We start from the raw sequence: 113,413 nt of genomic DNA, 5'->3' as shown, positions 1-113,413 counted from the left end.
CGAATTTCAGGTTCATCGTAGCCTCCCGCTATCGCTTGCCAGATCCAAGTTAATGTTATAAAAAGACAACATGTCAAGCGATGATAAAACTGACCTGATTTTCAGGGCGCTGGCCGCGCCGGTCCGGCGAAGCATGATGGATGCGCTGAAAGATGCACCTCAGACGACGGGTGACCTCTGCGCGCAGTTCAGCCAGCTCAACCGGTGCACGGTGATGCAGCATCTGGGAGTGCTGGAAGAAGCTGACCTTGTGCTCGTGCGTCGGGTTGGTCGCCAGCGCTGGAATTATCTCAATGCCTTGCCGATCAAACATATTCATGAGCGCTGGATCGGGCGCTATGCTTCTGGTGCGGTCGCCCTGCTGGACCGCCTGAAAACTGATCTGGAAACTGAAACGGTCGCGTGAGCGTCGCAGCGTCCCTTGCACTCTGCGCCGGGCCCGGATACCCCTTTTAAATCTGGTTCTTATGGAGGGACGCCCGATGAGCCCCATTCTAGTAGTTCTGGCCGCAATCGTCGCGATCGCTGGCTTTGTCATTCTGATCTACAACGGCCTTGTGATGAAGCGTCAGAGGGTCAATCAGGCCTTCGCGGACGTGGATGTCCAGCTGAAACAGCGTCAAAACCTGATCCCGAATCTCGTGGAGACCGTGAAGGGCTATGCGAGCCATGAGAAGGAAACTCTGGATGCCGTCATTTCGGCGCGGAATGCCGCACAAAGCGCGAGCACACCGGGGGAAATGTCCGCGGCCGAAGGCATGCTGACCGCATCGCTCGGCAAGCTGTTCGCGCTCGCCGAAGCCTATCCGGACCTCAAGGCGAACACGAACTTCCTTGAACTTCAGTCGGAACTGTCTTCCATCGAAGACAAGCTCGCCGCCGCGCGCCGCTTCTACAATTCGGCTGTTCAGGACTACAACACGTCCCGCGAACAATTCCCCGGATCCATTGTGGCGGGCATGTTCAATTTCGAAGGTCGCGAATTCTTCGATGTCGGTGTCGAAGGACGAGAAGCCTTGTCCACGGTGCCAGAAGTCAAGTTCTAGGCTATACTGCTGCCTCCGGATCAGGAGGTGGGACCATGAAATATCTTACGATCAGTGCGGCGCTTGTCCTTGGGGCTTGCGCCTCAAATTCTGCCGGGTGGAGTGCATCCACCTGGAGCGGCCTGCCGGATCGCACCGTGGCGGGGGGCGGCTACAGCTTCTTTGCCTCACCGGCCGAGGGTCAGGGCTTCAAACTCAAATTCTCGGTCAAGACTGATGGCACATTCGGCGTGGCCGAAGCGCCGACCGAAGATGCGCTGGTCGAGGCCGCCAGGGCTGCAGCGCCGGAGGGCTGCAATTTCGTGTCTCTGGAGCGCAGCGCAGATGGCGGCGCCGTGGCCGACTATGATTGCGGCTGAGCCGCGAACCATGGCTCCAGCAGGCTGAGCGCTTCTTCGATCTGTGCTGTCGACAGCGCAAATGAAAACCGCATGAAGCGATGGCCTTCAACCGGATCGAAATCGACACCGGGGGCTGTGGCAATGCCGGTATCTTCGAGCAGTTTCAGGCAGAAGGCCAGGCTGTCATCGGTATACTTCGATATGTCGGCATAGATGTAGAACGCTCCATCCGGCGGCGCGATCTTTTCAAGCCCGAGGCGCGGCAGGGCTTCAAGCATCAATTCGCGATTGCGGCGGTAGACCTCGACATGGCCGTCCAGTTCCTCCGCGCTGTCCATCGCCACGAGGCCAGCATGCTGGGACAGGGATGGCGGCGTCAGAAACAGGTTTCCGACATAGGCGCTGGTCCGCGCGGCACCATCCCTGGGCGAGACCAGCCAGCCCAGTCGCCAAGCTGGCATGGAGAAGTATTTGGAAAACGAGTTTACGATGTACGCATCCGGATCAAATTCCAGCATGGAGCGGATGTCCGGCCCGTAGCTGAGGCCATGATAGATTTCGTCTGAGATGATGCGGATGTTTTTCGCGTTGGCGACGGCGGCGATAGCCGCAACGTCATCCTCGGGAATGATTGTGCCGGTTGGATTGGCGGGGCTTGCGATGATGACGCCTGCTGGGACCGGGTTGAGGGCGTCCAGCGCGTCGGCCGTCAGCTGGTAGCGCACGTCCGCGCCGCAAGCGATCTCCACGGGGTCGAGATTGAGCGCGCGCAATGTGTTGCGATAGGCCACATAGCCGGGGCGTGCGAGGGCGATCCGGTCACCTGGATTGAATGCCGTTGACAGCGCCAGTACGAGCGCGGGCGAGGCGCCGCAGGTCAGCGTCACCCGCCCCGGCGTCAGGTCGACACCATACTCATTCTTGTAGTGTTGGCAAATGCGTTCCTTGAGCGGACGGCTTTCCCAATACCCCATAGGGTCTGTGTCGAGCACTTCATGGGCTCGCGCAATCGCGCCTCTGGGCGCAGGTGTTGAGGGTTGGCCGAACTCCATATGCAGGATGCGGCGGCCCTCGGTCTTCAAATCATGTGCGCGCTTGCTGACCGAAATCGCGCGGAACGGATCAATGTCTTGTCCCATACTATCGGGCGATAGCCGCCGGCAACCAGGTTGCCAAGGCGGGAATTGCGGCAACCAGCCCTATCAACAAAAGCTGTAGCATGATGAAGGGCACCGCGCCCTGCCATATCTGCAGGGTCTTGATGCTCGCCGGGGCCGCGCCGCGCAGATAGAACAGGGCAAAGCCAAAAGGCGGCGTCAGGAAGCTGGTTTGCAGGTTCAGCGCCATCAGGATGGCCAACCAGACAGGATCAAAGCCGAGGATAATCAGCGGTGGCGCGACCAGCGGCACGACCACGAAGACGATCTCGATGAAGTCGAGGAAGAACCCCAGGACGAACATGACGATCATGGTCATGACCAGCGCGCCCCATTTACCGCCCGGCATTGAGTGTAGGATGTCGGCCACGATGTCATCGCCGCCATAGCCGCGGAAGACGAGGCTGAACAGCGACGCGCCGATCAGGATCAGGAACACCATGCTGGTGATCTGCGTCGCGCTTTTCAGGGCCGGTATCAGCTGGCGCATCCGGCGCAACACGACGAGCCCGGTTGCGACCCCGGCAAAGAACACCACCGAGGCGAGGATCGTCAGAAGGATGCCGATCTCGTTTGCGCGACCAATCGTGGCCACGCCGGTGCGCAGATCAAACAGGTTCCGGAGCAGGATGATCGCGATGACACTGCCGAGGCCCGCCATGAGCAGCCATGTGATGCGGCGCTCATGATCGTCATCGGCAAGGCGCAGGCCTGCGAGCAGGACGGCACCAGCCACGCCAATGGCGGCGGCTTCGGTGGGTGGAGCCACCCCGCCAAGGATGGCGCCGAGCACGGCCACAATCAACAGGAGCGGCGCGCCGAGCCCAAAAGCAACTTCCTTCGTGGTTAGCGGCGGACTGTCATCATCCTGTACCGGCGGGCAGCGCTCCGGGTGGCGAATGGCGGTCAGTGCGATCCAGCCGAGATAGAGGCCCACCAGCAGGAAGCCCGGAATCAGCGCGCCGGCGAACAGGTCTCCGACCGACACGACAAAAGAACCGGCAGAGCCAGTGGCCTGACTCGCTTGGCTGGCGGCGTTCGAAATCGCATCGGCCAGCAGGATGAGCACAATGGAAGGCGGGATGATCTGGCCCAGCGTGCCTGAGGCGGCAATCGTGCCGGTGGCGAGACGCGGGTCGTAGCCCTGCCGGATCATGGTGGGCAGGGCAATCAGCGTCATGGTGATGACCGTCGCGCCGACAATGCCTGTGGATGCCGCCAGCAAGGCGCCCACCAGCACCACGGCATAGCCGAGCCCGCCGCGCACTTTCCCCAACAGGCGGCTGGCAATATGGAGCAGGTCTTCCGCGACACGCGAGCGCTCAAGGATAACGCCCATCAACACAAAAAGTGGAACCGCAATCAGGGTCTGGTTCTGCATGATCGAGCCGCCCATTATGCGGCTTGGCAGATTGCGCAAGAATGCCTCGTCGAACACGCCAAGACCAATTCCGACCAGCGCGAACAGCAACGCTATGCCGCCAAGCGTCAGCGCGACCTGATACCCTGCCAATAGTGCGAGAATGGCGCAGACGAACATGGAGAGGGCCAGGATGACTTCAAGTTCCATGGACGCCTCCATGGGGCTCTTCCTCGGCTACATCATCCAGCTTTCCGGTCAGGCGCAGAGCGGCTTTCAGCGCTTCTGACAAGCCCTGAACCAGCATCAGCACGGCAAAGGCTGGCAACAGCGTCTTGAACAGGAAGAGCAGGGGCAAGCCATCGGATTCCCGCGAGCCTTCGAACAGTGCCCAACTGCGGGCAAGGCCTTGTTCGGTCATCGCCAGCAGGCGGATGCAGATGGGGAAGAGGAACAGATATATGCCCGCCAATTCGATCCAGTTGCGCCTGCGCGCGCCAAAGCGGGGCCTGAGAATATCGACCCGCACATGCGCATCGTCTCGAAGAGCTGAGGCCGAGCCGAGCATGAACATGGCGGCGAAGGCATAGATCACGATCTCGTTCAACCAGGTGAATGAGAGGCCAAAGGCATAGCGCAGCAGCACAACCAGCAATTGCGCGCCCACAAGAATGATCGCGCCGGCGATCGCGCCGCCAAGCGCCCAGCCAGAGACCGCATCAATGCGCGCGCTCAACCATTTGGCGATCCGCTCGACTGGGTCTGGCCAGATCGTGACGATCAGTGGCAGCAAGAGCAACGGTGACAGGGCAAGCCCCAGCCATTTCAATGCCCCGCCAAGCGTGAGGAAGATCTCCGGAGACATACCCAGCCCGCCCCCCGGCCTATTTGTTCGAATTGCGGGCGGCGTAATACGGCCCTTCGGACACGTCGGCCCAGCCACGCATCAACTTCAAGCCTGCCTCGAAACTCTCATAGATACGCTTCTCGATCCCATCCCTTCCGGAGGCCGCGCGGACATCCCAGGCGGCTTCGGCCATACGGCTGACGACTTCGTCTGGAAAGCTGCGCATCTGGACGCCATGTTCGCGTTTAAGCAGGTCCAGATGGACCGCATTCTGGTAGGTGAACTCGCCAAGCGATGTGTGATTCACGCTCTCGCAGGCGGCCTTGATGATCTGTTGTTCGCCAGGCGTGAGACCGTCCCAGACGCGGAGGTTCATGCCAACTGCGAGACTTGCGCCCGGTTCGTGGAAACCGGGTCCGTAGTAATATGGCGCCTCGCGGTGAAAGCCGAGATAATAGTCGTTCCAGGGGCCAACCCATTCCGTCGCGTCGATCGCTCCGGTTTGCAGGGATTGATAGATTTCCCCGCCCGGCAGTGCGACCGAGGAGCCGCCCAGTGCACGCAGTACGTCGCCGCCCTGACCCGGAATGCGCATCTTGAGTCCGACAAGATCATCCAGCGTGTTGATTTCCTTGCGGAACCAGCCGCCCATCTGATGGCCGGTATTTGCGGCCTGGATGGATTTGATTCCGAACTGGGCTGACAATTCATCCCATAATTTCTGGCCGCCGCCGAAATCAATCCAGCCCATAAGTTCCTGTGCGGTCATACCGAAGGGAACAGCGGTGAAAAACGGATAGGCGCTGGACTTGGCCGTCCAGTAGTATTCGGCGCCATGATACATATCGGCCGAGCCATTCGAGACGGCATCGAAGCACTCAAAAGGCGGGACGAGTTCGCCGGCCGCATAGACCTTCACTTCCATTAGGCCTTCGGACATTTGCTGGATGCGCTGGGCAACGCGCTCGGCCGCTTCGCCAAGCCCCGGCAGGCCCTTGGGCCAGGTGGTGACCATGTTGAATCGGCGTCGATTGCGCGCAATTGCAGGCGCAGCGAGATCGGCCGCCTTTTCGGGATTGGCAAAAGCAGCAGCAGCGCCGGCAAGGCCGAGTGCGCCTGCACCCAGCAGGTTGCGTCTATGGATCATCTATCTCCCCATGCCTCCCCGGTCTTGGCCGGGCTAAAGGCTAAACCGTGTCATTCATCGTCGCCCAGCGGACGCCACACGTCGCCATCAAGCACTTCGAGCGGCTTGTAGCGCCGCTTGTAGTCCATCTTCTGGCTGCCCTTCACCCAGTAGCCAAGATACACGTGCGGCAGGCCCAGATCCTGCGCGTGCAAAATGTGATCGAGGATGAGGTAATGGCCGAGTCCCCTCGAGGTCAGCTCCGGATCAAAGAACGTGTAGACCATCGAAAAGCCATCCCGGAGCACATCTGTGATCGAGGCGGCGACCAGAGGCGCGTCCTCTTCCACGCCATCGCGATATTCGAAGATCAGGCTTTGCACCGGGCTGCCGCCAACCATGGCGCTGTAATCCCGATAAGACATGTCGGACATGCCGGCACCGTCATGACGGGTTTTCACATAGGATTTCAGCAGCCGGTATTGCTCGCGGCTCGGCTGGGCCTCGACCGGGCGGCGGATCAGAGAGGCATTGCGGTTCAGGGTGCGCCGGTCATTGCGCGACAGTTCGAAATCCCGCGTCGGTACGCGCACGCTGCGACAGGCATTGCAGCGCGGGCAAGCCGGGCGATATGCGATCGTCTGACTGCGCCGAAACCCGGCCTGGCTCAAGGAGTTGTGGACGAGATCTGCTTCCCCGATGGCCAGATTGGTGAACGCTTTCCGCTCTTTCTTGCCCGGCAGATAGGGGCAAGGGCTCGGATTGGTCACGTAGAACCGAAGCGAGCGCTCGAGCCCCGGGGGCAGGATCTGGGAGTCAGTGAACTTCATAAGTGCGACGATACACTTACAAATCGAACCGCCAAGGGGCGAATATGGTAAAGACGACCCAAAGTATGATCACCAACGGCCCGCCAAACTTCATGAAGTCCCCGAACTTGTAGTGCCCGGGACCCATGACCAGCATGTTGGTCTGGTACGCAATCGGCGTCGCGAAGCAGCAATTGGCGCCATAAATAACCGCCAGCAGGAAGGGTAACGGGTCTTCGACCTTCAGCTCCGCGGCGGCTGACAAGGCGATTGGCGAAAACAGGATGGCTGTCGCCGCATTGGACAGGAGATTGGTCAGCAAGGCGACCGCGAGAAAGATCGCCGACAGGACGGCCAGCGTGCCATAGGGCGAAGCCAGATTGACGACCGAATGGGCGATCAGGTCAGCCGCGCCGGTCTTTTCCAGGGCCATGCCCATGGCCAGCGCCGCACCAATCACGAGAAAAATGCGCAGATCGAGTGCCCGGCTGGCTTGGCGTGTGTTCAGGCAGCCCGCGATCAGCATGGCGACGGCGGCCAGAACGGATGCGTGCAGGATCGACACAAAGCCCGTCGCCGCGAGGATCACCATGGAGATGGCAATCACGCGCGCTGCCAGCGCTTTGGTCGTGAGCGGGATTTCGGTTTGGGACCATTCCAGAAGGATCAGATCGCGGCTTGAGCGCAGCTCACGAAACGCTTCGACCGGGCCACACAAAAGCAGCGTATCACCGGATTCCAGCCGGATTTCGCCAAGCTTCGTCCGAATCATTCGGCTGCGGCGCTGGATACCAAGCGTCACGGCGCGGGTCAGGCGGCGAAAGCCGAGCATTTCGACCGTCCGGCCCACCATGCGCGAGCCGGGGGCGATGACGGCCTCGGTGAGGGCCAGCGAGCCGGGGCGCGAGAAATCCTCAAGGTCAGCGCCTGACGCCTGCCAGACCTGCTGCAGGAAATCCGGTTGGCGCGCCAGCACGTTCTGGAGCGCGGCGCGTGTCGCGGCAATGATGACCAGATCTCCAACTTGCAGGCTGATATCCTCATAGGGCGGCAGGATCGCCCGTTCGCCACGCTGGATCATGCGGACGGTCATGTCGGGCAGGTCAGCGAACATGCCTGCGACTGGCTTCTTGCCAAGCAGGAAATGGCCATGTGTCACTTCGATCTGAGCGACGAATTGTTTGCCGGAGGGCTGGACGATGTCATCGGAAAGACCGCGCCGGTTCGGCAAAAGGAATTTGGAAAAGATCAGGATGTAGAGCAGGCCGGCGGCCGCAAGGATCAGGCCCATAGGGGTCTGGTCGAAGAAACCGAGTTGCTGGCCGGTGATCCGGTCATAGGATTCGGCCGCCAGCAGGTTTGTCGATGTACCGATCAGCGTGGTCATGCCGGCGAAGATCGACGCAAAGCTAAGCGGCATCATCAGGCGCGACTGCGGCGCGTTCATACGCATGGCGATGGCGGTCATCACGGGCAGGAACATGATGACGATGGGCGTGTTGTTGACGAATGCGCTGGTCACGAAGACCGCAAGGAAGGCCAGAATCAGAGTTGAGACGGGCCGCTTGTCATATCCCGCGAGCAAGGCCTTGGTCGGCCCTTCCAGCGCTCCGGTCTGGAACAGTCCCTGGCCGACCACGAGCAATGCCATGATGGTGATGAGGGCCGGGTTGCCAAAGCCTGACAACAGGTCTGCCGCGCTGATGGCTTCGCCGTCGACCCCGCGTGCACCGGGAATGATGAAAACCAGCAGCAGGGCTGCCATCACGCAAACCGACACGAACTCCATCGACCACCGGTCGAGCATGTAGAACGTGATCGCGGCGCAGACGATGGCGAGGCTCGCCCACATCGGCCAAGTTTGGACGAATTCAGATAGCATTACGGCTCCGGTTCATCAGCACGCCCCGACACGTCGCCAGAACGACTAGCCGTCAGAATGTAGCAATATGCTTATCCGGCGATTGGCTGACAAGTGCGGTTCACCCGGATTGAGAGGTCTGGTGTCGGCCAACCCTGTTACGGCGCGTACACGATCAGTGGAAACGCCTGCCGAGACGAGGATGCGCCGCGCAGCATTCGCGCGCTCCGAAGAGATGTCCCAATTGGTGCGATTCGCGTCCAGCGAGGGAAATGCGTCCGTGTGGCCCTCAATGGTGATTGGCCCTGCAAGGCCAGAAATGGCCTGGCCAAGCTGAAGGGTCAGCGCTTCGCCCGCTTCGGTCAGGGCGCCGCTTTCGCTGGCAAACAAGGGGCGGGCATCGGTATCAACCAGGTTGAGACGAATGCCGTCTGGTGCCTGAATCAGTTGCAGATTGTTTCCGGCGGCAGCGAGCGACTCGTCTGTTCGCAGCGTCTCGTAAAGGCGAAACGTCTCGGACTGGCGAATTTCCACCAGCGGACCGTTTGCGGCGGCCGTGTCTTTGCCTGTGAAGTAGTCGGCGATCATGCTCCGCGAATCCGGGGAGACGCCACTGACCAGCCAGAGCATAAGGAAAAAGGCCATCAGCGCGGTCAGGAAGTCGGCATAAGCCATCTTCCATGTCCCCATCTTGCGACGGGGCGCAGCGGGCCTTCTGCCCGGAAAGCGTTGCGTATGAGTGGTGGCAATCGCCATGCGCTTCGTGTTCCTTCATTCTGACAGGAACCCGGTTTGTAGCAGGGCTTGGTTTATGGGCGTTGAGAACAAAGGGTGTGATTTCCCTGAAATTCAATCTAATTGGGTCCGCAGGACACACGGAGATCTGGCATGGCGAAAACGGCGTTTCTTGGCTTGGGGGTGATGGGCTTCCATATGGCGGGGCATCTGGCGGCCAAGGGCCATCAAGTGACTGTCTGGAACCGGACAGAGGCCAAGAGCCTGGATTGGACCGCCCAGCACAAGGGCGAGGTCGCAAAGGACCCGGCGGCCGCAGCTTTCGGCGCTGAATATGTTTTCCTGTGCCTGGGCGATGATCCGGATGTTCTTGCCGTCTTCGACCAGTTGGAGCCCAGCCTCGGCGCGGGCATGATCGTGGTAGACCATACAACGGCGTCAGCGGATCTTGCGCGCGAACTGGATGAGCGCTGCCGTGTGAAAGGCGCGCGCTTTGTGGATGCGCCAATCAGTGGCGGCGAGGCCGGTGCGGTCAATGGCAAGCTGACCATCATGTGTGGCGGCGAAGAGAAGGCATTCAATTCTGCCGAACCGGTGATGGCGGCCTACGGCAAGAATATGACGCTGATCGGTGAGAGTGGCGCGGGCCAGCTGGCCAAGTCGGTCAACCAGATATGTATTGCCGGCATCGTCCAGGGCTTGTCGGAGGGCCTGCACTTTGCCGAGAAGGCCGGGCTCGACGCGGAGAAAGTGATCGCAGCGATCAGCGGCGGGGCCGCCCAGAGCTGGCAAATGGAGAACCGCTGGAAAACAATGGTCGAAGGCCACTTCGAACACGGCTTCGCGGTCGATTGGATGCGCAAGGATTTGCGTATCACTTTGGAAGCCGCGCGGGAGAATGGGGCGAGCCTGCCGCTGACGGCGACGGTCGACCAGTATTACGCAGATGTTCAGGCCATGGGTGGCCAGCGCTGGGACACGTCCAGCCTGATCGCACGCTTGAATCGCGGGTAGATAATCATGCGCCTGTTGGAAGTTCACCTGCCGAATGACGAACGCTACGATACCGTAATCCGGGCGGTGAAAGCGGCCGACCCGATCGATTATTATGTTCAGGATACTGAGCGCAAGGATCGCAAGCTGATCTCTGTCTTCATGCGGGAAGGCAGTGGCCAGTCACTGATCGACAATATCCAGACCGCGCTGGATACGTGCGATGATTTCCGGATCACCGTGCTTCCGGTGGAGGCGACTGCGCCAAACATTGAAGAGGCGACGGACCAGAAGGCCGACAAACGGGTTCAGGCGACGCGGGAAGAGATCTATTCCGATGTCTCCACGGGCGCGCGGCTGGACCGGGATTTCATCATCATGGTCGTGCTGTCGACCATTGTGGCGGCGATTGGCCTGAACTCTGACGGCATCGCCGCTGTGATCGGCGCCATGGTGATCGCGCCTCTGTTGGGGCCTGTACTTGGCTTTTCGATGGGCGCTGCGCTGGGCGATTTCAAACTGCTGAAGCGGGCCTCGATCACGCTGGGGTCCGGAATCGCGATCGCGCTTGTCTGTGCATGGCTATTGTCGTTTGTCCTCCAGATTGACCTGCAAAGCCGGGAGCTGATGTCACGCGCTGAAGTGCGTCTGGACGGGCTGGCTCTTGCCATGGCGGCTGGTGGTGCGGCGGCCCTGTCCTTGACGCGCGGGCAGGCCTCGGCTTTGGTCGGCGTGATGGTTGCCGCTGCCTTGCTGCCGCCGGGTGCGGCGCTGGGTCTTTTTGTGGGAGCAGGTCACTGGACTTTGGCATTGCGGGCAGGCTTGCTCCTGTCTCTGAATGTGGTGGCCCTGGTTCTGGCGGCCTTGATCGTGTTCCGGCTGCGGAAGATCCGGCCGCGTGCCTGGATAGACCAGAAGAATGCCGACCGGGCCGTGTGGATCAATGCGGGACTTTCGATCCTGCTGCTGGCCGCTGCCACCGCATTGATCCTTTGGCTGGACCTTGGCGCTGAGGTGTCGGTCGGCTAGGCTCGTCCGGTCAGGGAGGGGCACATGGCCAAATCGGACAACAAGACCAAGCCGACCCCAGTTTCGCCAGCGGAATTCGTCGCGGCGGTCGAGCATCCCACGCGCCGCGCTGATGGCGAAAAATTGCTGGGCTGGTTCGAGGAAGTCACGGGCTATACACCCCGGATGTGGGGACCGAGCCTGGTGGGGTATGGCCGATATCATTACAAGTATGACAGCGGTCGCGAAGGCGACATGCTGATCACGGGATTCTCGCCGCGCAAAGCCAATCTCGTCCTGTATATCATGCCGGGATATCGCGATATGAGCGACAAGCTCGCCCGGCTGGGCAAGCACAAGGTCGGCAAGAGCTGTCTTTACATCAACAAGCTCGCCGACATCGACATGGACGTCCTACGCGAGATCGTCGAGGATGGATTCTCTTACATGAAAGAGAATTACGATACGTGGCCGGAATAATCTGGCTGTATCTAACGGGAATGTGATCGGAACTGCCAGCGGGGCGGGTCGTTTAACTTGTGAAAGCAAGATTGGAGATCCCCCTGCATGACCGACCTTCTCAAGACGATCAACCCGGCCACCGGCGAGACGCTGAAGACCTATCCCCGCATGAGTGATGACGAGATGGCGCTCGCTATCGAGCAGTGCCAAGCTGCCTACCAAGACTGGCGCCAGCGCAGTCTCGAAGACCGCGCGAAAGTCATCAAGGCCATCGGCGATGAGTTGCGCAAGCATGTCGATGACTATGCCGAGCTTATGACCAAGGAGATGGGAAAGCTCTATCGCGATGGGCAGGAAGAAGTGAAACTGTGCGCCGGGATTTGCGACTATACTGCTGAGCAGGGCCCGAAAGAGCTGGCCAGTGAAGAACGCGATATCATGTCGGGTCGCAAAGGCATTGTGACCTATTCCCCGATTGGCATCGTCTATGGCATCCAGCCTTGGAACTTCCCACTCTATCAGGCGATCCGCTATTCCATCTCCAACCTAATGGCGGGCAACGGTGTTCTGCTGAAGCACGCTGAGACCTGTACGGGCAGTGGATTGATGCTGCGCGATATTTATGAAGCCGCAGGCCTGCCGAAACATCTCTTCACCGTTCTGTTGATCTCGCATGACCAGTCCGATGCCGTGATCGAGAATGACCTTGTACGCGGTGTGACCCTGACCGGCAGTGACGGCGCCGGCCGCGTGGTGGGTGAGAAAGCCGGCAAGGCACTGAAGAAGACTGTGCTGGAGCTTGGCTCGAACGACGCTTATCTGGTGCTGGAAGATGCCGATGTGGACCTCGCCGTCGAGACATGCGTGAAAGGGCGCCTGTTCAACAATGGCGAAACTTGCGTGAACGCCAAGCGCTTCATTGTGACTGAGGAAGTCTATGATGAGTTCACCGAGAAATTCGTGAAGGCAATGGCGGACATCAAGCTCGGCGACCCGTTTGCCGAAGACAGTGATCTGGGGCCAATGGCCCGCGCTGACCTGCGTGAAACTCTGCATGACCAGGTCAAGGACAGTGTTGAAAAAGGCGCGACCATTCGCTGTGGCGGTGAAATCCCTGACATGCAGGGCGCCTATTATCCCTCGACCGTGTTGACCGATGTGGCGCCGGGCCAGCCCGCCTATGACGACGAATTGTTCGGTCCCGTGGCTTCGGTGATCCGCGCCAAGGATGATGACGATGCGATGCGGATTGCCAATGACAGCCGGTATGGCCTTGGCGGCGGCATTTTCTCGCGCAATGAAGACCGCGCGATTGAGCTGGCCTGTAATCATTTCGACACCGGCATGGTGAGGATCAACGGGTTTGGCATTGCCGCTCCAAACATGCCGTTTGGGGGCGTGAAGGATTCCGGATTTGGCCGGGAACATGGCGGCTTTGGCATGAAGGAATTCGTCAACGTCAAAGCAGTTTTCGTATACTGATCAATGTACTGGCCCGGCACGCCGCCGGGCCATTTGCTGCTCGGCGGGTTTACATATGCCTCAGAAGCCCTAGGTATGGCCTCAGTTCAACGGAGCACCCGTGCGCGCGACGCGGCCTCTGAAATTCCACCCACCACGATTGGAGCGAGACCATGACGCAAGTGAAAACGGGCGATACCGTACACATCCATTACACCGGCACCCTCAATGACGGTACCACATTCGACAGTTCAGAAGGGCGCGAGCCGCTGACATTCGAAGTCGGATCCGGCCAAATCATACCTGGCCTCGACTCTGCCATTCCGGGCATGACCGTTGGCGACAAGAAGACCGTTAATGTAGCGTGTGATGACGCCTATGGTCAGATGAACCCGGCCATGCGCCAGGATGTGCCTCGCGCAGATATTCCGGCGGAGATTCCGCTGGAAGTTGGCTCACGCCTTCAGATGCAGACCCAGGACGGGCAAGTGATCCCTGTGACAGTGGCTGCCGTTGAAGAGGAATCTGTAACGCTGGACGCCAACCATCCATTGGCCGGCGAAGACCTGACCTTCAACATCGAACTGGTAAAGATCGGCGAAGCTGCCTAATTTCTTCCGAGTTCTCGAATTCAAAGCGGCGGGTACCCAGAGTGGGTGTCCGCCGTTTTTCGTTTCAGGCAACAGGAATGGCCGGCGAGGAGGTGGCCTTCCGGTTGGGTCGATTTGAATTCGGTAAGGTCATCCGTATCAGGATGTGTCGGGAGCAACAGGTGAGGTTCCTGAGATGGTGACGGCTTTCGCCTGTGTCACCGCTGCCGCACAGCATTTTGCGAGCGGGACCAGGCCCGTGACGAGATTTTCGGGCAGATCGCTCCAGCGTAACGGGCGCTCCCATGCCGGGATCACCGGCGCGGTGTATTGATAGCGCTGTGGGTTGGGCGCATCCGCCATCGCCGTTATGTAGATGTTGCCGAAGCGGTCAATGCGCAGCAGCACAGTGCGCCCGGTCTCCTCCTGCCAGGCTTCGAGCCGGCGCAGATTCAGCCAGAGCCAGGGCCAGAAGAGTGGCCAGACAAAGGCATAATAGCGGGCGTGACGCGGGTCTGTCATGACGTGCATTATAGGCCGAGCACGGAGGGGTGGGATAAAGTTTTTTGATCGCCAGCAATTTCAAGGGTTTGTGCGGCTGGTTTGGGGGATAGCAGGAGCCTTGGACGGGCACAGGGAATGTCAGAAAACCCCCATCTCGATCCCTGCGCCGAGGGCAGCCCCAAGCTCGCGGCATTTGGCGAGGTCTTCTTCGGGCATCGTCTTTTCCGCGAGGATTTCCGCTTCCGTCTGGGCGTGCGTGCAGATGATCAGGGGTGGTTGGACCTGTTTCAGCCGCCAACCGGTGGCAATGCGGGCCGCCTGACGCGCTGCATTCTCGCCATCCGAACCGGCGCAGATCATCAGGCCATAGGGCCGGCCTTCGATCTTGCCGAGGACGGGATAGTAGCAGCGGTCGAAGAATTCCTTCATTTCGCCCGACAAGGCCGCGAGGTTTTCCGGCGCTGCGAAGAGATAACCCTCAGCGGTCAGCAGGTCTTCTGGGCCGGTGTCTTCCGCCCGCTTCAGCAATGTGTCGGTTTCGTCGCGTGCAGCGCCTGCGGCGGCCTCGGCCATCTGGCGCGTGCCGCCGGTGCGGGAATGATAGATGATGAGAAGCTTGGTCATGCCCCTACATTCCAAGCGTTGCGCTGTGGGGCAAGGGGCATGAGGCCAGGAACAAAGGGGCCGGTGCGGGAGGGGGACCGCACCGGCCAGGTCAAGGCGGCGGGTTAACCGGCCTTGTGCCATTCAAATTTTGCGAATGGCGCATCCACCGGCGTCTGCGCCAGATGATTGGTGTAGTTCGAGATGGTCTTCTGGGAGACGCCCAGCACGACTTCGAGGATCTGGCGCTGGGTGTAGCCCGCATCAAAGAAAGCCTGCACGGCGGCGTCATCGACATTGCCGCGATTGCGCACGACGCTGAGCGTGAAGGTGCGGAGCGCTTCGAGCTTGTCGCTTGGCAGGGGCGTTTCGTTGCGCAGGGCATCAGTAATGTCTTGGCTGACACCCATGCTGCCCGCGATGGCGGTGTGGGCCGGGACACAATAGTGGCAGTTATGCTCGACATTGATGGCCTGCCAGACAACGGTCAGCTCATCCTTGTCGAAGCTGGATGCCTGGAACAGATCACCCAGTTCCTTGTAGGCTTTCAGCAGGCCCGGTGCCTCGGCCATGACGGCGTAGAGGTTCGGGACGATGCCCATGCTTTTCTTGGCGCCGGCGAGTATCTCGCGGCTTTCTGCGGGGGCGGTGTCTTCGGTGTGGCGGGTAAATTCGGTCATCCGGGGGGGCTCCTTGCATTGGATGATTGTGTGCCCGTTCGTCGGGGCCCACCTCATCTGGGAGGCCGCGCTGTGAAACCAAGATCTTTTTTGAGCGATCACTCAAATGTGAGCGGAAAGGCGAGACAAGACCGGTTTGCGGCCCTATCTTGAGAACATGACACGTATGCCTGCCTATGATCGTGATGCCGCGCTGGAAGCCGCCATTCGCCTGTTCTGGGCGAAGGGCTATCATGCGACCTCGCTCAAGGATCTCGAAAACGCCCTGAATATGCGGCCGGGTAGCATCTATGCCGCGTTCAAGAGCAAGCAGGCCCTGTTCCTTGCGGCGATGGAGCGATACTTCGAGAAGATGCAAGCCGGGTTTCGCGCGCACATGGCAGAGGCAGCTTCGCCTCTGCATGGCCTGACCAGCTTTCTGCGCGCCTATGCAGAGGATGGATCCAGCGTGCGGGTGCATGCCTGCCTGCTACTCAAGACATTGCTGGAGGCGACAACGACGGATTCCGAGATTGCCGATCCTGCGCGAGACTATCTGGACTGGATGAAGGGCGAGTTCGAAGCGGGGTTCTCCGCTGCGCGGGCCGTAGGCGAATTTCCGGACGCGGCAGACACCGCGCGTCTGGCACGACGATACCAAGCGGCACTGACATCATTGCAGGTCGAGTTACAACGAGGTCTGTCCGGCGAAGAGTTGGCCGGGTTTGTCGAGGATTTGGTAGAGCCGTTCGATCGGCTGGCGGAAGAGACCGCCAGCTAACGGATCATTCTGCCGGGACGGGCGTGAGCGCCTCTTTCCAGTCATCCATGGCGTGACGATTGTCATGGTCCCATGGGTGGAAGCCGGGCTTGAACCAGGACAGCCAGACCTTCCAGCCGCGTCCGAACAGGGCCGGTTTCTTCCAGAGGAATTGCTTCACGGCGCGGTCGGCCTCTTCGCGTGTATAGCCGTCGGCTTCCAGCAGCTTGGCGGAGAAATTGGCGATATTGGCAGTGAAGTGTTTCGTGATCAGCAACATGGACAGGCTGCGCCGGAAATAGCGTTTCAGCGGTGACCAGCCCTTGGTGACCTCCAGAAAGACATCGTAGGCAACGGCCTTGTGCTCAGTCTCTTCCATCGCATGCCAGCGCCAGAGGCGCTCCAGCGCCGGGTCTGTCTTGCTGAACATCGCCACACCATCGATCTCGGCATCGAACATCAGATCGGCCATCATGGAGGTGAAGTGCTCGAGGCAGATCGTGGCCATCAGCATACGCATCGGTCCGCCGGCGCGGCCGAAATTGACCCGCTCCAGGATCTCCGCCTCAATCTCTGCAACGGGATATTTTTCGCGGTCGATCTTGTTGTTCAGCAGGTGATGCTCGCGCGAATGGATGGCTTCCTGCGTGATGAAATCCTTCACATCCTCGGCCAGCTTGCCCGAAACCTCGCCGCGATAGGCTTTCACCGCATCCATGAACATGCGTTCGCCGTCCGGGAAGGTCAGCGACATGGCATTGTAAACGGCGGTGGCGACGGGGTTGCCGTCCAGCCAGGGGCGGCCATCATCGGCGGCGGACATGTCAAAGCGCAGGTCGCGCGGTTCAATGGTGATGTCTTCGGGGGTGCGTTTGCGCGTCATTGTGTTTACTGCTTTCTGGTACAGAACTGGCAATCGTCTTGTCGCAACAGGTAACACTACTGACAAAAATGTCAATAAAGAAAAAAGAACCCTCGCCCAGAATCCGTCGAACGCCGGAGGAATCGCGCGCCAATATCCTTGCTGCGGCGGAGACGCTGCTGGTCGAACAGGGGCCGCAAACGCTGCGCCTGGCCGATGTGGCCAAGGCAGCGGGCGTGGCGAATGCCACCGTGCTGCATCATTTCGGATCCATCGACGCCGTTCAGCAGGCCCTCATGGAGCGGATGATTGCCGATCTCGTGGACGCGATCATGGCAATCGAAATCCCCGCCGATGCCCCGGCAGAGGCGCGCGCCATAGGCCTGAAGACCTTGTTTGATGCGCTGGAGTCGCGCGGCGCGGCGCGGCTGGCTGCCTGGCTGGAACTGACGGATGAGACCAGCCGCCTGACCGTGGTGCGCGAGGCGGTTCAGGAAGTGGCGCAGAAAAAGATCTCGCAGGGCGGCATCCCCTCAGAGCTTGCCGAGGACATGATCCTGATGAGCGTGACCCTCGCTCTCGGCACCGGCCTGTTCGGCCCGTCCCTCGGCACACTGATCGACAAGCCCCCCGAACGCGCACGGGAGCTGACCCTGCAGATGCTGATGGGGTATTTTGAGGGGTTGGCGGGGTAAAAAGGTGAGCACTCATGCTGAGCGAAGTCGAAGCACGAGCGCGGGCGGGCAGACAACAAGGTGGACTACGATTGCAGGTCGTTCGGTTCTCGCATTTTCAGGAAGCTCTCCGAATCCAGCGCTTCGGGTAGGGCCAGTATGTAAACGACCTTATCTTTCACCGCGCCTTCTGCGTGCAGGGTTCGGGCCGGTACGATGACTTTGTCGCCTGCCACGACGGTTGTGCGGACACCTGTCCCCGCGTCCAGGAAGTCTGTTTCCCCCTCCATGATGTAGGCGTGCACTTCTTCGGAATGCCAATGTGGGTCCAACCCAGCCGATGGTGGAGACACGAAGGTTGTGGGCCAGGTTCCATTTCGTTGCACGTCTTCCATGACCTCGGAAAGCGACGAAAAGAACTGATGGTGAAATTTCACTGACATACGAAGCGCTCCTAGCATTGAGGCGCAAAGTATGGATCGTGCAGTTATCGAGATAAACCTAGCCAGTTGCATCATATTCATGCAGGAATTGCATCATGCAGATCACGGCGCTTCAAACCTTTGTCGATGTGATGAAGCTTGGCAGTTTCGCCAATGCGGCCCGCTACCGAGATGTCGACCCATCATCAGTGTCCCGCGCGATTGCCGGACTGGAAGAAGAGTTGGGATTTCGACTATTTCAGCGAAGTCGGCGAAAGCTGGCACCGACGGAAGCTGGTCAGAGCTATTTTGAGCAAATAAGAAACCTTATTGAAGATCTCGATCACGCGCGGCAGAAAGCGCAGGATCTGGCGACAGAGCCACAGGGCCTGCTGCGGATCACGGCCTGTACGTCGCTGGGGCAGCGCGTAATCGCGCCACTTCTCAAGAAGTTCATGGACCGTTATCCGGCGCTGTCACTCGAACTGGTACTGACTGATTCACAAGTCGATCTCGTCGCCGATCAGATCGATCTCGGGATTCGGTTCGGTCCCGAACCGGACGGCGAGATGTGCGCCACCAAACTGGTTCCGCGAAAATTTCAAATCTGTGCGAGCCCGTCTTATATCCAGCGCAATGGCGGGCTGCTTCACCCAAGAGATTTGTCAGAGCGTGAGTGTGTCCTGTTTCCGCTCCCCGGATATCGCACGCACTGGCTGTTTCGTGACGCCGCAGGCGAAGCTTTTGAAGTTCCGGTCAATGGACGGCTACTCGTCTCGCATGGTCTGACGATGACCCAGTGCGCTCTGGCCGGGTTGGGGCCAACATTGCTACCAGATTGGCTCTGCAAGCCGGAGCTGGAAGCTGGTGATCTGGTAGACCTGTTTCCCGATTTCGAGTGCGCCGCAAATCAATTCGGAACGGCAGCCTGGATGGTTCATCCGTCAAGGCGCTATGTGCCTCACAAAGTGGAGGCCTTCATGCAGTTCCTGCGTGAAGAAATCTGACGCGGCAACTTGCATTGAAAATTCGTTGCGTACCGTGACTGCTCTGAGCAGGTGCTGCCGGACAGCGGTAGGTACGGGCTTGATCATCCGAGATTTACCGCCGCCTCTTCAGCAAAATAGGTGATCACGCCGCTCGCGCCCGCGCGTTTGAAGCACATGAGCGACTCCATCATGACGCGATCTCCGTCGATCCAGCCATTCTGGGCGGCGGCCTTTATCTGGGCGTATTCGCCGGAGACCTGGTAGGCGATGGTCGGCACACCGAAGGTGGAGCTGACGCGTTGCACAATGTCCAGATACGGAAGGCCAGGCTTGACCATGACCATGTCGGCGCCTTCGGCAAGATCGAGCGCGACCTCGCGCAGGGCTTCATCGGAATTGGCCGGATCTTGCTGATAGGTTTTCTTGTCGCCCTTCAGCGCGGCGGCCGAGCCGATGGCGTCGCGATAGGGGCCGTAGAATCCGCTGGCATATTTGGCGGCATAGGCGAGGATCATCTGGTTGGTGAAGCCTTCTTCCTCGAATGCCGAACGAATCGCGCCGATGCGGCCATCCATCATGTCCGACGGGGCGACGATATCGGCGCCCGCGCCGATATGGACCAGCGCCTGCTGGACCAGTTTATCCGTAGTCGCATCATTCGGGATGGTGCCGTCTTCGTCCAGCAGGCCGTCATGCCCGTGGTTGGTATAGGCGTCGAGCGCCACATCCGTGATCAGGCCGACTTCGGGCGCAGCATCCTTCATCGCCTTCAGGGCGCGCGGCACGAGCCCGTCCGGGTCCAGCGCGCCGGAGCCGGTCTCGTCCTTGCCGTCTGCGCCAATATAGGGAAACAGCGCGATGGCCGGAATGCCAAGCTCTCGCGCGCGAATGGCGGCCTTGGCGGCGTCCTTGACGCTCAGCCGATCAATGCCGGGCAAGGAGCCGACGGGCATGCGATCTTCGCCATCATGGACGAAGACGGCCCAGATCAAATCAGCGGGCGTCAGCACGTTTTCGCCAGCGAGCGAACGGATCCATGGGGCCTGGCGCAAGCGGCGCATGCGGGTGGCGGGGAAGGCTTGGGGGAATTGGGTCATGTGAGCCTCATTGGTCCAAAATCCGGATGGCTACAACCAGCCAATTTTACGCACCATGAAACAGCGTTTGGAAACGTCGAGTTCTTCGGCCTGGATACGTTCCAGTTCCAGCATCCACTCGGCCATATCACTGCGTCTGATCTCGCGAAAGCCATGCTTGGCGTAGAACGGCGCGTTCCAGGGCAGGTCGCGGAAAGTGGACAGCGCAACGCGGCGCAGCTTGCGACGCTTCGCTTCGTCGATCACACGGGTCAGCAGAGCCGCGCCAATGCCGCGCTGGCCCTGATCCGGATGGACGCTGATCTGGTCAAGATAGAGCATGCCGCCGCGCAGGGAGACCAGCGCGAATCCTACCGGCGCGCCGGTGTCCAGCCGCGCGGTGAACAGGTCGCCATTCTCTGCAGCGCTGGCAAGGATGTCGATGGGTACATGGTCTTTCAGGGCTTCTGCGGACAATAGGCCGGTTGGAGCAAACAGGGCGCTGGCGGCGCGGTCCACTTCGGCCAACACGCCGACTTCTGACGCGTCCGCATCATCGATTCCATAGCGTGTGCTGGCGTGTTGCATTGACATTGCGCGCTGCCCATTCAATTCCCGTGGAAACCTCTTACGCCAAAAAACGGGGAATTAACAATGAGTGCTTTGTTTTCCGACGAACAATTGATGATCCGGGACATGGCCCGCAAATTTGCCGAGGCGCAATTGCTGCCGCATTCGGAAGCATGGGACCGAGACAGCCACTTCCCGGTCGATGTTATCAAGCAGGCGGCCGAGCTTGGCTTTGCGGGCATTTATGTCTCTGAAGAAGTCGGCGGCAGCGCCCTGACGCGCACCGATGCGGCCATGATCTTCGAGCAGCTGTCCTATGGGGATGTCTCCACGGCGGCATTCATTTCCATTCACAATATGGCCAGTTGGATGATCGACACGTTCGGATCGGACGCGCAGCGCCAGGCGTGGGTGCCGCGGCTGACGCGTATGGAGTTGATCGCATCATATTGCCTGACCGAACCCGGTGCGGGATCGGATGCTGCCAGCCTGAAGACGCGCGCAGTGAAGGATGGCGATGATTATGTCATCTCCGGCACGAAACAATTCATCTCCGGCGCGGGCACGTCTGACGTTTACGTCTTGATGGCGCGCACTTCCGACGACGGCGCCAAGGGCGTGTCGGCCTTCATTATCGAGAAGGACACGCCGGGGCTGAGCTTTGGGGCGAATGAGCGCAAGATGGGCTGGAAGAGCCAGCCCACGCGGCAGGTGATGCTGGACGGCGTTCGCGTGCCGGCGGCAAACCGAATTGGCGAGGAAGGTCACGGCTTCCGATTTGCGATGGCAGGGCTGGATGGCGGGCGGCTGAATATTGCGGCGTGTGCCCTCGGCGGTGCGCAACTCGCGCTCGACAAGGCGGTGGCCTACGCGAAAGAGCGCGAACAGTTCGGCAAGGCGATTGCGACCTTCCAGAACACGGCGTTCAAGCTGGCGGATATGGAAACCGAGCTTCAGGCCGCAAGGGTCATGCTGTACGAGGCGGCCGGACGACTGGACGGCAAGTCGCCGGACGCGACACGTTGGTGCGCGATGGCCAAGCGCTTTGTCACGGATACTGCGTTCAAGGTTGCGAACGACGCCCTGCAGATACACGGCGGATACGGCTACCTCGCCGATTATGGTGTTGAACGGATCGTGCGCGATTTGCGCGTGCACCAGATTCTGGAGGGTACGAACGAGATCATGCGCGTCATCATCTCGCGGGACATGCTCAAGGATTAGGCCTTTCGGGCAATTTCTCAAACATTACCGATATTTATAGCGTTTTCGCGGGTGCGGGGAAGGTTTTCATGCCGTCCGTATCTGGACAAGCGGCGGTGGCTGCGCTGTTCTTTCATTCTGGTAGAGTGCAAGAGAAGGAGGACTGGCGATGCGTATGGTCCGTAAGCTGTCGATTGTGGCCGGATTCGCTGTGCTGGGCGCGTGCGCCAGTGCGCCGCCCAATCTGAATGACAATCAAATCGTCCGGGGTGAGCGCGTCGGCGAGGTCGAGTTGGGTATGAGCCTGATCGAACTGTTCGCCGTGATGGGTACGCCGCGCCATACAACGCCGATCGAAGGCACGCGGGCAACGACTTACACCTATGATGGACTCATCATCGCAGCGGATGAAAATGTCTATTGGATCATCGCGCGTGACCCGCGGTATCGCACGGATATAGGTGTGGGGACCGGCGCGGAGCAAATCCTGGCGCGTGGGGCCTATGGCAAGCCGAAATGCGTGGTCACCAAGGGCGATGAGACGCTGTACGACTATAGCGACATCTATTTCGGCGTCGACAACAAGAGCGGCAAGGTCACCAAGGTCGGCATCATGCGCGATACCCAGACTTGTGACGGGTAAGGTGGCACACTGAGCCCTGACGGGCTGTCAGCCCGGAAAGCGATTGAACCTCAATCCGATATGCGGCACCGTGCGGCTGTGGTTCAGCTGATCGGAAGAGGTGCGCTTGTGCGGGGATTGAAGAGTCTGGTTTTGGCGATGGTGGCGACGCTCGTCCTTCCACTGGCGTGGGCGCAGTCTGGGAATTGGGCCGAGGAAACCGGATCGCTTGTTCACAAGGAGGGATTTGTTGACCTCTACCTGGATGCGGATGGCGGGCGCGTTCTGGTCGCGCTGCCTGCGCCGGACGCGGAGGGCGTTGCCCTGCGCGCGATCCAGGCGACAGGGCTGACGGCGGGACTCGGGTCCAATCCGATCGGGCTGGACCGGGGCCGCGCCAATGCCGGTGAGATCGTTGCCTTCCGCAAGGTGGGCGACAAGGTCATCGCGGAGATCGAGAACTGGACCTATCGCGCCAGCGCCGACAATCCGCAGGAGCGCAAAGCCGTGCGGGATTCCTTTGCGCGCAGCTTTGTCTGGTCGGGTGAAATTCTCGGCACCGGACCGGAGGGCGAATTGTTGGTGGACCTGTCGTCCTATCTGACGCGCGACACGATGGATGTACGCGCGCGGCTGAAACAGCATCCCAAGGGCGGCGCGTTCCAGATCTCGAAGGAGTTGTCCATGCCGGACGTTTCGGCGGCGCTGGCCTTTCCGGACAATGTCGAGTTTGATGCCTTTCTGACGCTGAGCAGTGACGAACCGAAAGCGGAAGTCTGGGCCACGGCGGCTGATGCGCGCTCTGTGACGCTGGTGCAGCACACATCGCTCGTGCGCTTGCCGGATGACGGCTACACGCCCCGCATGTTCGATCCACGCAGCGGTGCGATTGACGTCGGCTACTATGATTTTTCCGCGCCCCTGAGCGGACAGGTTGGGCAGTCCTTCGCACGCCGCTTTCGGCTGGAAAAGCAGGACCCCACTGCCGCGAGCAGCCCCGCAAAAGAGCCGATTGTCTTCTATGTCGATTCCGGTGCGCCAGAGGAAATCCGTGCCGCCCTGATTGAAGGGGCATCCTGGTGGGCCGAAGCGTTCGAGGCAGCTGGTTTTCCGGACTCCTATCGCGTGCAAGTCCTGCCCGAAGGCGCCCATCCACTTGATGTCCGCTATAATGTGATCCAGTGGGTGCACCGCCAGACCCGCGGCTGGTCCTATGGTGGTGGACTGACCGATCCGCGTACGGGTGAAATGCTGAAAGCCAACGTTATTCTGGGTAGTCAGCGTGTGCGCCAGGACAGGATGATTTTTGAAGGACTGGCGGGCGCATCAAAGACCGGCACTGGCGCGGCGGATGATCCTGTCCAGATCGCTCTGTCCCGTATTCGCCAATTGGCTGCGCATGAAGTTGGCCACACGCTTGGCTTCGCCCACAATTTTGCGGCGTCCTCGAATGAGCGCGCGTCGGTGATGGATTATCCGGCACCGCTTGTTTGGGTTGGCCAGAACGGGGAGCTGGATTTCTCAGCTGCCTATGATGTCGGAATCGGTGAGTGGGACATAGTGTCTGCAATGTGGCTCTACCGGCAATATCCTGATGGCACGGACGAGAATGCTGCAGGAGACGAACTGTTGGAATCGGCCTGGGGAAGCGGACTGCGATACATCGATGATCCGCAGGGGCGTGGCGTGGGTACCGCGCATCCCTATGCGAGCGTCTGGGACAATGGCACAGACCCTGTCGCCTCCCTGACGGAGGTGATGCGGGTACGGAAAGTAGCGCTTGAACGGTTCGGCCTCGGCGCGCTGCAGCCAGGCGAGCCCACCTCGCGCCTGCGGGCGGTGATCGTGCCGGTCTATCTTTATCATCGTTATCAGGTGAACGCAGCGGCGAAGATGATCGGCGGTTATGATTTCCACTATGCCGAAACGGGGCAGGCCAATATTGGCGGAGCGCCTGTGCCAGCAGATCAGCAACGCGGCGCGCTCAGTGCGCTGGTGGCAACGCTGGATCCGGCCGTGCTTGATCTGCCAGACCGGACGCTCGACCTGTTGACGCCGCCGCTGGTGTCGTTCCGTGGGGCGGGCGCGGGGGCGGAATATTTCCCAGGCGAAACCGGGGCGATGTTTGATCTTCTGACAGCCGCTGACACATCGGCCTCACAAACCTTGGGCGCCTTGCTGCATCCCCAGCGCGTTGCACGCCTGATCGAAACTGAACGCCGCAACGCGAACGCGCTGAGCTATGGTGATGTCTTGCGCGAAGTGGAGGAGGCGCTGTTCAAAGACGCTGACACGCCACGTCAGGCGAGTATCCTGCGGCGCGAGCAAGTGCGGTACGTTTCCGTACTGATAGACCTTGCCGCAAACACAAATGCGACGTCTGAAACGGTGATCCAGACCAATGCATATCTCAGCGCTCTGGCGCGCCGGATTGTGTCCCGTTCGCGGCGAGCTGATCCAGCGGATGTGGCAGTGCGGGACGAGCTCTCCCGTCGTATTACAGCCCATCTCGACAGGCCATCTCTACCCGTCATGCCGTCCACACCTGAAGTCGATATCCCGCCCGGCAGCCCCATTGGCGCAGGCAGCGCCGAAGCTTGCTGGCATTGCGATACGGCGCTGTTACCACGCTAGGCGGAGGGGTCATTTGAGAAGTTCCTGCCTCCTCACCCTGCCGCTACAAAGGGAATGGATCAGATAAACTCGACACCGGTCTCGCGACCGAGTTGCCAACGCCGCTGACACAGGCGCGGTTGTTTACTGTTGGGCAGACGGATCGAGAAGGTTTCTGGCAGATTGATTTCCTTGCGGGTCGCAAAGCGGACTCCGCCGGATGAAATGTTGCGAATATCGCACGGCACCGAGCGCAAGAAACCCAGTTTCAGAATACCTTTGGCGATCACCGGAGTGCGGCGTCCACGCAGCTCTGCGCCGGGAAGGTCGGTCTGTCTCATAGGCGAAGAATAGTCTCAACGAGTAAACATTCGCGGTTTGCTATTGCCAGGAATTTCCAATCGGGATTTGCGGACTGTTAACGTCCTGACACACGAGTCGGGCTTGATCCGCGAGGCGTCGAATGTAGGGGTAGGCGAAACAGATAATGATCGGCGTAAAGCGCCTGAGACAAAGGGATAAAGTATGTCGAATGACGTATCGGTGGAGACCCATCGCGGTGTGGGACGAGTTACGCTGACGCGGCCAAAGGTGTTGCATGCGCTGAACGCACCTATGTGCGACACCATCTTGGCCGCCTTGGAACGCTGGGCGGCAGACCCGACCGTTCACTTGGTCATGATCGACCATGAAGAAGAAACGCGCGGGTTCTGCGCTGGCGGTGACATTCGCATGCTGGCCGATAGCGGCGCGGGGGATGCGAGCGAGGCGCGCGCTTTCTTCAATGTCGAATATCGGATGAATGCCGCGCTGAAGACCTTTCCCAAGCCGGTGCTGGCGATCATGGATGGTGTGACCATGGGCGGAGGGGTCGGCCTGTCTGTGCATGGCTCTCACCGGGTTGCGACCGAGCGCACGCTGTTCGCCATGCCGGAGACCGGGATCGGCCTGTTCCCGGACGTGGGGGGTGGCTGGTTCCTGCCGCGCCTGTCGGGCTATCTTGGTACATGGTTGGCGCTGACGGGGGCGCGTTTGAAGGGCGCAGATGTCGCTGCGGCCCGGGTGGCGACGCATTTCCTGCCATCGGAATTGGTGCCGAACCTGAAAAAACAGATCGAAGGCGCGGATTTCTCCGTCGGTGCCGCCGAAATGCTGAACGAGATCCTGCGCGGCATGACCCATCCTGTGCCAGCGGGCAGCTTTGCGGCGCGTAGCGATTTGATTGATGATTGCTTTGCAAAGGACACCGCCGAGGAGATTGTTGCTGCGTTGGACGCGGCTGACAATGAGTGGGCATCCGAGCAGGCGGCGACCATTCGAACGAAGTCCCCAGAGACTGTGAAGGTTGCCCTTCGTCAGGTTCGAGATGGCGCCAAACTTGATAACTTTGAAGAGAACATGCGGATGGAGTACCGCATTGGCTGGCGTAAAGTGCAAAGTCATGACTTCCTTGAAGGCGTTCGCGCGGTCATTATCGACAAGGACAATGCTCCGAAATGGAAGCCGGCCACGCTGGAAGAGGTCAGCGATGCGGACGTGGCGAGATATTTCGAGCCATTGGGCGACGATGAGTTGACCTTTGGGGATTGAGCGCGAGCCAAGGCCTTGAAATAGTGGCCACACTCAAAGTTGGGGCGATTCAGGAGCATGTATGCGCGGACAAGTATTGAAGGCTGACTCTGTGGAGGGGCTAGGCCTCATCCTCGGAGACGATGGTGTGCGCTACAATTTCTCTCAGGCACAGGTGCGGGACAACAATCGGCTCGTCCAGGGGCATGTTGTCGATTTCGTCGGTATGGGTGACGAGGCGCGCGATATCTATTTGCTCCAGGCTACCGGACAACCCTCTACACAGCCAGTTCCGCCGCAGCCCGTTAGTCAGGGGTATGCGGGGGCTGCACCCTATGCGCAGCCCATGGCAGTCAAGAGTGACGGTATCTGGACGTACTTTCTCAGATGTCTGTCATCCAGCTATTTCAAGTTCAATGGCCGCGCACGCCGCCAAGAGTATTGGGGATACATATTGTTTTCGATACTTGCGCTCGTCTTGGCGTTTGTTGTCGACACGATCCTTACCCTATCAATATTTGGCGTCGACGACTCCGAGGGATACTTTCTCCCTCTCTTCACCGCGCTTTGGATACTTTATACCATCATTCCGGGTATAGCTGTCACCGTACGGCGCTTCCATGATCAGGATCTGTCCGGCTGGATGTACCTGCTGAACTTGATTCCCTATGTCGGCGGCCTGATCGTTTTCGTATTCATGCTGATCGACAGTCGTGCAGAGCCGAACGTGCATGGGCCTAGTCCGAAATACGGCATTCGCGGCACGGTCGACACGTTCGCTTGAGCGAATACTTTCATGATATCCAAACCTGACAGGCCCAAATCGTTACGTAATAGTAACGGTTAATGTATTCGCGTGGATATTAACCTTCTACTCTTGAGAAAAGGGCATGCTTATCAATTCATTAGGATTGCTCGTGTATTTCTACTCAAACTACAACAAAAGTTGAGTGAATAGTTGAGTGGTGATGAAAATGATGATTGCAGAAGCGCAGGATACTGCGAACAATTCGTTGGGCGAGTCTTTCCTGAAGTCTTTGTCTTTGCTTGAGCAGGCGCACCGTCGTCTTCATGATGTTGTGAAGGACGATCTGGAGCGCGGCGGCGAGCGGTCGCTGACCGGCGTTCAGGCATTGTTGCTTTATGAAATTGGCGAAGGCGAAGCCCCCGCATCTGTTCTTCGGGCTCGTGGCGCCTTTGCTGGCACCAGCCTCTCCTACAACGTCAAGAAACTCCAGGAAGGCGGCTATCTGATCCAGACCCGCTCCGAAGATGACAAGCGCACCGTCACGCTCAGCCTGACCGAGCGTGGTCTGAAGGTTCGCAAACGGGTCGAGGCCCTCTTCGAGAAGCAGGCCGGCGCTCTTGAGCCAACGGCCAGCGTGCGTCCGGATGACCTGTCGCAACTGAACAAGACCATTTCTCGACTTGAGCGCTTCTGGTCCGACCAGATCCGGTTCCGCCTCTAAGCGCGCGGATTACATGGATGACTAAAAAAGCCCTCGCCAATTTGGCGGGGGCTTTTTCATTTTTCATGGATTCCACGCGAGACAGAAAATGGTTTTCAACCCCAGATTTCTTCACTAGGTTTCTCTGCGATGAGGGGATTTGGGGTTCTTTTTCTCGGGCTGGCATGGGCCGTACCCGCTTCGGCAGGGCCTTGGTCCCAACCGCATGAAGGTTGGTATGCCGAGGCCGTCGGCACTGAAGAGGAGCTGGAAGGCGTCCGTGGAAACCGCGTTTCGCTCTACGGCGAGTATGGCTTCGCACCGAATTGGACGGTTACCGCAAAATCAGAGGCGGTGGCCTATGAGGTCGGCAGCCAGTTCAACAAGGAGTTCTGGCGCGCCACGCTGCGTCGGCAACTGGTCACCCACAAGGGGTGGGCCGTCGGCGTTGAAGGCGGCCTGGTTCATGGCAGCTCCCTGGCCGGCGTATTCGGATGCGACGAGTGGGGCGCCGAAGCCCGCCTCAGCGGCGGCCTGTCTGGCCTGCGGGGCGGTCGTAACTTCTATGTCTTCGCGGATGCCGCTGTGATCCGTCATGAAGATGGCTGTGTCCGCCAGCGCGCCGAGTTCGGCTATGGCGTCGATATCTGGCAGGACTTCTTTATAAGCCAGCAGCTTTGGGTCGAGCGCGGGAACGAAACGGCGGATTCAAACAAGTATGAGACCAAGCTTGGCTATCATTTCGGATGGGCCGATGTGGCGATCGGGTATCGAGAGGAATTTGCCGGAGAGTTTGACGAGCATGCTGTGCTGCTCGCCCTTATCCTCCGGCATTAATCACACCAGTCTATTCCGCAGGGACGTCTTCCGGGTTGGCATCGGCGGCGAAGCCGGTCTCACTCATCAGATAGGCGACAACCGCCAGGCGGTCGTCCGGTTTGCGCACACCCGCAAACGTCATGCGGTTGCCAGGCAGGAAAGTGCGCGGGTTCTCCAGCCAGTGATCGACCTTGTCGGGCGTCCAGATGAAGTCGGCTTCTTGCAGGGCAGGGGAATAGGCAAAGCCCTCCAGTGTGCCGGCCTCGCGACCGAACAGCCCATGCAGGTTCGGGCCAACGAGATTACCGCCGCCTTCCGCCGTAATGTGGCAGGATTGGCAGAGCTTCCAGGTGCGGCGACCGCGCGCATAATCGGCGGTATTGTACGGGGCGGGCAGGGCCGCGAACGGTGATACCGCATCAACCGCCGCTTCAGCGGGGGCAGCGGCGGGCGCCGCTTCTGCCGGGGCCTTCGCCGGAGGTGCTTCCTCGGCCGGGGTGTCATTTGCAGGCGCATCTGAGCCGCCACAAGCGGTGAGCAACACTATTGCGGCGACGGCGAGGGAAGAAGTCAACTTCATGGAATTTCAGGCTCCGGAATGTTCCGGCGCACTTTGTGGGGTAACCGCAAGGAAGGCAACCGGCCTGCGTCAACTGGACGCCGGGCGCGGGCCGGACATACCCGCCTTGGCTGGTCCCTGTTGAAACCGTGCGGGCAGGCGGGGACAAAGCGCGTCAGCCGGGGTATTGTAACCAGATGCCTGATTCCGTCCGCCCTCGCCCCGAGATTCGCAAGCTGCCACCTGATGTCGTGAACCGGATCGCGGCGGGCGAAGTGGTCGAGCGCCCGGCGGCTGCCGTCAAGGAATTGGTCGAGAATGCTCTGGACGCTGGCGCTCGCCGAATTTCTGTCTCCATCGAAGCTGGGGGCCTGAAACGGATCATCATCGAAGATGATGGCTGTGGCATGTCGGCCGACGATCTGCTCGTCGCGCTGGAACGCCATGCAACCTCCAAACTCGTGCCGGATGCCGGCGGGCGGGTGGATTTGCTGAACATCCACACGATGGGCTTCCGGGGTGAAGCGTTGCCGTCGATTGCCTCGGTCAGCCGCTGCAGCATTTCATCCCGCGCGACCGGCGAAGACGCAGCCGAAGTCTTTGTTGAGGCGGGACGGATGGAAGGTCCTCGCCCGGCGGCGTTTACCGGGCGCGGCGAGACTGGCACCCGCATCGAAGTGCGCGACCTGTTCTATGCGACTCCCGCCCGGTTGAAGTTCATGAAAGGCGAGCGCGCCGAAAGCATGGCTGTGACTGACACGATCAAGCGTCTCGCCATGGCCAATCCGCATGTTGCTTTCTCGCTGGAAAATAATGGCCGGAACTCGCTGCGCTATGCCGCTGAAGCCGAAGGCGCCTCCGGCCAACTGGCCCGGCTCGGCGCAATCATGGGACGTGATTTCCGTGAGAACGCGCTGGAGATTGATGCCGAGCGCGAAGGTGTTCGCCTTGCTGGCTTTGCCGGCCTGCCGACGCTCAATCGCGGCAACGCCCAGATGCAATTCCTGTTCGTCAATGGCCGGCCCGTGAAGGACCGTATGCTGAATGGCGTAATCCGCGCCGCCTATCAGGACTTCCTGGCGCGCGACCGGCATCCGTTGGCGGCGCTGTTTGTTGATCTTGACCCAGAATATGTCGATGTGAACGTGCACCCCGCCAAGACCGAGGTGCGCTTCCGCGATGCGGGGAATGTAAGAGGTTTGATGATTGGCGCACTGCGTCATGCGCTGGCCGCGGCGGGACACAGAGCGTCGACCACGGTCGCGAATTCTGCGCTCGGCAAGGTTCGGATCGAAGAGGCCACGTCAGCCAATCTCTGGTCGTTGCCATCTGCGCCAGAGCGACAGGCTTCCCCCTCTTCCTATTATCGCCAGCCATCGGGCATTGATTTCGATCAGCCTCTTCCGCCCTCTGGCGATGTGATGGCGGGGCTGCAAGAAGCACCACCGCCTGCCTATCGACATGATGCCGCTCCGTCCGCACGGGTGGAGCCGGAAGCCGCGCCCGCGCAAGGTATGCCTTCTGACTTTCCACTCGGCGTCGCCCGCGCTCAGTTGCACGAAACCTATGTCGTTGCGCAGACAGCGGATGGCATCGTTATCGTGGATCAGCATGCCGCTCATGAGCGGCTGGTCTACGAGGACATGAAACGCCAAATGGCTGCGGGCGGGGTAAGGCGTCAGGCGCTGCTGATCCCGGATGTGGTGGAGCTTACTGAGGACGAGGCGACCCGCGTGCTCGAGCGCGCCGACGAGTTGGCTGAGCTGGGTCTGGAAATCGAACCTTTTGGGGCCGGCGCGATCTGTGTACGGGCCACCCCCGCCCTGTTCGGGGAAATGGACACAATGGGCTTGATCCGTGATCTCGCCGATGACTTCGCCGAATATGATGCGGGCCTCGCGCTCAAGGAGCGGTTCGAGGAAGTCATGGGGAACATGGCGTGCCGCGGTTCAGTGCGAGCCGGACGACGACTGAATGGCGAGGAGATGAATGCGCTGCTCCGCCAGATGGAAGCGACGCCACATTCCGGCCAGTGCAATCATGGGCGGCCGACCTATGTGGAGCTGAAGCTCGCCGACATCGAACGCCTGTTCGGGCGGCGGGGATAGGCTCTGTGGACGCCTTGATCTTTGATTGCGATGGGGTGTTGGTCGACTCCGAAACAATCTCCATCGCCACTGAACGGGAAATGCTCTCTGGCTGGGGGCTCGACTATCCGTTCGAGATTTTCGTTTCGCGTTTTGTCGGCCTGCACAATCGGGACTTCCATGCGGCTCTCGCGGCGGATGCCATTGAGCGTGGACGCCCCTTGCCTCCGGATTTTGCCGACCAGTTGCAGGCGCGCATCTGGCAACACTTCGAAACGGATCTGCGCGCGATTGAAGGTGTGTTGGGCGTTTCCGCCGCGTTCTCTGGGGCGCAGGCAGTGGCGTCGTCTTCCGAGGCACCAAAGCTCGTCCGTAAACTTCGTCTCACTGGCCTGTACGATACTTTTGCGCCGCACATATATTCCTCAGACCTCGTTACCGATGGAAAGCCTGCGCCTGACCTGTTTCTGCACGCAGCCGAACAGATCAGTGCCCGGCCCGACAAATGTGTCGTACTCGAAGACAGCGTGAATGGTGTGACAGCCGCGCGCGCCGCCGGGATGACAGCGTGGGGCTTTACGGGCGGTGGTCATGCCGATGCGGGGCTTGGCGACCGGCTCAGGGCGGCGGGCGCGCAGGATGTGTTTGCGTCGCATGCGGAGATATCTGCAGCGCTTGCCAGCTGACCCTTTCAGGCTTTCGGGAAAACGTCACGCAGGGATGCCCAATCCGCTTCGTGTGAGCCGTGAAAATTCGGCTTACTCTCATCTGTCAGCCGACCACGCGGCGGGGTATAGCTGTCGATCTGGCGAACCGGATTTTCGCGCCACTGAATGTTCACGGCCCAGAGTTTCGGGAAGAAGTATAGCGTTGAATAAGGCAAATGGTCGTGGATCCACCAGGCCAGTTTCTGCCAGTCCCCTTCTGCGTGGAAAGCATCGTAGAAGGCTGGAATAACGACGCAGGCGGTTGCACCCATGTTTCCTTCGGCATCCCGCCGGTCCCAGATATGATGGCCGTAATTGCTTTCGTTCGAGGCGCAATTGTAGCCCTTCTTCTTGTCCCGCTGCATCTGGTTGCCAAATCCATTCACTTCAGCAGAGCGATAGGCGGACCGGATGGCGATGCGCCCGAAAACGTCCTGCAAGGGTTCCAGCAATTCCGTGCAGAGCTTCGTGCCGGCGGTAATGGCAAGGTCCGGATCATCGGGAACGTTCGAGAAGCCGTGAAGCGCGGCGATATCCGAATACAGGAAGTCGCGCATGAAGAAAGAGCGTGACAAGCGCGCACGTCCAAACTCCGCAAGTGCATCGACGCTGGACGGCCTTCTCATGGTCGTTTCCAGTCGCCGCTCGGGACGTTAGTCCTTGTCGCTGACATCAGCTGCGACCACTTCGTACATTTCCGGCGTGCATGTGCCCTCGGTGATCTGATCGCGTTTCAGCGTGAGTGTCTCTCCGACTTCCGGCAGCGTGCCCAAGTAGGAGGCCGGGACCCACAATTCTCCCTCGGGCCCATCGAACAAAGCGCCGTCTTCATCGACTTCGGTCACCGTTGCCGAGATGATTGTGGTTTCATAGCTGCACGGTCCGCCTACGATTGGAGGCGTAGGCTCACAGGCGATCAGCGGCGCGATGAGCGCGATGGCGGCAAGGTGTGTACGCATTTATGTCTCCCGCATTGGTCTGTGGACGCTACAGCGATCCGGCGGGAAGGCAACTGGGAACCCGATCAGGAATTGATGACGCGACCGGGGTTCATGATCTTGTTTGGGTCTAGCGCATGTTTGATGGCACGCATCATTTCGGTGGCTGCCTTCGGACGAATGCGTTCCAGTTCATCACGTTTCAGCCGCCCAACACCGTGTTCGGCGCTAATGGATCCGTCGAAGCTCATGACCTGATCATAGATGATACGAAAGATTGCTTCATCCTGACCACGTAGAACTGGGCGCTCTGCGCTGGCTGGCTCGCAAACAGAATAATGGAGATTGCCATCGCCGACATGACCGAAGATCACAAACTCCGCTGAAGGCACCTTTTCCAGAACAGCCGCGTTGCAAGCATCGATAAATTCGGGAATGCGGCTGACCGGTACGGAGATGTCCTGGTTCAGCGCGGTGCCATATGCTCGTTTCGACAGGGGGATTGTCTCGCGGATGTGCCAGAAGCTTTCGGCTTGCGCGACGCTTTCGGCAATGACGGCATCCTGCACAAGTTCGCTCTCATATGCTGAGGCGAGTGCGCCTTCGAGAACGTCGCGGGCATGTTCGGCGCGCGACATGGAAACTTCGATCAGCACGCGCCAAGGCAAATCAGATGGAAGTGGGTCGCGCGTGTCCGGCACGTCTGCCTGTACCATGGCGACGGCATTGGCGGGGATGATCTCGAAGCTCGTAACCGTATCGCCGGCATGGTCGCGAACCATTGCGAGCAGTTTCACGACGTCGCTTGCTGTTGTGCAGGTGACCCAGGCGCTCGCGCGCTGAACCTTGGGAAACAGTTTCAGGGTCGCAGCCGTGATGATACCGAGCGTACCTTCTGCGCCAGCAAACAAGTGTTTCAGATCGTAGCCCGTATTGTTCTTGCGCAGGCCCGACAGGCCGTTCCAGATATCTCCATTCGGCAGCACGACTTCGAGGCCAAGGATCAGGTCGCGCATCATGCCATAGCGCAGCACCGCGACCCCGCCAGCATTGGTCGAAATCAGGCCGCCAATCGTGGCGGTGCCTTCCGAGCCGAGTGAAAGCGGGAACAAGCGCTGGGCGTCGTCGGCCGCTTGCTGCGCCACGACAAGGGGGGCGCCAGCCTCGATCACGAGCGAATTGTTGAACGCATCGAGTGCACGTACCGCATTCATCCGTTGCATCGACACACAGATTTCGCCATGCGGCGTGCCCGCATCAACCAGGCCGGTATTGCCGCCCTGAGGTGTGATCGCGACGCCATATTCATTGCAAAGTCGCACCAGTGCAGCGGTCTCTTCCGTTGTGGCGGGCTTTGCGAGGAAAGGCGTCTCGCCCTTGTAGGTGCCGCGCCAGGGCGACGACACTTTGGCGAGTTCTTCCGCCGCCATGCTCCACCCCCTCGGGCCGAGCAGGTTTTGGGCGGCGGTCAGGAAGTCCGGGCTAAGCTCTGTCATTGGGTAAACCTACTCATTTCCTGCGCGATTTCGAGTTTGTTGCTTCCATCAGTCATCTCGGTGCGCGGCCCGAGCGAGACGATCATTGATGGCTTCGCCAAGCCCCTCATTCGGAATGTGCGCGACGGCGATGCGGTCGGCCTCTGCATCCAGTTGCCTCAGCATGGCGAACAGGTTTGCAGCAGCCTCGGTCAGGTTGCCAGATGGCGAGAGGTTGAGCCCATTTGCCTCATCCGGGCCGAAACCCAGCCAGGCTTCCCCTGCTTCGGGGGCGCTCGCATTGAGACGCAACCGGGCATTGGGTGCATAGTGGCTTTTCAGTTGCCCAGGGGCAGAGATGCCATCGCCCTCATCTGCACGAGCGAGTGACGTGCCAAGGACTGCTTCGAGGGCGGAGGTTTCGACCGTGCCGGCTCGCAGGAGTGTTGGCTGGTCACCGATAAATGAGACAATGGTGGATTCGATGCCCTGCGTGCACGGCCCACCGTCGAGGATCAGGTCGACCTTGCCGTCGAGATCGGCTTTGACGTGTTCGGCCAGTGTCGGGCTGATATGTCCGGACCGGTTGGCCGACGGGGCGACAACCGGACGACCGAAACCCGCGATCAGGCTACGCGCGCCGGGATGGGCCGGCATGCGGATGGCAATTGTATCGAGGCCAGACCGGGCCAGGTCGCAAACCGTCCCGGTCGAAGCAACGGGCAGTACCAAAGTAAGCGGACCAGGCCAGAACGCATGTGCGAGTTTGAACGCTGCGTCACAAAATACGGCTTCGGCTTGCGCCATTTCCAGTGAAGCAACATGCGCGATCAGGGGGTTGAAGCTGGGACGCCCCTTGGCTGTGTATAGTCGTGCCACCGCGTCAGGGTTTGATGCATCGCAGGCGAGCCCGTAGACGGTCTCGGTCGGCATGGCGACGAGCCCGCCCTTGCGCAGGAAGCTGGCAGCCAGTTGGAGTGTGCTGGATTCGATAGGAGCGATGGCAGTCATGCGCGCGGGCTTAGCATTCGCGTCGCGGCCCCGGAAGCCACCAGCGCATTATTTGCGCGTGGCGGTTCCCGTTACGGAGATTGTGATTTCATCGCCAACCCAGCTTCCGGAGGGATCAGAGTCCTGGCCGAGATTGAAGGCTCTGCGACTCATGACCGCTTTTCCAGCCAGCATCGCGGTGTCGCCATCGATTTCAAGCGTGAAGTCGAGCGGCACCGTGATCAGCTCGGACTTCAGCGATATTGCAGCATCTGCGCTATAGCCTGTGTCTGTTTCGCTGAAGTTGCTCAGGCTGATCTGGGCGTCAGGATAGGTGGTCGTGTCGAACCATTCCGGGCCCTTCAGGCTGTCATTGTAGAGCTTCTTGCCAGCATCGGCAGTAGCTGTCTGGACCGTTACGAGCACACGAGACTCATCGAGCGCTTCTGGATGGAATTCCACATCTGCTGACCAATCGTCAAAGGTGCCGGTGAATTCGGCTCCATCATACATACCCGTGAACCGAATTTCAGAAGTGTCGTAAACGACATCCCAATTTGCTTCGATGGTTTCGTCTGCGGGGGCGACGGCCTCGTCAGTTTGCGGTGTGGCGCTGCTGGATTGACCTGAGCCCGCAATCGGTATGATCGCGATGAGGGCAAAGGCAATGATCGCCGTTCCGAAGGCGCGGACATATCCTCGTGCGGTGGGGGGTGTCGCAGGCTTTCCGAACAAGCCAGGCAACATCTTCTTCAATACTCCGTCTTCAGCAGCGAATTCATGCTTCACCGCGCCGGCCACATGCAGGCCTAGCAGGATGATCAGAATCCAAGCGCCTTTGGAATGGATGTTCTCGATGATGACGTGCGCAATATCTCCGCGCAGGAAATCCGGCGCTGGCAAGTGTGGCCAGCTGACCGTCTCAAACAAGACGGTCGGCACCTTGAATTTGGAGGTGGAGACAAGCAGCCATCCTGCCAGGGGCAGAATGATCATCAGTCCATAGAATGCCATGTGGACAAGATGAGACGCCAGCTTTTCATAGGCTGGCATCTCTTCCGGAAGTGGCGGTGGCGGGTTCATGACTCGCCAGATCACCCGGACCAAGGTGAGGAACAGAAGCAGGATCCCGATCGATTTGTGAAGCTGAAAGCGTACTTCGTTGTCGTCCATGTTCCAGCCGAGCCAGATCATGAACAGAAGAAGGGCTGCCATCACCCAGTGAAGGGTGATGGCGACGATCGTGTAACGAGACGTTTCAGTCTTCATGTCGAGGATGTTCCTGTCTTATTCGGCAGCTTTGGCGAATTCCGCCTCGATGGTCAGGTGGATCGTGTCACCCAGGTTTGGCACCATTTTCGACAGGCCGAATTCGGAACGATTGAGTGAGCCGGTGGCGGAGAAGCCGATTTTTGGCTGTTCCGGGGCCCAAGGGAAGGTCGCGGTGCCGTTGTAAGTAACATCCAGCGTCACTGGCTTGGTCACGCCAAGGAAGGTCAGATCGCCTGTGACAGTGCCGGTGGTCGGGCCGGTTGTTGTGATTTCTGTCGAGGTGAAGGTGATCTCGGGATATTCGCCTGCGTTGAAATAGGTTGGATCCTGCGCGATTTCTTCATCGAACGTGTCGTACGGCGAATCGGCGTGCGTCGCTTTGAAGTCGCCCGGATAGTCTGTTTCGACCGATGTCGGGTCGACCGTGACGGTCAGCGATGTGGCGGACGCGTCATCAGGATTGAACTCCAGTGTGGCATCCATCTTGGTGAAGCGGGCGGTATAGTTGGACAGGCCGAAATGATTCACCGTCCAGACAAGCGACGCATGCGTCGGATCGAGCACATACGTGCCGGCCGGAGCCATTTCCGGGGCCGGTGCGGTCTCTTCTGCAGCCGGAGCAGCTGTTTCACTTGTCTCATTGGCCGGCGTCTGGGCCTCTGCTGCAGGGGCGGTGGTCTCGGCGGCGCCGCAAGCGGCGAGCGCGAGGACGGAAGCGGAAAGTAGGATTTTGCGCATATTCGTGTCTCCTGGACATCTATGGGTTCGGTTCAGGTGATTATAGGGCGCAGTTGGCGTGGCACCATCCCCGCGCTAAATGCTCTTCGGGATATAACCTATTCGGATTCTGGGAGAAATACATGGCCTATGACGCTCCGCTCAACGATATGGCGTTCGCGCTCCAGTCCGTTGCGGGCCTGTCCCGATTGGAAGGGCTGGAGGCATTCGGCAATTATGACCCCGAGCTGATCACGCCGATCCTGGAAGAAGCCAACAAGCTGGCACGTGATGTATTGGCGCCGCTCAATGCATCTGGCGACGCGCACGGTGCCGTACTGACCGAGGATGGGGTGAAGGCCGCGCCGGGATTTGCTGATGCCTACGCCCAATTCCGGGAGGGTGGATGGATGGGCCTGTCGGCGCCAGAGGAATGGGGCGGGCAGGGCCTGCCGAAGGCGCTCGCCTTGGCGGTCATGGAAATGTTCCACGCGGCCAACATGTCGTTCGGGCTCTGCCCTATGCTCAGCTTCGGCGCAGTTGAGGCCCTGCTGGCGCACGGCACAGATGACCAGAAGCAGGCATATCTTCCCAACCTCGTGGCCGGCAATTGGACCGGCACCATGAATTTGACGGAGCCGCAGGCCGGTTCGGATGTTGGCGCGCTCAAGACAAGAGCCGTGCCGAAGGAAGATGGCAGCTACGCCATCAGTGGGCAGAAGATATTCATCACATGGGGCGATCATGATGTCGCCGAGAACATCATACACCTGGTCCTGGCGCGCTTGCCGGATGCGCCCGCAGGTTCGCGCGGCATCTCTCTTTTCATCGTGCCGAAGTTTATGGTTGAAGCGGATGGTAGCCTTGGCGCACGCAATGCCGTCAAATGTATCGGTCTTGAAAAGAAGATGGGCATCCACGCCTCGCCGACCTGTGTGATGGAATATGATGGCGCGACCGGATGGCTGATCGGTCAGGAGAACAAGGGCTTGGCCTGCATGTTCACCATGATGAATTCCGCACGCCTGAATGTCGGCCTTGAGGGAGTTGCTGTGGGCGAGGCGGCCTACCAGACGGCACTCGAATATGCGCAGGAGCGCAAGCAAGGCAAGGCACCGGGCATTGAGGGCCCCGCTCCAATCCTGCACCATGCGGACGTGCGCCGTACCCTGACGACCATGCGCGCTCGCGTCGCTGCAGCGCGTTCGATCTGTTATGCCTGTGGGGTCGCCGCAGACCTCGCCGAGGCGTCCCCGGATCAAACCACACGCGCTGCTGCAAAGATGCGGGAAGACCTGCTGACGCCAATTGCCAAGGCATGGTGCACGGATATGGGCGTCGATGTGGCGAGCCTTGGTGTGCAAATACATGGCGGCATGGGCTTTATGGGTGAGACACTCGCAGGCCAACTTTATCGCGACTCCCGGATTGCCCCGATCTATGAAGGCACGAATGGCATTCAGGCCATCGACCTTGTCGGGCGTAAACTGACCGGCACGAATGGTGAGTCCATGCGAGTGATGCTGGGTGAGGTCGAGGCGACGGCGGCAGATGCCCGCGCGACCAATGACCCACAGCTTGTGCAGATTGCAGACCGGTTGCGCGCTGGCGCCGAAGCCCTGCGCGAAGCCAGCGACTGGATGCTGGAAGCGATGAAGGATCGCGATCAGGACAAAGCGCTTGCGGGCGCGACGGCCTATCTCGCGCTGGCGGGAGACGTGATTGGCGGGCACTTCCTGACGCGGGCAGCTGTTGCTGCACGCGGTGAGGAAGGCAGCTTCCGGGCACGCCAACTGGCACTTGCGGGCTTCTTTTCCGAGACTGTTCTGGCCACCGCGCCGGGCCGTGTCTCCGGCATCACCGAAGGCGGTTCCCCTTTCCTCGACAATAGCGAAGCTCTGTTCGGTATCGCGTGAGTTCGGCTCAGGCGCTGAGCTTCGGCAAGGCGATCAGGCACAGGACCGAGGCGCAGGAGACTGCTGTCCCAATCGCCGCAAGTGGTACCATGCCAAATGTGACGAACGGCGCGGCGATGGCGGTGCCGGCAGCCGTCGTGGAAAGGATGGCCACGAGGACGAGTGCCGACCCGCGCGCATCATCTCCGCGCGCAGCGACAACCGCGCGATAGAAACCGGGAGGTCCCCGAAAGCCGAGGCCGAGATTGACCGGCACAAACAGGGCGGCGAGCATCAGTGGTGCTGTCCCACCCAACAGTGCGTAAATCAGAATACCAGCCAGGCCTGCGGCGGACATAGTCGATCCGAACAGGATCATCGGTTCAGGTTCGAACCGTGCGGACAGCTTGCCGGCAAAGTTCGATCCTGCAATGAAGAACGCAATCCCTGTAACCTGCATGATGATGAAGTCGCCCAGGTCGCCGCCAAGGCCCTTGGTGATCATGGCCGGTGCGCCGAACACAAAGATAAGCAGTCCGGCGAGTGTGAAGGCCTGACTCAGGGCATAGCGCAGGAAGACCGGATTGATCACGTGGCGCAGATAGCTGCCCGGCGCCCGCGTCGACGGCGGCGCGGGCAGGCGATGACGCAGCATGGCGACGAGCGCTGCAACGCCTAGACTCAAGATACCCAGGGCGAGAAAAGAGCTTTTCCAGCCGAATGCCAGCAGCAGCCAGACGCCGAGCACGGGGGCAAGGGCAGGGATCAAGGATTCTATGCTGGCCATGAAGCCAAGTGCGCCAACGGCTTTCTCCTCGGAAAACATGGCGCGGATCATGCCTGGAGCAAACACAGCTGCGGCAGATCCGGTCAGACCTTGCAAGAACCGCAGTCCAACCAGAACGGACAGGGACGGCGCGGCCATGCAGGCGAACGAGACCAGCGCATAGGCCGCAAGCGAGATGACCAACAGATTGCGCTGGTCGATCCGTGCGCCGAGTTCACCGAAGGCCAGCAGACCGATACAACCACCTGCCACGAAGGCGGCCAGCACCAGCTGCGCCATCGCCTGCGAGCCCCGCAAGGTTTCCGGCAAGGACGGAACGGCAGGTAGGACCAAATCCGTCCCGGCAAGGCCGAGAATGGTCCCGAGCACTAACAGGCCAAAGGCGAGCAGGGGCGCTGCGGTGCGGCGGTCCGTCATTATTCAATCATCTCCGTGCGGGGCGCCCGCCTATGCCGGAAATGCCCCACAATGTCGACTGAATGTTGCGAGGAACGGCCAGCGCCGATATGACGGGCCGCACTATATCAGGAGGCGCGACACGCCATGGCTTGGACCAAAACCTATTCCGGCGACGAGCCTTTGCGGATCAACAAATGGCTGGCGCTGGAAGGCGTGTGCTCACGCCGCGAGGCGGACTCCCTGATTGAGCAGGGTCTGGTGAAAGTCGACGGCGAGAAAGCGATCTCGGGCCAGAAGATCGAGACCGGTCAGACGTTGGATCTGGCGCAGAAGGCTGCACGTCGGCTCGATAATCAGCTTTCCATCCTGTTCCACAAACCGATCAGTATTGTTTCGGGCACGCCGGAGGGCGATGAAATTCCCGCTGTGCGGCTCATCTCAGGCGATAGCCTTTCGGGAAAAAGTCATGCCATTCCGGGGCGCTATAACAAGCTCGCGCCCCTCGGGCGTCTGGACAAGGATTCCCGCGGTTTGTTGATCATGTCTGAAGACGGCGTGTTGGCAAAGGCCGTGATTGGGCCGGAGAGCCAGCTCGACAAGGAATATCTGGTCAAGGTGAAGGGCGATGTTACGCCCGACAAGCTGGGCAAGTTGCGTCATGGTCTCGAGCTGGATGGTCGCCAGCTGAAACCTGCCATCGTCGAACAAGTGAAACAGCAGGAGTTGAAATTTATCCTGAACGAAGGCCGCAACCGCCAGATCCGGCGTATGTGCCAACTGGTAGAGCTGCATGTTGTGGACCTGATGCGTGTGCGTGTTGGGCCGCTGGAGCTTGCAGGTTTGCCGGAAGGCAAGTGGCGCCCGATCAGTGGCCGTGAACGCGAAGCCTTGCTGAGAGGTGACATGCCCCGTCCCCGCAAGCCGCGACCGGAGCGGCCGGAGCGCTCAGATCGGGCAGAACGGAGTGGGCGTCCGGATCGTCCCGCGCGGGCTGAACGTCCCGAACGGTCAGGCAAGCCAGACCGGCGCCCTGACAGGACCGCCCCCCGCTCAGGCGGGAAGCCGGGACCGGCCTCTGGAGAGAAAACAGTCTCCCCGCTGAAAGGCGAGAAGTTCAAGCGCACCAAGCTCAAGCCTCGCAAGCGAACACCCATCAAGTGAGGGACCTGGTCATCATCATGGGCGTGGCGGGCAGTGGAAAAACGTCCATTGCCGAAGCCCTCTCCAAGGCCGAGGGTTGGCCGTTTGTGGAAGCGGATGACTACCACTCCGCCGCCAACAAGGAGAAGATGGCCTCCGGCACACCCCTGACCGATGCAGATCGCGCCGACTGGGTGCGCAGCCTGTGCAAAACCCTGACCGACATGCCGGAGGACCGGGTGGTCCTGGCCTGTTCGGCGCTTACGCCCTTTGTCCAGACAGGTCTGCGCGAGCAGAGCGGTCGGACGTGCCTGTTCGTCCTGCTAGACGTGCCCAAAGATGAGCTTGGGCAGCGGATTTCCTCGCGCGCCGACCATTTCATGCCGGTCTCCCTGCTCGACAGCCAACTGGCCGCGCTGGTCCCGCCGGAAGACGTTATCCGGGTCGACGGTATGGCAGCTCCAATCGCTCTGGTTGAGGATATTCGTACGCGTCTTGCTGTGGCATGACCTTGCGGTACGGCTCGACGGACGCAAGAAGCTGCGTATCCTCCTGACATGGATGGTACAGAAATCAGCAAGCCGACACGGCCGCGCCTTGATTATCCGCATGGACAATCGGCGCCCGCTCCCGGCGAAATCAGGGAGATAGCGCCCGGCCTGTTCTGGCTGGCTATGCCTCTGCATTTCTCTCTCAAATTCATCAATGTCTGGCTGATCGACGATGGCGATAGCTGGACTATTGTTGACACCGGGATTCCGTATGATGAGACGCGTGACGTCTGGCGAAAATTGTTGGCTGATCGGGTCAGTGAGCAGAAGCCTCTCAAGCGGGTTATCGTCACCCACATGCACCCCGATCATATCGGAACGGCTGGATGGCTCTGTCACAAATGGGGCGCTGAGCTGTGGATGACTCGTCTGGAATATACAACGTGCCGGATGCTGGTATCTGACACCGGGCGCAGTGCGCCAAAGGCTGGTTTGGACTTCTATTTGCGTGCCGGCTGGAACAAGACCCAGCTCGACCAGTACAAGGAAAAGTTCGGCGGGTTTGGAAAAGGTGTCATGCCGTTGCCGGATTCCTACCGCCGCCTTGTTGACGGCGATACTTTCGAAATGGGCTGTCAGGAATGGGAAGTCATCACCGGCAGTGGGCATTCGCCCGAGCATGCATGTCTTTATAGTCGCGATCTCAATATTCTGATCTCAGGTGACCAGATTCTGCCGCGGATCTCTTCCAACATATCCGTCCACCCGACTGAGCCTGCGGCGAATCCATTGCTCGACTGGCTCGAAAGCTGTGAAAAGTTGAAACAGCGGCTGCCGGAAGACGTGCTTGTCCTGCCAGCTCATAATGAGCCCTTTACCGGAGCCCACAAACGGCTGCAGCACTTGATTGACGGTCATCATGTGGGGCTCGCAAGATTGCTTCAGAGGTTGGAGCGTGGGCCCATGAAGGCAGTGGATACGTTCACCACGCTGTTCGGCCGCGCGATTTCCGACGACGAGGTCAGCATGGCCACGGGTGAGGCATTGGCGCATCTCAACTATCTCATTTATCGGGGTGATGTGTCTGTGACACGGAATGAAACCGGAATAGACCTGTACAGCCTGAGCTAAGGCGGGCATTCCCGGCTTTTGCAGCAGCGGAGGCGTTTTCGTCTTCGCAATCAGGACTTCTTTCGTCTAAACAGATCAAACGTCACGAAGACGATGGATGAGGTCCCCATGGCATCAGATGGTAACACTGCGGCGAACGATGAAGTCGCCGAGGCGCCAGGCCTTGGCGCCAAGCTCAAACAAGAGCTTCGTGAATGGGGCGCTACGCTCGCCGTCTTTGTACCCGTGTTTCTGCTGTTCTCGGGGCTCGCCTACGAGCAGCGCGTGATTCCCTCTGAAAGCATGGTCCCGACGCTACAGGTGACCGACCGGGTCGCTGTGGCAAAATTCGCCTATGGCTATGACCGCTATTCTCTGCCGTTTTCGATGGGGCGCTTCATTCCGTTGCCCGAGGGCCGGATTTTTGCCAGCACACCCAAGCGCGGCGATGTGGTTGTGTTCGAGCATCCGCATACGGGCCGCGTCATGATCAAGCGTCTGATTGGTCTGCCAGGCGATCAGATCCAGCTGATTGGCGAGCAGCTCTATCTGAATGGCGAAGCGGTTGAGAGCGAATACCTGCGCACCATCCGTTACGTTCCGCACAATGCCGTGGCGATCGATATCGCGCATGAATGGCAGGAAACGATTGGCGACAAGACGTGGATCACTCACCGGCAGGAAAAAGGTGGACGGGGCGACAATACCGACCTGTTCATCGTGCCGGAAGGGCATGTCTTCATGATGGGTGATAATCGGGACAATTCGCTCGACAGTCGCTTTCCAAGTGGGCACTGCCCGGCCATAGAGGGCGTAATTGACCGGGCGGGCTGTCAGCCGCGCGTGCCTGCGGATGTGGCATCAATTGGTTTCGTGCCGATGGATCACATGATTGGTCGCGCAGAAACGGTCCTCGTCACCTTCCACAAATGCAAGCTGCAGGACGAAGAACCCTGCCGCAAGCGTGTCTGGAAGGGGCTCTGAGCCCTTCGAATTTCACAACCTGACAAGTGAATGGGTGTACAAACGCGCCTTGCCGGGCGGGGGCAACCCCGTTAGGGCAATTTTGGAACAATGGTCACGGGGCCAGCAACAACGAGTATGATTTGTATGGCGATGCCAGACACGACATCGACAGACCGGAAGCGCGGTCCCATCATCATTTCGCGTCACGGTCGCCCGGCCCTCGACCGCACGGCGGGCCCGCGACTGAACTGGAAACAGTATCGCGACTGGTGGGAACGTTACGAGATTGGCCCTCTGGCCGATGACCAGACGCCGCCGGACGGCCTGGTCAAATCGGTGGCCGATGCTGACATTGTATTTGCTTCTGCGCGCCTGCGTGCCCAGCAGACCGCTGCACGTGCGGCGCCGCACATGCAGGCACTGTTTGACCCGGTATTCAATGAGGCGCCATTGCCTCCTCCCCTTCTGCCGGGTGTGCGTTATCTGCCGAAAACGTGGAATATTCTCGCCCGTGCTGCTTGGCTGAACGGACATGCGCTGGATGGCGAAAGCGTGAAGCAGGCGCGTCAGCGCGCCGCTGCCGCCGCGTCTAAGCTCGACGAGGCGTCCAGTGAGGGCAAGGTCTATCTGGCGGCCCATGGCTGGTTCAATCGAATGCTGCGTCCGGAAATGAAGAAGCTGGGCTGGAAGTGTTCGTATGACGGCGGCGACGCATATTGGAGCTACCGCATCTACGAATACCGGTAAATCTGGTCGGGAAGTGGTTGTGGACCTCAGGTCGCCGCTCTAGTGTCACGGAAATTTCAAGGAAGATGAGGCCGAAGAATGGCTGATGCGAAAGAGAAACCAGTCGACAAGCTTACCTTCGAGGAGGCATTGGCCGAACTCGAAATCATCGTCCGCCAACTGGAAGCAGGCGAAGTCGAGCTGGAGAAATCCATCGCGATTTATGAACGCGGCGCGGCGCTGAAAGCGCACTGTGAATCCCGTCTGAAATCCGCCGAGCTGAAGGTTGAGCAGATTGTCCAAGGGGCCAATGGGCCGACCACAGAGTCCGCCAATTTCGACTAAAGGGGCCTCGATATGGGCGAGGCCCAAGAGTTCGAACAGCGCCTGAAAGAGGTGGCCGACCGGATTACCGTTGCGCTTGACCAGCTGATCCCGCCTGCAGGCGGCCCGGAAGCCAATTTGATGCGCGCGATGCGCCATGCCGCTCTGGCCAATGGCAAGCGTATGCGGCCTTTCTTCCTGCTGGAAACGGGCGCGATGTTCGATGCGCCCGAGAAGACCTTGCTGCGCGCTGCCGCGGCGCTTGAATGCGTACATTGCTATTCACTCGTCCATGATGACCTTCCCTGCATGGATGATGATGATTTCCGGCGTGGCCAGCCGACTGTTCACAAGGCTTTTGATGAAGCGACTGCGGTGTTGGCCGGAGACGCGCTGCTGACATTGGCCTTCAAGATCCTGGCATCAACCGAGACCCATGATGATGCATCCGTAAGGGCCATGCTGATCGAGCGGCTTGCCGATGCATCCGGCGCGCGCGGCATGGTCGGCGGCCAGATGATCGACATGTTGGAATCTGACAGCCCGCGGGATTTGAACACAATCACACGCATGCAACGCCTCAAAACGGGCGCGCTGATTTCCTACGCGACAGAAGCGGCGGCGATTGTCGGTCGCGCCCGGGAAGCTGAACGCAACGCACTGGCGGGCTTCTCCAATGATCTTGGCTTGGCCTACCAGATTGCTGATGATTTGCTCGATGCGACCGGCAGCGAGGACAGCGCTGGAAAGCCCCTACGCACTGACGAGGCGGCAGGAAAAGCGAATTTTGTGACCATTCTTGGCATTGAGGGCGCACGCCAGCGGGTGCGCATTCTCGCCGCACAGGCGAAGGAACACCTCGCAATTTTCCGCGAAAAGGCCCATATACTGCTGCAATCAGTCGATTTTGTGCTCGATAGAACGCATTAAGGTCTGGTCAGAATAACAATTCAAAGATCGAGCTTAAACTGGAATGACCGACGCCCGCCCCAATCGTTTGCTGGATGCAATCAATTCTCCTGCCGACCTTAAAGGCCGCTCGCGGGCGGAATTGAAACAACTCGCAGATGAAGTGCGCGACGAAGTCATCGATGTGGTTTCGGTTACGGGTGGCCACCTGGGGTCGGGGCTGGGTGTCGTGGAGTTGACGCTCGCGATCCATTCCGTTTTCGATACACCGGCAGACAAGCTGATCTTCGATGTCGGCCACCAATGCTATCCGCACAAGATCCTGACAGAGCGTCGCGACCAGATGCGCACACTGCGACAGCCTGGCGGCCTGTCAGGCTTCACGAAACGTGCCGAGAGCGAATACGACCCGTTTGGCGCTGCGCACGCATCCACCTCCATTTCTGCGGGACATGGCTTTGCGAAGGCGCGCGACCTGCAAGGCGGCGACACGCATGTTGTCTGCGTGATTGGTGACGGATCCATGTCTGCTGGCATGGCCTATGAGGCCATGAACAATGCCGGCGCGGACAAATCCCGCCTGATCGTAATCCTGAACGATAATGACATGTCGATTGCGCCTCCGGTCGGCGCGATGAGCAATTACTTGTCTAAACTCGTATCTTCGCGGCCCTATCGCGGTTTGCGTCGGATCGCCAAAAAAGTGGTCACGCCCATCGGGCTGGAAAGTCCGGCCAGGCGCGCGGAGGAGTATTTGCGCGGCTTTGCCATGGGCGGCACGCTGTTCGAGGAACTCGGCTTCTATTATGTCGGGCCGATCGATGGTCACGATCTCGATACGCTTCTCCCGGTTCTCGAGAATGTGAAAGCGATGAAGGACGGCCCGATCCTGATCCACGTCGTTACCCAAAAGGGCAAAGGCTATGCGCCGGCCGAAAATTCGGCGGACAAATATCACGGGGTCTCGAAGTTCTCCGTAATCACCGGCGAGCAATCGAAGCCAAAACCCAAGGCGCCAAATTACCAGAAAGTGTTTGGCCAGACCTTGGCGAAACTCGGAGAAACTGACGACAAGATTTGCGCGATCACGGCTGCCATGCCGTCCGGCACATCGACCGACATTTTCGCCAAGAAATTCCCGGACCGCCATTTCGATGTGGGCATTGCCGAACAGCATGCTGTGACGTTCGCCGCCGGCCTTGCGGCAGACGGCATGAAACCGTTCGCGGCGATCTATTCTACCTTCCTGCAGCGCGGCTACGATCAGGTCGTGCATGATGTGGCGATCCAGAAATTGCCGGTCCGGTTTGCGATCGACCGCGCAGGCCTTGTTGGCGCTGATGGCGCAACGCATGCGGGCAGCTTTGATATCGGATATCTTGGTGCATTGCCGGGCATGATATGTATGGCAGCTGCAGACGAAGCAGAACTCGCTCGCATGGTTGTGACCTCGGCGCAGATCGATGATGGCCCATCCACCTTTCGCTATCCGCGTGGTGAAGGCACCGGCGCGGCTGTTCCGGAGAACCCCGAGCCGCTCGAAATCGGCAAGGGACGGATCGTTCGCGAAGGCACGACGATTGCGATACTGTCTTACGGCACGCGCTTGGGCGAAGCTGAAAAGGCTGCTGAAATGCTGGCTGCGCAGGGCTTGTCTGCCACGGTTGCGGATGCGCGCTTTGCCAAGCCGCTGGACGCCGAACTGGTCGAACGATTGGCGCGCGAGCATGAGGTTCTGGTCACTATCGAAGAAGGTGCGACGGGCGGCTTCGGCAGCTTTGTGCTGGAACACCTGGCCCGCGTAGGCGCGCTCGACAATGGCCTGAAAATCCGCCCAATGACGCTGCCAGATGTCTTCCAAGATCAGGATAGCCCATACCAGATGTATGAAACGGCTGGCCTTAATGCCCGTCACATTGCCGCCAAGGCGATTGAAGCTCTGGGCCGCGGTGACATTGCCGAGATCAACCGGTTGGCCCGGGCCTGATATCTATCTGAAAAGCAATTTGCGGCGCACGGCGAACCGGTCTTATGTGCCGCGCATGAGACGCTTTCCATTCTATACTTCGATCAGCGCCGCGCTATTGCTGGCTGCCTGCGCCACTGCGCCGGAAGCAGCCGATACAGGGCCGCCACCGGAAACGGTCATTGCGCAGGCATTGGCGGATTCTAACCCGTACGACGCCGAAGCGATGTTAAGCGAATTGCTCGCTCGCAACTCGCTGACGGCCGAGCAACGCGTCCAGGCTTTGTATCATCGGGGCAGCTTGCGCCGACAGGCGGCAGATAATCGGCTGGGCGCGATTGAAGATTTCGAAGCCCTGTTGGAGATCGCGCCGGATCACGCCCTTGCGGCGAATGCACGAACGGAACTCGATTATGTCCGCACCGATGTAGAGCAAATCAAGGTGTCGATGAACCGGTTCCTTACGCTCGCTCAATGGTTTGACGGAACTTGGACTTTGGGTGGCCATGAAGAGGCCGTTGCGCGCTATCGATCGTCAGGCTTGCCGCCGACCCCTGAGCAGGTCGAAACACTGGTCGCCGCAGGCTATATCTGTGAGGCAGGCGAGTCGGATGTCCGCTTGCACGAGTTCGGTGAAGACCGGGATGATCTCATCGGGCTGGAATGGTGTGCAGACCTGACCAGTTGAAAGGTCACATAAAATCCACATTACCGCCCTGTCAGCGCACGCCTTGAGCGACTACGACTAGGCACTGAATTTCTTCTGTTCCCTGTTGGAGATGTCCCATGATTCGTTCCGGCCTAATCGCTGCTGCTTCCGCTCTGGCACTTGCAGCTTGTTCTTCCACGTCCGGCTCGACCGAGGCAACGGGTGCCACAGTCGCACCAATGACTGAAACCATGTCCAGCTACGCGCTGGCGATGACCACGGTTGAGGGTCTGGAGGAGGCTGGCAACACTCAGACCGCCATCGACCGCCTGACCCAGCTTTCAGGCGATCCAGAACTGTCGCGAGAGCAACTTGCCGAGACACTCCTGCGCCGCGGCGAGCTGCGTGCCAGCCATTCAGGCTATGATGTCATGGGCGCGATCGAGGATTTCGAAGAAATCGTGAACACGCTCGACGATACAGCGGTGTATGCCAAGGCAGTGCCTGCGCTCGCGACGGCGCGTGGCAAGGCAGATTCGCTGATGACGGTGTTGAACCAGCCCGAAACCACTCGCCAGCAAAAGTTCGATATACTGATGCAACTGGGCCGCCATGAGGATGCTATCGATCTCATGATTGCCAGCGATCTGACGCCTGACAATGAGACACTGATCGCCATGTACCAGATCGGCTATCTCTGTGAGGGCGATGAGCTGACCGGACGCAGCTACGATGCTGTCGAGCCGGATGGCACCAACCACGCGCTGCGTTTTTGCGATTTCGGCAAGTAACCGCTCTTAATCGATCCAGAATTTTTCGCCGTCGATACGACTGTTTCTATTTCGGAACGGGCGTGTCGGCGGCGTACTGCGCTTTGGGACATGATTTTGCCCCCGCTCTCGAAAAATTGTCGGATGAACGGTCAATTTTTCCTTCAATACTTTGGGGTGGCGTGATTGTGTGGACAAAACACACATCCAGAGGAAACCCATGCCTGCAGACACTTTGCCAAACTGGCCCGCCATGTCCATCGCTCAGGCGAATGAGATGCTCGCGGCCGAAGGTTCCCCGCTAGAACTCATGGACGCTGTCATCAATGGCGTCGAAATGAAGATCTACAAGAATGCGCCGCCGACCATTCCACTGGTGCTTCAACTCGCCAGCATGCAATACGCCGACCGTGACTTCATTGTGTATGAAGATGAGCGCGTGACATTTGATGCCCTCGCCCGAGCCGTCATCAAACTCGCTGCCGTCATGCGCGACACGTATGGTATCGAGAAGGGTGACCGCGTCGCCATCGTCATGCGTAACTATCCGCAATGGCCCGTCGCCTTCTTCGCTGCCTCCATGCTTGGCGCCATTGCCACCCCAATGAACTCCTGGTGGACGAGTGACGAGCTCGAATACGGTCTGTCTTTCGCCGGCGTGAAACTCGCCTTCGTTGACCCACAAATCTATGAGCGTGTCAGGACGGAATGGGAAAAGTTGCCGGACCTGAAAAACGTCATCATCGCGCGCGACCCAGAAGGTGAGTATGGCGACCCGCGCGTGTCACGGATGGAAACATATGTTGGCGGGGCCAATGAATGGGCCAATCTGCCAGCAGTGTCGTGGCCAGCTATTGATCTGGAGCCGGAAGACAACGCAACGATCATGTACACGTCGGGAACGACCGGGAAACCAAAGGGCGCATTGGCCACCCATCGCGCGGTTGTTTCCAACATGTTCAATTCCATGACCTGCCAGGCCCGTATGTTCCTGCGCAAGGGCGAACCTGTACCTGAGCCTGATCCAAACGAACAGCGCGCGACCTTGCTGGCGATTCCGTTTTTTCATGCCACAGGGGCTTTCGCGATCCTGATCCCATCCCTGCTGCGCGGCGACAAGATTGTCTCCATGTACAAGTGGGATGCGGGTAAGGCCCTGCCGATCATCGAGGAAGAAAAGGTTACGGCTGTCGGGGGTGTCCCTGCCATTGCCTGGCAATTGCTTGAACATCCGGACAGGGACAAATATGATTTGTCCTCTATCGCCGCTATTTCCTATGGTGGCGCACCGTCGGCGCCGGAGCTTGTCTCGACCATCAAGAAGCGCTTCCCGGATGCGGCCCCTGGCAATGGCTGGGGCATGACGGAAACGTGTGCCACGGCAACGCTGAACATCGGCGAAGACTATGTGAACCGTCCGGGCAGTGCCGGGGCGCCGCCCAAAGCCGTTGAGCTGAAAATCTGCGATCCTGATGGCAATCCTGTGCCACAGGGCGAAGTTGGTGAACTCTGGTGTAAGGGCGCGATGAACTGCAAGGCCTATTGGAACCGACCGGAAGCGACTGCCGAGACTTTCCGCGATGGCTGGGTCGTGACAGGAGACCTTGCGCGTCTGGATGAAGAGGGCTTCCTCTTTCTCGTTGACCGGGCCAAGGACATGCTGATCCGCGGTGGTGAGAACGTCTACTGTATCGAAGTCGAGAATGCCCTTTATGAGCACCCGGCTGTGATGGACGCGGCGGTCGTCGGCATCCCACACAAGATTCTTGGGGAGGAAGTCGGCGCTGTCGTGCAACTGAAACCCGGCATGCATGTTACCGAAGATGAGTTGAGAGCGCATGCCGCCAGTCACCTGGCTGCGTTCAAGGTACCCGTGAAGGTCCTCTTCATGACCGAGCCCCTGCCACGCAACGCGAATGGCAAGATCCTCAAGCCCGTCCTTCGGGAACAGTTCGTCTCATAAGGACCCAAAGCATGACTGCGAAACGACGTATTGGAGACCGGGAGGTTTACCCGGTTGGCCTTGGTTGCATGAACATTACGCATGCGTATGGCCCGCCGATGGATGAGGCGGAAGCCAAGGGCTTGCTCGTGCGCGCGCTGGACCTCGGCTACGACTTTCTCGACACGGCAACGCTCTACGGCTTCGGGCGCAGCGAGGAGCTGATCGGGCAAGCCCTGAAGGATAGGAGGGACAGTTATTTCCTCGCCAGCAAATGTGTGTTGGGGTTTGATGGTGGCCAGCGGACGCTGGACGCGCGGCCGGAAAGCATAAAGGCCGCCTGCGAGGCCAGCCTGAAGCGCCTGCAGACAGACGTGATTGATCTCTACTACATGCACCGACCGGATCCGAATGTGCCGATCGAGGACTCGGTTGGCGCATTGTCTGACCTGATACAAGAAGGCAAAATCCGCATGATCGGATTGTCGGAAATGGGCGAAGCCGATTTGCGCCGCGCGCACGCCGTGCATCCGATAGCCGCTATGCAGAGCGAGTACTCCCTCTGGGTTCGCAACCCGGAAATCGCCATCAAGGCGGCGTGTGAAGAACTGGGCGTGGCGCTCGTGGCCTTCTCGCCCGTGGGGCGCGGCTTCCTTGCCGATCCGCCGGTTGATCCGGCGAAATTCCATGAGTCGGATTTGCGGGGATCCATCTTCCCGCGCTTCACGCCAGAAAACTATGCCCGGAACCTGCCCCTGTTGGACGAGGCACGGGCCTGCGCAAAAGAAGTGGACTGTTCAGTAGCGCAATTGGCGCTCGCCTGGACGCTCGCCAAGGGAGATAACATTCTCCCGATCCCAGGTACGACCAACCTCGCTCATCTTGAAGAGAACTGGCAGGCAGGCAGCGTCCAATTGTCAGAAGATATGGTTGCGCGGCTGGATGCATTCTTCTTGCCGGAGAAAGCCGTTGGTCCACGCTATAACCGTTTGGGGCAGGCGGTCGTAACCACGGAAATGTATCCCTTCGAGCAAACCCGATGACAAATGGGACTGATGGGGACTACCCAAAGTCCGAAAGCGGCAAACCAGTCGCTCTGGAGGCGCGTGGCACCGAAGGAGACGGTCGGCGGTACTCGCCATCTGTTGCGCGCAATCGCGACCCGATCCTCAGCGTGTTTCGTAACCATGTCTGTAAAGGCGGGCACGTTCTCGAGGTCGCTTCCGGCACTGGCGAGCATGGGGCTTACCTGACCCAGGCGCTTGGCGACCTCTACTGGACTTATTCCGACATTGATGCGGAGAGCCGCGCCAGCCAGAAGGCATGGAGAGACGCCAGTTCGCATGATCGACTGGCGGGGCCTGTCGTCGTAGACGCTTCCAAAGGTCAGTGGGGAGACGTGGAACGGCCCGGCTATTGGGACGCCATAGTCTCAATCAACATGATTCATATTGCGCCTTTCGAGGCTGCGTTCGGCCTCATTGCGGGCGCTGGCAGACTTTTGAAGCCCGGCGGAAAGCTGTTCCTGTACGGACCCTTTGCGCGGAACGGCGAGATCGCACCGTCCAACGCGGCATTCACCGAGAGCCTGCAATCGCGAGATTCCGCTTGGGGAGTCCGCGACCTGGATCGTCAGATCATCCCGCTGGCCGAAGAAGTTGGTCTGTCCGTCGCGAAAATCATCGAGATGCCGGCCAACAATCTGAGCGTCATATTCCAGCGTCAGGCCTGATCACTCCCGCCAAAACGTTCGGTCCATTCTTCGACCTGGCTGTCTTCGATCTTCTGGAACAACACGTCCGGCGGAGATATCTCCATGCCCGGCGGCAGGCTGTTCAACAGGCCGGGAATGTCGCGGAACCTGAAGCTCCGATGCTCGTCGGGAATACCGAGCGCATCGAGAATTTTCTTGCCCGCGTCAGGAATGATCGGCAGTGCGAGAATACCAAACAGGGCCGCGAGGTTCAGGCCCGTGCGTACGCCGACAGCAGCCGCGTCCACATCTGACTTGTACTTCACCCACGGCTCGGCCTTGGTAAGATACTCATTGCCGGCGGCCCAGATTGCGCGGGTCTCGGCGGCGGCCTTGCGGAACTCCATCGCCTCATAATGTTCGATCAGACGTGGCAGGCGCTCCTGCAGTTCCGCCGTCATCCACGCTTCGGCGTCGCCGGCTTCGCCCGTCTTTGGAACCTTGCCGTCGAACTTTGACACCGTGTACTTGGTGATCCGGTTGACGAAATTACCGAGTACGTTGGCGAGGTCGGAATTCACCGCAGACTGGAAACCTTCCCAGGTGAAGGCAGCATCCGAGCCTTCTGGGGCATTGGCGATCAGATACCACCGCCAGTAATCAGCTGGCAGCAATTCCAGCGCTTGGTCCATGAATACGCCGCGCTTGTTCGACGTTGAGAACTTGCCGCCATACCAGGTGACCCAATTGAAGGCCTTCAGCTTGTCGACCGTCTTCCATGGTTCTCCGGAGCCGAGCAGCGTCACTGGGAAGCTGACCGTGTGGAAGGCGACATTGTCCTTGCCCATGAACTGGACGTACTCAGTATCATCGGCGCCCTTGTCGGTGCGCCAGAGGGCTTCCCAATCATTCCCGGTCGCTTCGGCCCATTCCTGCGTGGCCGCGATGTATTCGATAGGCGCGTCGAACCAGACATAGAAGACCTTGTCTTCATAGCCCGGACGCGGATTGCCATCGGCGTCCAGCACCGGCACGCCCCAGCTCAGATCGCGCGTGATGGCGCGGGCGATCAGGCCCTCATCCAGCCATTTGTTGGCGATGGAAACGGCAAGGCCAGGCCATTGGGCGCCCTTGCTGTTCACCCAGTCGCGAATCTTGTCCTGCATCTGCGTTTGCAGCAGGTAGAGATGGTTGGTGTCGCGGATTTCGATATTCTTGCTGCCGGAGACCGAGGAATACGGGTCAATCAGGTCGACCGGGTCCAGGAGCCGTCCGCAATTGTCGCACTGGTCGCCGCGCGCCTTTTCGAAGCCACAGGTCGGGCAGGTGCCCTCGACGTAGCGGTCGGGCAGGAAGCGGCCATCATCGACAGAATAGACCTGTTTGGATGTGCGCTCTTCGATCAGGCCGTTTTGTTCCAGGACTTGCGCGAAATGCTGGGTCAGTGCGCTGTTGGCAGGGCGGGAGGAGCGTCCAAACCAGTCATAGGACAGGTTGAAACCCTCGCCTGCGGCGCGCTGTATCTCGTACTGTTCGTCGCAATAGGCCTGGACGCTCATCTCGGCGGCCTGGGCGGCCAGTTCAGCTGGCGTGCCATGCTCGTCTGTGGCGCAGATATAGGTCACGTCATGGCCCATCAGTCGCATCACGCGGGAATATACATCCGCCGGCAGCATGGAGCCTGCCAGATTACCGAGATGCTTGATGCCGTTGATATAAGGCAGGGCGGACGTAACGAGAATGCGCCGGGTTTGCGTCATGGAGATGCGGTCTTTCCCAAATAGCGTTGCGGGCAGGTCGGGCCGTGTGCCCGGTTGCCCTGCACCTTTTAGCGATGCGCGCCGGAAAGGAAAGAATTGTGACGCCTTAAATAACAGGGCAGTCCGTCAAAAAGAACGCCCCGAACACGCTGCAAGGCGCTCGGGGCGAGGGGTTCCGGGACGCGGTGAGGAATCCTGGACTTTCCGGGAGGAAAATTTGTAGGCCTACAGGCCGTAGCCGGTGGCGGCTGTCACGGTAAGATCGACGCGGCGCGCCATTGGGAATGTGAGGGCATCTGACGGGTTGGCTTCAGCGGCCGACACAAAGGCCGTGCGAATGTCACGCGCGCGGATACCACGGGCGTTCAGGGCTTCCAGCACCACGGCGGCGCGAGCTTCAGACAGGCTGGTGGCCGCCATGACGTCGATAGCATCGGCTGATACGACACTAGCCTCGATGTCCGATACGGCGCATCCGGCAAGCTGGTCGCCAGCCGTGTTGAGCGAGCGAACCGCATAAGAGGAAAGGACTGATTCCTGCTTTGAGAAATAGACGGTGATTTGAGTATCCTGGCAGGTCTTTTCGTAAGGAACATGAACAGGCTCAAGGGGCGGAGCCTTCGGGGCGTCCGACATGGCAGGGAATGCCAAGGCGATTGCGGCGATGCTGAAGCCGGCCAGTATCTGTGCGCGTTTCATTTCCAGTATTCCTTCAGGCTCTCGTGTCGTCTGACACCCATCAACGCCACATCTTGGTGTGTGGTCTCCTGAAGGACTGGATAGACTTCCTTTGAGGCGGAAATATGCGGCCATCAGGGCGAATGGGGCAGAGTTGGGGAAATTGAAAGAAATCGGCTCCGGAGCGAACTGATGACAATTTGACTGGAACACCCGCTTGCGCCGCCGCGCTGATCGAAGTAGTGACACCCATTCCAGCGTGGCCGGCTTAGCTCAGCTGGTAGAGCATCTGATTTGTAATCAGAGGGTCGGGGGTTCGAGTCCCTCAGCCGGCACCAGCAAAAACAAGGGTCTACCCCCTGTTTCGCGGGAAACGCGATGTGGAATTAGCCCGCAACCGGTAAAAATGAGATTGATCGCGCTGGTCGCCTGCGTGAGGCTGGATTATCCGACACGGGCATCAACTTCGCACACCGGCCATCTTTTCTGGCGAGCAGAGCAAGGCGGTCGGACCGTCATTTCATATCCGGAATGCCTGCTTGTCTCCGTTGAATTTGGAAAGACCGTGGCGCAATTCCAGATACCTTGCGTGATGTGTGCGCAGCTCAAATCTGTGTTTCGTCGCGCGTGAAGCGGAACAAGCTGTTCAGTTGTGAGCTAGTGTAACTGCCCGCAGATACTCATAGGATACAATTCATGCCCAATACTCTGACACCCGCCGCATCGTTTCCTGACATCGAGGTTGCCACACTGGGTGGGGGTGACGCCAAGCTCGGCGTCCCCAACCGGGAGCACGGGAACTGGAGGCTGATTGTAGTCTATCGCGGGAAGCATTGTCCCATCTGCAAGACTTATCTGACAGAGCTGAATGGCATGCTTGATGATTTTGCTGCGATCGACGTTGATGTCATCGCGGTTTCTGCTGATCCGGAAGAGAAGGCGAAAGCCTCTGCCAGCGATATCGGCTACATGGGCACGATCGGTTACGATCTCAGCACTGCGCAGATGACCGAGCTAGGCCTATTCGTTTCTGACCCCCGAAGCCCGGAGGAAACTGACCGCCCCTTTGCAGAGCCGGCGACGTTCGTCGTGAGGAATGATGGCAAGTTGCAGATCGTGGACGTATCGAATGCCCCGTTTGCGCGTCCTGCGCTGAAGGGCTTGCTGGATGGCCTTACCTTTATTCGCAAGAAGGATTATCCGGTACGAGGCACTCACACTGGATAAGGATTAGCATTCAGTCAGGTTGCGGGTCGCCGCCCCCTGGACTGGATGTTGATCCACCCAAAACCGGCTTGGCCAGGAGTGGTTCAAATAACGGAGCAGTGCGCGCTTTTCTGGCACGTAGGGCGGCGGAAATATCATGCGTGCTCCACAATGCCGACTGCGTACGGGCAGACCATTCCAGGGAATCCGCAACAGAATGGTCACGTGCCCATCGCAAGGCGGCTTTTGTCCCTGCGATGGCGACAGGTGCCTTCCTGCACACCTGATCTGCGGCGGCCATGGCCAGTTTGATGGCCGCATCCGGCGTATCCGCAAGGCGGGTCACAAAGCCATGCTGGGCCGCTTCGTCCGCATGCAGTGTCTCGCCCAAAAATGCCATCTCTTTTACAACCGGCTCAGGCAGGATTTTCGGCAGGCGCTGCAATGCCCCGACATCCGCCATGATACCTGTATTAATTTCCTCAATCCGGAAATAGGAGTCGCGGGTCGCGTATCTGAGATCGCATGCTGCGGCCAGCTCCAGGCCGGCGCCGAGGCAAGCGCCCTGTATTGCCGCAAAAACGGGGAAGCGTGCGCGCTCCAGGCAAGAGAAAGTCTCCTGCAAGGAAAGAGCGAGATGGTAGAAGCTCTCGCGGGCGCCGGGCGAGTCAGGCTCGGGGATACCGCCGGCAAATTCATCGAGATCCATTCCTGCGCAGAAATTTCGTCCGCCTGATGACAGAACCATGGCGCGTACTTCCCCACTGCGATCGAGCGCGGAGATATCGGGTGCTAGTCCATTCCAGAATCCGGCGCCCAACGCATTCCCTGACTGGGGGCGCTCCAATATGAGGTGGGCGATTCCTGCGTCCAGTCCGATCGTAAATCCAGGCATATTTCAGGTCCTTTACATGCTAAAGAGGTCTTAAGGACCCTTTTATTCAATGTGCGAGTTTTGACAATGATTCGGTGCCCGGAATCGCTCTGGTGCATGTGTAATAAAAAAATAAAAATAAAACAACGCAGTAAATTGAGGGGTGATTGAGGCGGAGTAATCCGCAGGCGCGCAATTTTGTGAAGGTGAGTGATCTTGGTTTCAAAAAGGGTCTTGACGGAAACAATCAACGAGGGACATCTTGCGGTATAACAAAAAGAACCCTCGCACCGCGGGGGTAAGGGAGGGAACAATGTTGAAACGCGCTCTTGGCGCCACCGTTTCGGTGTGCGCTTTTGCCATGGTCATGCAGTCGGCCGCCGCGCAGGATGTCTCAGGCGAGGCTGAGCCTGAGATGGAGTCCCGTACTCTGAGTACGGTCACGGTTACGGCCACGCGGCGAGAGGAAAATATTCAGAGTACGGGAGCTTCGGTTTCGGCGCTCGACAGCGAGGCATTGCTCGACCGGTCGGTCCAGTCCGTCGAAGATGTCGCAGACATGGTTCCGGGACTTCACGTTTCCAACTATCAGGGAGACACGTCCATTTTTATTCGTGGCATCGGTACGCCGGTCATCGTGGCCGGTGCCGACAGTTCCACGGCGACCTATCTGGACGGAGTCTATTTGTCGCGCGCGGCTGCAATTGGTCCTGGTTTCTTTGACATAGAGCGCGTGGAAGTCTTGCGCGGTCCACAGGGAACCCTCTACGGGCGCAACGCCACCGGTGGCGCCGTCAACATCATCACCAAGCGCCCCACCGATGAATTCGCCGGCGAAGCGCGACTGATCCTTGGCAATTATGATCGCACGCACGCATTCGCCGCCCTGAGCGGCCCTCTCAATGACCGTGTGCGGGCCCGTCTGGCGGTCCAGAAGGAGGATCGCGACGGGTACACGACGGTTCATCTGCCACGTGGGACACTCCCCGCATCCCAGCCCGATCGCACATTCGATGCGGAGGACAAGCACGACATCACCGCCCGCGCCACGGTGGAGGTCGATTTGACGCCCACCGCCATGCTCACCTTGACGGGGGACTATTACGAAGCGGACGATCGCGCCAACGTCTTCCATTTTGCGAGCCTGGGGTACCAGGATGAAGTGCCGGGCTGGCTCGGGACTCGCGAGGGCTCCCAGACGCTGCCCTATTTCGGCATCAAGAATAGTGGCCGTATCTCGGCACCCTCCTCTCGCGCCATCTTTTCGGCAGTCGACTATTTCAACGAAACAAGCGTGTGGGGTCTCACAGGGCGGCTCGACTGGGCCCTCGGCGACTATGATGTTCAGGTCATCACCGGCTACAAGAATTCAAATCCTGACTTCCAGAACTCGTTTGATCTCGGAGACACGTTCAATACCTACATCCATCGCGCCGAAGATCATGAGCAATGGAACGCCGATTTCCAGCTATCCTCCCCGTCCGGAGGACGTTTCAGCTGGATTGCCGGGGGCGGATACTTTTCTGAAGAGAATGATATCCAGAACAACATCTTTGGCGACTTCTGGGAGCCGATCCTTACGCAAGGCCTGCTTGATCTGCAGACTGCGGGTGTCCTGCCACCCTTTCAGGTCAGCATTCCGGAAAGCACGCTATGTTGCGAGCTGCACCTGAACGGGCGTCAGGAAACCGAAGCATTCAATATCTTCATTGATACGAGTTTCGATCTGACCGACAGGCTGACATTGAAGGCCGGTCTGCGATATTCCGAGGAAGAGCGTGACGGCTTCCAGAATTTCGACCTCGCCTTTCTCCCGTCAGCACCGGGCGGGTCTCTTGTTAGGTTTGCACCGGAAGTTCTGTTTTTCCCCAACGCAGTTAGTGAAAGCCGTGATGGTGTCCAGCCAGACCCGTTTGGGTTCGTGGTTGCACCAGTCGAGGGCCCTGCGACCTTTGATGCGACCACGCCGAAGTTCGCCCTTGAATGGACGGCTGCGGATGACCTGCTTCTTTATGCGAGCGCCCAGCGTGGCTTCAAGAGTGGCGGATACAATATTGGATCCAGCCAGCGAACCCCATACGAGCCTGAGGAAATCTGGGCCTATGAAGCCGGCCTCAAAGCTGGACTGCTCGACAAGCGACTGCGTCTCAACGCGGCGACATTCATATATGATTACACAAACCTGCAGGCGCAGGACTCGATCGCCAACCAGCCCATCATCCGGAACGTCGGCAAGGCGGAAGTCAGAGGGGCTGAAGTCGAGTTTGCGGCCTTGCTCGGCAATGTGTTTCAACTCGACGGGTCGGTAACCTATCTCGACGCGGTTTTTACCGAAGGCGAGTTGACTGAACCCTTGCGTCCCGCACCGCTGACGGATGAGCCGGGATCAACTCTTCGCAATCTTGATGGTTTGAGGCTGCCTCGGGCTCCGGAATGGAAAATGAATATCGGCGCTCAGGCAGACTTTGCGGCATTTGGCGGCGATCTGACCCTTCGGGCGGACTATGCCTGGCAGGATCAGGTCTTCTTTACCGTGTTCAATATCAATGCGGCGTCACAGGATAGCCATGGTGTCCTGCGCGCGCGGGCGACATATGCGCCGGGACACGGACAATACAAGGTCGCGTTGTTTGGGGAAAACCTGACAGACGAGACCTATTTCACCAACCAGATTCTTACGGGCACAACCTATGGTGCCGAATTCGTCGGTTCCCTCGGTGCGCCGCGTACGTTCGGAATCGAACTCTCCACCCAGTTCTAGAGGCTCAGCCAGAGGAAACCTCACAAGATGATGACCCCATTGGAAACCACCCAGACCTGGTATGCCGGCGTGCATGAAGGTGACTTCGACAAATTGTTCGGAGTCATGGCCGAGGATTGTACGATCGAATTCTACGGTCCGAGTGTCATCCCCTTCGCAGGAATTTTTCGCGGCAAGGAGAAGTGCAAGATCTTTTTCGGCCATGTTGGCAATGATGTGGACATCGAGACGTTTCGTCAGGACGAGTTCATAGCGGAACGCGACAAGGTGGCGGTGACCGGGCATCTACGCATGGTGCTGAAGGCGACGGGGCGCCTTTACGCGGCTGATTATGCGCACATCCTTACCATTCGGGATGGACAGGTCATCCGCTTCCGGGATTTTCAGGATAGCGCTCAGGCTGTGCATGTCGCGTTCGACCTGACGACGCCGGAACGCTAGGAATGAACGTGCGTCCCGCCCTCGATTATCAGCTCAACTCTTTGGGCTTTGTCGCGCTGTTGCGCTTCGGTTTCTGCTTCGCGGCAGCCTCGGAGGCCAGCTCATGATGGATTTCGGTTACTCTGGCCAGGAAGTGAATCCCGGACCTGATTTCATCGTCGCTGAGACGTTCGACCATTGTTTCCACAAAGGCGGTGCCGTTGCGCATCATGCTTTCGACAAACTGAACGCCGCGGGGCGTCAACACGACAAACTTCTCGCGTCCGTTTTCGGGGTCTTCGACCATTGTGATCAGGTTGAGGGGCGGCTTGGACAGCGCACGGAGGGATTTCGAGATCGCCGAACTCGTTACTTCGTACCAAGACGCCAGCGCATGCGCGATGTCCTTGCGACGCATCTTCTTCCCATCAGTGCCGCGCGTATGGATGGTCCAGAGGAGACAGGCTTGCTGGCGTGTCAGCACGCCGCATTTGAGGGCGTCCTCAATCTGCATTCCCACCAGATAGTGGATCGGGAAAAACAGGTCGAGGAAATCCTTGCTCGATTGTTTGCGCTTCGAAAGGTCCATCCAGTCTCCGGTTCATTGCTGCGCCCTCGCCGATAAGCGAAGTCGAATCTCCCTTCAAATACCGAGTCTCCAGAATGCCCGACAAGAAGGAACTGCGCCATGTAACAAAAAGGTCCTAAGGACACAATAAACCAGCGCACGCAAATTCGAGCGCGATCCATACCCTCAACAATCATGCCGGTTGCCAGCACCGCGCTGGGCCGCTGCACCCGGGAGAAGACCAGATGACACAAGCCTCCACCCAGCCTTACATTCCTGATGAATTTCACGTGCGGGATCTTTATCACCCGGACGTAATGGCGAACCCCTATCCGTATTACGCGCATCTGCGCGACTTGCCGATCCAGTTTGGCCTTGAAGATTATCCGCCGGGCACCATACCCGGCTTGGACAAGCCGTATCCCGCGTGGGTCGTGCTGAAGCATGCCGATGTCCAGGAAGTTTGCCGGCGCGCAGATGTCTTCTCGTCGCGCGATATCATGCAGGAAGAATCCGAAGCGCCGACCCTGATGCTGGTCAATCATGACGATCCTCGCCACGCGGAGCTTCGCAAGATTGCCCAAATGGCGTTTTCGCCCAAACGGGTCATGAGCGACGTGGCGCCATGGATGGAGACAACGGTTGAAGCGCAGCTCGACATGGTCGGCGGCGGGACGGTAGATTTCATGCAAGACTTGGCGCCGAATTTGCCCGCGCTCGTAATGACCAAACTGATCGGTACGCCGGAGGAGGACTATGTCCTTTTGCGTCGCTGGGCCAATGCCTTCATGGTGACCTCTGACTTCACCCTGGCGGAGCGCCAGCAATGCAATATCGAGCTCTGGAATTACTATCAGTCAGCGGTCGACCAGCGCTACGCCGATATCGAGACAGGCAAACCGGTTCCCGACGACTTGATGTCTGCCTTCATCCAGACTGAGTCGAACGGAAGCCGCCTGACGCGTGAGGAAGTGGTGCGATTTTGCCTGACGCTGGTCGTGGCTGGCGCAGAGACCACGGGCTATCTCCTGGGAAATCTGATTGATGTGCTGGCCGATGATCCCGAGATGTATGCGACGCTCCGGACCGATCGTTCACTCGTGCGGGCCTTCATCGAAGAAAGCCTGCGCCGGGACGGGCCGGTTCAGCGTCTCCACCGGGTATGCACGCAGGACTACGAACTTGGGGGAGCGCAGATCAGAGAAGGAGATTGGGTGGCGATCTTCCACGCCTCTGCCAATCGGGACCCGGCTGTCTTTGAAAGGCCGGATGAGTTTATTCTGAAGCGACCGAACATGATCAAGCAGGCCACATTCGGGCATGGTATCCATCATTGCATGGGGGCAGGGATTGCTCGCAATGAAGCTGCCCAGATGATCAACAGCCTGCTCAACCGCTACAGCCGCCTGGAATCAGCAGGTGAACGTGTGCGCCAAAGAGGCGGTCTGCTCAATTACGGCCTGGAGACATGCCCTGTGAATCTGGTTGTGTAGCAGATCAATTTCAGGTGACGTGGAAATGCAAATAGGTGCTTGATCGTTGATTCCGCAATCCTGCATGGGGTCGCTCAAACGTGAAAAACCATGTGCTGCAGCATGGGCTTGCCAAGTAGGTCTTCGGCCCGGCCCGAATGAAGCGAACGGGGTGTAGGCCCTGAATTGCATTTCCCAATTCCATGTGGACGAGGGTGCGCATCCGTTTGGCCTCCAGATTGCCTGATAGCAATCTGGCGCGGTCAAATAAGCAAACTCGGATCATAATCTAGTTAAAGTCACGCCACGCCGTTGTATTTCTTGGTATTGAGGATAGTATTTCTCTCAGTATTCATGAAGCTATCTGTGTTCAGGCTAGTCGTTTGACTGACGAACATATTGATTGAACAAGTAGCTTCGAGGCTTCTGGAAACTGTATGACCAACCAACGGATCGACTGGGACAAACTGCGTGTCTTCAAGGTAGTTGCTGAACTGGGCAGCATGACATCGGCCGCGGCGCGGTTGAGGGAGTCGCCTCCGACAGTAAGTCGGAAGATTGATGAGCTCGAAGAATTTCTGAGCAGCAAACTGTTTACCCGGTCAACTCGCGGCATGGAGCTGACGGAGACCGGGAAGACGGTGCTGCGCTATGCGCGGCAGATGGAAGAGTCCGCCAATGAAGTGCTCAGCAAGGCGATCGGCAAGACCGATGGCACCGAAGGCCGGATCACGATTGGATCGGGTGACGGTGTCGGACCGTACTGGATCGCCCCGCGCCTGGCCGAGTTCCAGACAGCGCATCCAAAGGCGCAAGTTCGAATGCACGTTAAGGCAGAGGAGCCGGACCTGCTGAACGACGAGGCGGACATCTCGATCCAGTTTACCGAACCTCGGGACCCGGAGATTATCTCGCACAAACTGGGCACACTTCATTATATTGGTTTCGCATCCAGAGAGTACCTCGACGCGCAAACGAGTCAGCCTTCCAGCATGTTCGAGTATCATCAGTACAGGTGCATTTTGCACGAATCATATGTTCAGCAAGTTGAGCGATGGGCCCCCAAGGCGCATGAGTTGAAGAAAATGATCGATTTTGCGTTCGTCACGAATTCGGCAAGCGCCATGATCACGTTGTGCCGGAGAGGTGGAGGGATCGCGCTGCTGCCGACATACCACCAGGATGTCTACCCGGATCTCGTCGCATTGGACATGTCGGAAGTGGCGCCGATCCAGTTCTGGATAGCGTATACGGAGCAGACGCGGCGGTCACCGCTTGGCAACCTCATGATCGAATGGATCAAGTCGCTATTTGACAAGCAGGTCTCGCCCTGGTTCACGGACGAGTTCTATCACCCAAAGCAGCGGATCGAAGCTGAAGCCGAATTTCACGAAAGCGTGTCGGTGCCAAGAGTCACCGGCACGTAGATCCTTTTGGGATCAGTCGCTCGACATGACCCGCAAGACTTTTGCCATCATCGAAAGGCGCTCTTTGGAGGGCGTACGGTCGATCCAGGAATGGCATTCTGCGCGAACCTTTGCGGACGGATCAGCGTCCTTGTCATCGTCAGCGTTTTCGTCTTCGAAAAGGCTGGCGATTGAGACGCGTAGGACTTCCGCGACATTGGCAAGCATTCCGGCGCTCAATCGATTGGTGCCGGTCTCATACTTCTGAAGCTGTTGATGGCTGATGCCGAGTTCAGAGCCAAGTTCAGCGAGGGTCAGGTTTCGATCCAGACGAAGTTTTCGGATTTTTTCGCCAACCATCTGATCGACTGCCGTAGGGGCTCTGGAAGTAGATTGCTTCATGACCTGCTCGCTCCATATATCCATCAGAGGTAACCAGTTTTCCCGCAAAGGGTGTTATGGCAAGGATGCCACTACCCAAGAAAATGGAATGCACACTGAATTTTGCGTTTCATCCTGATTGCTGCCCCAATATTGGACCCGTTTGAAACACTGAAAAACCCATAAAAAGCAGCGTCATCTGCTATTGCTTAACCCAGGTTAAATCGCCCCCGATCCTACCTCAGATGGATTAAACCTCTGCAATTTTTAATAATCTTTTTTCCACTTTATTGAGAGCGTGGCATCGCCATCTGTAGTAGTTTCTGAAGTAACAGAGACCTGTGGTCTTGGCTCCCACTCAACTTCAACGGAGCTGCCTGCCGCGCCCGCCGAGTTTAACTCGAGATATACATCGTCTGCGATGTATTGTCCGACTCCTACTTGCGCCGAGCCTTCATCATTGGTTCCGAATGATAGCCGGTCCACACCAAGGGCGGCTTGAAGCCCGGATGTGGGGTCGAATCCGGAACTGTTACCGCTGAGTCGCGCAATTGAATTGGCCAGTTGAGCTGCTTCCAGCGCTGACAGGTCCACCGAGGACCGCCCGAATAGCAGGCGTGACAGAATTTCATCCTCTGGCAAATCGGGAGAACTTGTTAGCTCAATCGTGGGGCTCGTGGGTGTGCCTGTCAGGGCGACATTCGCTTCAAACCCGTTCACCGTCCGGTCTGCCTCTACCTCCAGGCGGGCCCGCCGCAGAGGACCGTCAAAATAGACGTTACCGCTGTCGAATATGAAGGGGCGCCCGGCCAGGTCCAGTGTTCCCCGGCGCATCGTCGCTATGCCGTTGAGGCGAGGATCGGCAGCCGTCCCGGTCAATTTCAGGTCTGCTCCCCATTCGCTTTCCAGTCCGCGACCATCAATGAAGACCCGGCGATCCGCTGTGATCTGCATATCCAGCGCGAGTGAATGCCTGAGTGCGCTTTGGCCGTCACTTGCGTCGCCATCCTCTTTCCAGCGCACGTCGATGGCCTGTGCTTTGGATGATGGCAGGTTGTCGAGATTGAACCGAGCCGATCGTACGTCGACATTTCCGGAAACGGTCCGCTTGTCTGCGCCACCAGCGAGATTGACCTTGCCATCCACGCGAAGTGAGTCGCCATCCCGATTATAGACCAACAGGTCAGCAAAATCGGTCGTGAGTTTGGTGTCGTCTGCCGAGAGTGTACCGGACACGCTCACCGTACCGCCATCAGCCCCTTTGCCCCTTCCGCGCAAGGTTAGGGCCTGGTCGACATAATCTGTGTCCAGATTCAAATTCACGAGCCTGAGGCTTGTTGCCCCGAACTCATAAATGCCATCCGTCAGCTTTGCTTCAGCGCTGAATGCGGGTGTTGTGAGTGTTCCGGTCAGGTCGGCCGATGCGTCTATGACGCCGCCAATATCATGTCCATATGCCAGGGCGAGCGATCTCAAATCCGACAAGTCGCCCTGAAGATTGGCCGTTCCCTGCACGGGGCGCTCCATGTCCAGGTGCGCGATACCGTCTGGATCGGCAGCGACCGGCAGGGTCGCCGACCCCGCAAGTCGCAAGTCGCCATAATCGCCTGCGCCATCCACGATCAGCGCTCCGTTCCTCAGTCGACCTGCCAGATCAATGGCCAGGGCGCGCTCGAGCCCGGGTATCGGACCCTCGACATTCATATCAAACTGGCCTTCCGGATTTGCTCCGAATAACAGGAAGTCTCCATTGCCATTCACCATCACCCGGCGCGTGGCTATACCCGCTGAAGCCAGGACCGGAGCCAGGTCAACACTGTCGACCGTCAGGGTCATGCGGGGCGTACGGGTTCGCTCAGCAATGCGCGCTTCGATACTCCCGCCGAAGATGGCGATGTTTGCCTCGACCGAGGGAGTTTCGCCCAACCGCCAACTGACGGGCTGAACGGAGCGGACAGCCTCACCAAGCAAGGTGCCATCCAGTTCTATCTGGCCGCTAGGATACTCAGCCCCGAAATCCGCCTCACCCAATATGTTCAGCGAAGTGGGTCGGGCAGTATGTTCGCGTTCGACCTGTATTGCGAAATTGTAGCCTTCCGGGGCATTGCGAATTTGTCCGTCTACTGAGTCGAAGCGAAGCGACGGCGAGAGCCAAACATTCTGAACCTGGCCAGAGGCGGTGATCGACATGTCTTCATCCGGGGCCCGGTCCACGCTCAGTTCGACATCAAATGCACCGACATGCCGCGAGCCGAGATCAAATCGGTCTCCGACTATATTGAGTTTGAGGTCGAGCCCGCGCTCGCCGCCATACAAGAGAGACCCTGAAAGCTGGGCCGTCTCATAGTCGGATTGGATGTCCCGCAGTGCGAACACACCGTCAGACCAGGATGCCATGGAGGTGATCTCGACAGGGTGGTCGCCGGCAATACCTTGCAAGGCGACCGGACCCGCCCAGCCATCGCCCGACCGTCTGAGATCTACGGACGTTTGCAAATCAGAGATAGCAATGGAGCCACGGCTAAACGCGCCGCCTGAGGATGCTAGGCTTATAGCATCCACGCCTCTTGGGCCGGAGAGTTGGAAGATGCCGGTGCTGAGGTCGATTACCGAACCCGAGATAGGGATGGCATCGGACTGTGTGAATTGACCCGACAGGTTCGCGGCCCCGCCAGGTGCGTAAGTGCCCGATAGGGACAGGTTCATATTGTCGCCATCTATTCTGGCGGTCCGTACACGATAAGAGGAGTCTGCTTTTTGAACTGTGGCGCGCAGCCGCGCGATATTTCCGAAAGCTTTGGCGGCCGTCGCATTCATCTCATTTATACCGTGCGCGTTGACGTCTGCGACGATTGATGGGGCGGCAAACGGACCCGTCACCGCGACGCTTCCGGTGGAGGATAAGTCGGGTGCGGATGACAGGAGGCCAGACACCTGTTGAAGCCGCGCCTGAACGTCAAGTGTCTTCTCGCGTATACTGATCGCACCGCTTGCTGCTATGCGTCCTTTGGCAAGACGTGCAGTCGAAGGGTCAAGGGTGACGACCCCGGTGTCCCGGTTGTAGTCGCCTGCGACATCCACCTTCGGTGATTGGCCTGCGATCCGGCGACCCGTCGCATTCGATGCCATGATGCCGGTGCCCTTCAGCGACCCTTTGAAGTTAACATATCGTCCGGTAGATACGATCTCCACTGGTCCTTCGACTTTCTTGAAAGGCAGGTCCGCACCCGCATTGGCGCGTAGTGCAGCATTGCCAGTCAGTCCGGGAGCCTCGCGGGGATCAGTCAGAGAGCCTGAAAAGACCAGATCGGTATCGAGGTTGACCAGTTCCTTGAGACCAGAAAACGTCACATCTAGATTGATCGGACCGTCGAAGTCGCGCTGGCGGCTGCGATATACACCGTTTGCGGACATGGACCCGGATGCAAGTGTGCCGGAAAATTCGAAAGGAATGCTCGCCTTCTCAATATCTCCATCAAGTTTCAGGGCGGCGGAGGGACCTATTAGTGTTCGCAGCTGTTCGGAGATCGGCAGGCGCGATGCGTTGATGTCCGCGCTGGCCAACAAGCCGCCAGCCGTGATCTTGCCCGTCAATTCGGCGACGGTCGCTCCTGAGATCTTCAGCTGAGCAAAGCCATCGCCATCATCCAGCGTTCCGCTGGCGCGGGCGCTGAGCGACGCACTATCGCCGTCGGGGAGATTTGAGAGTGTGGCCAGGGTACCTCCAGCGGGAGCGTCGACTTCTGCGTCTAGCCGGTAGGCACCTGAGGCTGTGCGCTTCAATGTGGCATCCACCCGGTCGCCGACACCTTCGAGCGGAAGCGCTGTCAGGGATAGATCGAACGTGCGCGATTTCGGCAAACGGAATTGGCCATCAATATCAAAAGCAGCGCGTGGACCGGCCACGCCTTCCTGCAACAAAAGCTCCGCGATACTGAGTTGATCGAGGGACACGGCCCAATTGCTGGAAGATTCCGAATTCTCATTCTCATCCCGTTCCAGGACGGGGCGGCGGCGCACATCGATTTTCTCGGCGCTGACAAGGTCAAGTTTCACGGTCTTCGACATCAGCCGCGCAGGTGACCAGGCGACGGCGACATTTTCCATGGTCAGCCACACGCCTTCAGAATCGGTCAGCGTGACGCGTGATGCGCCGAGCCGGTCCAAAGGGTCGCCGCTGAGGCCATCGATCTGGATTGTGCCCAATGGCCCCGCTTCACGGCCATCGATCTGAGACTCCACGAAAGCCCGCCCGCCGTCTGAGGCAATCCAGAGGCGTGCAGCAATGAGCAAGACGACCAGCGCAATGAGTGCCGACAGGATGGCCATCAACCATTTCCGTCTGCGGATCATGCCCAGGAGAGATGTGAGCGCCGCCATCAGAAAGATTGTCCGATGGAAACATAGATTTGAAGCGGGTCTTCCCCATCGCGGCGGTCGAGTGGGGTGGCAATGTCAAACCGGACTGGTCCGAAGCCAGGGTAAAAGCGCACACCAAGTCCGAACGATGTCCGCATCTCGCCGAAGGCTTCGTCGATGGAGTCAGCTGCATAGCCGGAGTCGACAAAGGCGACGTAGCCCCACCGCTCGGACTTTCGCCAGCGCAGTTCAAGCGAGGCGGCGAACATGGCGTCGCCGCCAATGATGTTGCCGTCGGAATCTGTCGGTGAAAGAGACTGGTACTCGAAACCTCGTACGGACCCACCACCGCCCGCAAAGAATTTCCGGTCGACCGGCACGCCTTCGTCGCCCAGGAACGTGCCAGCTTCGGCACGCACAGCCGCGACCAGGCGGTCGGAGATTTTTCGATACGTCGAGGCGGAACTGGTAATTCGCGTATACGACGCTTCTCCGTCCCCGAACGAAATACCCGGCTCAACACCAAGAGAAACGCGGTTACCAGCCTGTGGGTCCAGCGGTGCCTTCACCGTATTGTAAGTCGCGCCGAGCGGAAACGAGAGGGTAACCTGCTCGACATAGTCGTCCTCGCCCTGCGCCCGCAGCTCGTAGTCGGTGGAGCGGGTCGCGTCCAGCGTCGTCCCAGCGGACAGCGTAAATTGTTCGTTGAAAGGCTGGGACAGGCTGGCCGAGACGCTCGCGCCTTGTAGGTCGTAGGCGTCGGTTTCTTCTGCGCGCACGCCTGTCTCAGCGGAGAAGTCACGCCCATAGCGACCGATATTCGGCCGCTCATAACTCAGCGTCAGCTCGCTTGTGCGCGTTGCGATCTGGGCATCGACACCGAGTGTGTCGCCAATGCCGGTCAGATTGCGTCTCTCCCAGCTGGCGGTCGTGCCAACACCATCAGATGTCGAGACGCTGACACCGGCGCCAACGGAGCGACGCTTGCCTTCAGATAGCTGGAGTTCGACGGGATGCAGCCCATCGCTGTCGGCTGTCTTATGGATGTTCACGCCGATGCCGTCGAAGAGATTTGTTCCCCTTACGCGCGTTCGCAAGGTTTCCATCTTCTCCGGGGCATAATAGTCGCCAGACTGCCAGTTGCGGAGGATGTTGATGGCGCTGTCTTTGGTTTTCAGCGAGTCTGGAACAACGAGTTCGCCAAGTTTCACGCGAGGGCCTGGAACCAGCTTGTAGGTTAGCTCCAGGGTCTTGTCGGCGCGGGATGCGAGCGCATCGATGCCCTCGCTTTCTGCAAACGCGTAGCCGAAATTGCGGAGCTGACTGACGAGCTGCTTCTCCAGCGTCTCTATGTCTTCGGTGACCGCCCATGTGCCGATGCCCAGCTCATCTGTAACGGCGTCGATCTGATTGCTGACATCTGCGGGCAAGTCATCCACGCCGGAAAGGGCCACCGATGCGATCGTGAACCGTTCGCCCAAATCCACATCAAGACGCGGGCGCGTGTCCATGTCTTCCACGAGATCCGGGCTGACAATGGCGGTGAAATAGCCTTCGGAAGCGAGGTATTCCTCAAGGGCGCCAGCGGCCTGCGTGGCGCGGCGGCGCACATCCAGAAGGCTGGTCGGCGCTCCGGCGCGAATTTCCACCGCGTCGCGCGCACCCGATTCCAGATCCCTCGGCAACCCCTCGATCGTGACGGGAATTGTGGTCGTGTCGGACGCTTGAGTTTCGTCGTTGCCCGTAAAAGGAAGATAGGCACAGGCGGGTATCAGGCTGAGCGCAAGACAGCAGACAGCAGTCCTGCCAAAGGGCAGGGCACGACTCTCCGCTGGGCGTTCTGCCCGGTTTACCATCCTGTGCTCGATCCTTGCCTATTCATTGAGTTATGTGGGCCTTCTGGCTGAGTGTACGGTGAACAAGTTTGCTGAAATTTGTCACTTCCAAGCCGATAGCTGTTTTTTTGCATATGGGCGATACGTCCCGAGCTCGCAAAAATAGTCTTCACTGGCCTGATTGCGCGATGTCTGGCTGTCCCCCATATTTACAACTTCAATCTTTCCCGTGGGGATTTTCATGACATATCTGATGGTTCTGGGCGGCCTCGTCCTCCTGTTTATTGGAGGGGAGGGGCTGGTTCGCGGATCGGTCAGTGTTGCGCGTAAGCTCAACATTTCCGAACTGGTCATAGGCCTCACTCTGGTCGGTTTCGGTACGTCGGTTCCTGAACTTGTGACCAGTTTGCGCGCGATAAATGAAGGCGCCGTCGGCATAGCGGTTGGCAATGTCGTTGGTTCCAACATCGCCAATATCCTTCTCGTGCTCGGTGTGGCGGCCCTGATCCATCCCATCATTACCAATCCACGCGCCCTGATGCGCGATACATCGATCATGGTCATTGTTACCGCCCTTCTGTGCGTGTTGATCTGGTTCGACCTGTTTTCACGCCTTGCAGGATTTGTGCTGGTCGCATGTTTGCTGGGCTATATTGCCTTCTCCGTGTTTGCCGACCAGGCAGCTGGCGACGAAGTGGCTGAAATGCACGCCGGGGAAGGCGAAACGGTTGAGGCCAATTACGGCGTGGTGAAGGGGGTATTCATTGCCCTGGCGGGCCTGGTGGGCGTGGTGTTCGGCGCGAAGCTGCTTGTCGACGGCGGCGTAGTCATTGCACGAGAGTTTGGCATCAGCGAGACGGTCATCGGGCTCTCTATCGTGGCGGTCGGGACCAGTCTGCCAGAGCTTGCCACGTCTGCCATCGCGGCTTTCCGCGGCAAGGCCGATGTCGCGCTCGGCAACATCATTGGTTCCAACATATTCAATATATTGGGTATTCTCGGCCTGACGGCTCTCGTCCACCCGTTCAGCGTGCGCAGTATGCCGAGTGGAGATGTGACAACGGATGCATTGGCCTCTGGCGCGGGCCACAGCCTGATCAGTGTCGGCGACATGTCCGCGCTCGTCCTGTCGGTTGCGTTGATGGCGCTGTTTGCCATCACGGGCAAGCTGATCGCCCGCTGGGAAGGAGCAGTTCTCCTTTTGGGCTATGCGCTCTATATGGGATTGACCTTCAATCTCATTCCCGTACCGGCGATCCTATAATATGGCTGACAATCCGATCTATCAGGGCCTGGACCAACTCGGCCAGCAGACCCACCAACCGCAAAACCCGGAAGACGCCCAGCTGGAGCGCGTGCCCAACCCGCATGCTGGCACGCTCTATCTGACACGTTTCGTGGCCCCCGAATTCACCTCGCTTTGCCCGGTGACAGGTCAGCCGGATTTCGCACATCTTGTAATCGACTATGCGCCCGGCGAATGGCTGGTGGAATCCAAGAGCCTGAAGCTCTACCTTACCAGTTTCCGCAATCATGGCGCTTTCCATGAGGATTGCACCGTCTCCATCGGCAAGAAGATCTTCGATTTCACGGAAGCGACCTGGTTGCGTATTTCGGGATACTGGTACCCGCGCGGTGGCATCCCGATCGACGTGTTCTGGCAGTCCGGCGAGGTGCCTGCCGGACTTCACGTTCCGGATACAGGCGTTGCGTCCTATCGTGGTCGCGGTTAGCGCGTCCAGCGGGTCACGAGTTTGGACATATCCGCCCGTCCGCGTTCTGGTGGGGATATTTTTGAGGTTCCGAGATAGATGAAGCCGGCGACCCGTTCGGTCTCGGACAGGCCAAGACGTCCCGCAACCTGCTTATCGAAGGCTGGCCATTCGCTTAGCCAGGCCCCGGCCCATCCGCTCGCATTCGCAGCGAGCAGCAGATTGTAGCAAACCGCTCCGGCGGAGAGTTCCTGTTCCCAGACGGGCGTGCGACCGTCATCCGTTGGAGCAGATATCACTGCGACAACCACGGGCGCGCGCAGAAAAAGACCGGCGGCTTCCAGCAAATCCCGGGATTCAGCGCCTTCAAGCGTTTCCCCCCGAATGCGCGCCAGCTCCTGTCCGAAATCTTCGCGGGATTTTCCTTCAAATACGATGAACCGCCAAGGGGTCATCCGGCGGTGGTCTGGTACCCGCGCGGCAATTTCGAGCAATTCATCCAGCGCCTCAGGAGACGGCCCCGGCTCACCAATGAAATGTTTTCCGGCAGAGCGCCGCAAGGCGAGCAGCTGCCGCGCCTCGGCGCTTGGACGTGTTGCCAGCATGGGTGTCGCAATGGCTGGGGCGGGAGGGAATCGCTTTGTCATTGCGGCAACATAGGAGGGTGAGACTCGTTCTTAAAGGCGGTCTTTAACGATTGCAGGCTTGAGCATTTGCGTGGGGAGGCGTACAAGAGTGAACAGTGTTCACTTTCTGAACGGTTTGCGCGAGTAATGTGCCATATGCAGACAGATAACGCTTCCGAAGCGACGCCAGCCGATCGTCGTCGCTTGCGCGTGCGGGAATCGATTATTTCCGCTGCAGAGCGCGTTTTCGCCAGGGAAGGCGAAAACGGCTTGTCAATTCGACGGCTCGCCGATGAGATCGATTACTCACCCTCCGCAATCTACAAGTATTTCGGCTCGAAGGACGAATTGATTGATGAGTTGAAGGAGGCGTTTTTCGAGCGGCTCCTTCAGAAGGTTGATCGCAGCTCCAGTGCAGACCGTCCTTTCCTGCAACGCGCCAAGGCGTGCGTGGCAACTTATGTGGAGACGGCAGTAACTCGCCCCTTCCACTACGCCGCAGCCTTTTCCAGTATCCAGAGCACCGTCCCGGAAGGCTGTGCCGCACCATTATCCTGGGACGGATTTGTGGCGTCTCAGAAAGGACAGGCCTTTGGTGTGCTGATCAGTATGGTCACTGAAGGGCAGGAGCTTGAGGTTTTTGATCCCTCGCTTGATCCCGTCATGGCGGCCAAATCAATCTGGGCCGCCTCTCACGGGCTCGCGCAATTGCTCATCCACATGCCGCAATTCCATCAGCTCGTCCCGAACCAACAGCCGATGACCGCAACAGACTTCATTGAATTCCATGCCGATCTTCAGATCCGTGGGCTGCTAAAGCCTGCTGCCGGGACTGGAAGTGGCCGCCTGTCAGGACAAAACCCATGACCGACATTGATCACACCGCCGGAGATACCGCACGTGACAAACGGCCGACGGCCCTGAAGGGGCTGTTCTTCTTCATTATCCTGTTGCTCGTTTGCGGCGGCCTTGTGCTGGCTGCGACGCAGTTGCGCAGCAAGGAGGGGCCCAAAGTGGCTACGGTCGCGCCTGAGCCAATGGCGGTGCAGGTCGCGCCAGTCGAGTTGACCACGGCCTTCACGCTGAACGAAACCTATTCCGGCCTTGCCGAAGCGCGACGCAATTCTGCGCTGGGCTTTTCCACTGGTGGCCGTATCGAGACCATTGCCGTTGATGTGGGCGACCGCGTCAAGCGGGGCAGCATTCTGGCAAGCCTCGACACGCGCGGCCTGCGCGCCCAGCTCGCGTCTGCCACCGCTGTGGTCGAAGAGGCGCGCGCTGCGCACTCTCTCGCCCTGAGCACGGTCGAGCGACAACGTACCCTCAAGATGCAAGGCCATGTATCCCAGCAGGCGGTCGATGAAGCCGAAGCCCAGGCGAATACTGCGCTGGCCCGAGTCGAAGCGGCCAAGGCGCAAGCCGATATTTTCCGTGTCCAGATTGACCTGTCCCGCATCCCGGCGCCGTTCGATGGCGTGGTCACGGCGCGCAGGTCAGATGAAGGCGCGATTGCCGGCGCGGGCCAGCCGATTCTGGACTTGGTCGAAGCGGCGCATCTTGAAGCGCGCATCGGGCTACCCGCCAACAGCGCGGCGCGTCTGATACCTGGAGATGCGTATACTTTGCAGGCCGATACAGGGGCGGTTGAGGCCGTCTTGCGTAGCGTGACCGGCGTGATCGACCCGGCGCAGCGCACGGTCGCAGCTGTGTTCGAGATCAATGATGCCGAAATCGTCGCTTCCGGCGCTGTGGTCCGTCTGACCATGGAGCGGGATATAGACGAGCCGGGCTTCTGGGTTCCGGTGAAAGCATTGTCGACGGCCTCTCGCGGCCTCTGGACTATCTATGTGGCGGAGCCGGTCGGCTCAGGCTGGCAGGTTGCAACGCGCCCGGTCGAAATGGTGCATACTGATGGTGACCGCGCTTTCGTGCGCGGCGCGGTGACGGATGGCGAGCGCGTCATCACCAATGGCCTGCAGCGTATTGTGCCTGGCTTGCCGGTTGAGCCGCGGGATGTTCACCGCGCCTCCACCGTGAATGGTGGCTAGACCCGATGTCGACACTCTTCTTCAAATTACCGCGCCTGGCGATCCTGGCCATTCTCGTAGTCCTGATTGGCGGACTGGGCGCGATGCTTACTTTGGGGCGTCAAGAAGACCCGACCCTGATTGAACGCTATGGCTATGTGCTGACGCCATTCCCCGGCGCAGACGCTGAGCGGATCGAGGCGCTGATAACAGAACCGGTTGAAGCGGCGCTGATGGAATTGCCCGAAATCGAAGACGTGACCTCGACCAGCAGGTCGGGCTTCTCGCAGGTCCGGGTCGAAATTCGGGAAGACCTGTCCGAAGCCGAAGTCGATGATACCTGGACTCTGATCCGAGGGCAGGTTGAGGAGGCCCGTGCGCAGTTCCCCTCAGGCGTCGGCACGCCCGAAGTCGAACGCCTCTATGTCGGCGCCGCGACGCTTGTGGTGGGCCTGACATGGACCGGCGAGGGAGATCCGCCGATCACTGTCATGCGGCGTCTCGCGCTTGATCTCGAAGACCAGTTTCAACGCCTGCCCGGAACAGAAGAAACCGAAACCTATGGCATGCCCGTCGAGGAAGTGCGCGTTGTCGTCGACCCACAAGCGCTTTCGGCATCCGGCCTGTCTTTCCGGCGGGCCGCGGCATTAATCGCCTCGGCTGACAGCAAGACACCAGCGGGCCGCTTGCGCGGTGAAGGCGGCACGATCGGCTTTGAGGTCGGGGGTGAATTCGATGGCATATCCCGTGTTCGCCAGGTTCCGCTCTTGCAACGTGCCGACGGATCGGCTGTTCGCGTGGCCGATGTGGCCCGGGTTGAGAAGGGCTTTGCCGATCCGTCCACTCAGCAGGCCTATGAGAACAATCTCCGCACGGTCATGGTCGGCGTCTATATTTCGCCCGGCCAGCGCGTCGATAAATGGGCTGAAGGTGCGCGTGAGATATCTGAAAATTTTGCGGCATCCGCGCCGCCAGGACTCAAGGTCGAGACAATCTTCGACCAGAGTCTCTACACCAATGACCGCCTTAACGGTCTTGCGCAGAGCCTGTTGTTTTCCGCCTTCATCGTCGTCCTCGTCCTGTTCGTCACGATGGGGTGGCGTTCGGCCATCGTGGTCGGCATGGCCATCCCGTTGACGGTTAGCCTCGTGCTGATCCTGTTCAGTCTTTTTGGTCACCCGCTGCACCAGATGTCGGTGACGGGGCTTGTCATTTCACTTGGCCTGTTGATCGACAATGCGATCGTTGTGGTGGACGAATTCGACCAGTTGCGCGCCAAGGGGCAGAACCGTTTCGAAGCGATCCGCAAGAGCCTGAATCATCTGGCAGCACCGCTCGCGGCCTCCACCCTGACAACGGCGCTTGCTTTCGCGCCCATCGCCATGCTGCCCGGCGGGGCAGGAGAGTTCGTCGGCATGATCGGCCTGTCAGTCGTGTTCTCGATTACAGCCTCCTTCGTGGTATCCATTACCGTCATCCCGGCCATGGCCGGTTGGTTTGACCGCAAGCGGGGCTGGGAGACGGGGCATGCAAAGCGGCCGCGTCGATGGTGGCGCGACGGCTTCACCAATGATTTCATTTCCGATGGTTATCGCGCCTCTATTGAGATGGTGCTGCGCTATCCGCCGCTTGGTATTCTGGCCGGTGTCGCCCCTGCGGTGTTCGGCTTCTGGCTCGTTGGTCAATTGCCATCACAATTCTTTCCGCAAACGGAACGTGACCAGTTTCAAGTGTCGCTGCAACTCTCGCCCGAGGCCGACATCCACGATACGGTTGATTTGGTCCATCGCGCGACCGAGATGATCAGTGGCATCGAGGGGGTCGAGGATGTGACATGGGTGCTCGGCCAGCCCTCTCCGCGCGTCTATTACAATATCATCAACAATACCGAAGGCGTTGAAGGCTTTGCGTCTGGCTGGGTCCAGCTGGATTCGAATGAGCGGACGCATGAAATCGTCGGAGAAGTCCAGCGCAGGGTGCGCGAAGAATTTCCGAGCGCCCGTTTCCTGGCACTGCCATTCGAACAGGGCCCGCCTGCGGATGCGCCGATTGAGTTCCGCATCATGGGGAATGACTTTGACACGTTGAACATGATTGGGGACCAGACACGCGCCGTGCTCGGACAAACCCCCGGAGTTACCTACACCGTGGCTTCGCTGGAGCTTGGCGCGCCGACCATGCGCTTGCAGGCCGATGAAGCCGCCTCTGCAATGGCGGGCGAGCGCCTGACTGATATTGCGGCAGACCTTAGCGCAGAGCTCGAAGGTGTCCGGGCTGGATCGGTCCTTGAAGGCACCGAGGAATTGCCCGTGAAAGTCATCGCGCCGATGTCGCGCCGGTCCGGCATGTCAGATTTGCGCTCGGCAACGGTTGGCAATGGTTCAGGCACACCGATCTCCGCATTGGGCGAGGTGACGCTCGTTCCGGAGACAGCGGTCATCACGCGCCGGAACGGCCAGCGGATGAATCAGATCCTGGCCTATCTGGACCCCTACACACTGCCGGCACCGGTGCTGGAAGACTATCAGGCCCGTTTCGCGGAAACCGGCTTTCATGTGCCAGCAGGGTATGAAGTCGTCGTCGGTGGCGAGGCAGAAAACTCCAGCGATGCGGTTGGCAATCTTGCCGCCGTAGGTGTGCCGCTTGTCATGGTGATGGCGGGCGCGATCATGCTTGTGTTCAACTCGTTCCGCATGATGCTGCTTGTGCTTGCCTCCGGTTTCTTGTCGCTCGGTTTCGCCTTCTTCGGCGTCTGGCTGTTCAATCTGCCATTTGGTTTCAACGCCATCATTGGCGGGCTTGGCTTGTTCGGGATCGCGATCAACGGCTCGATTGTGGTCTTGTCCCTGTTGAGAGCCAATCCCGCAGCGATGGCCGACGATGTGATTGCCCAGCGCGAAGTGGTCGTGGATGCCACCCGGCACATCGTGGCAACGACGCTGACGACCATGGGTGGTTTTGTGCCGATCCTGCTGACTGGGGACTCTTTCTGGATGCCGCTGGCAGCGGGAATTTCAGGCGGAGTTGGTGGGTCGGCGCTGCTGGCGCTGTATTTCACGCCCGCAATATTCCGCATCACGACAGCAAAACCCGTTCGCACCGCGATGCGTCATGTGTTTAACCGCTCGGAAATGCCGGCTGAGTAATTGGCTGCCAACACTTGCACTCGGGCAAAAATCGCCCATCTCGTTTAGTCAGGGACTGGAAGGAAGAGACATGCCAGAGAACCCGGATATCGGCGCCCCGGCGCCCGCCTGGAACCGCCTGCGTTTTGAAGCGCGCGCTGCTGCTGCGGATGAGCCGACCCTGTCGAGCTATCTGAACTCCGCGATCCTGGCGCATTCAACCTTGTGTCAGGCGCTGTCATTTCATCTGGCTGAAAAGCTCAAGAGCCCGGTCATGAGCACCCAGCAGGTGCGCCATATCCTCAGCGATACCTATGATACCCACCGCTCTCTGGTGACTGCGGCGGAAGCCGACATGCAGGCCGTTCTCGAGCGTGATCCGGCTTGCCGGGGCATGCTTCAACCCTTCCTCTACTTCAAGGGGTTCCTCGCGCTTCAGACCTATCGCGTCGCCAATCATCTTTGGCGCGAAGGCCGTGAAACGCTGGCCTTCCATTTCCAGAGCCGCGCTTCGGAACTGTTCGGCGTCGACATTCACCCCGCCGCCCGCATCGGTACCGGCGTCATGCTGGACCATGCGTCCGGCATCACGATTGGTGAAACAGCGATTGTTGGCGACGACTGTTCGCTCCTGCACGGTGTGACATTGGGCGGTACAGGCAAGGAAGTCGGCGACCGCCATCCGAAGATCGGCAAGGGTGTCTTGCTTTCGGTCGGCGCCAAGGTTCTGGGCAACATCCATATCGGTGACGAAGCCAAGGTTGCGGCCGGCAGTGTCGTGCTGAAAGATGTGCCCGCCAAGTGCACCGTTGCGGGCGTTCCGGCCCGGATTGTCAGCGGTCCATCCTGCTGTCATCCGGCCCAGACCATGGACCAGACGATTCCCGACGAGATGGGCAAGTAATCCCAAGTTTCGCCTGACAGGCGTTCGCGGTGAATACAACTCTCGTCACGGCTGAATTGTAGCAAGTTTTGGCAGCTTTATTGTCTCTACCAGCGTTTCATTTCGGGATCGGAATGTTGTTGCACGCCTCTGTTTCAGATAATGTTTAGCGCAATGCCCGGTATCGGGTGGGGCGTTGATTGCATGTGAATCGAGGGCGGCAGTTTGAGTGAGAACACCAGCACCGAAGGCCGGCTTCTGCGCACGCGCAAGGTGCGTCGGGCACAGAGCGACCGGCTGCCATTTGTCCCGTATGGTGGCGCGCCAATCATCGCGTTGGGCTTGCTCATGGCGTTTGCACTCTGGCCATTTGCGTTTGGTGTCATTCAGCTTTCAACCGAACGCGCTGCTGCTCAGGCACTTGCTGATATTGATGCGGCCTGGGCCCGGCCGCGTGTGTCCGGCCAGTGGGTGACATTGGAAGGCCGCCCGCCAAGTCGGCAGGCCGCCGAAGGAGCCCTCGCCGCGGTGCGCGAGGCGCGTGCTTCGACCCTGCTCGGAATGGCAAGGCCCGTCACACGCGTGCGCGACGGATTCGACTGGGCTGGTTTGGGCGAGACGGCCTCCGCCAGCAGCATCAACTGGTCGTTCCGGGTCGCGAATGGAGTGCTGACGCTGGACGGCGACATGCCAAACAATACGGTTCGGGAGCAGGTAGTCGCGGCGGCCCGTACGGAAATCGATCCGCCGCGCATCGTGTCCGTGCAGGACAGCTTGTCTATCACCAATGACCCGTCACCCGACGGCTTCCTCGAAATTGCCCTGCGCGGCGTGGACACGGTTTCGCGTTGCGATCGCGGTGTGTCGGGCTTCAACACAAACCGCTTCTCGCTCAGCTGTGAACTGCCTGCTGCGGATGCGGCGACGGTCCGCGACATTGCGCTGGCGCCCGTCCCCATGGGCGAAGTCGGGGCGGTCGATATCATTTCACGTGAGGCCGTGGATTCCTGCGAGTCCTCGCTGTCCGACTTGCTGGGTGATGCGCGGATCGAGTTCCAATCCTCCAGCGCAGTCATCGGAGCCGGAAGCGCCAGTCTGCTGGATGATGTGGCGGAAGCCGTTCGAGCATGTCCCGGTTCGCTCCGCATTGCGGGCTACACGGACAGCACGGGTCTGCCTGAAACCAACCGCCAGTTGAGCCAGGCGCGTGCCGAGGCAGTCCGCAACGCGCTGATCGCGCGGGGAGTACCGCAGAACCGGCTGGTCGCGACCGGCTATGGCGATGCCAGCCCCGTCGCGCCGAACACGACCGCTCAGGGTCGCGCCCTGAACCGCCGAATAGAGATACGGGTGATCCGTGTTTCCGAATGATTTCCTCCTGATACGTCGAAAGTAAACATCATGTGGTTTCTTCTCATCCAGATCTTGCTGCTCATGTTGTTCGCCGCATTGGCGGGCGCAATGCTGGCCTATTGGTGGATGCGCAATCGCTATGAGGATGTCACCGAGAGCTATGAAGAGCTGATGGAGACCAGCGCGCTTTCGGAAATGCGGTCAGGTGTGACCCGCGATGATCTGCTCGCGCATTTTGCGGCTATCGAGGAGCGCCTTTCAAGTTTGCCCGCGCCTGTCACGCGAGATGAGTTCCACGCCAATATTCACAGTCTTGGTGACCGTCTGACGGCTTTGCCCATCCCTGACGTATCTCCGATCAATTCCCGCCTTGAATCTATTGAGACCCGGCTCACCGCTAGCGGGTCCAGCTTTGACCCCGTCATTTCGCGGCTGGCGGATCTCGACATGGCTGTGGGGCAGTTGAAGAACACTGACCTCGAAAGCCTGGAGGCGCGCCTGTCGAGGATCGAGGACAATGTGAACGTTCTGGTCAATTCAGAGCCACAGGAAATGCCGGCATTTCCTGAAGTGCCGGAAGTTGATCTGGGACCGATCCATAGCGGTCTTGCCCGGCTTGAACTGGCACTCGAAAATCTCGACGTGCCGATGACGGATCTTGAGCCGATTCGCAGTGATTTTGGCCAGATGGAAGCGCGCCTCGCCGAATTTGCGGAAGGGCTGGATGCCCAGCGCAAGGCAGACAATGAAAGCATGACCATCCGTCTGCAGACCTTGTCGTCGTCGCTCGCGTCGCTGCGCGTGCCGGATGTCGACAGCCTGCGTGACCGGTTGGCCCGTCTTGAAACCGCCATTGGTGAGCTGTCCCAGACCGAAATTGACCTGGGTCCGGTTACTGAAACGCTTCGCCAGATCGAGCGTGACATGAAGAGCGCACCTGACCATGTGCGGATCACCCATAACAAACTTGCCGATCTTGAGGGGGGCACCGCAGCGCTGCATTCGAAACTGGCGGCGCTCGAAGCCCATGTGTCGGTGATGGACCGTACGCCCGTAGACCTGACGCCAATCCAAGCGCGTCTCGCCAACTTCGAATCGTCGATGGCAGCGCTCCGCATCGACATGCAGTCGCTTCCCGATGTTGCGCCGCTGGAACGTCGTCTCGCTGCGCTTCAGGAATCTGTCCTCAACTTGCAGGATCCTGACCTGTCCAGCGTCACCAATTCGCTGCGCAAGATGGAGGCCCGCTTGAACATGGGCGCCGTCGAGGATCGGTTGACCTCCATCGAATATGGCATGGCCGCGATGCACCATATGGTGCGCACCCTGCAGGAAACGGCCTATTCCCGCACCGAAATCGACTATAGCCAGCGCGTGCCGCTGTCTCAGGCGCATTTCACGCCAAAAGCCGAAACGCCTCCGGCTGCGCCACCACCGCCTCCTCCACCCCCTCCTCCTCCGGCTGCAGCCGAAACCGTCCGCACAGTTGAGGTTCGCCGAGGCGTCGATCCCATCGCGGCGGCCCGTCGGCCGGATGACAAGGCGAACTTGCTGGTCAGCGCCGCTTTCGGTCAGGATGACGATCTTGAGCGCATCAACGGGATTGGCCCGATGCTGGCCGAATTGCTCAATGAAATCGGCGTGTTCTATTTCTGGCAGATTGCCGAATGGGGCCCGGACGAGATCAAGTGGGTCGATGACAAGCTCGAGCATTTCAAGGGCCGTATCCAGCGCGATGACTGGGTCGGACAGGCAAGATTGCTGGCGGTACAGCCGGAAGCTGCCCAACGTCCCGGCAAGGCCTGATCCGGCTTTTGGCAAATCGGTCCAGCTGACCCCTTTTCTCAAACCGGGAATTGGGGTTAGTTAACACTGCGCGCTCGGGGGACGATGTAGCGACCAGCGGAAGGGGACGCCCGCAATGCTTCGGACCGTACTGACAGCTTTCCTATGCCTGATACTGGGCCCATTTGCCTTGGCCGAAAGCGGCGATCCCCCTCGATACGCCCTGATCATAGGGAATTCAGGCTACCAGCAGACCGGCTGGCAGCTCGCCAATCCGTCAAGAGACGCCCGGCTCATGGCGGACACGCTCGGCAAGGTCGGCTTTTCTGTCGATCTGGTGCTGGATGGCAGTGAAGAAGAAATGGAGCAGGCCTTTGCCAGTCATGGCGCGCGGCTCAAAGCTGGCGGACCGGCCTCCGTCGGCCTGATCTATTATGCCGGGCATGGCGTGCAGTCGCAGGGGCTGAACTATCTCGTCCCGGTGGACGCCAATGCCCGTTCAGAGCAGGACATATGGCGTCAGGCCCCGCGTCTCGGCGATGCGTTGCGCTACGTCGAACACGCCGGCAATGCGGTGAATTTTGTCATTCTCGATGCCTGTCGCGACAATCCGTTGCCCAGCGCAACGCGCAGCGCTGCCGGCGGACTGGCCGAGGTGAAGCCTGCGCGCGGCCTGCTCATTTCCTATTCCACGGCGCCCGGCTATGTCGCCTATGATGGCGAGGGCGGAAATTCGACCTTTGCCCTGGCGCTGGCCGAGACGATTGGTCAGCAGAATCTGATCGCTGAACAGGTTTTCAAACGCGTTGCGGATCGCGTGAACCAGTCCACCAACGGCCTGCAGACTCCTTTCTACAATTCCGGCCTTACAGGCGCTGATTTCTGCTTTGCTGGATGTGATGGCGGCGCAGCGCCCGAGCCGGCGCCGATCAGCAACTCGCCCCGCCTGCCACCGCATGGCGCGCGCAACTCGTCCGCGCGTAGCGCAGGCGGTGCCACGGCAGAGACAGGCGGCGGCGCTTCAACGCCCGCCTTCACGGAAGTTTCCAGCCTGCTTCGCGCAGCGGCTTTCAATGCGGCCACACTGGGCGGGGACATTTCCGAACGCAAGTTCCGGGACTGCCCCGATTGTCCGGAAATGGTGGCCATTCCGGGTGGCGAATTCCTGATGGGCTCACCTGACGGAGAGAAAGAGCGCAAGGATAATGAAGGCCCACAATGGCGCGCCACGATTGAACCCTTTGCGGCTTCCGCAACCGAGATCACCTGGGGGCAGATCAATACGTGCATCGCGGCCGGAGGGTGCGTTGGCAATGAAGCGAGCGACGAAACACGCAGCGATCAGTGGCAGCAACCAGCAATCCCGGTGATCAATATCACCTGGGTTGAGGCGATGGCCTATATCGACTGGCTGAACACTCGCGTGGAGGGCGAGCCTTATCGCCTGTTGAGCGAGGCCGAGTGGGAATATGCGGCGCGGGCGGGCACAACCACGCCTTTCCATACCGGCGAGACGCTCAGCGACTCACAAGCAAATTTCAACGCATCACGGGTCTATAATGGCAGCCCCAAAGGCACATGGCCACGCCGTCCGATGCCTGCGGGCTATTATCCCCCGAATGCTTTCGGCCTGCACGAGATGCATGGCAATGTCGCCGAATGGATCGCCGATTGCAGCGTGCGGTCTTATCTGGGGCGGTTCGGCACGGCGACCATTTATGACGAACCGGGATGCCGCACCCGAGCGGTACGGGGTGGCAGTTGGGAGAAGGTGCCCTCCTATGTGCGCTCGGCGTTTCGTGACGGGTTTCCGGACACTGGGCGCGATGACGGGATCGGCTTCCGAGTGGCGAGGGACGGGGACTAGCGGATGAAAACGATCAGCCCCCTGATCAGCCACCACCGGGCTGAATTGAAGGCAGAGGCGCGGCTCAACCGCTATCTCTTGCTCGGGGCGATCTTCATTGCACTCGTATCTTTCAGTGTCTTCATCTCCACTCTGCTCGGGCATTATCCCCTGCCATTCGGTGAGGATTTGTTTGCGGAGAATCCGGAACGCATGATTGGCGCGTCCAATTTTTTCGTGGCGACCGCCATTGGCGCGGCGCTGCGCATGTGGCGCAAACGGCAGATGCGGATCAAACTCCTGATCGCCGAGGCGTTCATTCGGGAGGATGATGCGGACACCGGCCTTCGTCTGCTGTTGGAGCCCGTATTCGGACCAACTGTCTGGGACGGAGCCGACACGCCCATTCTCGCTCACAGGAGCCCGGCATGAGCCCGCAATCAGATATCGGCAAGACCCCGGTTACGTCACTGGACCTGCTTCGTGAGTTGCAAGGCGAGCAGAAAGCCTTTCGCTTCCTGATCCGGGCACTGGCGGTTCTGCTGGTGACGGCGGCGGCGATCGCGGTCGGCAGCGTGATCTATTTCTATGTGGCGCTACAGGGGCTGAAATCCGAATATGCCTATCAAGCGCGCCTCAACGAGATAAACCTGCGCATTGTGGCAGGGGAAGCCAGCCGCCAGCGGGAATCGACGCAGGCGCAGCTGGTGGCCATCCGCGAAGAGAATGAGTCTGCCCGTCGTCAGGGCGAGCTTTCCCGCGAACTCCAACAGGCCGGATCTGCCCGCCAGATTGCGGCTTACAAGGACCGCGCCATCTCTATCGCGCGCAGCCATGTGCTTGGGAAGACGATGAATGATGTGACGTCCCAAGTGGTCAGCATGGTGCTGCGCGCCGATGATGGGGAAGTTCGCCTGCTGAAGGATGAAGAGCACCTGCTGCTGCAAGCTGCATTGAACGACTGGGGCGGTGAGGTTGAGTCGAGCGATGTTCGCGCAGCCTTTCAGCAACTCATGGATGCCGAGCAATTGTCCGATCAGGCGATCGGAGCGGCGGGGCTCGCCATGCTGGAATACCGCGATGCCAATGATGCGTCCCTTGTCTGGAATGGTGGCTGCTCCACCGTCGTGGACTATGTGAACCAGGCGAGTGCCCGTGATCTGGATGAGCCGATGCTGCTTCTCTGGAAAGGCCAGTGCCTGCGCAAGCGTGGGGATGCGTTGCTGGCCTATCGGGCCTTCAGCGAGGCGGCGCATTTGATCCTGGCCGATCCTGAAGACATCACGCTGGAACAGGAACAGATGGCGCATCACGGCGTCGGGACAACTCTGGTGGCCCTTGCTGCCCAGCGCCAGCTGCCGGAAGGGCGCCTCTATGAAGAAGCCCTGCAGGAAGCCTTGTCGGAACTTCGCATCGCCGCGCGTATCCGGGCCGAGCGGGGCGCGACACAAGTTGGCGTTGCCTATACTGAAGAGAATATCGGTTTCATTCACATTCTGGATGAGGATTGGCCTGCGGCGCTGGACCATACCAAGCGGATCGACGACATCCTTCCGCTCGCCTGGAATTTGACGGTTCGCCATATTGCTGCGCGCGAGAATGGTATCGCCCTGCGTCAGGCCGGTGCGAGCCGGGAAGCTTTGGAAAATATGGAAATGATCCAGGATGAGACCGCGATGGTGCTGTCCCTGATGGAGTGCAACCAGATCGACAAGCCGGAACTTCAGCGCTTGCTTCCGAGCCGGTTCGAGACTGTGCTGGAAAGCCTTTCGGCCCATTGCGCGCTGGAAGCAGAGCGCAGCTGATTTACAGGCATGGCGGTTGCAACCGTATCGAAAACCTCTACGTTGCGCCGCGAACCAAAAGACCTGAAGGAGCCCGATTATGGAGCGCGAAGAAACGCTGCGCCTTGAAGCCTATCTCAAGGAAAAACTGCATCCGGGCCTGCGCCTGGTCGCCCGCGACAAGACCGATGATTCCGTCGAATGCTATCTCGGCGCCGAATTTCTGGCCGTTGTTTACAAGGATGTGGACGAGGGCGAGACCTCTTACCAGTTCCAGATGACGGTGCTGGAAGAAGACATCAAATAAATGCCCCTGACGGCACCCGCGCTATGCGGGTGCGTTTGGGAATGGCAAATCCTTGAGGTCCGGCTCGATCCATTCGCGCCGGGCCTTTTTGTTGAACAACGTATCCTTTCGCCAGTATTCCAGCAGCCAGTCGGGCTTTCCATAGGGACCGGCCAGAAGGCGCGACAGGATTTCATGCAGGGGCATGCCGTCGGGCGCGCTTGTCAGGGCATGGGCCGCCACGCGCAGTGAGGCGATGGTAATGGTCTCGTGATAGCCTTCACAGTCGGTGTTCTGGCCGCCGACAGATTCGTTGAAGGCGCGGATCATTCCCGGCATGTCACGGAAAGCGGCGTGTTCATCCTCGGACAGCAGGCAGAGCGCGCCGGCCCAATGGGCGGCGTGGGTCCATCTTTCCTTGGGCAGCGTGCAAGCGCGGAACGCCTTGGTCAGCGCCTTGATATGGGCATCGGTTTCAAAACTCATGGTCCAGTTCCTTCAAAGTTTGGCGGGACCCAAACGAAAGCCCCGCCGGGTGGCGGGGCTTGTCGGTCGATCACCCTGTAACGATAGGTCGTCAGCAGGGCATTCGCCAGGCACAAGCATGCGCCAGCTTGGAAAGCTGAATCTGCTGTTGGAAGCGTGTCGCGGTCTTGTGCATGCGGACGGGATACCGAATCTTGCGGAATCTGGCAAGTGCGTACTTATCCGTAGGCGGAGGCTGACGACCCTTCTGGATCGCCAGCCCCGTCAGGGAGTAGGCCCGGCTTCTGCCGTGCTTGTTTCTTCAGCGACTACTCAGCCTCGTCGCGAACATTGATTGCCGTCTCGGGATAGTCAGTCCAGATGCCGTCAACACCCGCCTCGATCAGGACTTTCAGTTCCTGTTCCGCAGAGTCGAAGCCTTCAGCGGGCTCATCGTCGCGGACGGTGTAGACGTGCACGATTTTCCCGAGTTCATGGGCACGGGCGACATAATCGGTCGTGCCGCCCTCCGGCGTGAGAATCATCGCCTTGTGAGCGCCGACGCCCATTGTGGGGATATCTTCCAGCTTCATGTCGAGGCCCAGCAGTGCGGCATAGGGCGGGCCGACAAGGTTCTGGATCAAAGGCAGGTCACTCTTGGCAGCGACTTGGGCGAGGAAGGTCGGCTCGAAGCATTGTATGAAGATCGGAATGCCTGCTTCGACCAGGCCGCGTTCCCTGATCGTGTTGAGGATTGGGTCGACCATGTCGAGCCCGGCAGCGGAGAAGTTCGCGGGCCATTTGGCTTCGATGTGCAGGCCGACCGGGCGGCCTGCTTCAGCATTTTCGAGAACCAGATCAATGATTTCGTCAAAGGTCGCGATGTCATACTGGCCGTCATGCTCATGCGAGCGGCCTTCGACGCGCTGGATGGCTTTCAGCGTTTTCAGTTCTGCCAGTGTGAAATCATCCGACCACCAGTCATCAAGATCCCCCATCGGAGTCTTGCGAACGGTTTTGCGATCGGCAAATTCCGCATGTTCGGAGACATTTGTCGTGTCAGACAGATACCCATCATGATTGGCAACAAGCACGCCGTCCTTTGTCATCACCAGGTCCGGCTCTATGAAGTCAGCTCCCTGATCAATGGCCGTTTGATAGGCTTTCAGCGTGTGTTCGGGATACAGGCCGCTGGCCCCGCGATGCGCAATAATGATTGGCGGCGTGCCGTCGAGCGTCTTGTAAGCAGCGGACGCTTCAGTCTCGGCGGCGCCATTTGTGTCTGTCTCCGCCGGAGATTCGGCAGGCGCTACCGTATCTGCCGCCTGGTTGCAGGCGGCCAGAAACAGGCTGGCAAGGATCAGGTATTTTCTCATGGAATGATTCCTGTGTGGGAAATCCGGGGCGAACACGGGTCCGCCCCGGTGGGTCAATCGCCTAGAACTTGATGTAGGCGCCAGCTTTCAACATTTGCGGCTTGCCACGGATGATCGTGTGCAGGCCGAACGCACCGCCGGTATTGCCAACGTCGATCAGGTATTCCTCATCGAAGATGTTCTCGCCGAGAACATAGACGCCCCATGCGTCATCTGCGCTGTCAAAACCGAGACGGAGATTGGCGACGCCATAGGCGTCCTGCTCTTCTTCCACAAAGGTTCCGTCCGGATAGGATTCACGCACACGAGCAAAGCCGCCCGCGCCGTCCGCCGCATAGTCGTAGCCATTGTCATCTTCGAAATAGTGATGATCTTTCCAGACATAGCTCGGTACGATCGAGAAGTCGCCGCGCTCGCCAGCCGGGATGGTGATGTCGGCTGCGAGGGAGAAGCTGTGCTCCGGGCTGATGCGGAAGCTGTTGCCGGCAAACTGCAGCGGGTTTCCATTGTCATCTTCGTCGTCATATTCCGAATGCGTGTAGGCATAGGTGCCGAGCAGGCGGATATTGTCGGTGATCAGGGCCTGACCATCGAATTCGAGGCCATACTGGGTGGCATTGCCCGAATTCTCGGTGATGAAGATACCCTGGATAGGGTCGAAGCGTGTGGTCTGGAAGTCCTTGTACTCACCATAATAGACCGAGCTGGTCATCTGGAAGCGGTTGTCCCAGAAACGACCAAAGAAGCCAGCCTCGATATTGTCCAGCGTTTCCGCGTCGATGACATTATAGTCCGCGCCAGAGGCTGACAGCACTTCCGGGCGGCGGCCACGACCATAGGCAACCCAGGCGTTCACGTTTTCAGAGACACGGTAGGCCGCGTTCAGGCGCCAGGTGAAAGCGCCATCCGTATCAGCGGACCCGAAGGCTTCGTTATTCAACGTCGCTGCGCTGAGCAGCATGCTCGGGCCCATCGTCACGCCGTTCAGGCCACCAAGATATGGGTTGGACTTCAGGATCGCTGCGCGCGTGCTGGCCGACAATTCCTCTTGCGTGTAGCGAAGACCACCGGTGACTTCGAGCCGGTCGGTCAATTGATAGGTCACGTCGCCGAAGAGATCATATGTGTCACGTCCATAGGTCGCGACCTGTTGCTCGAGGTGTTCGTCATAGAGCGGAACAATGCTGCCCCCCAGCAGGAAGGCGAGCATGGAATACTGAAGCGGCGTATCAAAGCTGCCGAGGTTTTCACCGCCGCGCAGGCCAAGAAAGGCCAGCTGCGCACCCAGTTGCTCGACAGACGCGCCGGGGGCCACAGCGGCAGCGAGAGACGGCGCAAACAGGGACTGCGCATAGGCTTCGTCGGTTGAGAAGATCAATTCGTCCTTGCCGCTGACCGTAAAGTAATTGCCTCCGAAGAAGGCGGACAGTTTGCCACCATCATCATAGTTCAGGCGCAGTTCCTGGCTGAACGTATTCGCTTGGCGCCCCTGGTAGAATTGCAGAAGATTGAAGGCGGCGCCGTCGGAATCCCAGGCTTCGTTCGAGAACAGGTTGCGATAGTCAGTGAGCGAGGTCAGCGACCAGGCATCATTGAGATCGTATTCCACATTGGCGGTGACATAAAACAGCTCGCGGTCATTGCCGAGCTTGCCGCGGACCTGATCGTCATTGACGTTCATGGCGGTGGCGCCGAACGGGTCGACTTTCCCGTTCACTTCAAAGAAGCCGGAGGTGAACTGCGTGCCGGTGGAGTCGTCATCCTGATAGTTGACGAACAGGTCGGCGCGGAGCTTTTCGGTCGGCTCCCAGTGCAATGCGGAGCGCAAGGCCAGCGTGTCCTGACCCATCAGGTCGGGTGAGTTGGCTGTGTTCGGCACATAGCCGTCCATATTCTTGACCTGTCCAGCTACGCGCAGTGCCAGTGTGTCGCTGAGCACATAGTTGTAGTGACCTTCCGCGCGCACCGAGCTGTAATCGCCACCTTCGAGGCTGACCTTGCCGGAATTTCCGTCAAGAGAGGCGCGGTTCTGGATGAAGTTCACACCGCCGACCAGGGCGCCCTGGCCGAACAGGGTCGCTTGTGGGCCTTTGACGATTTCGACCCGTTCCATGTCATAAATGGCAAGGTTGGTGGCGAACGACACATTACCGATGGCAACACCGTTCTGGAACATGGCAACGCGAGGCGTGCCGCCATCTGAGACGACGCCGCGCAGGGAATAGCTCGGCGCGTTGAGGCTCTGGGCCTGAACCTGCAAGCCCGGAACAAAGTTTCCGAGATCTTCGAAGTCGTCTGCGGCCAGCAGGTCGATCAAGTCCTGGTCGGCGACCGAGACGTTAATTGGCACATCAATCAAGGATTGCTGCTGCTTTTGTGTGGTGACGGTGACGACCTGTAGGTGGCGAGTCTGTTCGGCTCCCGATTCCTGTGCGTGAGCGGACAATTGCCCGGAAAGGCTGAGCGCGGCCACGGCCGTCGCGGAAAGGTATGCATGTTTCATGATTGAACCCATTGTGAAGGCGCCCCGTGCGCTGTCGCGCGCTGGGTACTCAGCAGGGTGAATGGGCTCAAATGAAAGTTTTGCTACAGCAAATACTGCAGAACAGGCGTTCGCGCGGAGCGCGATAAATTCAACGAGATTGTCACGAAAACTTCTGGAAAGTTAGATTGTTGATACGTGCAAGAGGTATACGGATGAACAATTTCCAACTATGGCGCAGGCGATCAAGTGAAGCCATTTTGTCACACCGTGCACGTTTGCTTAACAATCTGGCAGCGCAGTGAGGGAATCACCGCGGAAGTTGTGAGGAGGCATTCAGCGCCGGAAAGCTAGAACAGGGAGCCTTGATCGCCCTTGGGCTTCGCTTTGGCAGGCTTTGCGGCCGTTGGGGGGCTGGATCCATCCGGGTGAGCGATTACGTCACCATCGCCAAAGCTGATCTTGAAGGCGTCGCTCGCCGCAGCAGAACTGGCCGAACGGATCAGGTTTCCGTTCGTGTCGCGCACAATAGTGTAACCGCGCTTCAGTGTAGACTGGTACGACAGGGTCTCAAGCAACTTTCCCTGAGAGGCGAGGGCGGTGCGTCGGGTTTCGATCAACCGGGCCAGTGCCGGGCGGGCGCGAACAGCTGTGTCGCGCAGGCGCTGTTTCGACGCGCGTATGTCCGATTTCAGGCTGGCCGGACTAATCGCGAGCCGAGACAGCCGAAGGCGGGCCGTCTGGACGAGGGCGAGCGCGGCCTTGGGCAAGCTGGCGCTGGCATAGTCCAGGCGTTGGCGTTTGGGTTGAAGCAAGGCTTCTGGTCGGGGTAGGCGGGCCGCAGCCAGCTTGTCCCTGGCCTGCCCGGTGCGGCGGGCCAGGGCGCGCTTGAGGCGTTCACCCTGTTCGCCGGTTGTCAGCAGCAGCTCGGAGCGAACCGGTACCGCGATTTCTGCCGCGCCGGTCGGAGTGGGCGCGCGTGCATCAGATACATAGTCGATCAGGGTCGTGTCGGTCTCGTGACCGACGGCAGAGATCAGCGGGATCTCACTGTTGAAGGCCGCGCGGACGACATTTTCCTCGTTGAACGGCCAGAGGTCCTCGATCGAGCCCCCGCCGCGCGCAACGATCAGCACGTCGGGTCGGTCGGCGCCAGTCATGGCGTTGAAGCCCTGGATACCTGCCGTGATCTGGCCTGCGGCGTTGTCGCCCTGAACCAGCGCCGGCCAGACGATGACGCGAACCGGGAAGCGGTCCCCGATGCGGTGCAGAATATCCCGGATGACTGCGCCGGTCGGGCTGGTGACCACGCCGATTGTGCGAGGCAGATAGGGCAAAGGCTTCTTGTGTTCCGGGGCAAACAGGCCTTCGGCAGCGAATTTCTTCTTCCGCTCCTCCAGCAGCGCCATGAGCGCCCCCGCGCCAGCCGGGCGCATGGAGGCGGCGATCATCTGGTAATTTGAGCGCCCCTCATAAATGGAGAGTCGGCCAGTAGCGATGACTTCAAGTCCTTCTTCGGGCTTGAAGGGCAGGCGGCTCACTTGGCCTTTCCACATTACAGTGTTCAGGACTGCCCGTTCATCCTTCAGGTCACAATACATGTGGCCGGAACGCGCAATTGTGACCCGGCCGAGCTCACCGCGCACGACGACATGATCGTAATTGGTCTCCACAGTCCGTTTCAGGCTTGCGGCGAGATCAGATACGGACAGGGCGACATCATTGGAGGGGGGCGATTCAGAAGGCATTCCGACAGTCATAAACCTCGCAGCGGCAAGGGCAAGTGCGCTGACATTGGCCCTATTTGGTCATTCAAGGTTAACGGAAGTGCGCGAGGGTGCAGACCTTCTACGCAGTCCAGTGAGGATGTCATGGATCAGGATTCCCAGACGCAGGAAATCACCGGAGATTTGAGTTTCCGTGAGGTCGCTGACAGGTGGACGGTTCCGTTGATGGTGCTCGATCGGGACCTGTGCTTTGTGTATGCGAACAAGGCATATTTGACTGCGACCAATACGGAATGGGCAAGTATTCGGCAGAAATACATCTTTGAGATTTTCCCGGATGTCGAAGAACGTCAAGATCCCGTTGAGGCGAAGTTTCGTCGGGTGTTTGAGGGCGTGCAGACCCGTTTGGAAGCACAGCCCTACGACCTGAAACAGCCGGATGGCACGGTTCAAACCAGAATGTGGCAGGCCGTTCAGGACCCCTACCGGAATGATGATGGTGTCGTGACCCACATGATCCAGCGGGCCGAGGATATTACCGCCCAAATGGAGTTGCAGCGCCAGAATGACTTCATGCAAAATGAACTGGCTCATCGGATCCGGAACATGTTTTCGGTCATCATGGCGACCTCCCGTATTTCAGGAGAGAGCGCTGAAAGCGTCGACACATTTGTCGATGACTTCAATGAGCGGCTTGTCTCCATGAGCCGGGTCTATTCCAACCTCACCCGAAATGACTGGACGGGTCTCAGCCTGCGCAAGATCATGATCGAGGAACTCGACGGGATGCTGGGCCGGGGCAGCGAGCGCTACACGCTGAAAGGCAACGATACGATCCTGTCGGTGAAAGGCAGCAAGGACGCGGCACTGATCGTGCACGAACTGGCGGCGAATGCGCGAAAGTTCGGTTGCTTCAGCACGCCGACCGGGCATCTGACCGTAGAGTGGACCCTGAAGGGCGATACGTTGTATGTTACGTGGACCGAAACCGGCGTCCCCGGCATTCAGCCCCCGAAACGGGTGGGCTTCGGAACGCGGTTGTTCGATATGTTTCCAAAGTTGGTTTCAACTCGCACGATCACGGAGGATGGCCTTCAGATAACCGTTGAAGCGCCTCTGCTGAAAACGGAATTTGATTCTTTCGTGGTGTGATTTTTCTTAACTGACCACGTGGTCAGGCTCGCGCAGGATTGTCGACAGTTTCGACAACAGCTTGCTCGTCACAATTGGTTTTGACAGGAAAGGTGACTGACTGAATTCTTCAGTTATCGATTCTTGTGTGTTGCCAGACACGGTCACAAAAGGAATTTCGCTTGTGAGCAGGCGACTTGCCAGGGGCGCTGAGGTTTCGCCTGCAAGGTTGATGTCCAGAACGGCGCAATCGCACACTTGCTCGTCCAGGAGTTTCATCGCCTCGTAAACAGATCCCACCGGACCGACCACGCAGAAACCGGCATCTTCCAGGGCGGCTGCCATGTCGATGGCGATGATTGCTTCATCTTCGACGACGAGTACGCGTCGTCCGGCAGTGGATGATTGAGCCGTCGCAGGCGAACGGGGAGAACGGGACAGGTCTACAGACGAGTCTTTCACTTCTGCAACGAAGTCGGCTTCGAAAACGCGGTCATCAACGCTGATGAGGTGCCAGTGCAAGCCTTCAGGGGCAAAGTCTAGCTTGACTGGATATCCAAAGGCGATGCGCGTCATCCGCTCGATGACCGTTGAGCCGAAGCCGCGCCGGTCGGGGGCAATGACGGGTGGGCCGCCGCTTTCCGTCCAGCTGATTTCAAATCGGTTCGTACCTTCTTCCTGACGGATGTTCCAACGAATATCGACTTGGCCGGTATCATTGGACAAGGCGCCATACTTGCCAGCATTGGTGGCAAGCTCGTGGAGAGCCATGCCGAGCGACTGCGCCGCTGCGGAAGTCAGGCGAACATGAGGGCCTTCCAGCTTGATCCGGGTGCCGATGAAGTCTTCCAGGTGCGCAAGCTGGGAATTCATGATGTCTTCGACCCGCGCGCCGCGCCAGCCGGAACTGACCAGCAAGTCCTGACTGGAGGCCAGCGAGCGCATACGCTCAGCAAAGCGATCCATGAAATTGTCGCCGCTGGCCATGGTCTGGCGCGCAATCGCCTGAACAAGGGTCAACATGTTCTTGGCGCGGTGGTTTACCTCGCCCAGAAGAAGCTGGATCTGCTCCTCGCGTTGTTTCTGTTCGGTCACGTCAGTATTGGTGCCGAACCACATCTCGATCTGGCCATCCTTGTCGTGGATGGGCAGCGCGCGAGACAGGAACCAGCGGAATTTTCCATTCTTGCCGCGCAGGGGAAATGTGTCTTCCCAGACTTGTCCGGTCTTCAGCGAATTCAAGAAATGTTCGGTGGCGCGCGCTTCATGTTCGGGATGGTGCACGGAGCGCCAGCCATGTCCGCGAGTCGTTTCTTCGTCGGCCCCGGTATATTCATACCAGCGCTTGTTGTACCAGAAGATTTGACCTTCAGGGTCCGACATCCAAGCCAGCTGAGGGATGTTGTCTGCGAGCGCCTTGAACTGGGCTTCGCTCTGGCGGAGGCGTTCTTGATTTTCGTGCTCGCGAGAGATGTCACGCACGATTTTCGAGGCGCCAACAATCGTGCCGCTTTTATCATGAACGGGAGAGACCGTGACCATGATGGGGATTGCGGTGCCGTCCTTGTGAAGACGGATTGTCTCGAAATCCGCCACGGTGCGGCCGGCCTGGATCGTAGCGAGGATTTCATCCTCTTCACTCTGGCGATCTTCCGGGATCAATACGCGGATCGACTGGCCTATGATCTCCTGAGGTGGGTAACCGAACACGCGCTCGGCGGCAGGGTTCCAGCTGGCAATGATACCGTCCAGGTTTTTTGAAATGATCGCATCGGATGACGATGTGATGATGGCGCTAAGCCAAGAGCTCTCCGCTGCTGACAAGGCAGGGGCAGGGGCAGGCGCAACCGGAGAGGGAGCGCTAGACAGACGATCCCGCTTCATGACGGGGCTCCCGAAAAAAATGTCCAACGCACAATGCGCTGTTATCAACATCTTTTTTACTGTGAATCAGAGGCATTTGTCCATAACCCAGATCAGGCGGTCGAGCCGCCCCCCCAGGAAGGGTGTGCCCTTGTGATCCTCGGGTCATTACATTGTAATGTAAGCAAAAAAATCTGGATGAAGAAACTGGCAGCGATGCGCCCGCACCGCTGCCAGAGTGAGAGATCAATACCGGATGCGCAGGTCCGAAATGGACTGGGCGATCTTGGTATAGGCTTCGGTCAGTTCCTCGGAGCTTTCCGGGGTAAACGCGAAGTCGTCGCCCGACGCGCAATAATTGAGGATGGCCTGACCCGAAGGCGGGGCCTGGAAGGCGACGGTGTAGACTTTGATGCCCTGATCCTTGATGGCGTCACACATCGTTTCAGCCTGATCGAAGGAGTCACCGTTGGACGTGTCGTATTCCTGGTTGAACTCACCATCGGTCATGATGATCATGGCCTTGGCCGAATCCGGCTCATCATAGGGATATGGGTCAGAGCCGGCGGGCCAGACGACATCCCAATCCGGTGCAATCAGATACCAGCCCCAGGCGATGCCGAGGTGACCCGCCGTACCGCCGCTGGCGTTAAGGCCATCAATATAATCGAACAGCTTGTCGCGATTGCTGGTCATGGGCAGTGGACCGATCGGGTTGCAGGATTCTGTGTACCAGCTGACATCGCCTCTCCAGTTGACGCTGCCATACGCTTCGGCGGCTTCGATCCACTGGAATGGACCTGGGTCTTCGTCGGTGAATTGCTCGTCACCCACACGTTCCTTGACGCAAGTATTGTTGATCGTCTTGGTTTCGGTGACTGTACGGGTGGCGTAGTTAGGCACCCACTCGTCGTCACAGGTCCAATACCATCTTCCTCTTTTCTTTTTCCATTTGCAGACTTCTTCCCAGTCGCCGCCAGACTCGTAGGTTTCATCGTACGAGAAGGTGTATGTGCGAATTGGCAATTGTCCGGTTGCCTTGAAGAAATAGTCCTCGCCTGCGTCCACCATGGAGGAATAGGAGGCCATTCCGATACGGACTTCGCCGGTCGTACCGTCATCGTCTGCGGGCACGAGTACATTGATCGCCGTGTCGGCCGCGCTTTTCAGAGCGGACATCTTGGTGCCGCCCATCGACCCGGAGATGTCGAACACGAAAGCGATGTCGACTTTACCGATACCGTAGGTCGAAGCGGAGGTGACGGAGAAGTTCAATTCCTTCGTGCCGGTCATCTGCATGATCGATGTCGGCTGCGCACAGCGCACCTTCACCGAAAGATCCTGAGACTCGGCGGCAATAGACGCAACGGGTTCGGCACAATCGGTGCCTTTGCCCTGGGCCTTCATTGCCGATTTGAAATAGTTCTCGATATACGTCTTGATTTCGGTGTCGTTCTTGCCTTCCTGCATTTCGCGGGCACCCGCGATAACCGCGCTGTCCAGGATGAACTGGACGCGGTTTTTTGCGGTGTTGACCTGTTGCAGGTCAATCGCAAAGCCCATGAGAAGGAAGAGCGGAATGGTCATCAGCGCGAAAATGATCGCGATGTTGCCCTGTGTTTCGTCCTTGAACCGGCGAATTGTTTCGACGGTCCTCTTGATCAAATTCGTGTTCGTCATCATTACCCACCCCGGTTTTGGCCGCACCTGGCCCAAAGGTTCTGGTTTGCACATTGCCAGAACTGGATAACTTCTCGGTAAAATCAGGGGTCAGGATTTCTCCGCTGACGGAAAGGTTTGCTTAACCACGACCAGCGCCGCGAATGCCTTGTGGCACCGCGCGGGAAAGCTCATGTTTTCAGCAAATTTCACGACGTGTCCGGCGACAGGAAATCCCAAGTGGCCGCGTGCAATTGGCAGGCGCTATCCTGTTGTAAATGCCTCAGTTTTCGCGTCTTGAAGACGGGCGGCACAGCACGCTTCAGCACCGGGCCTGCTGACACCATTATCTGGCGCATTCTGGCGACGTAGTCGGCCGCGTGATCCAGCGCGTGGTTAACAGCCAGCAAGCGTCGCACGAGCTTTCCGGCCGGTAAAATGTCAGTTGGGCTTGCAGGATAATCCCGCAAGTCTACGGGCGTCTCTTCGTCAAGGAACCGGATGCGGGGACCGGTACGAAACCGGGCTCTTGGCGGTGTGGCAGGGGTAGCTTTCGTCGCTTCGATGAGGCGGAAGCGGGGAATGGCGCGACGGGTGGAAGGGCGTGCCGGTTCAGAGACATGAGCGGTGCCGGCGCGGGAGGTGGGCTTTGCGGTATCCGGCTCTACCCGAGCCGTCTCGGTGGGGGGCGGCAGGGGGCCGAGCTCAAGCGCCGCAAGGCAGAACAGGCGTCTCAGGATGGCTTCGAGGAAGCTTACGCGCCCGGCCAGTTCCTCAAGTTCTGCGCGCGGCAGGAAGGGTTTGGCGGGCACCGGCCAGAGTCCCAGCCGCTTCTGGGCCACTGACGCGAGATAATCGGCGGCATCCCACCAGAAACGGGTGAGGCTGTGAACGGCGAGGGGAAATGGCGATTTCATGCCTTTAGCGTCGCCTCTTCGGCAGTACGACGAAGTGGGTCGGCCGATAGAGCGATCTCGAATATCTATATCATTGAAAAGATGCCGAAATTTGGAAGCCGTCCAGCTTTGTGACGGGGATAGGGGCGTGCCGCTCCTCTGCTTGCCCCGAGGGAATTCATCGTTTCCCGCTTGAAAGGCGGGCCATTTCTTGCGAGAGAAGTGAGTGATCACAAACTTGGAGCGCTGTTTTGTATTTTCCTGATATATTGAACACAGTGATGTCGCTTGCGCCGTGGGAGGGGCTGGCCGGATGGCTGATAGTGATTGCATGGACAGCCGCACAGTTCGTCGCGGGCTGGCTGGTCGCCGATCTTGGCAGCGGCGTGATCCATTGGGCGCAGGATCGGTACGGCTCACCGCGTTGGCCATTGGTGGGGCCGATTGTTCGCGACACGATCCGGCACCATCGCAAGCCACGGGGCTTCCTCTCCAAAGGCGTCTTGGCGCGCAGCGGGCGCATGTTTGGCTTTGCTGTGGCGGTTGGAACTGCTGCCCTGCTGATCGGCGCGCCAATTGCGTTCACGGCGGCACTCGCACTTGGCATATTCGTTTCGAATGAAGTGCACGCGGCCGCCCATGCGCGCCCGAGCGAGTTGCCGGGCTGGGTACGCCGCCTGCAGCGCGCCGGCGTGATTCAGTCACCCTTGCACCATGCCGCGCACCATCGGGCGTTGAAGAATGTGAATTTCTGTACGTTGACGGATTGGACCAATCCGGTTTTGGAGCGGGTCCGGTTCTGGCGTCGCCTGGAGGCGCTGATCCGCTTGAGCCGCGGCATCCGCACACGCCGCGACCCCGTAGTGCGCCGTCAGCAGCGGCGCAGATGGCGGTCCGCCTGAGCGCTGGCCGCCGCTGAGGGCTTGATTCCCGCCGCCAACCTGCGCATTGAGCGCAGTCATGAACATACTTCTGATCGGATCTGGCGGGCGTGAACATGCCCTGGCGTGGAAAATGGCGCAGTCGCCATTGGTGGACATGGTGCACTCGACTCCGGGCAATCCCGGCATGGATGAGGAAGGCCCGTGTTTTGACGTGGCCGTCACCGACATTCAGAAACTGGTACAGCTGACCCTGCAGGTTGAGCCGGACCTGATCGTGATCGGGCCGGAAGCGCCGCTGGCCGAGGGCCTGTCGGACATTTTGCGGGCGCGCGGCTTTGACGTGTTCGGGCCGAGCCAGCAGGCGGCGCAGCTGGAAAGCTCGAAAGCCTTCTCCAAGGCGCGCATGGTTCAGTATGGCGTGCCGACCGCGGCCTATGGCGAGTTCACCGATCCGGTGCTGGCGAAATCCTATCTGCGGACGCTGGAAGCGCCCTATGTGCTGAAGGCCGATGGCCTCGCCGCCGGCAAGGGCGTCGTGATTGCCGAGACGCTGGACCAGGCCGATGCCGAGATCGACGAGATGCTGTCGGGCAAGTTCGGCGATGCCTCCGCCACGCTGGTGATCGAGGAATTCATGCATGGCGAGGAAGCCAGCATTTTCGTCATCACCGACGGCACGGGGGCGATCTATCTGCCCGCCGCACAGGACCACAAGCGCGCGGGCGATGGCGATACCGGGCCGAATACAGGCGGCATGGGCGCCTATGCGCCGGCGCCGGTCGTAACGGATGAGATTCTTGCCCGCGTGAAGGCCGAGATCGTCCAGCCCATGCTGAAAGGCATGAAGGCGGACGGCATGCCGTATCAGGGTGTGCTCTATGTCGGCATCATGGTGACAACGGACGGGCCGAAAGTGGTTGAGTTCAATGCGCGCTTCGGTGACCCCGAATGCCAGGTTCTGATGAAGGGCCTCGCGGGCGATATCGTGCCGGCGATCCTTGGTGCGGCGACGGGCGGCCTTGAGGGCAATGAAGAAGCGTTTGAGGCGCTGCTGGAGCTGGACCGGTTCGAACCGACGGCGACGATTGTTCTGGCCACGGAAGGTTATCCGGGGAGCTACGCCAAGGGCTCTGTCATTCGCGGCGTGAAGTCTGCCAATGACTTGCCCGGCGTGACCGTGTTCCAGGCGGGCACGGACATGGACGAGGGCGGCGCACTGGTGGCCAATGGCGGGCGGGTGCTGGCCGTGACGGCGAGCGGTGACGATTTGCAGGAAGCTGTCACACGGGCCTATGCTGGCGTCGATGCTATTGACTGGCCGGAAGGCTTCTGCCGCCGGGACATTGGCTGGCGCGCCCTGAAGTAGGAGATTGGAGCCCGGATCATGCGCAAATCTGTGTCCGAGGTGTTCCGATCAAACGCGCGCAAATGGGCAGGCCGGGCAAGCTTGGTGTTTGGCGCACTGTTGACGGCCTGTGCCACCCAGCCTGCCACCCCGACGCTGGACGGCGATCTGCTGATCTCGCATGTAAGAGTGGTCGACTTTTCGGGCGAGGCGCCAGACGTACGCGAAGATGTATTCGTGCTGGTGGATGAGGGCGCGATTATCGCCGTGGCTGATACGCGGGAGGGCCTGATTGCGGACGCTGAGCAGGATGCCAGCGGGCTAACCATGATCCCCGGCCTGACGGACATGCATGTCCATATCTGGGATGAGGCGGAGCTTGGCGCGTATCTCTCCTGGGGCGTGACGCGGGTGCGCAACATGTCGGGCCTGCCCTTTCACCTGACCTTGGCCGAACAGATTGAGGCGAGGAGTGTGCTTGGGCCGCACCTGGTCACCACTGGGCCGATCCTCAACAGCGCCGGCCCGAATGCGCAGGTGAACCACCAATTGGTCGAGACCGAGGAGGAGGCGCGCGCAGCGGTAGCGTGGCAGGCCGAGCAGGGCTTCACGCGGTTGAAAGTGTATTCGAATTTGACCCGTGAAGCCTATGACGCCGTGCTGCAAGAGGCGGATGCGCGGGGGATGATCGTGACGGGCCATACGCCGGAAGGCGTGCGCGGGCCGGGCGTGCCATTTGAAGCGCCGTTCGACATTGCGTTCGATGAGGTGCTGAATGATGGGTTCGAGACGATCGAGCATGTGGAGTCGCTTGTCTGGCATGGGTTGAGCGATCGGGAAGATGCGGTTGCCGCGCAGGCGCTGGCCGGTCAGATCGCCGAGGCTGGCGTGCCGGTCACGCCGACGCTGCTGGCCTTTCACAATCTCTGGCGTGTGGCAGACACGCAAGGCGCGGCGCTGATCCGTCCGGAGACGGACCTGTTGAATCCGTTGGTGCAGGCCACTGAAACGGACATGTACGAATACTGGTCAGGCGCACCGACAGGGCCCACCGCAGAGCGGGATGCGTTTCACCTGCGCATGACCAGATGGCTGAACACGGCGGGCGTCACGCTGGTCGCAGGCAGCGATGCCGGGATCTTCACCAATGTGCCGGGCCTGTCGCTGGTCGAGGAATTGGAGCTGATGGTGGCGGCGGGGCTGACGCCGTTTGACGCGCTGAAGGCGGCGACGGATGCGCCCGCTCAGGTGTTGGAACGCAAAGGTCTGGACGGCTGCGCGCTTGAAGGCTGCGCGGCGGACCTGGTGCTTTATGCCTGTGATCCGCTGGCGGACATATCCTGCCTGCACTCGCCTGAGGCCCTGATCCGAGCCGGAGTCTGGCTGAATAAAGCGGATCTGACGGCCCTGCGCGACAGCGCCCGCAATCATAATCTGGAGCGCACACAGGAAAACGTGCTGGGCGGGCTGGCGGCGCAGGGCGTGAACATCTCGGCGCTCGGCCTCAATTAGCGGGCAGTTTATCCGGGTTGCGCATGGCGTAGAGCCAGGCGATGCGGCCGGTTGTGTCCGGGGCGAGGGTGAGGACGAGATCGACCTTTCCGTTCAGTCTGCGGAGGAGCGCCGGGGCGCCATTGGCAAGAGCGGGCTCCATGGTCCATGTAGCGTCAGACTTGGCATCCTTCATCATCACGGCCATCAAGACCTGAACAATGTCAGCCGGTCCGCGCAGCGGACGTAGTGCGGCGCGGGCCTTGCGGCCGCCATCGGTGTAGGCGGTGGCCTCTGGCGCGAGCAGGCCAAGCACGGCGGCATGGTCCTGTGCAGCGGCGGCGGCCATGAAGCGCTGGAGGAGGTCCGCGACTTCAGACGGGGCGGCGTCAAAGCGCGGGCCGCTCTCCTGCAGGCGTTTGTGGGCGCGGCTGACCAGTTGGCGGCAGGCGGCTTCGGACTTGCCTGTGACGGCGGCAATTTCGTCATAGCCGGCGTCGAAGGCTTCACGCAGGATGAAGGCGGCGCGCTCGGTTTCCGACAATCGCTCCATCGCCCACAGCAAGGCGAGCTCGCATTCCTGGGCGAGGGCGAATTTCTCCTCGACGCCAAGCGAGGGAGACTCGACAATGGGTTCGGGCAGCCACGGGCCGGGATAGGTTTCCCGGCGTGCGCGAGCCGAGCGCAGCGCGTCGATGGCTATGCGGGCGGCGGTGCGACGCAGCCAGGCGCGGGGGTTCTCGATGCGCGTGCGGTCTGTCCGCTGCCAGCGCAGCCATGTGTCCTGTACAGCGTCTTCCGCGCCAGCCCGCTCGCCCAGCATGCGATAGCACAGGGCAGTCAGGCCGGGTCGTTCGGCCTCGAAAATGGCGGTGTCGGCGCTCATGCGGGGAGGATCACTTCTTTGCCGGCAAAGTCCAGCCTCTGGCAGGCCTTGCCATGGCCCATGCCGCGCTTGAGCACGGGATAGATCCGGCCGGAGGCGGCGGCGAAGGCACAGGAGAGGGCGGCCTGCTCCCCGAATTCGGAGATGATCTCGCCGCGCAGATCATCCGCCACCGGATCACCAGATATGGCGGCCTTGGCAAAGCGGTAGCCGAGCCCCATCGCGCCAGCCTCCAGCGGGCGGCCTTCGGCGCAGGCCTGCAGGGCGTCAGCATCTGCCCCCCCCGCCAGCGCCATGTCGACGACCAGTTGGGCGCAAGGCCCGCAATCGCCGTCAAGCGTGGAGGCGAGCAATGCGCCGGTCCACGGGATTTGTCCGGCGGGCGCGCCGCGATATTTGTAGAAGGCGGGCAAGCGGGACAGGCCCCAGGCCGCGCCGGGCGAGATGTCGATGATCTCGTGCATATAGCTGGTGTCATAGTTGAAAGCGCGCTGCATCTTGCGCGCCTGAGCATGGAAGAATTTGCGGATCATCGGGCGGCCTCCTTGCGGGCAAAATTGAGCGCGGCGGCGAGGGCGAGCCAGGCCGGCAGCTGGATGGCGGTGAGATTGGAGGAAGCGACATGATCCAGCGGAAAGCCGCGGCTGATCCAGATCCAGATATGGAAGAGCGCATGCAGGGCCGGCCATGTCGCGCCGATGATGGCGGCGGCCCGGCTACGCGCATAGGCGCCATAGGCGAGCGCCCCGGCGCTCATGCCGAAGACCAGGGCGATGTCGCGGATAAAGTGGAGGTTGAATGGCCCCATCATCGCAACGCCGGGGACGGCTTCGTACCAGAAATGCGGCGCAAACCACATCACCAGTCCATTGGCAAAATGAAACGCCGCAATGGCGATCAGGCACAGTCTCCACATGTTCATAACTCCCTGTTTCAGGAGTCAGACGAGACAGGGACGGATTTTGTGACAGGTGAGGCCCGGCTGCCGAAAGACAAGCGGGCCTCAGACCAGGATTTACTCGCTGCTGGAGTCCAGCATGGTGAGTTCATGCATCAGATATTGACCCGTAATCTTGCGGAGTTCGGGATATGTCTTCGATGTCTCGCGTGAACTATCCTGATTGGCTTCACCCCAGGCCGCCATGAACGCATCATATTTTTCCCTCGAAGGGCCGATATCTGCCATGCTCGCATACTTCACGCCGAGGAGGATGTTGAAGTGTCCACTGTCCGGCATGGCGCTGACCATGATGGTGTAGTCTTCAATATGGCCGAGTGATTTGGCCACGTCATTGGATTCAACCCATGTGGATTTGATGCCTTCGAGGTAATAGTCCCCCATATTGGAATCGACCTTGATTGTCGCGATCTCCCACACGGTATCGCTGATCGTATAATCTTCGTATGCGTTCAATTGCGCCAGTGCCGGAGTCGCGAAAGCCGTCAGCGCTGCTGACAAAAGTAGTCCCTTGATGTTCATTATCTGTCTCCAAGACGAAAGAGCGCCTGCGCGCTCGTCAGTGGCCCCACCGCCACCATGACAACAGGTTAATGTTGGTTAACGTCCGAGGCAAGCAAAAGACGGTCCGTAGTCAAATAAAAATAGTCAGAGGGCGGCGTATTTTGCGTGCCGGTCATATCTGGTACTGATGCGGCTGTTGCAGGTCGCGTACTCAGGAGGCCGTCCCTTATGAGCTCGCCAATTCAAGCTCTTCCGCAGCGTCCATCCATTCGGTTTCGGCGGTTTCGGCTGCGCTGGCATGCTTTGCGCGGTCTTTCAGGAGCTTTTCCAGTTCGTCCGCAGGAGGTGTGCCGCTGGCGAGCTTGGCGTCGATCTTCGCAATGGCGGTGTTCGCCTTTTCGAGCCGGTCTTCGGCGTCGCGGGCTGTTTTCTTGAGGGCGCTGAGGCGTTTCTTCTCTTCGGGAGTGATCTCCTTCGGAGCAGCCGGCTTGGCCTGTTTGGCAGGCTTGGCCCCCTTGGTGTCGTCGCGGTCGGCCTTCATGACGAGGGCGCGATAGTCGGCAAGGTCGCCATCATAGGGCGCGGCGCGGCCATTATTGACCAGCCAGAGCCGGTCGGCCGTGGCCTCGGCAAGGTAGACATCGTGGGTGATGAGCAGGACCGCGCCGGGGAATTCGTTCAGTGCGTAGATCAGCGCTTCGCGGCTGTCGATGTCGAGGTGGGACGTCGGCTCGTCGAGGATCAGGATGTGCGGCGCGGCCGATGACATCAGGCCGAGCAGGAGGCGCACCTTTTCGCCACCCGACAGCTTCTCGACATTGGTTTCCACTTTCTCGTGGCTGAAGCCCATCGCAGCGGCAGCTGCATGGACTCGCGCTGGCGGTGTGCCGGGCGGCATGATGCGCTGGACGTGCATCAGAACGCTGTCACCTTCGGAGAGTTCGTCGAGCTGGTCCTGCGAGAAATAGCCGATGCGCACGGCCTTGGGCACGACCCGGTCGCCGCCAATCAGCGAGAGGCGTTCGCCGATGGATTTGACCAGCGTCGTCTTGCCTTGTCCGTTTGCGCCGACAATCGCGATACGGTCGTCCGGGTCCAGACGAAGGTTGACCTTGTCGAGGATGACTGCGTCCTCGCCATAGCCGAGGGTGGCATTGCGCAGCTCCAGCATGGGTGGGGCGAGCTTGTCCTTTGGCGGGGCAAAGTGGAATGGCGTCGTGCGGTCACCCACCGGGATGGAGATGTCCTGCATCTTTTCCAGCATCTTGATGCGCGACTGGGCCTGGCGGGCCTTGGAGGCCTTGGCGCGGAACCTGTCCACGAAGGCCTGCAGATGTTCGCGGTCCTTGTCCTGCTTGGCTTTCTGGGATTCCAGCTGGGCGAGCTTGGCCGCGCGCAGTTTCAGCCAGTCATCATAGCCGCCCGGCGTGATTGAGAGCTTGCGATGCTCCAGCGCCATTGTGTGCGTGACACAGCGGTTCAGCAGCTCGCGGTCGTGCGACACGATCAGGACGGTGTACGGATATTTCTTGATATAGGTTTCGAGCCAGGCCGCGCCTTCAAGGTCGAGATAGTTGGTCGGCTCATCGAGCAGCAGGAAATCCGGCTGGGAGAACAGGACACCGGCAATCGCCGCGCGCATACGCCAGCCGCCGGAGAATTCTTTCGTGGCGCGGCCAAGGTCTTCAGTGGTGAAGCCGAGGCCGTTCAGCACTTCGGCGGCGCGCGCTTCGGCGGTCCAGGCATCAATGTCGAGCAGGCGCTCATGGATTTCGCCGATGCGGTCCGGGTCGGTCGCGGTCTCGGATTCCTGCATCAGGGCGTGGCGCTCTGTGTCGGCGGCCAGCACGACGTCGAGAATGGTCTCGTCGCTGGCGGCGACCTCCTGCGCAACCCAGCCGAGCCGGGCGCCGGTATTCAGGCGGATGGCGCTGTCATTGCGCGGGTTTTCCACATCCTCGCGGATCAGGCGCAGCAGGGTGGATTTGCCCGTGCCGTTGCGGCCCACAAGGCCGACTTTCCAGCCGGCCGAGATCTGCGCCGTGGCAGATTCAAACAGGGGCCGGGCTTCGACCTGAAAATCGAGATTTGAAATGGTAAGCATGCGCGGCGGTCTACTAGAGACTACCGTGAAAGCAAGGGCGTGGGTGCGCTATCGGATGATGCGGGCGATCCCGGGCAGATTGCGGGCATCTGCGGGCGGGAGAGATCAGAGAGTATGCCCGCCATGCCACCAGTAGGGGGAGAACTGTAAATGGCATGACGGGCGGTTCGCTGCATTACTCTGGGGGGGAGGGGGACAAACGCAGCGAACGCAAACCTCTCTCTCCAACCAGATATAGGTAGCAGGCTGGCCGGGTCCAAGCGGCTCACGCCTTCGTGAAGCGTGAAGTTTGGGTAATGTTGGAGGAGAGCCCTCAAGCACCCCGGCGCGGGGTCACGGGGCGATGTCCCTGGCAAATATTTCGTTCATGCCAAATGTTTCAACGGTGGTCACAAGGTCAGTTACTCGGCCGTCGACTTGCGCATTGCGAAGCTTCAGCGCCTTGAGACTATCCGGAACGCTTCGCAGCGCGCGAACGCCTTCGGCCAATTCATCGGCGCTGGCGTCTATTGCGCCGCCTCATGTGTTATCTCAAGTGCGGTGTCGATCAGGCGATGAATCTCAGCGAGCTGGGCGTCCCATGGCAGCAAACCGTCGCGCAGGTAAGCGTCATAGGCGTCAAGGTTTTCGGCCACCGCATTCAGAAAGGCTCGATCCTCTCTCATAGCTTCCAAATCGCAGTCGGGTCGTGTCTGCATTTCGCCCAGCTCGGCGTCAAAGACCGGTTGAACCTTTACAAGCTCTGGTCTGAGCATCAGCAAATTATTCGCCAGGGCGTGATCTTTCTCGATATAGGCTAGAAGCGCTTCAACGCGTTGCTCATAGTCAACAAGTGCTGCGCGTAGCGCCGGATCCCTGATAATGGAAAGCCGCCCGGCATTTGTCAGCTCCGTGACCGAGGGCAAACTGAGGACATTGATATTGTAGTAATGAGATGTGGCGATCGCCATGCATTCGGCTTGAGTCAGCCGGTCTCGCTCAACAACGTCAAAAATGACTTCGGTCGCTGAGCGAAGATCATCAACGACAGACACCCTGCGCGCACGAACGCGCTCTGACGATTGCTCAACCCTGACAATATCAGGGTGCAGGCGTTCCATGAAATCGGCCTCGGCGACCCGGTTGCCGCGCACCACGTTCCAGTTGTTCACCTGCAGACCGAGGAAGACACCCAGCACGACGATCAGCGTTTCGATGACGACCGTGAACCAGTCCCGCCTGCGGATCGCATTGGTGAGACGGCGGAGGATCATGGGGCGACCCCGTCATTGCGAAGCCCGTCGATCACGACTTCGAGGCTGGCGATGTTTCCGCCAATATTGTTGCGCACGGTGGCAACCATGGAATACTGGTGGCGCAAGGCTTCCCGAATTGACGGCGAAGATTTCAGTTCATGCGCCGTTGCCTCGAGCAGGGCCTCATCCACATCTATACGACACTCCTCCACAAAGCCGGTAATGGTGCCGGCTTCGCCGACCGTGTCACTGCACCCTTCCCTGATCGCCAGCTGGAGGGGCAGCGGAATGAGTGCCCGGACTGCAAACCTGTAGGGCGTGCCCTGCAGCAGGCTATTGGTCTCGTCGTTCAGATCCTGAAACTTGTAATATTCGGACAATCCATCCGCCACCTCCTGGCTTGGCAGCAGGCCGAGATGCCCGGAAGAGACGATCTGATCCCACGTCGCCCGGTCGGTCGGATTGTTGCTGAACTCGCTCGCCCGGTAAGCGGCGGCAACGAGGTCCTTCGGGTTTGCATCAGGGCTGGCCAACAGCCGATCGGCCTCCACGACACTGGCGAGCACCTGATCATAATAGGCGAGCAGAACCAGATTGTCGGCCAGGTCCTGTTCAAGGTCGGCGACCAGACGAATTGTGTATTGGTCACCCAGCTCCCGGTCTGCCCGCGCGCCATTCCAGTTATTGACCTGAAGGCCGAGAAACACACCGAACATGACGATCAGCGTCTCCACCGCGACGGTGAACCAGTCCTGCTTGCGTAGCGCGGTGGAGAGGCGGCGGAGGATCATTTCGCTATGTCCCATCCGCGCGCGCCGATTTCTTGCGCGAGCGCCTGTTCGGCCTCGTCGACACGGTCAAGGACGGCGTTGTTCCAGTGGTAGAGGTTGCGCGTGGCTTCGCGTGTATTGCCCACGGCTGAAAGAAATTCGAAGTCCTGACAGGCACGTTCCAGCTCGAATTCCAGATTCTCCCAACGTTCCCAACGCCCGGAATCGACGCCTTCCGGACTGTCAAAATAGTAGAAGCGCCGCGCATAACTGGTCCACGGTGCGGCGTGTTCGAGCCATTGGGGTTCGACGCGTAGCTGGCCGTCGGATTCCTGAGACATCAGATTTATGGCCTCACGGACGTCGGGGTTTGAGATCACTTCGAACTGGCCGGATGCCCGCAGCTGGTCCACCAGCTCCCTGTCGACAACCGCAAAATTGTACTTTCCCAGCGAACCGAGCGCCGCGACCACCGCCTGCCGATCTGTTTCGGCTATTTCGCAAGTGGCGAGGCTGGACAGAAGAACACCTTCATTCTCGACCTGACGTGCCAGGAACGAGCCCGAACTCCGGATGGCTTCAGCGCTTCGCTGCATGTCGCTATGCAGACGCAAGATGTACTGGCGCTCCATGGACCGCTCGCCGCGCGCCTCATTCCAGTTATTGACCTGAAGGCCGAGGAAGACACCGAGGACCACGATCAGCGTTTCGATCACAACGGTGAACCAGTCCTGCTTGCGCAGGGCGTCTGTCAGGCGGCGGAGGATCATGTGCTGGTCTCCTCACTGAGAGTCGCGAGATAGTCGTCGAGTGCGCTCTCAACCTGTGCCAGATAGTCAACATAGATGGCCTGCAAGACTGCCACATTGGCGGCGAGACCGATGATTTCGGTATTCCCGCAAATCTTTCCGGGGGTCAGCAATTCATAGCTGTCGGGATCGTAGCCACCCATGGGGACCACCACGATTTCGCTGCGCCCGGTCAACGAAACCCCGGCCACTCTTTGCGCTTCCCGATTGGCGTCCTGTTTTACGCGGATATAGCGTTGCCACTGGCGATCGACGAAACCCATTTCATCCGCCATGGTCTGAATATTGGCGCGGATACTGGTCGACCGGATAAGCGACAGACTGCCTGTATTCAGCGCTTGCTCAGCGTTTGCCAGGGAAAACCGTGGCGGCGGAAAATCCGCGATACTGATAATCAGGATCGTCAGTTCGTTCCCCATGGCCATGCAGGAGTCTTTGTCCCTGAGCGCCAAGGCGAACCGGGCAGCATCATCGCTGATCCCCTGATGGACCTCTATATAACGCGACATTTCGCTGCGCGCTGTGGTGGCCTCAGACACTATCCGGGTCATCAAATCAGCCGCCTGTCCCCTGTCTGCGCGCGCATCATTCCAGTTTGCGACCTGAATACCGATGAACACCCCGACCACGACGATGAGGAAATCGAGCGCCACCGCGAACCAGTTCTGATCTTTTACATGTTTGGTCAGGCGGCGGAGGATCATGGGTTTCTGCCTGCGATGGTGCGGAGACTTTTTAGCGTGTCCGCATTGACGGTTTCGAGATCGGTGATCGCGGTTTCCAGGTCGGCGAAGCGGATCTGCAGCGCTTCCACAATTCCTGCGTCAGTGCGTAACAGCGTGGCGGCAGCGGCGATGGCATCCGGCGCAAGCCCCAGTTCGCATGGATAGGCCAGCGAGCCGATGATCGCATCATAGTCGCCAGTCGGTGCGAACCGGTCGCCGCACTTTTCAAGCAGCGCCTGCTGGACATCGGCAGGCACGCTGCGCCGGAACAGTGTCCTTATGGGCGCCTCACGCCCCTCGTCGGCAATCACATCGATCAGCGTCGTCGTGTAGATAGAGACGGCCGTCGCTCGAAGCTTATCACTCGCGATCAGCCCGATATCGCCAGTCGAGATCAGCTCGTCAAACGTCGCACGGTTCCGGTCCATGTATTTGTACTGGGTCGCGCGATAGGCGCTGACCAGGAATTGCTCATCAGACAAGGGCCCCGTGCCCGACAGTGCGTCGATCGCAGCCTTCGCTCCGGCGCGGACGTCCCGATTGTAGGCGATCAGGTATTCATAGGCCCAAGCTTCATAGCGCAGGTCCTGCGTCAGGCGCTCGCTGAACACGGCCGCGCGCTGGCGCGTTTCGCGATCGTCGTTCCAGTTCGACGCCTGCAGGCCGATGAACACACCCGTCACCACAATGACGAAATCCAGCCCCACCGCGAACCAGTTCTGGTCTTTTACATGCTTGGTCAGGCGGCGGAGGATCATGCCCGTCTACTCCACAGCCTGCAGCTGGTCCCAGAGATCAATCGGCGGCGTATCATTCACCATGCCGTCGACCATGTCCGCGAACCCCGCATTGAAATAGCCCCGGCAGAGCTGCCACAGGGCCCGTCCGCGCGGCGTGCCAAGGACGAAATAGATGACGCCCTGATACGTCTCCCACGATTCTTTCGTGATCGCGCCGTTCTGGTATTGCAGCCATTCATACTCGCGCGCCCGCATCTGGCCGATCATCCAGAAAAACAGCTTGGTCTTCTCCTCGAAGCTCGGTGTTTCGGTTTGCGAAAAAATGCGGCCCAGTTCGGGGAAGTCGACGAATTTGTAGACGCCGGTCTGGTCATAGGTGAGCTGCGCCTGGCGACTTTCGGAGCGCATCTGCTGCGCGCCCTGATGAACCTGCAATGCAAGGTAAATAAGCGTTCCAGCCACAACGGCCACGCCAATGATCTGTGCAATAAGGGCGATCTGTTCGAGCGTCATGGCTCCATCTCCAGCAATGGGGCGGTCGGCCCGGCCTTGATCAGCCCGTCGACAAGCTCGCGGAAGCCGGGCGGGAAGTGATGGCGGCGCGCCTTCCAGAAGCCCTGATAATATTTGGAAGCCAGATGGTCGCGAAAATGGTTTTGCGAATGCAGCCAGAAGTCTTCCTCGAAGACCTTCTTGCGGGCCTGGTAATGCATCACCTGATAGCCGCGTGTGACCATTGTGTAGAACACGTTGAGCCGCGTCCTTTCAGCGGCCTCAAACTCCTGTGGATCTGTGTCCAGCCCCCGCAGGAACAGATCGACCATCCCGCCTTCGCTGAGGATCTTCATATGGTCGCGGAAGATGTCATAATAGCCAACCGCCGCCGCGATGCGCTGCTGGTCGGCAGAGTGTCTGAGCTGGAAACCGACGAAGATCAGCGACGCAATCACCGCAACCGAAGAGATAATCCCGGCAACGAAATAGAGCTGTTCCAGCGTCATTCCTGCGCCCCCTCATCTGTTTCGTCGGCCGCCGCTTCTGCCGGCACTTTCAGTGCGTCCAGGTACCCGACGAGGAAATCCTCATCGAGGGCGGCGATGATCGGGCCAGCGTCCCTTTGCATGGCCGTGCCTTCCCAGCCGGGAGCCTGCAGCGCCCACCAGTGTTTGGCGAACCGCGATCCGAAATAGAAGGGGGCGGTGTTCGCGATATGCTGGCGCACGCGCTCGTCGGAGATCAGCCCGGCATCGCGCATCATGAACATCTGGTCCCATTGCAGCATGATCGCGACGAGGACGCTGCCAACCGCCTGGTTCTCGGTGTCGCTCAAGGCTTCCGGCGTACGGATCGCCTTGACCCAGATGACCGACATCTCCGGCCTGGCGATGTTGAACTCGATCTGGGCCAGCAAATCATTCTTCTGCTGGTCCATCGCCGCGCGCGTCAGAGCCGCGTTCTGGCGAACTTCCACGATCAGGACGACAAGGCCCAGCAGGACGCCGACATTCGCGGCAAGGGTCAGCCAGCGATTGAGCCGCTCCAGCGGGGCTGGGCGCGGCGCCGCGGGTGGCACTGTCGGGGAAGTCGCGGCGGGCGGTAGAGGCGGTGTATCAACACGCGCTTGCTTGCGTCGCAGACGGGACAGGACGGATGGAAGTTTCACGAGGCGTCCGGCCTCGCACAATTTGTCCCAAGATGATCAGACATGTCGTCCGCCAGCATGTTTTCGTCCCCCAGCCGCGCACTTTAGGCCGGGAATGGGGGGTGACAAGTATTTTCCGGGGAGGCTTAACGCCCGACATATATCAGCGTGCCTTGCGGGACGAGGGTCATGAAGGTGTCGAGGTCGGTGCGCGAAAAGGCGATGCAGCCATTCGAGCGCCCCAGCTTGCCATAGTTGTCGATCATCGCAGGTTCGGCATAGGCGGCAGAATGGATGACGATGGCGCGACGACGGGCATTGGCATTGGTCTTGTCGAGGCCATCGAGACGCAGCGAGCGGCCATGCTTGCCGTAATATTCCTCGGCCGTGAGATAGGCGCCTTGCGGACTCGCCGAGGAGCCGGGCACATCGGAGAAGGCATCGAGGAAGCCGTCATGATCCTTGTCCGAGCCCCGGCCGTGCGTGGTCCGGTAGGCGGAGACGAGGCCGGTATCGAGATCGACAATGAAGAGCCGTTCCTTGGCGGAATGGAGGCTGTAATCGACCACGACCAGCTGGCGCGAATGGGTGAGATCGGCATGCCGGCTCATCGCCTTGACGGCCTTGCCGAGCAATTCGGGCCGGATCAGGCGGTCCGGGTCAATCTCGGCCGCGCGGGCCTGGAAGGGCAGGAAACAGAGGCAGAGCAGGATCAGGAAGCGGGACATGGACAATCGGGCTTTCGAGCGTGTGAACAAGATGGCTTTGAGCCGGGCGGTCGGACGGATGAAGGGTACGCTTGAGATGCTGGAAGACAAGGGCGATTTCGCGGACAAGGATGACGACCAGAATTGCCGCCAGGGTGAGCATGGC

General features: G+C 59.5%; 108 protein-coding genes and 1 tRNA gene (1 of these 109 cut by a window edge). 56 read left to right on the top strand and 53 right to left on the bottom strand.

The window, feature by feature from the left end; genetic code table 11:
- Positions 1-16, bottom strand: the 5' portion of a protein-coding gene (locus tag B2344_RS15440; RefSeq protein WP_290485547.1) for an SRPBCC family protein. Its footprint begins 431 nt before the window's first position; the window shows 16 of its 447 coding nt (coding positions 1-16); its start codon is at positions 14-16; its stop codon lies beyond the left edge, outside the window.
- Positions 17-70: 54 nt separating this feature from the next.
- Between B2344_RS15440 and B2344_RS15435 the strand changes: the two genes are divergently transcribed.
- The 3 genes from B2344_RS15435 to B2344_RS15425 all read left to right on the top strand — a co-directional run bounded on the left by B2344_RS15435 (position 71) and on the right by B2344_RS15425 (position 1,405).
- Positions 71-406, top strand: coding sequence for an ArsR/SmtB family transcription factor (locus B2344_RS15435; RefSeq protein WP_290483730.1), 336 nt, complete (start codon positions 71-73; stop codon positions 404-406).
- 76 nt (positions 407-482) lie between these two features.
- A complete protein-coding gene (locus B2344_RS15430) occupies positions 483-1,046 on the top strand; it encodes a LemA family protein (protein ID WP_206992641.1) in 564 nt (187 codons plus the stop codon).
- A gap of 35 nt (positions 1,047-1,081) precedes the next feature.
- Positions 1,082-1,405, top strand: coding sequence for a hypothetical protein (locus tag B2344_RS15425; protein WP_290483731.1), 324 nt, complete (start codon positions 1,082-1,084; stop codon positions 1,403-1,405).
- On the opposite strand, the gene B2344_RS15420 is transcribed toward B2344_RS15425, so the two are convergent.
- The 7 genes from B2344_RS15420 to B2344_RS15390 are packed head-to-tail and all read right to left on the bottom strand — an operon-like array spanning position 1,390 to position 9,237.
- Positions 1,390-2,526: a pyridoxal phosphate-dependent aminotransferase gene (locus B2344_RS15420; protein ID WP_290485546.1), complete on the bottom strand. Its 1,137-nt coding sequence runs from the start codon at positions 2,524-2,526 to the stop codon at positions 1,390-1,392. The genes B2344_RS15425 and B2344_RS15420 overlap by 16 nt on opposite strands.
- Position 2,527: 1 nt before the next feature.
- Entirely contained in the window at positions 2,528-4,114 is a 1,587-nt protein-coding gene (locus B2344_RS15415; RefSeq protein ID WP_290485545.1) for a TRAP transporter large permease, read from the bottom strand.
- Positions 4,104-4,769 carry a TRAP transporter small permease subunit gene (locus B2344_RS15410; protein ID WP_206992644.1) on the bottom strand — a complete coding sequence of 222 codons (666 nt, stop codon included), beginning with the start codon at positions 4,767-4,769 and terminating at the stop codon, positions 4,104-4,106. Before B2344_RS15410 ends, B2344_RS15415 begins: the two co-directional genes overlap by 11 nt.
- 19 nt (positions 4,770-4,788) lie before the next feature.
- Positions 4,789-5,898, bottom strand: a complete 1,110-nt coding sequence (locus B2344_RS15405; RefSeq protein WP_290485544.1) for a TRAP transporter substrate-binding protein — start codon at positions 5,896-5,898, stop codon at positions 4,789-4,791.
- A 50-nt stretch (positions 5,899-5,948) separates the two neighbouring features.
- Positions 5,949-6,707 carry an arginyltransferase gene (locus B2344_RS15400; protein WP_206992646.1) on the bottom strand — a complete coding sequence of 253 codons (759 nt, stop codon included), beginning with the start codon at positions 6,705-6,707 and terminating at the stop codon, positions 5,949-5,951.
- Positions 6,708-6,723: 16 nt separating this feature from the next.
- The gene (locus B2344_RS15395; RefSeq protein ID WP_034813979.1) at positions 6,724-8,568 is read right to left on the bottom strand and encodes an SLC13 family permease; all 1,845 of its coding nucleotides are present in this window, start codon (positions 8,566-8,568) and stop codon (positions 6,724-6,726) included.
- Between the two features lie 45 nt (positions 8,569-8,613).
- Positions 8,614-9,237 carry a flagellar motor protein MotB gene (locus tag B2344_RS15390; protein ID WP_290485548.1) on the bottom strand — a complete coding sequence of 208 codons (624 nt, stop codon included), beginning with the start codon at positions 9,235-9,237 and terminating at the stop codon, positions 8,614-8,616.
- A 198-nt stretch (positions 9,238-9,435) separates the two neighbouring features.
- Between B2344_RS15390 and B2344_RS15385 the strand changes: the two genes are divergently transcribed.
- The 5 genes from B2344_RS15385 to B2344_RS15365 all read left to right on the top strand — a co-directional run bounded on the left by B2344_RS15385 (position 9,436) and on the right by B2344_RS15365 (position 13,817).
- On the top strand, positions 9,436-10,296 hold the full coding sequence (locus B2344_RS15385) for an NAD(P)-dependent oxidoreductase (RefSeq protein ID WP_290485543.1): 861 nt from the start codon (positions 9,436-9,438) through the stop codon (positions 10,294-10,296).
- A 6-nt stretch (positions 10,297-10,302) separates the two neighbouring features.
- A complete protein-coding gene (locus B2344_RS15380; protein WP_206992649.1) occupies positions 10,303-11,304 on the top strand; it encodes a TIGR00341 family protein in 1,002 nt (333 codons plus the stop codon).
- A gap of 24 nt (positions 11,305-11,328) precedes the next feature.
- The gene (locus B2344_RS15375) at positions 11,329-11,763 is read left to right on the top strand and encodes a DUF1801 domain-containing protein (RefSeq protein WP_206992650.1); all 435 of its coding nucleotides are present in this window, start codon (positions 11,329-11,331) and stop codon (positions 11,761-11,763) included.
- A gap of 87 nt (positions 11,764-11,850) precedes the next feature.
- The gene (locus tag B2344_RS15370; protein ID WP_290483636.1) at positions 11,851-13,227 is read left to right on the top strand and encodes an NAD-dependent succinate-semialdehyde dehydrogenase; all 1,377 of its coding nucleotides are present in this window, start codon (positions 11,851-11,853) and stop codon (positions 13,225-13,227) included.
- A 152-nt stretch (positions 13,228-13,379) separates the two neighbouring features.
- Positions 13,380-13,817 carry an FKBP-type peptidyl-prolyl cis-trans isomerase gene (locus tag B2344_RS15365; RefSeq protein ID WP_034813971.1) on the top strand — a complete coding sequence of 146 codons (438 nt, stop codon included), beginning with the start codon at positions 13,380-13,382 and terminating at the stop codon, positions 13,815-13,817.
- 138 nt (positions 13,818-13,955) lie between these two features.
- Here the strand turns inward: B2344_RS15365 and B2344_RS15360 are convergent, their stop codons facing one another.
- From B2344_RS15360 to B2344_RS15350, 3 genes are all read right to left on the bottom strand, one after another.
- Complete coding sequence (locus tag B2344_RS15360) at positions 13,956-14,318, bottom strand: hypothetical protein (protein WP_290485542.1); 363 nt, start codon at positions 14,316-14,318, stop codon at positions 13,956-13,958.
- A gap of 120 nt (positions 14,319-14,438) precedes the next feature.
- Entirely contained in the window at positions 14,439-14,924 is a 486-nt protein-coding gene (locus tag B2344_RS15355) for a flavodoxin family protein (protein ID WP_290483635.1), read from the bottom strand.
- 104 nt (positions 14,925-15,028) lie between these two features.
- Positions 15,029-15,583 (bottom strand): carboxymuconolactone decarboxylase family protein, encoded by a 555-nt coding sequence (locus B2344_RS15350; RefSeq protein WP_290485541.1) that lies wholly within the window; start codon positions 15,581-15,583, stop codon positions 15,029-15,031.
- A 166-nt stretch (positions 15,584-15,749) separates the two neighbouring features.
- Here B2344_RS15350 and B2344_RS15345 point away from each other — a divergent pair, with 166 nt between their 5' ends.
- The gene (locus tag B2344_RS15345) at positions 15,750-16,343 is read left to right on the top strand and encodes a TetR/AcrR family transcriptional regulator (protein WP_290485540.1); all 594 of its coding nucleotides are present in this window, start codon (positions 15,750-15,752) and stop codon (positions 16,341-16,343) included.
- Between the two features lie 4 nt (positions 16,344-16,347).
- On the opposite strand, the gene B2344_RS15340 is transcribed toward B2344_RS15345, so the two are convergent.
- Entirely contained in the window at positions 16,348-17,205 is an 858-nt protein-coding gene (locus B2344_RS15340) for a metal-dependent hydrolase (protein WP_290478985.1), read from the bottom strand.
- Between the two features lie 68 nt (positions 17,206-17,273).
- On the opposite strand from B2344_RS15340, the gene B2344_RS15335 reads away from it, so the two are divergent.
- The gene (locus B2344_RS15335) at positions 17,274-17,879 is read left to right on the top strand and encodes a TetR/AcrR family transcriptional regulator (RefSeq protein WP_290482301.1); all 606 of its coding nucleotides are present in this window, start codon (positions 17,274-17,276) and stop codon (positions 17,877-17,879) included.
- 65 nt (positions 17,880-17,944) lie between these two features.
- Here the strand turns inward: B2344_RS15335 and B2344_RS15330 are convergent, their stop codons facing one another.
- The gene (locus B2344_RS15330; RefSeq protein WP_206992658.1) at positions 17,945-18,301 is read right to left on the bottom strand and encodes a cupin domain-containing protein; all 357 of its coding nucleotides are present in this window, start codon (positions 18,299-18,301) and stop codon (positions 17,945-17,947) included.
- Positions 18,302-18,396: 95 nt separating this feature from the next.
- Between B2344_RS15330 and B2344_RS15325 the strand changes: the two genes are divergently transcribed.
- Positions 18,397-19,287: a LysR family transcriptional regulator gene (locus B2344_RS15325; RefSeq protein ID WP_290482300.1), complete on the top strand. Its 891-nt coding sequence runs from the start codon at positions 18,397-18,399 to the stop codon at positions 19,285-19,287.
- Between the two features lie 83 nt (positions 19,288-19,370).
- On the opposite strand, the gene hemB is transcribed toward B2344_RS15325, so the two are convergent.
- Positions 19,371-20,366, bottom strand: a complete 996-nt coding sequence (gene hemB, locus B2344_RS15320) for a porphobilinogen synthase (RefSeq protein WP_290482299.1) — start codon at positions 20,364-20,366, stop codon at positions 19,371-19,373.
- A gap of 30 nt (positions 20,367-20,396) precedes the next feature.
- Complete coding sequence (locus tag B2344_RS15315) at positions 20,397-20,939, bottom strand: GNAT family N-acetyltransferase (protein ID WP_290478981.1); 543 nt, start codon at positions 20,937-20,939, stop codon at positions 20,397-20,399.
- A 60-nt stretch (positions 20,940-20,999) separates the two neighbouring features.
- Here B2344_RS15315 and B2344_RS15310 point away from each other — a divergent pair, with 60 nt between their 5' ends.
- The 3 genes from B2344_RS15310 (at position 21,000) to B2344_RS15300 (ending at position 25,374) form a co-directional block, all read left to right on the top strand.
- Complete coding sequence (locus B2344_RS15310; protein ID WP_034813961.1) at positions 21,000-22,139, top strand: acyl-CoA dehydrogenase family protein; 1,140 nt, start codon at positions 21,000-21,002, stop codon at positions 22,137-22,139.
- 148 nt (positions 22,140-22,287) lie between these two features.
- A complete protein-coding gene (locus tag B2344_RS15305) occupies positions 22,288-22,761 on the top strand; it encodes a hypothetical protein (RefSeq protein ID WP_206992662.1) in 474 nt (157 codons plus the stop codon).
- A gap of 60 nt (positions 22,762-22,821) precedes the next feature.
- Entirely contained in the window at positions 22,822-25,374 is a 2,553-nt protein-coding gene (locus tag B2344_RS15300; RefSeq protein WP_290485539.1) for a zinc-dependent metalloprotease, read from the top strand.
- A 59-nt stretch (positions 25,375-25,433) separates the two neighbouring features.
- Here the strand turns inward: B2344_RS15300 and B2344_RS15295 are convergent, their stop codons facing one another.
- Complete coding sequence (locus tag B2344_RS15295) at positions 25,434-25,694, bottom strand: hypothetical protein (RefSeq protein WP_206992664.1); 261 nt, start codon at positions 25,692-25,694, stop codon at positions 25,434-25,436.
- A 184-nt stretch (positions 25,695-25,878) separates the two neighbouring features.
- On the opposite strand from B2344_RS15295, the gene B2344_RS15290 reads away from it, so the two are divergent.
- The 4 genes from B2344_RS15290 to B2344_RS15275 all read left to right on the top strand — a co-directional run bounded on the left by B2344_RS15290 (position 25,879) and on the right by B2344_RS15275 (position 29,207).
- A complete protein-coding gene (locus tag B2344_RS15290; RefSeq protein WP_290485538.1) occupies positions 25,879-26,943 on the top strand; it encodes an enoyl-CoA hydratase/isomerase family protein in 1,065 nt (354 codons plus the stop codon).
- Between the two features lie 61 nt (positions 26,944-27,004).
- Entirely contained in the window at positions 27,005-27,706 is a 702-nt protein-coding gene (locus B2344_RS15285) for a DUF805 domain-containing protein (protein WP_290482296.1), read from the top strand.
- A 190-nt stretch (positions 27,707-27,896) separates the two neighbouring features.
- The gene (locus B2344_RS15280) at positions 27,897-28,391 is read left to right on the top strand and encodes a MarR family winged helix-turn-helix transcriptional regulator (RefSeq protein ID WP_233347660.1); all 495 of its coding nucleotides are present in this window, start codon (positions 27,897-27,899) and stop codon (positions 28,389-28,391) included.
- Between the two features lie 129 nt (positions 28,392-28,520).
- Complete coding sequence (locus tag B2344_RS15275) at positions 28,521-29,207, top strand: hypothetical protein (RefSeq protein ID WP_290482295.1); 687 nt, start codon at positions 28,521-28,523, stop codon at positions 29,205-29,207.
- 10 nt (positions 29,208-29,217) lie between these two features.
- On the opposite strand, the gene B2344_RS15270 is transcribed toward B2344_RS15275, so the two are convergent.
- On the bottom strand, positions 29,218-29,769 hold the full coding sequence (locus B2344_RS15270; RefSeq protein ID WP_290485537.1) for a c-type cytochrome: 552 nt from the start codon (positions 29,767-29,769) through the stop codon (positions 29,218-29,220).
- Positions 29,770-29,945: 176 nt separating this feature from the next.
- On the opposite strand from B2344_RS15270, the gene mutL reads away from it, so the two are divergent.
- On the top strand, positions 29,946-31,856 hold the full coding sequence (gene mutL / locus B2344_RS15265; protein ID WP_290485536.1) for a DNA mismatch repair endonuclease MutL: 1,911 nt from the start codon (positions 29,946-29,948) through the stop codon (positions 31,854-31,856).
- 5 nt (positions 31,857-31,861) lie between these two features.
- Positions 31,862-32,521, top strand: coding sequence for an HAD family hydrolase (locus B2344_RS15260; RefSeq protein WP_290485535.1), 660 nt, complete (start codon positions 31,862-31,864; stop codon positions 32,519-32,521).
- A gap of 5 nt (positions 32,522-32,526) precedes the next feature.
- Here the strand turns inward: B2344_RS15260 and B2344_RS15255 are convergent, their stop codons facing one another.
- The 6 genes from B2344_RS15255 to B2344_RS15230 all read right to left on the bottom strand — a co-directional run bounded on the left by B2344_RS15255 (position 32,527) and on the right by B2344_RS15230 (position 37,955).
- A complete protein-coding gene (locus B2344_RS15255; RefSeq protein ID WP_290482872.1) occupies positions 32,527-33,168 on the bottom strand; it encodes a hypothetical protein in 642 nt (213 codons plus the stop codon).
- Between the two features lie 27 nt (positions 33,169-33,195).
- On the bottom strand, positions 33,196-33,501 hold the full coding sequence (locus B2344_RS15250) for a hypothetical protein (RefSeq protein WP_290482871.1): 306 nt from the start codon (positions 33,499-33,501) through the stop codon (positions 33,196-33,198).
- A 65-nt stretch (positions 33,502-33,566) separates the two neighbouring features.
- On the bottom strand, positions 33,567-34,976 hold the full coding sequence (locus B2344_RS15245; protein ID WP_206992672.1) for an FAD-binding oxidoreductase: 1,410 nt from the start codon (positions 34,974-34,976) through the stop codon (positions 33,567-33,569).
- Positions 34,977-35,024: 48 nt separating this feature from the next.
- Complete coding sequence (locus tag B2344_RS15240) at positions 35,025-35,966, bottom strand: L-threonylcarbamoyladenylate synthase (protein WP_290485534.1); 942 nt, start codon at positions 35,964-35,966, stop codon at positions 35,025-35,027.
- A 48-nt stretch (positions 35,967-36,014) separates the two neighbouring features.
- Positions 36,015-37,214 carry a cytochrome b/b6 domain-containing protein gene (locus B2344_RS15235; RefSeq protein WP_290485533.1) on the bottom strand — a complete coding sequence of 400 codons (1,200 nt, stop codon included), beginning with the start codon at positions 37,212-37,214 and terminating at the stop codon, positions 36,015-36,017.
- An 18-nt stretch (positions 37,215-37,232) separates the two neighbouring features.
- Entirely contained in the window at positions 37,233-37,955 is a 723-nt protein-coding gene (locus B2344_RS15230) for a YceI family protein (RefSeq protein ID WP_290482868.1), read from the bottom strand.
- A gap of 122 nt (positions 37,956-38,077) precedes the next feature.
- On the opposite strand from B2344_RS15230, the gene B2344_RS15225 reads away from it, so the two are divergent.
- Entirely contained in the window at positions 38,078-39,850 is a 1,773-nt protein-coding gene (locus B2344_RS15225; RefSeq protein WP_290485532.1) for an acyl-CoA dehydrogenase, read from the top strand.
- Positions 39,851-39,857: 7 nt separating this feature from the next.
- Here B2344_RS15225 and B2344_RS15220 read toward each other — a convergent pair whose 3' ends face one another.
- Positions 39,858-41,033 carry an MFS transporter gene (locus B2344_RS15220; RefSeq protein ID WP_290482867.1) on the bottom strand — a complete coding sequence of 392 codons (1,176 nt, stop codon included), beginning with the start codon at positions 41,031-41,033 and terminating at the stop codon, positions 39,858-39,860.
- Between the two features lie 126 nt (positions 41,034-41,159).
- Here B2344_RS15220 and B2344_RS15215 point away from each other — a divergent pair, with 126 nt between their 5' ends.
- The 13 genes from B2344_RS15215 (at position 41,160) to B2344_RS15155 (ending at position 53,740) form a co-directional block, all read left to right on the top strand.
- Positions 41,160-42,176 (top strand): pseudouridine synthase, encoded by a 1,017-nt coding sequence (locus tag B2344_RS15215; RefSeq protein WP_290482866.1) that lies wholly within the window; start codon positions 41,160-41,162, stop codon positions 42,174-42,176.
- On the top strand, positions 42,173-42,664 hold the full coding sequence (locus B2344_RS15210) for a gluconokinase (protein ID WP_290485531.1): 492 nt from the start codon (positions 42,173-42,175) through the stop codon (positions 42,662-42,664). Before B2344_RS15215 ends, B2344_RS15210 begins: the two co-directional genes overlap by 4 nt.
- 48 nt (positions 42,665-42,712) lie before the next feature.
- Positions 42,713-43,777 carry an MBL fold metallo-hydrolase gene (locus B2344_RS15205; protein WP_206992680.1) on the top strand — a complete coding sequence of 355 codons (1,065 nt, stop codon included), beginning with the start codon at positions 42,713-42,715 and terminating at the stop codon, positions 43,775-43,777.
- A 108-nt stretch (positions 43,778-43,885) separates the two neighbouring features.
- Positions 43,886-44,740: a signal peptidase I gene (gene lepB / locus B2344_RS15200; RefSeq protein WP_206992681.1), complete on the top strand. Its 855-nt coding sequence runs from the start codon at positions 43,886-43,888 to the stop codon at positions 44,738-44,740.
- Between the two features lie 132 nt (positions 44,741-44,872).
- Complete coding sequence (locus tag B2344_RS15195) at positions 44,873-45,469, top strand: histidine phosphatase family protein (RefSeq protein WP_034814332.1); 597 nt, start codon at positions 44,873-44,875, stop codon at positions 45,467-45,469.
- A 78-nt stretch (positions 45,470-45,547) separates the two neighbouring features.
- Positions 45,548-45,793 (top strand): exodeoxyribonuclease VII small subunit, encoded by a 246-nt coding sequence (locus B2344_RS15190; RefSeq protein WP_034813920.1) that lies wholly within the window; start codon positions 45,548-45,550, stop codon positions 45,791-45,793.
- A 12-nt stretch (positions 45,794-45,805) separates the two neighbouring features.
- The gene (locus B2344_RS15185; protein ID WP_290482865.1) at positions 45,806-46,702 is read left to right on the top strand and encodes a polyprenyl synthetase family protein; all 897 of its coding nucleotides are present in this window, start codon (positions 45,806-45,808) and stop codon (positions 46,700-46,702) included.
- A 43-nt stretch (positions 46,703-46,745) separates the two neighbouring features.
- On the top strand, positions 46,746-48,668 hold the full coding sequence (dxs, locus tag B2344_RS15180; RefSeq protein WP_290485530.1) for a 1-deoxy-D-xylulose-5-phosphate synthase: 1,923 nt from the start codon (positions 46,746-46,748) through the stop codon (positions 48,666-48,668).
- Positions 48,669-48,723: 55 nt separating this feature from the next.
- Positions 48,724-49,335 carry a hypothetical protein gene (locus tag B2344_RS15175; protein ID WP_206992684.1) on the top strand — a complete coding sequence of 204 codons (612 nt, stop codon included), beginning with the start codon at positions 48,724-48,726 and terminating at the stop codon, positions 49,333-49,335.
- Between the two features lie 98 nt (positions 49,336-49,433).
- Positions 49,434-50,087, top strand: coding sequence for a hypothetical protein (locus B2344_RS15170; protein ID WP_206992685.1), 654 nt, complete (start codon positions 49,434-49,436; stop codon positions 50,085-50,087).
- Positions 50,088-50,286: 199 nt separating this feature from the next.
- Positions 50,287-52,029, top strand: a complete 1,743-nt coding sequence (locus B2344_RS15165; RefSeq protein ID WP_290485529.1) for a class I adenylate-forming enzyme family protein — start codon at positions 50,287-50,289, stop codon at positions 52,027-52,029.
- An 11-nt stretch (positions 52,030-52,040) separates the two neighbouring features.
- On the top strand, positions 52,041-53,051 hold the full coding sequence (locus B2344_RS15160; protein ID WP_290485528.1) for an aldo/keto reductase: 1,011 nt from the start codon (positions 52,041-52,043) through the stop codon (positions 53,049-53,051).
- The gene (locus B2344_RS15155; protein WP_290485527.1) at positions 53,048-53,740 is read left to right on the top strand and encodes a DUF938 domain-containing protein; all 693 of its coding nucleotides are present in this window, start codon (positions 53,048-53,050) and stop codon (positions 53,738-53,740) included. The genes B2344_RS15160 and B2344_RS15155 overlap by 4 nt, the downstream gene beginning before the upstream one ends.
- Here the strand turns inward: B2344_RS15155 and metG are convergent.
- Positions 53,731-55,461, bottom strand: coding sequence for a methionine--tRNA ligase (gene metG, locus B2344_RS15150; protein WP_290485526.1), 1,731 nt, complete (start codon positions 55,459-55,461; stop codon positions 53,731-53,733). The two genes, B2344_RS15155 and metG, sit on opposite strands and share 10 nt — an antisense overlap.
- Positions 55,462-55,686: 225 nt before the next feature.
- Positions 55,687-56,160 carry a hypothetical protein gene (locus B2344_RS15145; protein ID WP_290482857.1) on the bottom strand — a complete coding sequence of 158 codons (474 nt, stop codon included), beginning with the start codon at positions 56,158-56,160 and terminating at the stop codon, positions 55,687-55,689.
- Between the two features lie 241 nt (positions 56,161-56,401).
- On the opposite strand from B2344_RS15145, the gene B2344_RS15140 reads away from it, so the two are divergent.
- Together B2344_RS15140 and B2344_RS15135 are read left to right on the top strand one after the other, a co-directional pair.
- Positions 56,402-56,477 (top strand) — tRNA-Thr (locus B2344_RS15140).
- Positions 56,478-56,835: 358 nt separating this feature from the next.
- On the top strand, positions 56,836-57,366 hold the full coding sequence (locus B2344_RS15135) for a redoxin domain-containing protein (protein WP_206992691.1): 531 nt from the start codon (positions 56,836-56,838) through the stop codon (positions 57,364-57,366).
- A gap of 10 nt (positions 57,367-57,376) precedes the next feature.
- On the opposite strand, the gene B2344_RS15130 is transcribed toward B2344_RS15135, so the two are convergent.
- A complete protein-coding gene (locus B2344_RS15130) occupies positions 57,377-58,240 on the bottom strand; it encodes an enoyl-CoA hydratase-related protein (RefSeq protein ID WP_290485525.1) in 864 nt (287 codons plus the stop codon).
- 292 nt (positions 58,241-58,532) lie between these two features.
- Here B2344_RS15130 and B2344_RS15125 point away from each other — a divergent pair, with 292 nt between their 5' ends.
- A complete protein-coding gene (locus tag B2344_RS15125; protein ID WP_290485524.1) occupies positions 58,533-60,980 on the top strand; it encodes a TonB-dependent receptor in 2,448 nt (815 codons plus the stop codon).
- 27 nt (positions 60,981-61,007) lie between these two features.
- Positions 61,008-61,421: a nuclear transport factor 2 family protein gene (locus B2344_RS15120; RefSeq protein ID WP_290485523.1), complete on the top strand. Its 414-nt coding sequence runs from the start codon at positions 61,008-61,010 to the stop codon at positions 61,419-61,421.
- A gap of 28 nt (positions 61,422-61,449) precedes the next feature.
- Here B2344_RS15120 and B2344_RS15115 read toward each other — a convergent pair whose 3' ends face one another.
- Entirely contained in the window at positions 61,450-61,989 is a 540-nt protein-coding gene (locus B2344_RS15115) for a MarR family winged helix-turn-helix transcriptional regulator (protein ID WP_051607713.1), read from the bottom strand.
- 224 nt (positions 61,990-62,213) lie between these two features.
- Here B2344_RS15115 and B2344_RS15110 point away from each other — a divergent pair, with 224 nt between their 5' ends.
- Positions 62,214-63,461: a cytochrome P450 gene (locus tag B2344_RS15110; RefSeq protein WP_290485522.1), complete on the top strand. Its 1,248-nt coding sequence runs from the start codon at positions 62,214-62,216 to the stop codon at positions 63,459-63,461.
- Between the two features lie 416 nt (positions 63,462-63,877).
- Entirely contained in the window at positions 63,878-64,867 is a 990-nt protein-coding gene (locus B2344_RS15105; protein WP_290478954.1) for a LysR family transcriptional regulator, read from the top strand.
- 12 nt (positions 64,868-64,879) lie between these two features.
- Here the strand turns inward: B2344_RS15105 and B2344_RS15100 are convergent, their stop codons facing one another.
- From B2344_RS15100 to B2344_RS15090, 3 genes are all read right to left on the bottom strand, one after another.
- On the bottom strand, positions 64,880-65,248 hold the full coding sequence (locus tag B2344_RS15100) for a helix-turn-helix domain-containing protein (protein ID WP_206992697.1): 369 nt from the start codon (positions 65,246-65,248) through the stop codon (positions 64,880-64,882).
- Between the two features lie 246 nt (positions 65,249-65,494).
- A complete protein-coding gene (locus B2344_RS15095) occupies positions 65,495-69,607 on the bottom strand; it encodes a translocation/assembly module TamB domain-containing protein (protein WP_290485521.1) in 4,113 nt (1,370 codons plus the stop codon).
- The gene (locus tag B2344_RS15090; protein ID WP_290485520.1) at positions 69,607-71,442 is read right to left on the bottom strand and encodes an autotransporter assembly complex protein TamA; all 1,836 of its coding nucleotides are present in this window, start codon (positions 71,440-71,442) and stop codon (positions 69,607-69,609) included. Before B2344_RS15090 ends, B2344_RS15095 begins: the two co-directional genes overlap by 1 nt.
- Positions 71,443-71,662: 220 nt before the next feature.
- Here B2344_RS15090 and B2344_RS15085 point away from each other — a divergent pair, with 220 nt between their 5' ends.
- Positions 71,663-72,685 (top strand): calcium/sodium antiporter, encoded by a 1,023-nt coding sequence (locus tag B2344_RS15085; protein WP_206992700.1) that lies wholly within the window; start codon positions 71,663-71,665, stop codon positions 72,683-72,685.
- Position 72,686: 1 nt separating this feature from the next.
- Complete coding sequence (gene queF / locus B2344_RS15080; RefSeq protein WP_290478951.1) at positions 72,687-73,154, top strand: preQ(1) synthase; 468 nt, start codon at positions 72,687-72,689, stop codon at positions 73,152-73,154.
- Here the strand turns inward: queF and B2344_RS15075 are convergent.
- On the bottom strand, positions 73,151-73,738 hold the full coding sequence (locus B2344_RS15075) for a nitroreductase family protein (protein ID WP_242517504.1): 588 nt from the start codon (positions 73,736-73,738) through the stop codon (positions 73,151-73,153). The two genes, queF and B2344_RS15075, sit on opposite strands and share 4 nt — an antisense overlap.
- Positions 73,739-73,915: 177 nt before the next feature.
- Between B2344_RS15075 and B2344_RS15070 the strand changes: the two genes are divergently transcribed.
- The 10 genes from B2344_RS15070 (at position 73,916) to B2344_RS15025 (ending at position 86,869) form a co-directional block, all read left to right on the top strand.
- Entirely contained in the window at positions 73,916-74,626 is a 711-nt protein-coding gene (locus B2344_RS15070; RefSeq protein WP_206992703.1) for a TetR/AcrR family transcriptional regulator, read from the top strand.
- On the top strand, positions 74,623-75,807 hold the full coding sequence (locus B2344_RS15065) for an efflux RND transporter periplasmic adaptor subunit (RefSeq protein ID WP_290478950.1): 1,185 nt from the start codon (positions 74,623-74,625) through the stop codon (positions 75,805-75,807). Before B2344_RS15070 ends, B2344_RS15065 begins: the two co-directional genes overlap by 4 nt.
- Before the next feature lie 5 nt (positions 75,808-75,812).
- Positions 75,813-78,932 carry an efflux RND transporter permease subunit gene (locus tag B2344_RS15060; RefSeq protein ID WP_290485519.1) on the top strand — a complete coding sequence of 1,040 codons (3,120 nt, stop codon included), beginning with the start codon at positions 75,813-75,815 and terminating at the stop codon, positions 78,930-78,932.
- 70 nt (positions 78,933-79,002) lie between these two features.
- On the top strand, positions 79,003-79,815 hold the full coding sequence (gene cysE / locus B2344_RS15055) for a serine O-acetyltransferase (RefSeq protein ID WP_206992706.1): 813 nt from the start codon (positions 79,003-79,005) through the stop codon (positions 79,813-79,815).
- Positions 79,816-80,019: 204 nt separating this feature from the next.
- Entirely contained in the window at positions 80,020-81,165 is a 1,146-nt protein-coding gene (locus B2344_RS15050) for an OmpA family protein (protein WP_290478948.1), read from the top strand.
- Positions 81,166-81,195: 30 nt separating this feature from the next.
- On the top strand, positions 81,196-82,953 hold the full coding sequence (locus tag B2344_RS15045) for a hypothetical protein (RefSeq protein WP_290485518.1): 1,758 nt from the start codon (positions 81,196-81,198) through the stop codon (positions 82,951-82,953).
- Positions 82,954-83,068: 115 nt separating this feature from the next.
- A complete protein-coding gene (locus B2344_RS15040; RefSeq protein WP_290482945.1) occupies positions 83,069-84,799 on the top strand; it encodes an SUMF1/EgtB/PvdO family nonheme iron enzyme in 1,731 nt (576 codons plus the stop codon).
- Positions 84,800-84,802: 3 nt separating this feature from the next.
- Complete coding sequence (locus B2344_RS15035) at positions 84,803-85,210, top strand: hypothetical protein (RefSeq protein ID WP_290482944.1); 408 nt, start codon at positions 84,803-84,805, stop codon at positions 85,208-85,210.
- Positions 85,207-86,583 carry a hypothetical protein gene (locus B2344_RS15030; RefSeq protein ID WP_290482943.1) on the top strand — a complete coding sequence of 459 codons (1,377 nt, stop codon included), beginning with the start codon at positions 85,207-85,209 and terminating at the stop codon, positions 86,581-86,583. Before B2344_RS15035 ends, B2344_RS15030 begins: the two co-directional genes overlap by 4 nt.
- Positions 86,584-86,662: 79 nt before the next feature.
- Positions 86,663-86,869 carry a DUF3126 family protein gene (locus tag B2344_RS15025; RefSeq protein WP_206992712.1) on the top strand — a complete coding sequence of 69 codons (207 nt, stop codon included), beginning with the start codon at positions 86,663-86,665 and terminating at the stop codon, positions 86,867-86,869.
- A gap of 21 nt (positions 86,870-86,890) precedes the next feature.
- On the opposite strand, the gene B2344_RS15020 is transcribed toward B2344_RS15025, so the two are convergent.
- The 4 genes from B2344_RS15020 to xseA form a co-directional block, all read right to left on the bottom strand.
- The gene (locus tag B2344_RS15020) at positions 86,891-87,334 is read right to left on the bottom strand and encodes a hypothetical protein (protein ID WP_290482942.1); all 444 of its coding nucleotides are present in this window, start codon (positions 87,332-87,334) and stop codon (positions 86,891-86,893) included.
- Between the two features lie 308 nt (positions 87,335-87,642).
- Positions 87,643-88,689: a glycerophosphodiester phosphodiesterase family protein gene (locus B2344_RS15015; RefSeq protein ID WP_290482941.1), complete on the bottom strand. Its 1,047-nt coding sequence runs from the start codon at positions 88,687-88,689 to the stop codon at positions 87,643-87,645.
- Between the two features lie 61 nt (positions 88,690-88,750).
- Positions 88,751-91,192, bottom strand: coding sequence for a TonB-dependent receptor (locus B2344_RS15010; RefSeq protein ID WP_290482940.1), 2,442 nt, complete (start codon positions 91,190-91,192; stop codon positions 88,751-88,753).
- 329 nt (positions 91,193-91,521) lie between these two features.
- On the bottom strand, positions 91,522-92,919 hold the full coding sequence (xseA, locus tag B2344_RS15005; RefSeq protein ID WP_290478944.1) for an exodeoxyribonuclease VII large subunit: 1,398 nt from the start codon (positions 92,917-92,919) through the stop codon (positions 91,522-91,524).
- Between the two features lie 123 nt (positions 92,920-93,042).
- Between xseA and B2344_RS15000 the strand changes: the two genes are divergently transcribed.
- The gene (locus B2344_RS15000) at positions 93,043-94,050 is read left to right on the top strand and encodes a sensor histidine kinase (protein WP_290485517.1); all 1,008 of its coding nucleotides are present in this window, start codon (positions 93,043-93,045) and stop codon (positions 94,048-94,050) included.
- A gap of 6 nt (positions 94,051-94,056) precedes the next feature.
- Here B2344_RS15000 and B2344_RS14995 read toward each other — a convergent pair whose 3' ends face one another.
- The 3 genes from B2344_RS14995 to B2344_RS14985 form a co-directional block, all read right to left on the bottom strand.
- Positions 94,057-95,913, bottom strand: a complete 1,857-nt coding sequence (locus B2344_RS14995) for a PAS domain S-box protein (protein ID WP_290485516.1) — start codon at positions 95,911-95,913, stop codon at positions 94,057-94,059.
- Between the two features lie 225 nt (positions 95,914-96,138).
- Entirely contained in the window at positions 96,139-97,557 is a 1,419-nt protein-coding gene (locus B2344_RS14990; protein ID WP_290485515.1) for a TadE/TadG family type IV pilus assembly protein, read from the bottom strand.
- Positions 97,558-97,760: 203 nt separating this feature from the next.
- Entirely contained in the window at positions 97,761-98,468 is a 708-nt protein-coding gene (locus tag B2344_RS14985) for a hypothetical protein (protein WP_290482305.1), read from the bottom strand.
- A gap of 260 nt (positions 98,469-98,728) precedes the next feature.
- Here B2344_RS14985 and B2344_RS14980 point away from each other — a divergent pair, with 260 nt between their 5' ends.
- From B2344_RS14980 to B2344_RS14970, 3 genes are read left to right on the top strand one after another with little or no spacing between them, the layout of a single operon-like run.
- Entirely contained in the window at positions 98,729-99,349 is a 621-nt protein-coding gene (locus tag B2344_RS14980) for a fatty acid desaturase CarF family protein (protein WP_290482306.1), read from the top strand.
- A gap of 58 nt (positions 99,350-99,407) precedes the next feature.
- The gene (gene purD, locus B2344_RS14975) at positions 99,408-100,697 is read left to right on the top strand and encodes a phosphoribosylamine--glycine ligase (RefSeq protein WP_206992722.1); all 1,290 of its coding nucleotides are present in this window, start codon (positions 99,408-99,410) and stop codon (positions 100,695-100,697) included.
- Positions 100,698-100,715: 18 nt separating this feature from the next.
- A complete protein-coding gene (locus B2344_RS14970; protein WP_290485514.1) occupies positions 100,716-102,188 on the top strand; it encodes an amidohydrolase family protein in 1,473 nt (490 codons plus the stop codon).
- Here B2344_RS14970 and sigJ read toward each other — a convergent pair.
- From sigJ to B2344_RS14900, 14 genes are all read right to left on the bottom strand, one after another.
- Positions 102,181-103,053 (bottom strand): RNA polymerase sigma factor SigJ, encoded by an 873-nt coding sequence (sigJ, locus tag B2344_RS14965; RefSeq protein WP_290485513.1) that lies wholly within the window; start codon positions 103,051-103,053, stop codon positions 102,181-102,183. The two genes, B2344_RS14970 and sigJ, sit on opposite strands and share 8 nt — an antisense overlap.
- The gene (locus B2344_RS14960; RefSeq protein ID WP_290485512.1) at positions 103,050-103,586 is read right to left on the bottom strand and encodes a hypothetical protein; all 537 of its coding nucleotides are present in this window, start codon (positions 103,584-103,586) and stop codon (positions 103,050-103,052) included. The genes sigJ and B2344_RS14960 overlap by 4 nt, the downstream gene beginning before the upstream one ends.
- The gene (locus B2344_RS14955) at positions 103,583-103,975 is read right to left on the bottom strand and encodes a hypothetical protein (RefSeq protein WP_290485511.1); all 393 of its coding nucleotides are present in this window, start codon (positions 103,973-103,975) and stop codon (positions 103,583-103,585) included. Before B2344_RS14955 ends, B2344_RS14960 begins: the two co-directional genes overlap by 4 nt.
- A gap of 93 nt (positions 103,976-104,068) precedes the next feature.
- Positions 104,069-104,533, bottom strand: coding sequence for a hypothetical protein (locus B2344_RS14950; RefSeq protein ID WP_206992727.1), 465 nt, complete (start codon positions 104,531-104,533; stop codon positions 104,069-104,071).
- Between the two features lie 208 nt (positions 104,534-104,741).
- Positions 104,742-106,619 carry an ATP-binding cassette domain-containing protein gene (locus B2344_RS14945; protein ID WP_290485510.1) on the bottom strand — a complete coding sequence of 626 codons (1,878 nt, stop codon included), beginning with the start codon at positions 106,617-106,619 and terminating at the stop codon, positions 104,742-104,744.
- Between the two features lie 506 nt (positions 106,620-107,125).
- A complete protein-coding gene (locus B2344_RS14940) occupies positions 107,126-107,872 on the bottom strand; it encodes a hypothetical protein (RefSeq protein WP_206992729.1) in 747 nt (248 codons plus the stop codon).
- Positions 107,869-108,645 (bottom strand): hypothetical protein, encoded by a 777-nt coding sequence (locus tag B2344_RS14935; RefSeq protein WP_290485509.1) that lies wholly within the window; start codon positions 108,643-108,645, stop codon positions 107,869-107,871. Before B2344_RS14935 ends, B2344_RS14940 begins: the two co-directional genes overlap by 4 nt.
- On the bottom strand, positions 108,642-109,394 hold the full coding sequence (locus B2344_RS14930; protein ID WP_290485508.1) for a hypothetical protein: 753 nt from the start codon (positions 109,392-109,394) through the stop codon (positions 108,642-108,644). The genes B2344_RS14935 and B2344_RS14930 overlap by 4 nt, the downstream gene beginning before the upstream one ends.
- Complete coding sequence (locus tag B2344_RS14925; RefSeq protein ID WP_290485507.1) at positions 109,391-110,137, bottom strand: hypothetical protein; 747 nt, start codon at positions 110,135-110,137, stop codon at positions 109,391-109,393. The genes B2344_RS14930 and B2344_RS14925 overlap by 4 nt, the downstream gene beginning before the upstream one ends.
- Positions 110,134-110,916, bottom strand: a complete 783-nt coding sequence (locus B2344_RS14920) for a hypothetical protein (protein ID WP_290485506.1) — start codon at positions 110,914-110,916, stop codon at positions 110,134-110,136. The genes B2344_RS14925 and B2344_RS14920 overlap by 4 nt, the downstream gene beginning before the upstream one ends.
- 6 nt (positions 110,917-110,922) lie before the next feature.
- A complete protein-coding gene (locus B2344_RS14915; RefSeq protein ID WP_290485505.1) occupies positions 110,923-111,411 on the bottom strand; it encodes a hypothetical protein in 489 nt (162 codons plus the stop codon).
- Complete coding sequence (locus B2344_RS14910) at positions 111,408-111,899, bottom strand: hypothetical protein (RefSeq protein ID WP_290485504.1); 492 nt, start codon at positions 111,897-111,899, stop codon at positions 111,408-111,410. The genes B2344_RS14915 and B2344_RS14910 overlap by 4 nt, the downstream gene beginning before the upstream one ends.
- The gene (locus B2344_RS14905) at positions 111,896-112,561 is read right to left on the bottom strand and encodes a hypothetical protein (RefSeq protein WP_290485503.1); all 666 of its coding nucleotides are present in this window, start codon (positions 112,559-112,561) and stop codon (positions 111,896-111,898) included. The genes B2344_RS14910 and B2344_RS14905 overlap by 4 nt, the downstream gene beginning before the upstream one ends.
- A gap of 125 nt (positions 112,562-112,686) precedes the next feature.
- Positions 112,687-113,268 carry a murein L,D-transpeptidase catalytic domain family protein gene (locus B2344_RS14900; RefSeq protein ID WP_290485502.1) on the bottom strand — a complete coding sequence of 194 codons (582 nt, stop codon included), beginning with the start codon at positions 113,266-113,268 and terminating at the stop codon, positions 112,687-112,689.
- Between the last annotated feature and the right edge of the window lie 145 nt (positions 113,269-113,413).

Origin of the sequence: Hyphomonas sp. UBA3195 (assembly GCF_002366485.1) — a bacterium.
GTDB lineage: Bacteria > Pseudomonadota > Alphaproteobacteria > Caulobacterales > Hyphomonadaceae > Hyphomonas.
The sequence above is the reverse complement of the archived record's forward strand: the minus strand, read 5'-3'. Positions and strand labels throughout refer to the sequence as shown.

Excerpts from the sequence above, each read along its gene's own strand:
- B2344_RS15030 (WP_290482943.1), top strand. The coding sequence starts at position 85,207 with ATGAGCCCGCAATCAGATATCGGCAAGACCCCGGTTACGTCACTGGAC.
- B2344_RS15035 (WP_290482944.1), top strand. The coding sequence starts at position 84,803 with ATGAAAACGATCAGCCCCCTGATCAGCCACCACCGGGCTGAATTGAAG.
- B2344_RS15165 (WP_290485529.1), top strand. The coding sequence starts at position 50,287 with ATGCCTGCAGACACTTTGCCAAACTGGCCCGCCATGTCCATCGCTCAG.
- B2344_RS15095 (WP_290485521.1), bottom strand. The coding sequence starts at position 69,607 with ATGGCGGCGCTCACATCTCTCCTGGGCATGATCCGCAGACGGAAATGG.
- B2344_RS15285 (WP_290482296.1), top strand. The coding sequence starts at position 27,005 with ATGCGCGGACAAGTATTGAAGGCTGACTCTGTGGAGGGGCTAGGCCTC.
- B2344_RS15010 (WP_290482940.1), bottom strand. The coding sequence starts at position 91,192 with ATGAAACATGCATACCTTTCCGCGACGGCCGTGGCCGCGCTCAGCCTT.
- B2344_RS14980 (WP_290482306.1), top strand. The coding sequence starts at position 98,729 with ATGTCGCTTGCGCCGTGGGAGGGGCTGGCCGGATGGCTGATAGTGATT.
- B2344_RS15195 (WP_034814332.1), top strand. The coding sequence starts at position 44,873 with ATGCCAGACACGACATCGACAGACCGGAAGCGCGGTCCCATCATCATT.
- B2344_RS15145 (WP_290482857.1), bottom strand. The coding sequence starts at position 56,160 with ATGAAACGCGCACAGATACTGGCCGGCTTCAGCATCGCCGCAATCGCC.
- B2344_RS15350 (WP_290485541.1), bottom strand. The coding sequence starts at position 15,583 with ATGACCGAATTTACCCGCCACACCGAAGACACCGCCCCCGCAGAAAGC.
- B2344_RS15130 (WP_290485525.1), bottom strand. The coding sequence starts at position 58,240 with ATGCCTGGATTTACGATCGGACTGGACGCAGGAATCGCCCACCTCATA.
- B2344_RS15295 (WP_206992664.1), bottom strand. The coding sequence starts at position 25,694 with ATGAGACAGACCGACCTTCCCGGCGCAGAGCTGCGTGGACGCCGCACT.
- B2344_RS15415 (WP_290485545.1), bottom strand. The coding sequence starts at position 4,114 with ATGGAACTTGAAGTCATCCTGGCCCTCTCCATGTTCGTCTGCGCCATT.
- B2344_RS15235 (WP_290485533.1), bottom strand. The coding sequence starts at position 37,214 with ATGAAGACTGAAACGTCTCGTTACACGATCGTCGCCATCACCCTTCAC.
- B2344_RS15425 (WP_290483731.1), top strand. The coding sequence starts at position 1,082 with ATGAAATATCTTACGATCAGTGCGGCGCTTGTCCTTGGGGCTTGCGCC.
- B2344_RS14940 (WP_206992729.1), bottom strand. The coding sequence starts at position 107,872 with ATGATCCTCCGCCGTCTCACCAATGCGATCCGCAGGCGGGACTGGTTC.
- B2344_RS15075 (WP_242517504.1), bottom strand. The coding sequence starts at position 73,738 with ATGCTGGCAACACGTCCAAGCGCCGAGGCGCGGCAGCTGCTCGCCTTG.
- B2344_RS15135 (WP_206992691.1), top strand. The coding sequence starts at position 56,836 with ATGCCCAATACTCTGACACCCGCCGCATCGTTTCCTGACATCGAGGTT.
- metG (WP_290485526.1), bottom strand. The coding sequence starts at position 55,461 with ATGACGCAAACCCGGCGCATTCTCGTTACGTCCGCCCTGCCTTATATC.
- B2344_RS15110 (WP_290485522.1), top strand. The coding sequence starts at position 62,214 with ATGACACAAGCCTCCACCCAGCCTTACATTCCTGATGAATTTCACGTG.
- xseA (WP_290478944.1), bottom strand. The coding sequence starts at position 92,919 with ATGCCTTCTGAATCGCCCCCCTCCAATGATGTCGCCCTGTCCGTATCT.
- B2344_RS15270 (WP_290485537.1), bottom strand. The coding sequence starts at position 29,769 with ATGAAGTTGACTTCTTCCCTCGCCGTCGCCGCAATAGTGTTGCTCACC.
- B2344_RS15300 (WP_290485539.1), top strand. The coding sequence starts at position 22,822 with ATGCGGCACCGTGCGGCTGTGGTTCAGCTGATCGGAAGAGGTGCGCTT.
- B2344_RS15230 (WP_290482868.1), bottom strand. The coding sequence starts at position 37,955 with ATGCGCAAAATCCTACTTTCCGCTTCCGTCCTCGCGCTCGCCGCTTGC.
- B2344_RS15240 (WP_290485534.1), bottom strand. The coding sequence starts at position 35,966 with ATGACTGCCATCGCTCCTATCGAATCCAGCACACTCCAACTGGCTGCC.
- B2344_RS15410 (WP_206992644.1), bottom strand. The coding sequence starts at position 4,769 with ATGTCTCCGGAGATCTTCCTCACGCTTGGCGGGGCATTGAAATGGCTG.
- queF (WP_290478951.1), top strand. The coding sequence starts at position 72,687 with ATGGCTGACAATCCGATCTATCAGGGCCTGGACCAACTCGGCCAGCAG.
- cysE (WP_206992706.1), top strand. The coding sequence starts at position 79,003 with ATGCCAGAGAACCCGGATATCGGCGCCCCGGCGCCCGCCTGGAACCGC.
- B2344_RS15325 (WP_290482300.1), top strand. The coding sequence starts at position 18,397 with ATGCAGATCACGGCGCTTCAAACCTTTGTCGATGTGATGAAGCTTGGC.
- B2344_RS15375 (WP_206992650.1), top strand. The coding sequence starts at position 11,329 with ATGGCCAAATCGGACAACAAGACCAAGCCGACCCCAGTTTCGCCAGCG.
- B2344_RS15430 (WP_206992641.1), top strand. The coding sequence starts at position 483 with ATGAGCCCCATTCTAGTAGTTCTGGCCGCAATCGTCGCGATCGCTGGC.
- B2344_RS15345 (WP_290485540.1), top strand. The coding sequence starts at position 15,750 with ATGCCTGCCTATGATCGTGATGCCGCGCTGGAAGCCGCCATTCGCCTG.
- B2344_RS15000 (WP_290485517.1), top strand. The coding sequence starts at position 93,043 with ATGGATCAGGATTCCCAGACGCAGGAAATCACCGGAGATTTGAGTTTC.
- B2344_RS15385 (WP_290485543.1), top strand. The coding sequence starts at position 9,436 with ATGGCGAAAACGGCGTTTCTTGGCTTGGGGGTGATGGGCTTCCATATG.
- B2344_RS15215 (WP_290482866.1), top strand. The coding sequence starts at position 41,160 with ATGGCTTGGACCAAAACCTATTCCGGCGACGAGCCTTTGCGGATCAAC.
- B2344_RS15085 (WP_206992700.1), top strand. The coding sequence starts at position 71,663 with ATGACATATCTGATGGTTCTGGGCGGCCTCGTCCTCCTGTTTATTGGA.
- B2344_RS15060 (WP_290485519.1), top strand. The coding sequence starts at position 75,813 with ATGTCGACACTCTTCTTCAAATTACCGCGCCTGGCGATCCTGGCCATT.
- B2344_RS15305 (WP_206992662.1), top strand. The coding sequence starts at position 22,288 with ATGCGTATGGTCCGTAAGCTGTCGATTGTGGCCGGATTCGCTGTGCTG.
- B2344_RS15255 (WP_290482872.1), bottom strand. The coding sequence starts at position 33,168 with ATGAGAAGGCCGTCCAGCGTCGATGCACTTGCGGAGTTTGGACGTGCG.
- B2344_RS15275 (WP_290482295.1), top strand. The coding sequence starts at position 28,521 with ATGAGGGGATTTGGGGTTCTTTTTCTCGGGCTGGCATGGGCCGTACCC.
- B2344_RS14995 (WP_290485516.1), bottom strand. The coding sequence starts at position 95,913 with ATGAAGCGGGATCGTCTGTCTAGCGCTCCCTCTCCGGTTGCGCCTGCC.
- B2344_RS15170 (WP_206992685.1), top strand. The coding sequence starts at position 49,434 with ATGATTCGTTCCGGCCTAATCGCTGCTGCTTCCGCTCTGGCACTTGCA.
- B2344_RS15020 (WP_290482942.1), bottom strand. The coding sequence starts at position 87,334 with ATGAGTTTTGAAACCGATGCCCATATCAAGGCGCTGACCAAGGCGTTC.
- B2344_RS15155 (WP_290485527.1), top strand. The coding sequence starts at position 53,048 with ATGACAAATGGGACTGATGGGGACTACCCAAAGTCCGAAAGCGGCAAA.
- B2344_RS15225 (WP_290485532.1), top strand. The coding sequence starts at position 38,078 with ATGGCCTATGACGCTCCGCTCAACGATATGGCGTTCGCGCTCCAGTCC.
- sigJ (WP_290485513.1), bottom strand. The coding sequence starts at position 103,053 with ATGAGCGCCGACACCGCCATTTTCGAGGCCGAACGACCCGGCCTGACT.
- B2344_RS15405 (WP_290485544.1), bottom strand. The coding sequence starts at position 5,898 with ATGATCCATAGACGCAACCTGCTGGGTGCAGGCGCACTCGGCCTTGCC.
- B2344_RS15090 (WP_290485520.1), bottom strand. The coding sequence starts at position 71,442 with ATGGTAAACCGGGCAGAACGCCCAGCGGAGAGTCGTGCCCTGCCCTTT.
- B2344_RS15025 (WP_206992712.1), top strand. The coding sequence starts at position 86,663 with ATGGAGCGCGAAGAAACGCTGCGCCTTGAAGCCTATCTCAAGGAAAAA.
- B2344_RS14960 (WP_290485512.1), bottom strand. The coding sequence starts at position 103,586 with ATGATCCGCAAATTCTTCCATGCTCAGGCGCGCAAGATGCAGCGCGCT.
- B2344_RS14900 (WP_290485502.1), bottom strand. The coding sequence starts at position 113,268 with ATGTCCCGCTTCCTGATCCTGCTCTGCCTCTGTTTCCTGCCCTTCCAG.
- B2344_RS15280 (WP_233347660.1), top strand. The coding sequence starts at position 27,897 with ATGATGATTGCAGAAGCGCAGGATACTGCGAACAATTCGTTGGGCGAG.
- B2344_RS15380 (WP_206992649.1), top strand. The coding sequence starts at position 10,303 with ATGCGCCTGTTGGAAGTTCACCTGCCGAATGACGAACGCTACGATACC.
- B2344_RS15315 (WP_290478981.1), bottom strand. The coding sequence starts at position 20,939 with ATGTCAATGCAACACGCCAGCACACGCTATGGAATCGATGATGCGGAC.
- B2344_RS15335 (WP_290482301.1), top strand. The coding sequence starts at position 17,274 with ATGTCAATAAAGAAAAAAGAACCCTCGCCCAGAATCCGTCGAACGCCG.
- hemB (WP_290482299.1), bottom strand. The coding sequence starts at position 20,366 with ATGACCCAATTCCCCCAAGCCTTCCCCGCCACCCGCATGCGCCGCTTG.
- B2344_RS15390 (WP_290485548.1), bottom strand. The coding sequence starts at position 9,237 with ATGGGGACATGGAAGATGGCTTATGCCGACTTCCTGACCGCGCTGATG.
- B2344_RS14970 (WP_290485514.1), top strand. The coding sequence starts at position 100,716 with ATGCGCAAATCTGTGTCCGAGGTGTTCCGATCAAACGCGCGCAAATGG.
- B2344_RS14910 (WP_290485504.1), bottom strand. The coding sequence starts at position 111,899 with ATGACGCTGGAACAGCTCTATTTCGTTGCCGGGATTATCTCTTCGGTT.
- B2344_RS15105 (WP_290478954.1), top strand. The coding sequence starts at position 63,878 with ATGACCAACCAACGGATCGACTGGGACAAACTGCGTGTCTTCAAGGTA.
- B2344_RS15205 (WP_206992680.1), top strand. The coding sequence starts at position 42,713 with ATGGATGGTACAGAAATCAGCAAGCCGACACGGCCGCGCCTTGATTAT.
- B2344_RS15190 (WP_034813920.1), top strand. The coding sequence starts at position 45,548 with ATGGCTGATGCGAAAGAGAAACCAGTCGACAAGCTTACCTTCGAGGAG.
- B2344_RS14920 (WP_290485506.1), bottom strand. The coding sequence starts at position 110,916 with ATGATCCTCCGCCGCCTGACCAAGCATGTAAAAGACCAGAACTGGTTC.
- B2344_RS14930 (WP_290485508.1), bottom strand. The coding sequence starts at position 109,394 with ATGATCCTCCGCCGCCTGACAGACGCCCTGCGCAAGCAGGACTGGTTC.
- lepB (WP_206992681.1), top strand. The coding sequence starts at position 43,886 with ATGGCATCAGATGGTAACACTGCGGCGAACGATGAAGTCGCCGAGGCG.
- B2344_RS15070 (WP_206992703.1), top strand. The coding sequence starts at position 73,916 with ATGCAGACAGATAACGCTTCCGAAGCGACGCCAGCCGATCGTCGTCGC.
- B2344_RS14925 (WP_290485507.1), bottom strand. The coding sequence starts at position 110,137 with ATGATCCTCCGCCGCCTGACCAAACATGTAAAAGATCAGAACTGGTTC.
- B2344_RS14950 (WP_206992727.1), bottom strand. The coding sequence starts at position 104,533 with ATGAACATCAAGGGACTACTTTTGTCAGCAGCGCTGACGGCTTTCGCG.
- B2344_RS15365 (WP_034813971.1), top strand. The coding sequence starts at position 13,380 with ATGACGCAAGTGAAAACGGGCGATACCGTACACATCCATTACACCGGC.
- B2344_RS15175 (WP_206992684.1), top strand. The coding sequence starts at position 48,724 with ATGAGACGCTTTCCATTCTATACTTCGATCAGCGCCGCGCTATTGCTG.
- B2344_RS15360 (WP_290485542.1), bottom strand. The coding sequence starts at position 14,318 with ATGACAGACCCGCGTCACGCCCGCTATTATGCCTTTGTCTGGCCACTC.
- dxs (WP_290485530.1), top strand. The coding sequence starts at position 46,746 with ATGACCGACGCCCGCCCCAATCGTTTGCTGGATGCAATCAATTCTCCT.
- B2344_RS15120 (WP_290485523.1), top strand. The coding sequence starts at position 61,008 with ATGATGACCCCATTGGAAACCACCCAGACCTGGTATGCCGGCGTGCAT.
- B2344_RS15065 (WP_290478950.1), top strand. The coding sequence starts at position 74,623 with ATGACCGACATTGATCACACCGCCGGAGATACCGCACGTGACAAACGG.
- B2344_RS15330 (WP_206992658.1), bottom strand. The coding sequence starts at position 18,301 with ATGTCAGTGAAATTTCACCATCAGTTCTTTTCGTCGCTTTCCGAGGTC.
- B2344_RS14955 (WP_290485511.1), bottom strand. The coding sequence starts at position 103,975 with ATGAACATGTGGAGACTGTGCCTGATCGCCATTGCGGCGTTTCATTTT.
- B2344_RS14915 (WP_290485505.1), bottom strand. The coding sequence starts at position 111,411 with ATGACGCTCGAACAGATCGCCCTTATTGCACAGATCATTGGCGTGGCC.
- B2344_RS15040 (WP_290482945.1), top strand. The coding sequence starts at position 83,069 with ATGCTTCGGACCGTACTGACAGCTTTCCTATGCCTGATACTGGGCCCA.
- B2344_RS15420 (WP_290485546.1), bottom strand. The coding sequence starts at position 2,526 with ATGGGACAAGACATTGATCCGTTCCGCGCGATTTCGGTCAGCAAGCGC.
- B2344_RS15220 (WP_290482867.1), bottom strand. The coding sequence starts at position 41,033 with ATGACGGACCGCCGCACCGCAGCGCCCCTGCTCGCCTTTGGCCTGTTA.
- B2344_RS15045 (WP_290485518.1), top strand. The coding sequence starts at position 81,196 with ATGTGGTTTCTTCTCATCCAGATCTTGCTGCTCATGTTGTTCGCCGCA.
- purD (WP_206992722.1), top strand. The coding sequence starts at position 99,408 with ATGAACATACTTCTGATCGGATCTGGCGGGCGTGAACATGCCCTGGCG.
- B2344_RS15250 (WP_290482871.1), bottom strand. The coding sequence starts at position 33,501 with ATGCGTACACACCTTGCCGCCATCGCGCTCATCGCGCCGCTGATCGCC.
- B2344_RS15370 (WP_290483636.1), top strand. The coding sequence starts at position 11,851 with ATGACCGACCTTCTCAAGACGATCAACCCGGCCACCGGCGAGACGCTG.
- B2344_RS15310 (WP_034813961.1), top strand. The coding sequence starts at position 21,000 with ATGAGTGCTTTGTTTTCCGACGAACAATTGATGATCCGGGACATGGCC.
- B2344_RS15245 (WP_206992672.1), bottom strand. The coding sequence starts at position 34,976 with ATGACAGAGCTTAGCCCGGACTTCCTGACCGCCGCCCAAAACCTGCTC.
- B2344_RS15100 (WP_206992697.1), bottom strand. The coding sequence starts at position 65,248 with ATGAAGCAATCTACTTCCAGAGCCCCTACGGCAGTCGATCAGATGGTT.
- B2344_RS15115 (WP_051607713.1), bottom strand. The coding sequence starts at position 61,989 with ATGGACCTTTCGAAGCGCAAACAATCGAGCAAGGATTTCCTCGACCTG.
- B2344_RS15125 (WP_290485524.1), top strand. The coding sequence starts at position 58,533 with ATGTTGAAACGCGCTCTTGGCGCCACCGTTTCGGTGTGCGCTTTTGCC.
- B2344_RS14935 (WP_290485509.1), bottom strand. The coding sequence starts at position 108,645 with ATGATCCTCCGCCGCCTCTCCACCGCGCTACGCAAGCAGGACTGGTTC.
- B2344_RS14985 (WP_290482305.1), bottom strand. The coding sequence starts at position 98,468 with ATGAAATCGCCATTTCCCCTCGCCGTTCACAGCCTCACCCGTTTCTGG.
- B2344_RS14945 (WP_290485510.1), bottom strand. The coding sequence starts at position 106,619 with ATGCTTACCATTTCAAATCTCGATTTTCAGGTCGAAGCCCGGCCCCTG.
- B2344_RS15185 (WP_290482865.1), top strand. The coding sequence starts at position 45,806 with ATGGGCGAGGCCCAAGAGTTCGAACAGCGCCTGAAAGAGGTGGCCGAC.
- B2344_RS15400 (WP_206992646.1), bottom strand. The coding sequence starts at position 6,707 with ATGAAGTTCACTGACTCCCAGATCCTGCCCCCGGGGCTCGAGCGCTCG.
- B2344_RS15435 (WP_290483730.1), top strand. The coding sequence starts at position 71 with ATGTCAAGCGATGATAAAACTGACCTGATTTTCAGGGCGCTGGCCGCG.
- B2344_RS15340 (WP_290478985.1), bottom strand. The coding sequence starts at position 17,205 with ATGACGCGCAAACGCACCCCCGAAGACATCACCATTGAACCGCGCGAC.
- B2344_RS15015 (WP_290482941.1), bottom strand. The coding sequence starts at position 88,689 with ATGAGAAAATACCTGATCCTTGCCAGCCTGTTTCTGGCCGCCTGCAAC.
- B2344_RS15355 (WP_290483635.1), bottom strand. The coding sequence starts at position 14,924 with ATGACCAAGCTTCTCATCATCTATCATTCCCGCACCGGCGGCACGCGC.
- mutL (WP_290485536.1), top strand. The coding sequence starts at position 29,946 with ATGCCTGATTCCGTCCGCCCTCGCCCCGAGATTCGCAAGCTGCCACCT.
- B2344_RS15290 (WP_290485538.1), top strand. The coding sequence starts at position 25,879 with ATGTCGAATGACGTATCGGTGGAGACCCATCGCGGTGTGGGACGAGTT.
- B2344_RS15160 (WP_290485528.1), top strand. The coding sequence starts at position 52,041 with ATGACTGCGAAACGACGTATTGGAGACCGGGAGGTTTACCCGGTTGGC.
- B2344_RS15395 (WP_034813979.1), bottom strand. The coding sequence starts at position 8,568 with ATGCTATCTGAATTCGTCCAAACTTGGCCGATGTGGGCGAGCCTCGCC.